Source organism: Paeniglutamicibacter sp. ZC-3 (assembly GCF_025847175.2).
Lineage (GTDB): Bacteria > Actinomycetota > Actinomycetes > Actinomycetales > Micrococcaceae > Paeniglutamicibacter > Paeniglutamicibacter sulfureus.
Window position 1 is genome coordinate 1 of record NZ_JAOYTG010000021.1, and the last position, 83,059, is coordinate 83,059.

The following is an 83,059-nucleotide window of genomic DNA, read 5'->3' on the forward strand; positions in this document are numbered from 1 at the left end:
GACCTCATCGACCACCACATCAAAAACCACAGAAAGTAGCCAGAGAACCGGAACCAAAAACGCCAGGATCCCCGACAATCCGGGGATCCTGGCGTTCTGTCTGTCGTAACTTCAGGCTAAGGGGGTGAAGGTCGACACGGATTGAACCGTGTCGTAACTTCACCCCCTTTTTTGAGTTGGGCTGGAACCGACCCCTCGCTGCAGGACGGATCGTCAGTTGGTCCGGTTTAGAACGGGTAGGGCGCGATCTCCGGGCGCATGGTCAGCCACTGGGTCTCGGTGAAGGCCTCCATGTTGGCCGCAGACCCGCCGATGCGCCCGCCGTTGCCCGAATCCTTGACCCCGCCGAACGGAGAGTTGGGCTCGTCGGAGACGGTCTGCTCATTGATGTGGATCTTTCCGGAATCGACCCGGTCGGCAATCTTCATGGCCATCCCCACGTCCCCGAGGATGGACACCGAGAGCCCGTAACTCGACGCGTTGGCCATCTGCACCGCTTCGTCGATGGTGGAGAAACTGCGCACCGGAGCTACTGGTCCGAAGATCTCCTCTTTCCACGCATCGTGGTCCGCGTCCAAGTCCGCCAGGACGGTGGGCGGGTAGAACCATCCCTCGCCGCGCTTCCCGCCGGCGGCCAGCCGGGCACCGCCGGCAACGGCGGACTGCACCATGGAATCGATCCGCTCCAGCTGCCGGCCATCGATGATCGGCCCGATCGCGACCGTGCCGGACTTCGGGTCGCCGACCGGCAGGTTCCGTGCCTTTTCGGCCAGTGCCGCCACATAGTCCTCGTAAATGTCCCGGTGCACAATGTGCCGGCCGGTGGCCATGCAGATCTGGCCCTGGTGCATGAAGGAGCCGAACGCAGCCGCGGATGCCGCCTTGGCCAGGTCGGCACCGGGGAGCACGATCATGGCGCTGTTGCCGCCCAGCTCGAGGTGCGCACGCTTGAGCAGCCGCGCGGCGCTTTCCCCGATCTTGCGACCGGCGGCCGTCGACCCGGTGAACGCAATGACGCGCACCTCCGGTGCTTCGACCACGGCGGCCCCGACGTCCGCGCCGCCGGGAAGCAGATGCAACAGCCCCTCGGGCAATCCGGCTTCCTCGAAGATCCGCATGATGGCCACCCCCGCGCAGACCGAGGTGCGCGGGTCGGGCTTGAGCAGCACCGCGTTGCCCAGGGCCAACGCCGGCGCAACGGCACGAATGCCCAGGATCAGCGGGAAGTTGAACGGGGCAATCACGCTGACGACCCCGACCGGGCGGCGACGGGCGAAGGACCAGCGTTCCTCGTTGGTGGTGAGCACCTCGCCGGCTGGAAGCGACGGCAGCGCGGAGGCCTCGTAGCACTCGTTGGCCGCGGTGTGCGTCTCGAGCGCAGCCTTGGCGGGAATGCCCCCGGATTCGCGCACCAGCCACTCATTGACCTCGTCCGCGTGCTCCTCCCAGAGCAGGCCGGCCCTACGCAGCACCGCTGCCCGTTCCTCCGGCTTCTTCGCGGCCCAGGCAACCTGTGCCTTGGCGGCCGCCGTGGCAGCACGCAAGACGTCCTCGGCGGAGGCCAATCCGAGGGTGCCAAGTACGTTTCCGGTGGCGGGCTCCACGACGTCTTGGGTGCCGGCGCCGCCGACCACCCAGCCGTTGACGTTGATCTTCGAGTTCCAGAGTGATTCTTCAAGCAATGACACTTTGTGGTTCCTTATCTGGTGGACGGGTTTGCAGTGCATGGGCTTCGCAGGCGGGTTGCTTGGGTCGGGGAAGTTGCGGTTCGTTGGTTGCCAGGTAATGGGAACATCCCGCCGGCCGTGACGGTTCGCTGGTTGCCCCTCCAACCTGGCCCTTCTCGTGCGGCCTGCCCCCTATGCCCACGCTAGGCCGGAAACTGGCAACAGTCCAACGAATTTGCCACCCCGTGTACATCGGGCTCATCGATAAGCTCACGGGTCCTGAGATTCTGGACATCGGCCCCCGCTCGTCGAGGAGTACCTGCCGCGCCTCCATGTGTTCGCCACAGGAAGCATTCCACCCGCAGCGGCGCACGCCAAGGCGGACCAGACGCCCCGAGGACAAGCGCTGCCCCAACAGCTCCGGCCGCGATCTTCAGGTGATCCTGAATGTCGCGGCCGGAGGCAGTTAATAAGGTATGAAAATCAGTGTCCACGGTCGCCGGGTGGTAGCCGGGGTCGGGATGGAACGGCAGAATGGGCATATGCCCGAGACCGCATCGATCCACCGGTGGCAGACCCATCCGGTCACGCCCGAGAACTTCGAGGATTTCGCCGACGTCATCAACCCGACCCGGCGGGACACGCACTGCTGGTGCCTCTCGCACCGCTTGGGCGTCAAGGACATCGAGGAGCTCGGCGGCGGCAATCGCGAGACCGCCATGCGCAGGCTCTGCGAGCGGGATAATCCGCCAGGCGTGATCACGTACCTTGACGGCAAGCCGGTCGGGTGGTGCAGCATTGGCCCTCGCGCCGAGATCCCGCGGCTGGCGGCGTCAAAGCTCATCCGGCCCGTGGACGAGGTCTCGGTGTGGAGCATCATCTGCGTGGTGGTGCGCAGCGGGCACCGGCGGCAGGGCGTCATGGCCCACCTGCTTGAGGGGGCCGTGGAGTACGCGACTTCCCGCGGCGCGCCGGCCATCGAGGCACACCCCGTGGATCCCCCGGGCAGGATGGACACGACCATGGCGTTCGTCGGAACCCGGTCCATGTTCGAGCAGGCCGGGTTCCGCGTCATCGGCACCACCGACGCGGTGGCCAGCAGGATGCCGCGGCTGATCATGCGCCGCGACCTCCGATCGAATCCCTGACCTGCTTCGGGGTTAGGTGAGCGTCCAGGAGCGCTTGGAGAGCCCGAACCAGAAGCCATCGATGGCGGTCTTGGCCTCGATGCCTCCCGAGGCATATGCCGCGCCAAGGGCTACATAGAGCGGTGCCCAGTGCTCGGAGCGCGGGTGCGCCTCGCGTGCGGCAGGCGCCTTGTGCAGGAAGTCGAGGATGGAGTCCACGTCCCCGCGTGCCATGGCCTCTTCGGCCCAGTGGTCGAATTCGCTCGATGCGGCCGGCGGGGCGACGTCGGGTCCGCCTGCCGGGTTGAACCAGCGCAGGTTGTGCGTGGTGAAGCCGGAGCCGATGATCATGGTGCCGCGGTCGCGCAGCGGAGCCAGAGACTGGCCGAGCGCGAAGAGGCCCTGGGGATCCAGGGTGGGCATTGACATCTGCACCACCGGGACATCCGCATCGGGGAACATTTCCTTCAGCGGCACGTAGGCGCCGTGGTCCAGGCCGCGGGTTTCGTCGCGCTCCACGTGGTGGCCGTGGGTGCCGGTCAGGCGGGCGACCTCGTCGGCCAGCTCCGGTGCCATGGGGGCGTCGTAGCGCACGTCGTAGTAGTGCTGCGGGAAGCCCCAGAAGTCGTAGACCAATTCCTGCTTCTGGTGCGTGGCACTCAGCGACACTGGAGCGTTCTCCCAGTGCGCGGAAATCATCAGGATGTCCTTGGGCTTTTCCATGGTCCCCGACCAGCCTGCCAATTGAGATGTCCACGTGGCGTCGTCGGCCAGGGGCGGGGCGCCGTGGGAGAGAAAGAGTACCGGTGGGCGGTCGGCTGCTGTAGTCATGTAATGAGCATACACCTTATTTAGTTGATTCTTCAAGTAAATAAGGTGTTGTGCACCGCTCGCCAAACCCCGGAGGTGCCAGACCCGGATTCGTGCGGGCCTGGCGTTGCCTCGACATTCTGGCGTGCAGAATGTCTTGGCGCCGGGAAGGAGACCGGCCCTACGGTTGATGAACCAGATCACAACGCCGCCTTTGGGCGCCGGCATACCGAGGAGCAGCATGCAGTTCTACCAGGATGGCTACCGCCCGGGAGACCCCGACATCCGCCCCGCCGCACCCGGCCGCCGCGCACCGGGAACCTTCCCCGAGCAGGTGGACGTACTCATCGCCGGCACCGGCCCCGCCGGGTCGGTCCTGGCCGCCCAGCTGGCCGAGTTCCCCGACATCTCCACGCTCGTGGTTGAGCGCCGCGAGGCGGCCCTCGAACTGGGGCACGCCGACGGCGTCGCCTGCCGCACCGTGGAGATGTTCAACGGCTTCGGGCTGGCCGAGCGCCTGATGCGCGAGGCCTACTGGGTCAATGAGACCAGCTTCTGGGGCCCGGACTCCGCCGACGGGATCGCACGCACCGGCCGGATCCAGGACGTCGCCGACGGCCTCTCCGAATACCCCCACGTGATCGTGAACCAGGCCCGCATGCAGGACCTGCTACTCGAGCACATGGCCAACTCCCCTTCCCGGCTGGTCCCCGACTACGGTTTGGAACTCATCGACGTATCCGTCGCCGAAACCGGCGACCACCCCGTCACCGCAACGCTGCGCCGCACCGGGGCCGAGCCAGGGGCGGATATCACCGTCCGCGCGAAGTACGCCGTGGGCTGCGAGGGCGCCCGCTCGAACGTGCGCCGCTCGCTGGGCATCAAGATGCAGGGCGATGCCCGCAACCACGCCTGGGGCGTCATGGACATGCTGGCGGTCACCGATTTCCCCGACATCCGCCTGAAGTCCGCCATCCAGTCGGCCTCCGGCGGATCCATCCTGCTGATCCCGCGCGAGGGCGGCTACCTGGTGCGGCTCTACGTGGACCTCGGCGACATCGACCCCGGCGACCGCGAGGCCCGGAGCCGATTCACCGCCGAGAAGGTCATCGAGGCGGCACAGAAGATCCTGCACCCCTACACGCTGGATGTGAAGGAAATCGCCTGGTGGAGCGTCTACGAGGTGGGCCAGCGCATCGCCGAGCGGTTCGACGACGTGCTTCCCGAGGACCGCGGCACCCGCGCCCCGCGCGTGTTCATCGCCGGGGACGCCTGCCACACCCATAGCGCCAAGGCCGGCCAGGGCATGAACGTCTCCATGCAGGACGGCTTCAACCTGGGCTGGAAGCTGGCGGCGGTGTTGCAGGGCCGCAGCCCCGAGGCCCTGCTGGACACCTACTCCGAAGAACGCCAGGCCATCGCCCAGGAACTGATCGACTTCGACCTCAAGTGGTCCACCGCCATGGCGGCCAAGCCCAAGGACCCGGCCAACCCGGAAGCCGGCGGCATGGATGCCGCCGAACGCCAGTGCATCTTCACCCAGGGCGGCCGATTCACCGCCGGATTCGCCACCGACTACCGCCCGGGCATGATCACCGGGGAAGGCACCCACGAGCACCTGGCCTCCGGCTTCCCGGTCGGCGAGCGCTTCCACTCCTCACCGGTCATCCGGCTCGCCGATGCCAAGCCGCTGCAGCTCGGCCACCAGGCGCTGGCCGACGGCCGCTGGCGGATCTACGTGTTCGCGGACGCCGCACGCCCCGACGCAGCCGATTCCCGCCTTGCCGCGCTCTGCACCTTCCTGGCCGAGGCCCCTTCCTCCCCGGTGTGCTCCTTCACCCCTGCCGGGGTCGACGACGACGCGGTCTTCGACGTGCGTGCGGTGCTCCAGCAGCACCACCGCGACGTGGAGCCCGGGGACGTTCCCGCGTTCCTGCTTCCACGCAAGGCGCCGCTGGGACTCATCGACTACGAGAAGGTCTTCACCGCGGATGCGGCGAACGACATCTTCGCCGCACGCGGGATCGACCGCGAGCTCGGCGCCATCGTGGTGGTCCGCCCCGACCAGTACGTGGCCCACGTGCTGCCGCTGGATGCCCACGCGGAGCTGGCCGGCTTCTTCGCAGGCATCATGCGCGCCCCGGCGCTCGTCTGATCTTGATGCGGTCGCGGGCTCCAAGGAACCCGCGGCCGCACGTAGGATTCTGTTGTGCAGAAAACTAATCGGATCGTCAAACGGCCCGTCCACGCCGTCGAATCGGTGGAAAATGCCTTGCGCATCCTGGTGCTGCTGCAGGAACGCGATGCGCTGCGCATCGTCGATGCGGCCAGGGAGCTGGGCGTGGCACCCTCCACCGCCCACCGGCTCCTGGCGACTCTCGTCTACCGGGGCTTCGCGGTGCAGGACCCGCAGAAGCACTACGCCGCCGGACCCAACTTGCACCTCGATGCGGCACGGAATCCGGCCCGAAGACTGGTCGCCGCGGTGCGCCCGCAGCTCGAGGCGCTGGCTGCGGCGACGGGCGAAACCGTGAACCTGGTGGAGCGCATCGGGGCGAGCGCCCGGTTCCGCCACAGCGTCGAAGGTCCGCAGCTGGTGCGGATCGGCGACCGCACGGGAACGGTGCTCCCGGCCGGCACGTCCTCCGCCGGATTGGCCGCACTCTCGGTCCTCTCCGATGCGGCCGTTGCCCAGCTCTACCGCCGCCGTGCCACCCGGAGCGACGGCAACGAGCTGGATGCCGGGGGCCTTGCCCATTTGCTCTCCGAGCTCGCCGGGGTCCGGGCCAGGAACTACGCGATCAACATCGGCCGCACCGAACCGGAGCTCGCGGCCATCGGCGCTCCCGTGGGTCCGCTGGCCAACGGGAAGTCCTTTGCCTTGTCCCTCAGCGCACCGATCTCCCGCGCCGGGGACCTGCAGGGTGCCAGGGTCGTTTCCCTGCTGCTCGCGGCCTGCGCCGCTATCCGCGGCACCCTGGACACGCAACCGGAATGACGGAGCGCCCCCGACACCGAGTGTCGGGGGCCTTTTTTCCCGCGGACCGGGAACGGCTAAAGCACCAGGAACGGGACCAGCAGCGAGGTCACGAACAGCACCAGCGCGCCGCCGAGCCGGTTGGTCAACGCGGCGAAGGGCATCAGGTGCATGCGGTTCGCGGCGCTGAGCACCGCGACATCTCCGCTGCCGCCGGTGTCGGCCATGACCAGGCCCGGGGTGATGGAGGCTTCCACGAAGTTGAACTTCATGAGCCAGCCCAGGATGCCGGAGGTCAACGTCGCGATCAGCACCGTCACGACGGTCAGCAGGATGAACTTCGGGTTGCTCAGCGAGGCTACGACCTCGTCCATGTTGATGTAGCTGATGCTCACGCCCACCAGCAGCGCCGGGACCATGGTGGCGCCCACCATGTCGCCCCAGTCGGCCGTGGATTCCTCGATGTCCTTGGGCAGCCAACCGAAGATCTTCACCGCGGCGGCGGCAATGATGGTCCACGCGTAGGGGTGCAGGACCTCGAGGTAGGAGCCGACCAGCTGCCCGAAGATGAACAGCGCGCCGGCAAATAGCAGGCCCTTGCCCAGGGCAATGAACGAGGAGGACTCGTTCTTGGGCGGCAGGGAAAGCTCGGACTCCTTGCCCTTGATGCGCATCAGCTCGCCGTGGCCGTTGAAGCCGACGAAGAACTGCTTGCGGGTCTTGCCCAGCCCGTTGTAGATGCCGGCAATGATGATGCACACGATGTTGGCCACCACGACGGCCGACATCAGATCACCCATGAACGTCGCCGAATCCTCACCGGTGCGGGCCGCGTACATCTCGCTCATCGGCAGCGCGCCCACGCCCAGCCCGCCGGCCATGATGGGGGCGGCAATGAACAGGATGCCCTCCATGAACCCGAAGCCGGTGGCAGCACCCAGCAGACCGACCAACACGAACGTTGCCACGAGGCAGCCGACCAGCGGCACCGCGAAGCGCGGTCCGGCCTTCAACAGCAGGGCGCGCGGCATGCCCAAGATGGAGCCGGCGATGATGGTGATGACGAAGAAGTCCAGGAACCCGTGTCCCTTGACGAAGTTCTCCACGACCTCCACCAGGTTCGCAGGCAAGAGGTCGAAGGACATGAGCGTGGCTGGAATGAACGTGCACAGCACCGTTGGCAGGCCGAAGTCGCGCACCACCGGGAACAGGTTGCCGATCCAGATCAGCAGCCCGCCGAGCAGGATCGTGACGGTGAAGCCCGAGAGCATGGAGTCCGGCAGCTTGCCGGTGGCCGCGGCAATGAACACCATGGCGGCAAGCACGATGAAGAGCGCTGCCGGCAGGCTGGCGATCCGGGTGCCGCGCGGGCCGGGGAAGTGCGTGCCGCGCAGCTTGCCGACATGGGGTTCGACGCGGCGTTGGACGCCGTGATCGTCGGGGTGCTGGTTCCCAAGGGTGGAAACGGGGTTTTCAGTCTGAGACATCGTCGTCCTCGCAGAATGATGGGGCGCACCGGCTCCTGACGGAGGCATCCCGGCGTGCGGTGGATGGGAGGTGTTTCTAGTGCCCGGTCAGGGCGTTCACCGGCAGTGCCGGGGAGTTGGAGACCGCATCGCGGCCCAGCCGTACTGCCCGGTACAGCCCGGCTTCGTCGATGCCGGTCTCGTGCCCGGCGGCGTGCAGGTGGGCCACGAGTTCCTCGGTGGCGAGGTTCCCCGCCGCGCCCGGTGCAAACGGGCAGCCGCCGTAGCCACCCAGCGCGCTGTCAAAGCGCGTGATGCCCGCCGCGATGGCCGCGTCGATGGTTGCCAGCGCCTGCCCGTGGGCGTTGTGCAGGTGCAGGTAGTAGGTCAACTCCGGCTCCGCGTCTTGGACGTGGCGCACACTTTGCATGAGCCGTTCGGTGGGGGTGGTGCCCAGGGTGTCGGCCAGTCCGATCTGGGTGATGCCCATGGTCTTGAAGGCGCGCACCACGCGCAGCAGGTGCTCCGGATCGATCTCGCCCTCGAAGGGGCAGGTGAAGGCGGTGGAGATCCCGGCGAAGAAGTTGATGCCCGGGTGGGCTGCCACGTCGGCGGCGAGGGATTCGAGTGCCTGCTCGATGCTGGACCCGGCGTTCGCGGCGCTGTGTGCCTGGCTGGCGGAGGTCACCACTTGGATGTGGGTGGCACCGGCGGCCACGGCCCGCACGATCCCCTTGCCGTTCAGGGCCAGGGAGGTGAACGTCGCCCCGGTGCCGGTCGGCAGTCCGGTGAGCACCGCGTCGGCGTCGCCCATCTGCGGCACGCGGGCCGGGTTCACGAAGGAGGCGACCTCGAGCCGCTTCACGCCCGAAGCCACCAGCGCTTCGGCAATCGCCAGCTTGTCGCCCGTGGAGACGATGACGTTTTCGTCCTGCAGGCCGTCGCGCAGGAAGACGTCGGTGATGTGGATCTGCATGTCAGTTCTTCTCCTTGACGCCGAGCGAGTCGATGTCCTGGATGCTCAGGCCGGCCAGGTCGCGCAGGACTTCGTGGGTGTGTTCGCCAAGCTCCGGGCCGACCCAGTTCACGCGTCCCTCGTGCCCGGGGATCTTGGGGACCACGCCGGGGAAGCGGATCAGCTCGGGTTCGTCCTCGATGATGACCTCATGGGTTTGGATCATGTCGCGGGCCAGGTAGTGCTCGTCCTTGGCGATCGAGGGGGCGTCGTAGACCGGGCCGGCAGGCACCCCGGCGGTGTCCAGCTCGTTGAGCACCTCGGCCAGCGGCATCGAGGAAGTCCAGGCGGCGATGGCTCCGTTGAGTTCCTCTTCGCGCGCCCCGCGGCCCTCGGTGGTCAGCAGGGTGTCGTCGGCGGCAAGGTCGTCGCGTCCGATCGCCTTCATGAGGCGGATGAACACGGAATTGGAATTGCCGCCGATCACGACCTCCAGGTCGTCCCCGCACGGGTAGGAACCGGTGGGCACGACGCCCGGCAACGCGCCGCCGGTGCGCTTGCGGACCATGCCGTAGGCGTCGTAGTCCGGGACCAGGGATTCGAGCAGGGAGAAGACGCCCTCGTAGAGCGCCACGTCGACGATCTGCGGGCCCTCGCTTTTCACGCCCTGGGCCTTTTGGAACATCAACATCAGCGCGCCGATGACGCCGTAGAGACCCGAGACGGTGTCCCCGACGCTGGCTGCCGCGCGGCCCGCCGGGCGGTCCGGTTCGCCGGTGATGTAGCGCAGGCCGGCGAAGGATTCGGCCGAGCTGCCGAACCCGGCACGGTTCTTGTACGGGCCGGTCTGTCCGTAGCCGGAGATGCGGACCATGACCAGGTTGGGGTTCGCGGCGTGCAGCTCCTCGGGACCCAGTCCCCACTTTTCCAGCGTCCCCGGGCGGAAGTTCTCGATAACCACGTCGGTCTTGGCCACGATCCGCAGGACGGCCTCGCGGCCCAGCTCGCTGCGCAGGTCCAGCGCGACGGATTTCTTGTTTCGCCCCATGGTCCGGAAAAGCATCGAGGTGGTGCCGCGGGTCTTGCGCCAGTCGCGCAGCTCGTCGCCGCCCTCGGGCTTTTCGATCTTGATGACTTCGGCCCCGAAGTCACCGAAGAGCCGTGCAGCGAACGGGGCGGCAATGAAGCTTCCCAGTTCCAGCACGCGGATTCCCTCGAGCGGCAGCGTACTGCCCGGGAGGTGGAGATTTTCAGTCATGGTCTTCGCCCTTTCCTAGGTGACTGCATCGAAATTTCCCACACAATGGGATATGATTCCCTGCAGGCAGGAAGACAGTAGCAAGTGATTCAGGACACAGCAAGAGGCGTTGCGGCAAAAGCTTCGCATCCAGCGCCCCTGACCGCGGTCCTTGGGCGCGGAACCCGACATCACGGGCTGTTTTCTTGATTCATGAGAAATTGCGTCACAACCCACGGGCGGCAGACACGCTCGCCCACACCATGAGGAGACAGTCATGGCCGAGTCCGCAGCCACCAGCAACCGCATGCTCGAACGAGTCGCCATGGTCCTTGATGCGGTGGATGGTTCGTCGGCCTCGGCCAGCGAACTGGCACGGCGCACCGGCCTGTCGGTGTCGACGGTCCACCGCTTGGCGCTGTCGATGGTGGAGTACGGGTTCCTGCGCCGGATCGATGACGGCGACTTCAAGCTGGGCCACCGCTTCGTGCGCACCGCGTTGGAATCGATTGCCGCCCCGGTACTCACCGAGCTGCGCAATGCCACCGGAGAGACCGCCCAATTGTGGATTCGCCGGGGAGAACGGCGCATCTGCCGGGTGACGGTGGACAGCCAACACGAGCTCAAGGCCACGCTCCCGGCGGGCTCCGTGCTGGAACTGCCCAACGGGTCGAGCGGACGACTGCTCTCCCGCGATCCCGAGGCCCTCGATTCCGTGGAGCAACACGGATGGGTTGAATCGGTGGGCCGGCGAACCCCGGGCCTGGGCTCGGTCAGCGCACCGGTGATGCTGCGCGACCAGATGATCGCCACGCTCTGCCTGGCCATGCCGCTGATCCGGGTTGAGACCTCCCCCGGCCTGGACTTCGGGGAGAAGGTCGTCCGCGCGGCGCGGCTGATCGGCACCGAACTGGAAATGGGCAAGCAACTCTAGGGATGCCTCCCCGGGCTCAGAGGCCCCAGGCCCGCGCGTTCGCCAATGCCTGCTCCACGTCGGAGGCTTCCAGTTTCCGATACAGGCTGCGCATCTGGGACTTGACCGTGTTTTCGGACCGGTAGTCCGCCTCGGCGATCTGGCGGCGGGTCATTCCCGCACGCAACTGCCTCAAGACCTCCTGCTCCCGCACTGTCAGCACCGGCCGCCTGGGCAACGGCGTGGGCGCAAGATCCAGCGCGTACCCCAGCCGCTGGAGCTCTTCGGGATCAAGCTCCAGGTGCCGGCCCACCTCGGACCACCCGGGGACCATGCCCAGAATCGCGAGTTCGTAGAGGACCCCCGAGTCCCGATGCTGCTGCTTCACTCGCTGCAATGTCGCCGGAGTTGGGCCCCGGGGGTTCCTGGCGGCGATATCCAGATACAGCACCAGGTTTCCCCGCCGGCGCATGCCCCCGGTGAGCGGAACTTCCTGAAGGGCGGCCAGGGCTGCGTCGGGATTCCCGCCCAGCAGGTGCCCGAGCGCCACCAGCAGGGGGTCCCTGTTTTCGATCCCGGTTCCAGGGCGCACGCCGCCGCGCTCCAGGATCTCGGCCAGCAGCAGCGTGTCGTCGAACAACCGCCGCGCCAGGGGCGCGGCCGCCGCGTAGCGACGCTCTTGGCGCAGGGAGGAGATCAAGTCCCGCGCAGCATCGAAGATGCCGGCATTGAGTTTCTGCAGCGCCAGCAGCTGGACATGTACGGGCCAGAATTCGTCGTTGTCCACGACGGACGGCAGGGCGCCCATCTCCACATCGAAGCCGGCGTAGTCGAGCCGGGCCAGGGCCAGGAACGCACGGGCCATTGCGGCCGTGCGCTCCACCATCACCTTTCCCCACCCGACTTCGCCGATGGAGGCGTCGTGCTTGGCCAGCCAGCGCATGGCAGAGCCACTGTCCCCTTCCAGCACATCGAGTAGCGCCATCTTTCCTGCCACGTCGGCCAGCAGGAAGGCCTTGCCGGAGACCCGCGCCCAGTGGAAGCCCTGCTCATAGGCCTGGCGGGCCTCGGCATCGCGGCCGGCCAGCTGCAGGGTAATCCCGGCCTGGAGATCAACCATCGACACCAGGGCCGGGTTGAGCCTTTGGGCGTCAAGCGCACGGTGCAGCGCCTCGCGGAGGCGATGGGCGGCGGCCGCCGCTTCCGGGTAAAAGCCTGACTGCCGCAGGTGGAGCATTTCCAGAATGCCTACCGTCAGCGCGTGTGTGTTTGGCTTGGCGTAGAGTCGCACCGTGTCACGATGCAGGCGCTGGGCCGTTTGGTTGGTGGCGTAGTCGGGTTCGAACCCCGGCAGCTGCAGCGCAAGTCCGTCCCGGTCCGCCTGGCCCAGCATCCGCAGGCCGATGCGCATGTATTCGGTCTGGTTCGCAATGAACCGCGGGATCTTGGCCGCGATCACGCCCAACTGCTTGGGGTTGCGCATGAGGATGTCCACCCAGTTCTCCAGCAGCATGTTCAGCAGCGCCTGCCAGCTGCGGCGCGCCACCGCCGACTCCACCGCTGCGCCTACCCCGCGGGTTGCGGCTATCGCGTTGACGGCGGCCTGTTCCAGCACGACGGTGGACTCGCGGCCACGCTGTCCAACCCGTTCCACCAACACCTTGCGTACCATCGCCGGCATCATCCAACCGCCTCGCCCGTCGGCTTGCACCAGGCCCGCCTCGACGAGTTCATCCAGGGTGTGGACCACAGGGGAAAATTCACCGTAGAAGGCCTCGACGGTGCGCCTGTCGTATGCGGGCAGGAACGCCGCCTCCGACAACGCCCCGTCTGGATCGCGGCTGGCCAGCCAGATGACCAGGCCGCTGCGGATGATCTGCTGGGCGCGCGGGCGCGCCTGCGGATCCGCTGCAAGGGCCAGCGTCGCCGCGAGCCACCCTCCGGACAATTCGTGGATGAGACGGGCCTCGTCCCGCTCGGCCGCCGTGCCCGGGCCGACAAGCTGCGCCGTCTCGCTGGCGTCCAGCAGCAGGTCGCGGTGTTTTGCCACGAGGCACGGGGTCCGCGAGGAGAGGTCCCAGAGGGAGGCGGTCGGCGCCAGGATGACGGCCACGTGCAATGTGGCATCCGCACGGAGCCGTTGAACCAGCAGGTCCACTTCGGTTGCCTCGTCGATGTCCCCGCCGGACCAATCGAGAACTTCCCCTACCTTGTTCCCGATCCACGAGCGCGCAAAAATTTCGCGGCCGGTTCCGGCCGCGGCGCGGATGAACAGCAACCTGCACGTTCCGTCGTCCCAGGCAAGGAACCTCGCCAAGGCAGGATGAATCGTCTGTCGACCGGATGCGGCCCCCATGCCACCCCTTTCCCCCCCTATGCACTCGTTGCACGTTCACCGGTGCGCCGAGGTGGCACCTCCGGCTGTTCCTCAGGGATCCCACCAGTGCCACATGGCGACGGGTCTCTTACCTCATCTGATACCTCATCCTAAACGCCATTTCCCCGTTTTGACCCTCTGTGGCAGCACCTGGACGCCGCCCCCCGATGGGCCGGGAAGCCGGCAGCAATTCACTGCGGCGGTTTTCGGCTCCTTCGGCGCGCGGCAGTTTCCCCAAGCTTCGGAATGTCCTCTCGGACACATTGGCCACCCGCGGTGCCCCCGACTCCCCTAGAATTGGGCTGAATCCCCTGTTTTAGCCGCTTGTGCGACACCCTGCCCCTTAGTTGCGCCGGTGGGTCCCACCGAAGCCGGCGCCCCGCAAGCCCATTCTTCCGAACGGACCCCCGCATGCCTTCCCTGCCCGCCACCGCAACCGCCGCGCCGACGCCCGTCGAACGCCAGTCGGTGCTTCGCACCCTGCGCTCCCCGAAGCTGCTCGGCGTCGAGGTCCTCGGCGGGTTGGTGGTGGCGCTCGCGCTGATCCCGGAGGCGATCGCGTTCTCCATCATCGCCGGGGTCGACCCCAGGGTCGGACTGTTTTCGGCTTTCACCATGGCGGTGACCATCGCGGTGGTGGGCGGGCGCCCCGCGATGATCTCGGCCGCCACCGGTGCGGTGGCCCTGGTCATCGCACCGCTGGTGGCCAGCCACGGCGTGCACTACCTGGTCGCTGCCATCCTGCTGGCAGGCGTGTTCCAGGTGCTACTGGCGGTGTTGGGCGTGGCCAAGTTGATGCGCTTCATCCCCCGCCAGGTCATGGTCGGGTTCGTGAACGCGTTGGCGATCCTGGTGTTCATCGCCCAGATGCCCGAGCTCATGGGCGTCCCTTGGCTGGTCTACCCGTTGCTGGGCCTCGCCCTGTTGATCGTCTTTGGGCTGCCGAAGATTACGACGAAGGTCCCGGCCCCGCTGGTGGCGATCGTGGTGCTGACCCTGGTGACTGTCTTCAGTGCCATTGCGGTTCCCACGGTGGGCGACAAGGGTGAGCTGCCCTCAAGCCTCCCGGAGCTTTTCTTCCCGCAGATCCCGTTGACCTTTGAGACCTTCCAGGTCATTGCGCCGTACGCTCTGGCGGTGGCATTCGTGGGCCTGCTCGAATCCCTGATGACCGCCAAGCTGGTCGACGACGTGACAGACACCGGCTCCAGCAAGACCCGCGAGGCCTGGGGCCAGGGCGTGGCCAATCTGGTGACGGGGTTCTTCGGCGGCATGGGCGGTTGCGCCATGATCGGGCAGACCATGATCAATGTGAAGGCCTCCGGGGCCCGGACCCGGATTTCCACGTTCCTGGCCGGCGTCTTCCTGCTGGTGCTGGTGGTGGTCTTCGGCGACGTCGTGGCGCTGATCCCCATGGTCGCGCTGGTGGCGGTCATGATCTTCGTGTCGTGGGCGACCTTTGACTGGCATTCCATCCGCCCCTCCACGCTGCGCCGCATGCCCAAGAGCGAAACCTCGGTCATGCTCATCACCGTGGTGGCCACGGTGTCCTCGCACAACCTGGCCGTGGGCGTGGGAGCCGGAGTGCTCACCGCGATGGTGCTCTTCGCCCGGCGCGTGGCGCACTTCGTCACGGTCAAGCGCACGGTGGATGCCGCGGGCGAAACCGCAACCTACACGGTCAACGGCGAGCTCTTCTTTGCCTCGTCCAACGACCTCTACACCCAGTTCCAGTACGCGCTGGATCCCGAGAACGTGGTCATCGACATGCACGCCTCGCACCTGTGGGACGTTTCCACGCTGGCGGCACTCGACGCCATCACGGCCAAGTACGAGGCCGGCGGTAAGCGGGTGGAGATCGCGGGCTTGAACGAAGCCAGCGCCGCGATGCGCGAACGCCTGGCGGGGCACCTGGGCTAACGCTTCGGCGCCCTTGGGACCTTGACACGGTCCTGCCTCGGCCCCGCCCCGCACGTTTAGACCCGGCCGCGCTGGCACGGATCCCGCGCGCCGCTGTCTTCCGCCCCGATGGCTCCTACGACGCGGCCCGCGTAGTGCGGGTTGGTTCCGGTCCAGGCCGAATGCATGTCAATGGTTTTGCGATATGGGCGGTGCTGGCATGCTAATGGTGTGAGAACGATCCTGACTGAACCACCCCGTACCGCGCTCAGCTGGAAACTCTTGCCGGCATTGTTGCTCTCGGCGTCCGGAGTTCTGCTTTTTGGTGTCGGCAATGACCCGGTGGGTTACGGCCTACTCGCCCTGGCCCTGATCACGGCCGCGATCATCGACTCCGCGCTCGCGCGCCACTTGGCGCTCATTGCGGTGGGACTGGTGATCATCAGCTTGGTCCCGTTGAATGCTGATTTGAGCATCCAGCACATGGTCCTCATGGGTGGTGCACTCGGGTTGGCCGTGCTGGTTCCATGGCTGACCTCACGTTTTGCCTACCGTGAAGAGATCATCAAATTTCCGGTGAACACCGGCCGCAAATGGCCATTGGCCGCCAAGCTGTACCTGATCGGTGTTGTAGCACTTGGCTACCTCATTTTGCCGGTGTACCTGATCAGCACAGGGGTCTACCAAAACTGGCCGGATGCATCGGATCCCATCATCTTTTGGCGGCTCTTCTTGGGCGTGAATGCTGTTGGCATTTGGGATGAGCTGTTCTTTATCTGCACCACCTTCACGCTGCTGCGGCGACACTTTCCGGACTGGCTCGCCAACATCCTGCAGGCGGTGATCTTCTCGTCTTTTCTCTGGGAGATCGGCTACCAGGCCTGGGGTCCGCTGTTGACCTTTCCCTTCGCGCTGTTGCAGGGCTACACCTTCAAGCTGACGAAGTCGCTGACCTACGTCGTCTCAGTGCACCTAATCTTCGACTTCGTTTTGTTCCTCGTATTGGTGCACGCGCACAACCGCGATTGGTTGGCGGTTTTCTTGTACTGAGCCCCGGCTGTCCGGTTCGGTGGACGAGTTCCCCCGAGGATGATCCCGCATCAACACCTGTTCGGAATCGGGGCGGTACGGCGGTAGCGGCCCGTTCGGCAATGATGGCCATGGTCCGGCTAGCGGTGCAGCCCGGCAACCGCAATGTCGAGCTCGACGCCCAAAAACGCCAATGGGTTGAACCGTTGCTGAAGCATGCGGTGTCTTGACGATCTGGCGGGCGGGCCACATCCGGCTCAAGACCAGACTCCGCCGATCCAGCGCCCACAGGTAGCGTGGGAGGGTGTTGTGGAAAGTAGCGATGGCTGCGAAAATCGCAGTCATGATCGGCACGTCAAACACGGGCGCTCGCCAATTGCCTCGCGCCAGGTTCCCGACATGGACCATCACGGTGCCGGAATGCTCTTGGGCCGCTGTCTTGATTTGCTGCGATCCAGCCGAGTTGATAACCAGGAACGATGTCTGGCTTTAGTCGACTGCCATCAAGATCACAGAGAAACCGATGGCGCGGGAATATTTACAGCCTGACACGGCGTGGACATCTTGTCGCGATAGCCCCGGAAGCGTCGCCACACCCAGTGGGCACCGCCCGCTACCGCGAACAGCGCCGCGATTGGAAACAAGCGCGCGGCGCGGTGTTCCCGACCTTGCCCACACCCTCGGAAATACCGGCCGGGCGAACCGCCCGAAAAGCCTTCCACATCCACACCCTGACGCCGCACGGCCGGAGCAGCGATCCACCCCCTCTATATTCACCACAGACAGCGAGGACCGGGAAAATGACAAATACGACCCTGGATGGCATCCACCGGCAGGCTTATATCGACGGACAATTCACCGACGCAAGCGATGCCGCCACCTTTGAGACACTCAACCCTGCAACCGGCAAGGCCATCGCCAACATCTCAGCCTGCGGTCCGGCCGACGTGGACCGTGCCGTCGCTTCCGCCCGCGCGGCTTTTGAATCAGGTGCCTGGAGCACGGCAGACCCCAACGTCCGGAAGAATACCCTGCTCCGCTTCGCGGATCTGATCGAAAAAAACGTGGCGGAATTGGCGGAATTGGAAACACTGGATGCAGGTAAACCGATCACTGATTGCCGGGACTTCGATCTCCCAGACGTGATCAATACGTTGCGTTGGTACGCGGAAGCCATCGACAAGGTTTTCGGCAAAACCTCACCCACGGGGTCGGGGCACCTCGGAATGATCGTCCGCGAACCAATCGGCGTTATCGGGGCAGTACTGCCCTGGAATTTTCCGGCCGCCATGCTGATGTGGAAACTGGCGCCGGCGCTGGCGGCTGGCAACTCCGTAGTGGTCAAGCCGCCGGAACTGGCATCGCTCACTACGCTTCGCATCGCTGAGCTTGCCACCCAAGCGGGATTGCCGGACGGCGTCTTCAACGTCATACCGGGACTCGGCCATGTGGCAGGCAAGGCACTGGGCCTCCACCACGACGTCGACATGATCACTTTCACCGGATCAACGGAAATTGGCCGCGAATTTCTTCGCTACTCCGCCAACAGCAACCTGAAGAACATCGTGCTCGAATGCGGAGGAAAAAACCCGCAAATCATCACCGCCGATAACGGCGACCGCCTTGACCAGATTGCTGCTGACCTGGCCGATTCTGCGTTCTGGAATGCAGGCCAGAACTGTTCAGCGGGGTCACGGATCCTGGTGCACGAATCCCTCAAGGTCCCCTTTGTCGCTGCCCTGGCCCGCGAAGCCTCGGCGCGCAAAGTCGGTGACCCGACGCTGGACGCCACAGTCATCGGGGCGATGATCGAGGAGGACGCCCTGGATCGTGTCTTGGGATTTATCGATCAAGCCAAGACCGCCGGCGCCCGAATCGTCACGGGCGGGAAACGCGTCCTTGAAGAAACCGGTGGCTGGTTCATAGGACCCACGGTCTTGGACGACGTCACCGCCGATATGTCCGTCGCCCGCGAGGAGATCTTTGGCCCGGTCGTCGCCGTTCTTGGTTTCACCGATTTGGATGAAGCGCTTCGTCTGGCAAACGACACAGACTACGGTCTGGCGGCCACGGTCTGGAGCAGAGACATCGACACCGCACTGCGACTGGCGCGAGGAGTGCGGGCCGGAACGGTTGCCGTGAATGGCTACAGCGAGGGTGACATCACGACGCCCTTCGGAGGGTACAAGACCTCTGGTTTCGGTGGGAGAGACAACGGATTGGAAGCGTTCGAACAGTACACACAGATCAAGACCATCTGGATCACCCTGCACTAACGCGGCCAACCAGCGCGCAAGGCCTCCAGCTGATAAGGGCCACGCCACATTGGCAATCCGCGGCTGGCCAAGTCCACAGTCACAGCCTGCGGCTTGCCTGCGTCATCTGTGGCACCGCACGGCATTCTCCCGCCGCTATGCTGGGGTCATGCTTCCCGAGATACCTGATCCCGTAGTAGTCGCGGCGAAAAAATCGTTCACGCGACTCGTCCTGGCGTTCCTGGCCCTGCAGGCCGCCGTAGTCGGCGCCTTGGTCCTCTACGATGCCTTCAAGCACCGGCAAAGGACGAAGCGCCCGAATTTCCCACAGCCCGGGGTATTCGAAGGACGCGTCGCGGATTCGGAGGTGACGATCTACACCTACGGCGAAGACCTCTACGCCGATATGCTGGCCGCCATCCGGGGCGCCAAGACCCGGGTCTTCCTGGAGACGTTCATCTGGAAGTCCGACGACACCGGGAGGCGGTTTAAGGAGGCGCTGGCCGAAGCCGCCGAGCGCGGCGTGGAGGTCTTCGTCGTCTACGACGGATTCGCCAACCTCGTTGTTCCGCAATCTTTCTACCGGTTCCACCCGAAGATCCACGTCTACCGATTCCCGGTCCTGCGCCCGTCCAGGTTGTTCACCCCGCTGCGCAGCACCGGGCTGGACCACCGCAAGCTATTGGTCGTGGACGACGAGACCGGCTTCGTGGGCGGATACAACATCGGGGACCTGTACGCCACCGAATGGCGCGACACCCATGTGCGGATCACTGGTCCCTCCGTGTGGGACCTGCGCCAGGCCTTTGTGGGCGTCTGGAATACCGTGTGCGCAGAGCCGGAGATCCCGCACCACCCCCCGCAGTCGTGGGACCCACATATCCGGACGGTGAACAACATCCCGGCCCACCTGGTGTACCCGATCCGGGGCATCTACTTGGAAGCGATCAACCGCGCGCAGAGCCACGTCTACATCACCACCGCCTACTTCATCCCGGACAAGCAAATCCTGCGCGCCCTGATCGCTGCCAGCAAGAGGGGCGTCGACGTCAGGCTTATCCAGCCGGAAGACTCAAACCACGTCCTTGCGGACTGGCTCTCCCGGGGGTTCTACACATCCTTGCTACGCGAAGGAGTGACCGTCCTGCTCTACCGCAACGCGATGATCCACGCCAAGACCGCCACCATCGACGGCCACTGGTCCACAATCGGCACCGCCAACATCGACCGGCTGAGCCTGACCGGGAACTACGAAACGAACTTGGAGATCCACGACCGGGCATTCGCAGCCGACATGGAAAAGATCTTCGAAATCGACAGCACAAACTGCAGGGAACTGACACTGACTGAGTGGAAGGAACGGAACTTCGCCGCGCCGATCAGCGAAACCATCCTCATCCCGCTGCGCCCGTTCCTCTGATCATCGGCCCAGACCCACGCGAAACTGAAGACGCTGTTCCGCCGAGTCTCCTCGCCGATCTCTGGATACTAGGGGAAAAACGCGGTTGAGTGCCGCTGCCCTGCGGACTTGAGCGGCAGTTGAGCTTCGTTTCCAGGAAGAGACTTCCGAAACCTTGAGTTCGGATACGTTAGCTGATGTTCTGGTGCATAACCGAAATTCCGACAAGAAATCAGGAGATTCGAATGCAGCCTGACCGATTAGATCCGGAAAACTTTTCTACAGCTCACATGCTGGCTGCCCGGTTTGGCAGTCTTATCGGACCATCCAACGAGTTCTATCGTCCAGGCATAATTCGCCAGTTGCTCGATGACCGGGCGGCCCTCGTGCGCAAACCGTCAGGGGATGTTGAAAAGACCGAGCATCCGCGTGCGGCTCTTGAGGCTGTCGCTGCATTTCTGTGGTCCTCTGCCCTGCGCAGCATGGATGCTTCCTCAATAATGGGAATAGTCTGCAATGGGTTTCGAGAGTCAGGGATCGACGCCGTTGAAGTGCTTCCCTATCTAGATGGGTATGTGCGCGTCGTTGATGAGCAAAGCGAACACCAAAGCACGTATGTCCGTGCTGCGGAATTGGCACTGATTGAAGCAGTTCAGATTGCCGCGTTGACCGTTATGGAATATGACGAGGTTTTCCAAGATCGTCTGTCTCCCGGGGATTCTCGCGAAATCTAGAACAGTCGATTCGAGCCATTGGACAGCGACCGAATCCTTCGAGTTCCTTCGCAATGCATGGGATCACCGGAACCAGAAGCTGCATAATTTCGCCTTGGAAACAACCTCTCGAGTTCCCAGTCGCCGGCCTCTACACCTTGTGAACCCTAGATGGACCGGTATCGGTCAATCTCGGGAAACTAGCGCGAACGCCAAGATCGATCGGCCAGCCAGGTATTGCCCGTCCCCGTACGAAAGGAGTTTCCCGTTGGCCTTGGTCAATCTCTCTCAAGCACTGTTTCGGGTCCGGCTGGGAAGTGACGATGGCGGAACATCATGAATCGGGTAGAGCGGATGCCTACCGATCTGTGATCAGGCCTCGATAGGGGCTGTCACCCCGTCGCAACTGCAATCTGTCGTCCGAGCACGGGGATACGCCGTTCGTACGGGTCCGAACCAGCACGCGAAGTCCCTCTCACATGAAATCGATTCCTGCATGCGGGTATGGACTTCGGCTACTCGGACCGGGTGCCAGAGGGAATGTCCCCAACCGAGGTACCGCGCTTAAGGCGAATGGGACCACGAACGTTGTCAGCTTCCACCGGGATACCCTTCTGGGTTGCAACGATCTCGCCGCGGCAAGCCATCTCGGACGCGACACGACGGACCTTGCTCATGTGGTCACGCCAAGCATCCCCCTTACCACTCACGATTCGGGCGACTTCGCTCGGGCAAATCGACGAGTCTATGCGCTTGCGCAGAAGTGCTCGGATGGTCGCAGAAATTCTTTCATTGAAGGCCTGGGGCTCGGGCGCCTCCCACCAAGGTTGGCCGCGCTCACCCAGCGCGATCTTTGCATCATTGACTCGTGCCCGAGCCTCGTTCTCATGGGCCTTGACGGCTCGTCGGGCGGCCATAAGTTCCTCGACGAGTTCCTGGCGAAGTTTCGGAGGGATGGAGGGATCGCTCGCTCTCCACTTTCTCCCATTGATGATGAGGTGGTGTCCGTCCGGGGTGGTGTCCGGTGTTTTGTCGTGTGTCACGATCGGGCTCCCCCTGCTGGCTCATGGGTCTTCGTCTTGGCGTCCTCAACTCATCGAGAGTGTCTCCATGATACTGACGTTGTCCCGGGCCTGGCGCTCAAAAACCAACGAGCCAAAATGGCGCTTTGCGCATTCGTTTGACTCCTTGCTTTCCGAATGCCTAGCCGAAGTACGACCACCGGTCAGGTGTGCCGGGATCCGCGTGCCGGGCCTCAGCCTGTCAGCTGGATGGCCCCGCGATCTTCCGAAGTTCCCGCACGTGTGCGTCGAAGGCGGACCTCCCCGCCCCGGTGAGGGACAACCAAGTGATCTGGCGAGCGTCGCTGCGATCCGAGGATGCTGCTTTGCCAGATGAGACGTAGCCGGCCGTGGCGAGGATCTTCACGTGTTTGGAAAGCGTGGCGTCAGCGACCTCCAGCGCATCTCGCAGCACTGCGAAGTCGAGACGGTCGACCCGACGCAGGAGTCCGCAGATGCGCAACCGCACGGGGGCGTGGATGACGTCATCGAACCTAGCCTCGTTCACGTGCCAACAACTCCACTGCCGACCGATAGGCGACACCGGCCAACCACGTTGTCGTTGCAAACGCGGCCAAGCTAGCCAATGCGACCGGCCACCGCAGACCGAACGAGACGAAGCCGAGTGAGACGCTGAAGAGCGCAAGACAGCTGGCAACGATCCCGCCCAGAGCCCAGCTGGCATGCGCGCCCATAGTGCGAAAGCCAACACCGGTCTCGCGCCTGATTAGGTGTGCCACCACAAGTGCCCCGACGAGAGCCAGCCAGCTGCTGGAGGGCGGGTCATAGTTCTCACCGGGGTTGGTGGTCGCAGCCGTTGAGACCCACCACGCGCCTACGGCTCCGAAAGCGGCCAAGAGTACCCACGGTGTCTGAAGGCTCGCTGCGAGGCGCTTACGGTCGAACGCCAGCGTGTCCAGGGCATTTGCCGCCTCTTCTGGCGACGAACCCCTTAAGTTACTTTCCATAGTGGAAAGAGTAATGGTCACTTGCCACTATGGCAAGTGAATCTGGCGGTGATGGAAAATTTGCGCGCAGTTGCTCCCGTAGGATCAGCCTTCCGTGCAGTCGACTTCGACAATTAGACGGCATGTGCCGTGGAGTCATCGATCCGACCTGCGGTCCGCCGGATTCATTTTCGGCTTTTTCGCGCGAGTTTTGCGATACTGCACTCTGGCAAGCGCAACCCATACGAGCGCCATCACCGTGAAAATGACCCCGGCCCCGAATTCATCAGTGGCAAGCTGCCATACCCCGTACTCCAGAAAATACAGGGCAACGACGAGAGCCCAGAGGTAGCTGTTGGATGCCTTAAGCATGGGTCAATTCTCCACCGGGTACCGCCGAACGAAAATGCTTGCGATCGGAATCCGAGGGCGTGGAGAGGATATCGCCCAAGCGTCTTCACCGAACCCGAGATCTTCTGGCGCAAGAGATCCGCTACGGTAAACCTTCGGTGCTGAAAATCAGGTTCAGGGCTGCATCATCGAGCTCTCAAGCCAGCCGCGCTCCGGCTTGCTCAGCGCTCGCGATGACACCCTGTCCACGGCCAATGGAACCATCACCGTGGTCCCGTCAAACACCGGCTGACCGTCCACGTACCCGGCGTGGCGCACGGTGAAGGACTTGGTGCCGATGCGCACCGCCCCGACCCGAATGAGGATCTCCGGCCGATAGAGAACCGGGCGGAGGTAGTCCACCTGCAGCGAGGCCACGACCAAACCGAATTCGAACCGCCCGGTGTGCGCATCGGGTCGTGACCAACGCAGCCGTGCCTCTTCCATGAGCGTCACGATTCGCGCGTTGTTAACGTGCCCCAGTGCGTCCATGTCCGACCAGCGCAGCTGCAAGGAGAGTTCGAAGGGCTCACCTGTTCCCTGGCCTGCATTTTCGCGTGAGGTTTCTTCATTCATCCCACCATTGCACCAGAGCCGCGCGGAAAGTCCGCTGTTGTTTACGGCACCGGGGGGCCCGGTGTTTCCGGCGCATCGCTAGGATGGGTGGATGCGCCTATGGAGCCTGCACCCCCAATACCTGGACACCAAGGGCCTGCTCGCCTGCTGGCGGGAAACCCTGTTGGCGCAAAAGGTGTTGGACGGAAAGACCACGGGCTACCGGAACCACCCGCAATTACAGCGTTTCCGGGCCACGGAAGATCCACTCGCCGCGGTCGGAAACTACCTCGAGGGCATCGCCCTGGAGGCAGATGCGCGCGGCTACAACTTCAACCGGGCATTGGTTTTGCGTCCGCCTGCCCGCGGCCCGATCCACCTGCTGACGGTCACCGCCGGTCAGGTCGGCTACGAGCGGCAGCACCTGCTGGGCAAGCTGGCGGTGCGCGATCCGGATCGCGAGGCCCTGTTGGCAGCGGCTGATCCGCCCCGGCTGCACCCCGCCTTCGGGGCCGTCCCCGGGGACATCGAGTCCTGGGAACGGCCCGAAGCCGGACGCCGGAGCTAGCCGGCCGGGGTGAAGTCCCGGACCCCGATGTAGTCCGGGCGCGGCTGGTCAGCGCCGAACGGTTCGACCAACGTGTTTTCGACGCTGTTGAACACGATGAAGATGTTTGAGCGCGGGTACGGGCTCACGTTGCCGTTCGAGGCGTGCATGCAATTCGAATCGAACATCACGGCCCCGCCGGCCTTGCCCTCGAGCACGTCAATCCCGTATTCATCGGCGAACCGGGTCAGCGTCTCCTTGTCAGGGGTTCCTGCTCCCTGCATGATGAGGGACTTCTTGTAGTTGTCCTCCGGCGTTTCGCCACCGCAGGAAATGAACTTCTTGTGCGATCCGGGCATGATCATCAACGGCCCGTTGAACGTGTAGTTGTCGGTCAGCGAGATCGAGATGCTCACCGCCCGCGGGTCCGGCATGCCGTCCTCGGCGTGCCAGGTCTCGAAGTCCGAGTGCCAGGAAAATTCCTTGCCCTCGAAGCCAGGCTTGAAGTTCACCCGGGACTGGTGGATATAGACCTCCGAGCCCAGGATCTGCCGGGCCCGGCCCACCACGCGGGGGTCGTTGGCGATCTTCTTGAAGACCTCGCTGGTCCGATGCACGTCGAAGATCGAGCGCACCTCCTGGGACTTCGCCTCGATGATGGTCCGCTCGTCGGCCCTCACCGACGGGTCTTCCGACATCCGGCGCAGTTCCACCCGGAGAACCTCCAACTCCTCGGGGTCCACCAGTTGGTCGATGGCCAGATAGCCCTTGGACTCGAAACCCTGCAGGGTTTGCGCGTCAATGGGTCCATCGGCCGCGGTTCCCCAGGCCACCGGGCCCGGGCGATCAAGCACCGTGTAGTTGCTGCCTGTTCGTGTTGGATACGCATCGTGGTGGCGACGCAATGTCTCCGTCATGTCCGTTCCTCCTCGGTTTTTTAACTTGTCTGCGCCGTACCGCGCAGACACGGATGTGCCGGACCCTTCGGGGCCGGCACATCGCACTGCCCTGCCCCGTGGGGCAGGCAAGTCCACGGGGGGCGAATGGCCCCCCGATGCGGGTCAGGAAGCCGAAACCGCCTCTTCGACGATCAGCGGGTAGACGCCGTTCTCGTCGTGGATCTCGCGGCCCGTCACCGGCGGGTTGAACACGCAGGCCATGCGCAGCTCGGTGGTGGCGCGCACGGTGTGCTTCTCATTGCCGTTGAGCAGGTACATGGTGCCGTCGCCCAACTGGTGCACCTCACCGGTCTCCTCGTTGGTCAGCGTCCCCTCGCCCTGCACGCAGTACACGGCCTCGATGTGGTTGGCATAGTGGAACGTCGAGGTGGTCCCGGCGTAGATCACGGTGTCGTGGAAGGAGAAACCGACGCCCTCCCCCGCAAGCACCATGCGGCGGCTGCGCCAGGTCTCCGACTTGACGTCGCGGTCGGTGTCGTTCAGGTCGTTCAGGTTGGTAACCAGCATGTGTCCTCCAAGGGGATCGATAGTTGTACTCGGCGGCCGTTGCCGGCCATGGAAGTCGGGGGGGGGTGATTAGGCGGAGGCCAGCGCCGGGGTGCCGGCGACGGTGCGCACTGCCGCGGTGAGGATCGCCAGGCCGCGGGCCAGTTCCTCGTCGGTGACGGTCAGCGGCGGCATGAGCTTGACGACCTCGTCATCGGGACCGGAGGTCTCGACCAGCAGGCCGTTCGCAAAGGCCTCGGCGGCGACCTTGGAGGCCGTCTCCAGATCCGGGAAGATGATGCCCACGAGCAGGCCGCGGCCGCGGAGGCCCGCGCCCTCGACGGTGCCGGCGATTTCCTCGAGTCCGCGGTGCAGCGTCTCGATGGTGCCCGCCAGCTGCTGCTGGAACTTGTCGTCGGCCCAGTAGGCGCGCAGCGCGGCGGTGGCGGTGACGAAGGCCGGGTTGTGGCCGCGGAAGGTTCCGTTGTGCTCGCCCGGCTCCCAGACATCCAGTTCCGGACGGAACAGCGTCAACGCCATCGGCAGCCCATAGCCGGAGATCGACTTGGAGACGCATACGATGTCCGGCTCGATCCCGGCTTCCTCGAAGCTGAAGAAGGTGCCGGTGCGGCCGCAGCCGGCCTGGACATCGTCGACGATCAGCAGGATGTCGTGGCGCTTGAGCAGCGCCGCGAGGCTGCGCAGCCATTCGATGCGGGCGGCACGCAGGCCGCCTTCGCCCTGCACGGTTTCGACGATCACGGCGGCCGGCTTGTCCACGCCGGAGCCCGAATCCTCCAGGACCCGCTCGAGCCACATGAAGTCGGCGGTGGTGCCGTCGAAGTAGTCGTCGTAGGGGATCTTGGAGCTGTTGGTCAGCGGGATGCCGGCGCCCTTGCGCTTGAGCGAGTTGCCGGTGACCGACAGCGAGCCCAGGGTCATGCCGTGGAACGCGTTGGTGAAGGAGAGGATGTGCTGGCGCCCGGTGACCTTGCGGGCCAGCTTCAGCGCGGCCTCCACCGTGTTGGTGCCGGTCGGGCCCGGGAACATGACCTTGTAGTCAAGGTGGCGCGGCTTGAGGATCAGTTCCTGGAACGTCACAAGGAACTCTCGCTTGGCCGGGGTCATCATGTCCATCGAGTGGACGACCGCGCCGCTGGAAAGGTAGTCCAGCAACGGCTTGGTCAGCGCGGGGTTGTTGTGCCCGTAGTTCAGGGCGCCGGCACCGGAGAAGAAGTCCAGGTACTCGGTCCCGTCCTCGGAAGTCTGCGTGGCGCCTTTGGCGTGCGTGAACACGACGGGCCAGCTGCGGCAGTAGCTGCGGACTTCGGATTCCAGGGTTTCAAAAATATTGCTCATGGTCTTTCCCTTCAATAGGTATGACAAAGCTGCGGCCGGTCCTCGAAGGAGCTGGCCTCGGTGCGGAGATACTGGTGGTGGTGCGGGCAGGTCGGGCCGCCCGCTGGCCGCAATGGATACGGCGGGGTCAGGAATTGGTGCCGCTAGCGGCTTCCGGCGGCAGCCAGTTCAGGAACCGGTGAATTGGTGCCGTGCCCCAGCGGGCCGATCCTGTACAGGTACTCGGTGTCGTGGTCGTCCGGGTAGAGCTCGGGGGTAAACAACGCCGTCCGGGTCAGTTCGGCACCGTGCCGTTCGGCGAAACGGGTGAACAGCCGGTTGGAAGGCGCGTTGTCATCGGTGACCGTGGTCTCAAGCAGTTCCGCGCCGCTGCGTGTTGCCAATTCGTCGAGCATGGCCGCAGCCAGGCCGCGCTGCTGGAAGTCGGCACCCACGGCGACCTGCCACACCATGAGTGTTCCCGGGTCCTCGGGGCGCAGGTAGCCGGTGACGAAGCCGGCCGGGGCACCGTCGATTTCGGCGATGAGCGACGTCTCGGCGAAGTCGCGGGCCCAGAGCAGGTACGCGTACGAGGTGTTCACGTCCAGCACTTGGCTGTCATGGGCCATCTGCCACAGGGCTCGGCCGTCGGATACTGCTGGTTGGCGGAATGTTGCCTCGGACAATGTGTTTTCGAGTTCTTCAACCATCCATTCCAACGTAGCCATATGTCAGCAGATCTCAACCCCGCGCCCGGGGATTTGACAAGAATCGACCAATGCCGGAGCTGCCCGCCCATTCGGGGGCATCCCAAGGGCGACTAAGGAAGCGCCGGGGTCGGGCGGGGCCAAAAAACCGGCCGAAATTCCGTTACCATTTTGTTATATTACGTGCCCCTATTGTGCATCCGGTCACGCCCAAATATGTTCGCAATGGCCATCGGAGCAACGAAATCGACGCCCCCGGGCACCTCAAGTCGACTCCCGAGCCCACATTGGCTACGTCGCGGGAAACTCGATGATCTCGCTGCGGATCAGGAACCTCTTGCCCTCGGGCGCTTCCACGGAGAACCCCGAGCCTCGTCCGGGAACCACGTCGATGGTCAGTTTGGTGTGCTTCCAGTACTCGAACTGCTCCCGGCTCATCCAGAAGTCCAGGCTCCCCAGCGGGTTGCCCGCATCGTCCGGCAGCGCGAAGGTCCCCAGCAGGATGTCCGAATCGCCGGTCTTGAACTCACCTGCCGGGAAGCACATGGGCGAGGACCCGTCGCAACAGCCCCCGGACTGGTGGAACATCAGCGGCCCGTGCCGGTTCCAGAGCTTGCGCAACAAGTCCGCGGCCTCCTGCCCGAGCGCCACCCGCGAAAATTCCTCGCCGGCCATCGCCGGCGCCGACTCGATGACGTTTTCCATGCTCGTGCTCCCTTGTGCTTGTGGGTGTTTCCAATGGCAGATACCACCGCCCGGCACCGTCTTGGGGGATCGGTGCCGGGCGGGAGGTGTGGAACGGTTCGTGCGCTGGCCCTGCCCTGGTTCCACGGGGCAGAAGGGGGCTATGGCCCCCGCTACTTGTTGACGTAGTCGATGACCACGCGGCCATCGATCTTGGCGTGCTTCATTTCGTCGAAGACCGCGTTGACGTCCTCAAGCGGGCGGGTGTGGAAGGTGGGCTTGATCTTGCCGCGGGCGTAGAACTCCAGCGCCTCGTCCATGTCCTGCCGGGTGCCGACGATTGATCCGCGGATGGTCAGGCCCTTGAGCACGATGTCGAAGATCGGTGCCGGGAAGTCCCCCGGCGGCAGGCCATTGAACACGATGGTTCCGCCGCGCCGGGTCATGCCGATGGCTTGGCCGAATGCCGCCGGGTGCACCGCGGTGACGAGCACCCCGTGGGCGCCGCCGGTGGCCGCCTGGATGGCCTCGGCCGGGTCTTGCGCGAACGCGTTGACGGTGACCTCGGCGCCGTGGCTGCGGGCCAGGGCCAGTTTTTCCTCGGCGACGTCTACCGCGGCGACCCGCATGCCCATGGCGACCGCGTACTGCACTGCGATGTGCCCGAGCCCGCCGATGCCGGAGATGACGACCCACTGGCCGGGCTTCACTTCCGTCTGCTTCAGGCCCTTGTAGACGGTCACGCCGGCGCAGAGCACCGGGGCGATCTCGTACGGGTCCGAACCCTCGGGGATGTGTGCGGCGAACTTCGCATCCACCAGCATGTATTCGCCGAAGGAACCGTTGAGAGAGTATCCGCCGTTCTGCTGCGACTCGCAGAGGGTTTCCCAGCCGGTGCCGCAGTACTCGCAGCTGCCGCAGGCGCTGGCGAGCCAGGCGTTGCCGACCAGGTCGCCGACCTTGACCTCGGTGACGCCTTCGCCGATCTTCACGACGTTGCCGACGCCCTCGTGTCCGGGGACCAGCGGGAGGATCGGCTTGATGGGCCAGTCGCCCTCGGCGGCGTGGAGGTCGGTGTGGCAAACGCCGGAAGCGATGACCTTGACCAGCGCCTGGCCAGGGCCTGGCTCGGGGATCTCGGTGGTTCCAACGGTGAGTTCGTCGCCGAAGTTCTCGACTATGGCTGCGCGCATGGTGCTCATCAGTATTTCCTTGTCATTGGTTGATGGCGCGGGGACAGGGGGTTCGTGCACCGGAAGGTGACTGGCCCCTGATCACGCGCCACCGAAGCAGGGCGGAAAGCGGGTGGTGCTCACGTGCGGGGGTGGTGCGCATTGGAGGGGTCGGCGGTCTTCCGGCCGCCGACCCCAGGGCGGTTTAGAAGAAGCCCAGCTTGTCCTCCGAGTAGGAGACCAGCAGGTTCTTGGTCTGCTGGTAGTGGTCCAGCATCATCTTGTGGTTTTCGCGTCCGATGCCCGAGGACTTGTAGCCGCCGAACGCCGAGTGCGCCGGGTAGGCGTGGTACTGGTTGACCCAGACGCGGCCGGCCTGGATGTCACGCCCGGCGCGGTAGGCGGTGTTGCCGTTGCGGCTCCACACCCCCGAGCCCAGCCCGTAGAGGGTGTCGTTGGCGATCTCGATGGCGTCCTCGTAGCCGGAGAACTTCGCGACCGAGACGACGGGGCCGAAGATCTCCTCCTGGAAGATGCGCATCTTGTTGTGGCCCTCGAAGATGGTCGGCTGCACGTAGTAGCCGCCGGACAGGTCGCCCTCGAGCTCCGCGCGCCCGCCGCCGGTGAGCACCTTGGCGCCCTCGGCCTTGCCGATGTCCAGGTAGGAGAGGATCTTCTCCAGCTGGTCGTTGGAAGCCTGCGCGCCCATCATGGTCTCGGTGTCCAGCGGGTTGCCCTGCTTGATGGCCTTCGTGCGCTCCACGACGTCGGCCATGAAGGAGTCGTAGATGGATTCCTGGACCAAGGCGCGCGAGGGGCAGGTGCAGACCTCGCCCTGGTTCAGCGCGAACATGGTGAAGCCTTCCTTGGCCTTGTCGTAGAACGCGTCGTCCTTGGCCGCGACATCCTCGAAGAAGATGTTCGGGGACTTGCCGCCCAATTCCAGGGTGACCGGGATCAGGTTTTCCGAGGCGTACTGCATGATCAGCCGGCCGGTGGTGGTCTCCCCGGTGAACGCGATCTTGCGGATGCGCTTGTTGGAGGCCAGCGGCTTGCCGGCCTCGACGCCGAAGCCGTTGACGACGTTCAGCACGCCGGCCGGGAGCAGGTCCCCGATCACTTCCATGAGCACCAGGATCGAGACAGGGGTCTGCTCGGCGGGCTTCAGGACAATGGCGTTGCCCGCCGCCAAGGCCGGGGCCAGCTTCCACACGGCCATGAGGATCGGGAAGTTCCAGGGGATGATCTGCCCGACCACACCGAGCGGCTCGTGGAAGTGGTAGGCGGTGGTGTGCTCGTCGATCTGCGAGAGGCCGCCCTCCTGGGCGCGGATGGCGCCGGCGAAGTAGCGGAAGTGGTCGACGGCTAGCGGCAGGTCGGCGTTGATGGTCTCGCGCACCGCCTTGCCGTTGTCCCAGGTCTCGGCGACCGCAAGCATCTCGAGGTTTTCCTCGATGCGGTCCGCGATCTTGTTCAGGATCACGGCGCGTGCCGCCGGGCTGGTCTTGCCCCAGGGGCCGGCTGCGGCCTCGGCCGCGTCGAGTGCCGCCTCGATGTCCTCGGCGGTGCCGCGGCCGACCTCGCAGAAGCCCTTGCCGGTGACCGGGGTGATGTTCTCGAAGTACTCGCCCTTGATCGGGGCGACCCACTGGCCTCCGATGTAGTGCTCGTAGCGGGACTTGAACTGGACCAGTGAACCTTCGGTGTTGGGGTTGGCGTAGACCGTCATGACGACTCCTTGCAATCGGTGGTGTGGTGCTGTTCTGAATGTGAGCCTACTCACACCAACGTTGCGGCAACGTTGCATCAGTCCCTTCCACGGCGCCGGGCACCTCCGAACTATCCCCGGCACCCGTCATGTGCCGGCAATCCACGTTGCACCATGACCCGTTTCGCCCGCCGCCACAGTTGCCCGCGTCCACTCTCCCCCACATTTCCCCGTTCCGGCAGCGGCCCGGGTCGTGGGCGGAGCACACTCGAGCGCATGAGGACTTCCGCTGCACCGATCCCCCCGAGGGGGCATGCGCGCACCGACACCGCGATCCGCCACCTCGCCGACGCGGTGGCCCGGTTGCGTGCCGCGCAGCGGGAGCTCGACGGGCTGGAGCCGGACGCGGCATCCGCCGCACTGTTGCTGGGCCTGCTGGAACAGGGGAACCGGGCGATCGCCTACGAGCAGCTGCGCACCGCCTTCCGAGCCGATGCGAACCAGGTGCACCGGCTGGACCCGGACACCGCGGCCGCCATCGACGCGCTGGCCGCTGACCCCGGCGCCCTGGCCGAGGGCAACGCGGAAGTTCCTCCTGAACGGATATGCCCGGGGATGGCACCGCACCGCGACACCGCCTCCTGGCTGCAGGCGCACCTGCACATCTCGGCCACCGAAGCCCGCCGCCGGATCACCGGCGGTCGTTTGCTCGTCGCACCGGCACCCACCCCGCCGGAGTCTCCCAACCATGGCCAGGACCTCCGGTCGCCAGATGAACCCGCAGCACGCGTGTCGGCGCCCCTGTTCCCGCTGCTGGCCGGGGCCGCGGCCGACGGGTCCGCCGACGTGGGCACCCTGGCGCAACTGGCCGGGCGGCTGGAGTCGATGCAGCCGCGCATCGCCGAACGACCCGACGCGGCGAACCTGAACACCGCCATCGAAGAATCCCTGGTCCACGAGGCCCGCACCCGGGAGCCGAGGCACTCCCACAAGGCCCTCGCCGACTGGGGCACCTATCTGGCGGAGAACGGCGCCCCGATCACCGACGAGGAGATCCTGGCCAAGCGCGGCATGGTTTACCGCGGTTACCGCGACGGCTGCGACGAGTACCTGTTGCGCTGCGACCCCATCGACTCCGAAACGATCCTCGCCTTCGCCGAGGCCTGGACCAACCCGCGCTCAGACAAGCTCCCGCCCGCCTCCGCCTCGACCGGCGGTCTCGCCATCGATCCCGGCACCGGCACCACGGGCGCCAGCGGCCCGGGTCCCGACGCAGCGCAGGTCTCCGACGCCGCCGCTCCGGTCGGCATGCCCGCGCCCGAGTGGGCAGTGGCCCCGGGCACGAGCCCGGACCTGGTCCCGCGAAGCGAATGGGCGTGCGGGCCCCCCGCCACCGCCGAGGGCACGAATGCTGCGAACCCCACCGCCAAACCCTGGGACACCTCGACGTGGTGGGAGGCCCGCGACCCGCGCACCGCCCCCCAACTGCTGTTGGACGGGGTAATCGCCGCCATCAGCGGCACCCTGAACGGCACCGGTGTCCCTGAATCCGGGGGCCTGCGCGTGAAGGTCGGGGTGCTGATCGGCTACCGCGCCCTGCTGGGCCAATGCGAGGACGCCGGGATCACCGACCACGGCCGCCCGATCTCCGCCGCGAGCATCCGCCGGCTCGCCTGCAACGGCGACATCCTCCCCGCGGTGCTCGGCACCGAGGGGGAGATCCTGGATCTGGGACGGGAGGCGCGCAGCTTCTCCCCGGCGCAGCGCAAGGCCCTGGCCATCCGCGACCGCGGCTGCGTGGTCCCCGGCTGCCACCGTCCTGCCGCAACCACCGAGGCCCACCACGTGAAGCCCTGGCAGGAGGGCGGGCCCACCAGTGTGGACAATGGATGTCTGACCTGCGCATTTCATCATCTGCAGGTCCATTCCGGACTGATCACCCTAAAAATGGTCAACGGGATCCCGTACGTCATTGCCCGGGCCGGGCAGCCCCGCGGCGACCCGGAACGAAACCTGTACTGGCACCCCGAACTGCGCACCGCCGGCTACACCCCGCCGATGTTCACCGACTAAGAACGGGTTTCGAGCCGTTCAAGCGCGGCAACCACCATGGCCCGGCGGGGCGAGCGGGCGGGCAGCACCTGCAACGTGGTTCCGAGGACCTCCTCGTCGTCCTGCACCTCGGGCAGCTCCAGGAAGCGAAGAAGTTGCGCATCGGTGCCATCCTGCAGCATCCCCTGCCTCAGGGCGGCAAAGACCTCGTCTCGGATCACTTCGATGCCCGGGGCCTGCGAGCGCGGGAGGACCGGACCCGCAAAATGGGCCAACGCTGCGTCGAGGTCACCGCCTTCTATGGCAAGCAGCACCTCCCGGGCGTCGCTTTGCGGCGTACTCCCGAGCCGATACGGGCGAGAAAGGGGTACCAGCAGTGGATCGAATTCCGCCAGGACCTTGCGCAATCTGACCATTTCCGCCCGGAGCGTTCCCACATCGGCGGCATCGGGATTGAGATGCAGCAACTCGACCAATTCCTCGCCGGTTAGCCCGCGGGGATGCCAACTCAGCAACGCGAGCAGTTCCGCGTGCCTGGTACTTAGATCAATGACCTTGTCGCCGCGGTGCAGCTCCGCTCCGGCGCCGGAGGTCAGCCGAAGCATTGACCTCGATACCGGTTCGGATTTCACTCGGGAGGCTGAAGGAACAATAAAGGACCTTTGCGACGGTTCGACTTTTTCCTGGTACCAGCGCAACTCGGACTCGGCCGCCGCCACCGCCGCTTTCAGGAGTGCCAGTGAATGTGCGGCGACGGCTTCCTCGCCGCCGGTAATGTCCACGACGCCGAGTATTTCCCCGGTGCCCGGCGCATGGATGGGGACAGCTGTGCAGCTCCAGCGTTGGGCAATGGGATCGAAGTGTTCCGCACCTGAAACCTGCACTCCGCCTCGGGTGGCAAGCGCCGTGCCCGGAGCCGAGGTACCCACTGTGCGTTCGGACCAATCGGCGCCGGGCACAAAAGCCATGGATTCGGCGTCCTGCAAGGCCTGGCTGTCTCCTTTGACCCAGAGCAGGCGTCCCGTGGGATCCCCGATGGCCAGGATCAACCCGGTCTCCCGTGCCGGTTCGAGCAGGAGCCGGTCAAAAACCGGAAGAACAAGCCGCAACGGCGAGGTGCTCCGCAATTCACGCAGGGCATCGTCGCTGAGCACCGTATGGGCGTTGGATTCGGCCTTGCCCTTGTATTCCAGGGACCGCAGCCATGATTCGCGAACAACGTCGCGCAATTTCCAAGCCACGTGGTCGAGCGCCCCGATTCCCAGCGTCTCGTGGGCCGCCAGCGCACTGCGCTGCAGTGCCGGGGATGCCGGAGAATTGAGACGCATTTTTCACCTTCCGGGGAACAAGGAGCCAAGGCGTGGAGTACCGACTGACACCCAGTGTGATCCCCTTCACCATGCGCTCCCCAGCTTAGGTGAGATTCCTGGTCAGCTGAACCCCAAATGCACCCACGACGGTCACCACATTCCCGGTGCAAGCGCAGGGATCCCGCAACCCTTGCCCCGACCCCCATGGCCCGAGCATTATGGGTTCGTGACGGTTTCGCACTTCACGCCCATGCACCCCCTTTCCCCCAAGCAAAGGAGCCGGCCCCATGGCCCGCATGATTTTCGTCAATCTTCCCACCAAGGACCTCACTGCCTCGGATGCGTTTTATGCCGGGCTGGGATTTGAAAAGAACACCGACTTTTCCAACGACGTGGCCTCCGCCTGGATGATCACCGAGACCATTTGGGTCATGGTGCTCACCGAGGAGTTCTACTCCTCGTTCCTGCGCAACGGAGACAAACCCACCTACGGCGCCGGCCCGCGCGAGGTGCTCAATGCCATCAGCGGGGAAACCCGTGAGGAAGTCGACGAGTACGCACGCCGCGCACTTGAACATGGCGGAACCATCTACCGCGAGGCGGCGGAGGAGTTCCCGGGCATGTACTCGGTGGCCTTCCTGGATCCCGACGGCCACGAGTGGGAAGTGGGCTGGATGGACATGTCATCGGCCCCCGGGGCCTAAGGAACCTGAAAAGAAGAGGCAGTCGTTCCTTGCGCTCCATAGGTCGCAAGGAACGACTGCCTCGTGGTTTCCGGTGCAGGGGCCGTCAGGGTCACCCCGTGCAGGCCTCGTTGGAACAACCTGCATCGCGTGGTGCCCAATGGGCCTCGTTCTCGCCCTTGTCCTCCCACACGACATGGCGATGCTGCCCGCATCGTTCGCAGGAAGGCGCCAAGTAGGTGGCGCGCTCGGCATCCGTGTACAACTTGTAGTCACCCATGTTTTTCTCCCTTGAACCTTGCGGAACTAAAGTGCAATCACTCTACGCCCGAAGGGGAGGGGAACTCTAGGATGCCGGGTGGTGGCGCTTGAACTTGCGGTAGTGGTTTACCGTGCTCACCAGGATGTAGAACCAGCGGCGGGGATTGGTTTCCTTCTTGTAGTACAGCGGGTGGCTATAGCGCTTGGCCGATATGAGTTCCTCGACCCCGTTCTTCATGTCGCCCGGAAGGTAGCGACGCAAAAGGCGCAGCGGGAGGATGTTGTAGAGGTGGAAGTTCTCCGCGACCTCTAGTTCCGCTCCCCCGGATAATCCGCCGCGCAGGTATTCCTCGACGTAGAAGCGCGTCACGTTGTGGCCGGCAGCGGTGATATAGAAGTGGTTGCGGCCCAGGCGCGGGTTCAGTTCGAAGAACTTGTAGGTCCCGTCGCGCGGGTCCAGCTTCATGTCGAACATGGAGAAGCCGGTCCAGCCGAGGGCGTCGAGCAACCGGGACCCTTCGGCAACAGCCGTCTCGTTGGGCTGAGTGACAATGGCAGCGGAGTTTCCCAGCGCGCCTGGGGCATGCTCCTCGACGATGACCCGCCCGCAGGAGACAAATCGGACCTTGCCGCTTCGGTCGCTGAAGAACGTGGCCAGGTGCATGCCGCTGTCATCGCCCGGGATCAGGTCCTGGATGACCAAGGTGCCGGCGTACCCGGCGTTGGAGGCGCTGGCGATGAGCTCAGTCAATTCCGCCAGCGATGCGACGGTGTGGACCTTCTTCTTGCCCGCGAACTCCAGTGCACCCCAGGCCACTCCGTCCGAGGGCTTTACGATGGCCGGGAACGGCACCCCCTCGGCGGCAAGCTCCGCCTCAAGAGCCGCCGGATCCGCGGATGCACCGGCACAGTCGTGGACCACCGTGGCCGGGTAGCTGACGCCAAGGTCGCGGCAAAGTTCGTAGAAAGCATCCTTTTCCGTGGCCCGGTCCAACTCCGCATTGCCCACATAGGGGATGGTGAACCATTCGGCGAGCTCTTGGGCATGGGTGGCGATGAAGCGGATGTGCTGGTCGGCGGCACCCAGGAGCAACAGCGGCCGCTTGGCACCGTTGGTGCCGCCGAATTCGCGTCCCAGCCCGGACACGAAGGCGGCGAACGCCGCCGGATCGTCCTGCCGGGCGAAGGGCCGTGGCACCAGGACCCGCGAGTGCTCGGTAATGCCGGTCATCACCGAGGGGACGACCACCGAAAGCACGTCGTACTGCTCGTGGAACTCGCGCGCCAACGAGTACGCGCCGATGTCACCGCCCAAAATGACAGGGACGAAGGGCTGGTTCTCGTTGATTTGCATGATCCAAAACTATCAACCCGGCACAAATCGGATACCCCACGGGGGTACTTGACTTAATACCCTCAGGGGGTATTGTTTGGGGTATGGAAAACATCACCCTTCCGATCGACGAGCATGTCGGCCACGGATACACAGCCAACAAGGAAGCGCTGCTGAAGCGCCTCAACCGCATCGAGGGCCAGGTCCGCGGCGTCAATCGGATGGTCAATGAAGACAAGTACTGCATTGACATCCTCACGCAGATCTCCGCCATCAACGCTGCCCTGCACAAGGTCAGCCTCGGCCTAGTCGAAGAACACGTCTCCCATTGCGTCGTGAACGCCGCAGCGCAGAGCATCGAAACCGGCGACCAGTCCTTTGTGGACGAGAAGGTCGCGGAGGTCACCACGGCCATTGGCCGACTGCTGCGCTAAGGGGGCACACGCGATCCCTGAATTCCACACACCCAAGAAACCACTCCCCAGGAGAAAACATGAGCGATACATCTAACGGCGGTTGCTGCGGCGGGAGCTGCGGATGCAACTCGAATGAAGGACTCACCATCACCACGCGACCGGAGGACATCATGAGCCAGAACAACATCACCCTAAAGATCGACGGCATGACCTGCGGCCACTGCGTCGCATCCGTCACCGAGGAACTGCGCGAAGTTGAAGGCGTCACCAATGTAGAGGTCTTCCTCTCCGCAGGAGGCACCTCGACCGCCAACGTCACCACCAACTCACAGGTGGATAACGCAGTGCTGACCCAGGCAGTGCAGGAGGCCGGCTACACCGTCGTCTCCACAGACGCCTAGGCCCACTCCCGATTGCCAACGCACGGGGCGAGCACCCAGATGCACGGGCCATCGCCCGCCCCAGGAACGGAAAAGATGAGCAACGAAACAACCTTCCCCGCCAACCAACGCATCATAGAACTAGATATCCAGGGCATGACCTGCGCATCGTGCGTGGGACGGGTTGAGCGCAAGCTCGGCAAGATCGACGGCGTCGAGGCCCTGGTGAACCTGCCGCTGGAATCGGCGCGGATCACGGTCCCGGAATCCATCAGCGACGAGCAGATCATTGCGACCGTGGAGTCAGCCGGATACCAGGCCAGCCTGAAGGCCGACCGCTATGCCGCCGCGCCTTCCCAGGCGCAGTCGGCTTCCATCGGCACTGTCGAACCGCCCAAGGCCCCGCGCACGGACCACATCACCGGGCACGGCGGAAACGACCTGAAGAAGCGACTGGTTGGTGCCGCGATCTTCACGGTTCCGTTGTTCATCATTTCCATGATCCCTGCGGCGCAGTTCCCCCACTGGGGTTGGGTCGCGGTGGTTCTGGCCACGCCCGTAGTCTTCTGGTCGGCCTGGCCGTTCCACCGCGCCGCCGCGATCAATGCGCGGCACCTGGCCTCCACGATGGACACGCTGGTGTCGATCGGGGTGCTCGCCGCGTACTTCTTCTCCCTGTGGCAATTGGCGGTTGACCCGATGCTGACCGCCCACATCGGCATGCCGATGAGCGAACACGCCCTGTACTTCGAGACCGCAGGCGTCGTGGCGACGTTCCTGCTTTTGGGACGCTTTCTGGAGGCGCGCGCCAAGTCGAAGGCCGGGGACGCACTGAAGACGCTGCTGGACCTCGGCGCGAAGGAAGCCGTCGTGCTGCGCGATGGTGTCGAAACGAAGATCCCCGCCGCCGAACTGGTGCCCGGCGACGAGTTCGTGGTGCGCCCGGGTGAAAAGATCGCCACCGACGGCTTCGTGGTCACCGGCCACTCCGCCGTGGACACGGCACTGGTCACCGGAGAATCGGTGCCTGTCGAGGTCGGACCGGAAGACACCGTCACCGGCGCCACCATCAACACTTCCGGCCGCCTGCTGGTGCGCGCCACCCGGGTCGGCAAGGACACCACCCTGGCCCAGATGGGCCGACTGGTTTCCCAGGCGCAGACCGGCAAGGCCCCCATCGCCCGGCTCGCCGATAGGATCTCCGCCGTCTTCGTTCCGATCGTGCTGGCCATTGCTGTGCTGACCTTCGTGTTGTGGCTGGTATTCACCGGGGATATCAACGCCGCGGTTGCCGCCTCAGTCGCGGTGCTGGTCATCGCCTGCCCCTGCGCGCTGGGCCTGGCTACCCCCATCGGCCTGCTGGTGGGGTCCGGACGCGGGGCCCAACTGGGCATCTTGATCCGCGGACCACAGGTCTTGGAGGACACCCGCAAGATCGACACCGTATTGCTGGACAAGACCGGAACCATCACCGAGGGCAACCTCGCGGTCACTTCCACCGTCCCGGCCGCCGGTTTCGATGCCGCCACGCTGCTGGCCCTGGCCGGCGCCGCGGAATCGGGTTCAGAGCACCCCATTGCCCACGCCATCGTTGCGGCGGCGCGTGCAGAGGCACCGTTGGCAGAGGCCACAGCGTTCACCTCCGCCCCCGGTGGCGGGGTCAAGGCCCGCATTGGAGACCGGACCGTGGTTGCGGGACGGTCGAGCTGGATGCGGGAAAACGGAGTCCAGCTCAACGAGTCAGACCACCTGAGACTGCGCGAGGCCCAGCAAACCGGTGCCACCGCCATCATGATCGGTGTCGACGGCGCCTTCGCCGGACTGGTCAACCTCTCCGACACCATCAAGGAGTCCTCCGAGGCGGCGATTGCCCGGCTGAAGGAACTGGGACTGCGCCCGGTGCTGTTGACCGGCGACAATGCCGCAGTGGCCGCGCAGGTTGCATCCCGGGTCGGCATTGCCGAGGCCGATGTCTTTGCCGATGTCTTCCCCGAGGGCAAGGCCCAGGCCGTGCGCAAGCTGCAGGCCGAGGGCCGGGTCGTTGCCATGGTCGGCGACGGGGTCAACGACGCTCCGGCACTCGCCCAGGCGGACCTCGGGATCGCCATGGGATCGGGAACCGACGTCGCCATCGAGGCTGCGGATCTGACCATCATGGGCAATGACCTCAACCAGGTGGCCCAGTCCATCGAGCTGTCCCGCAAGACGCTGGGCACCATCAAGATGAACCTGTTCTGGGCCTTCGTCTACAACACCGCCGGCATCCCGGTGGCGGCACTCGGGTTCCTGAACCCGATGATTGCCGGGGCCGCCATGGCCGCCAGCTCCGTGCTGGTGGTCGCCAACTCACTGCGACTGCGCAGCTTCGGGCGCAAGTAGCAACGCCCGAGCCACGACGAGGCCGGTGTGTGGCGGCAGCTTCCCGACTGGGGCACTGCGGCTGCACACCGGCCTTGCGTGTTGGCCGCGCAGGCTACCGGCTGCGCAATTCGTCGGCCCGTACCAGCAGCACGCCGCCGACGATCAACAGTCCTCCGAGCAACTGGACTCCTGCGGGCAGCTCACCCAGCAGAAGCCACGCCCACAGCACGGCGAAAAGCACCTCGGTGAGCGAGATGAAGGAAGCAAGCTTCGAGCCCAGTGTCCGGGCTGCCATGATGCCGGTGACATAGGCGATGACCGTGGAGAACAGCACCAGTCCCCCCAGTGCCACCCACCACTGGGTTTCCCAGCTGGCCAGTTTCACGGGCACGAACCTCACCTGCATGTCCAGCAGGCCGACCACACCCAGAATTCCCATGGCCGCTGCCCCCACAAGCAGCCCGCCGGTGGCCAGCACGATCGGCGGCAGTGCGCCATCGACTCGGGCGCTGACGAAGAAGTAGACCGTCAAACCTACGGCAGCACCCAGTCCCCAGAGCACCCCAATCGGGTCCACGCGCGTCTCACCCGCCAGATTCAGGACGGCGACCAGGCCGGCGAGGGCAAGGAGCGCGCCACCGATCGTCATGGCCTTGGGAGTCCTGCGGTGGCGAACCCACAGAAAGAGCACGATCAGCACGGGGGCCAGGTACTCCAGCAGCAGCGCCACTCCCACATCGAGTCTTTCGACGGCCAGGAAATAGCAGAATTGGCAGGCGCCGACGCCGAACAGCCCAAAGAGCAGGATCGACTTCCAGTTGCGGGCCAGCAGCGACCACTTGCCACGCATGATCAGCAGCGTGGGAACCAGCAACACCAGTGCTGCGCCCGCCATGCGCAACGTCACCGCCGCGGCGGGACTCCAACCCGCCTCCAGCAGCGACTTGGCGAACGAACCAGATAGGCCGAAGACCGCCGATGAAAACAGCGCAATGCCCACGCCGCCCAGGCGTGGGCGCGAGGACGACACCGGGACTGCAAGGGGTGACAGCTGTGCCAACTGTGTGGGGATTTCTTCTCTTGGCACGGCGATACGCTCCTTGGCAAAGTCGGCCCGACGCGCGAAGGGGGCTTGTGGCCGCAACGACTGTCAGGAGTAAAATTATGTATGATCATGACACTAGATCCACGGGGGTTTCCCCGTCAATCCACAGTGCACCACAGGAGTCACATTGATCTTTGCCCCTGACACAGAGGTTGCCCTGGGCACTGTCGTTGCCCTCATCAACTCATCAGTCCAAGCTTCCGACGGGCTGCTCACGCGTGCCGACCTCAACGAGTTCCTCAACGAGCAGGGGTTCACCGGCTCCCGGACCCACAATGACGCGGAGCTGCGCTCGGTACGCCAACTGCGCTCCCAGCTGCGCGAGCTGTGGTCCGCCTCCGAGGAGGAGGCCGTGGACAGGGTCAACAACATCCTGCGCAACGCCCGCGCCCTGCCGCAATTGGTCAAGCACGACGGGTGGGAATACCACATCCACGCCACCACGCCGGAGGCGCCACTGAGCGAGCGCATGGCGGTGGAAGCCGCCATGGCCCTGGTGGATGTGTTGCGTTCGGGCGAATTGTCGCGCTTGCGGGCCTGTGCGGCCGAGGACTGCGAGGCGGTGCTGTTGGACCTCTCGAGGAATCGTTCGAAGCGCTATTGCGACACCGGCAACTGTGCCAACCGGGAGCACGTGCGCGCATACCGCCAGCGAAAATCCGAGCAAAAACCCGGGCTCTGAACATACACTGGAGCCAGGGCCGAAAGTGTATTAGGCCCGCCGATCGGAGGAGCCACCGTGAACAGCGAAGAAGCCCCGCAACCACACGCCGCTGACGAGTACGAAGTCGACCTTGAGAAGTCCCATGACGGCCCGGCAAGAGCCGCCGCCCGCTGGGCCGCCGCGCTGGTCAACGGCTTCTTCGGCGGAGCCGGATCCGACGCAGTCGGTGCTGCCGTCGTCGTCCACCGGATCGACAACAACGCCGAAGTGCTGCGCATCAATGCAGGCAGCATCGAGGATGCCGAGTCAATGGTGGCGATGGTCCGCTCGGACCTCGAGGAGCTGGACCACGACGAATTCCTGGATCGCTGGGGCGGGCGCGACGGCGCCGAGCCCGCGCACTAGCCCGTCAGCAGCACAAGCCATGCCGTGGAGGCAACCACCTGGCCTCCACGGATCTATCCTGCGGGAAAGCCTGTCGGCGCCTGGACCTGTGCTCGGAGCCCTTGATCATCGGGACAAACACCAAGAGACCAAGCGCGAAAATGAAGGCGCCCGACAGCGCCGCTGTGCGGAAGCGATGTACGTCCGGTCGCCGTGAGGGACTGGGAAGAAGCCTTGTTGCAACAAGGTTGCCAAGAAATCGACGCCCGCACTTTCTTCACCGCCACCGCTAACGCCGGTTAACCAACGATGCCGCCCGGGATTCCCGGGCGGCATCGTCCAAAAGCGTGGTTTATCTAGTTCTTCTTCTTGGGCTTCGCGTCCGGGGTTTCCGACGAGCGGTTGACTCCGGATCCGGTTCCCATTTCCTCGGGGTTTTCCTTGCCCGCCATGGTCATCACGGAAATAATCAACAAGCACGCGACGAAGGCGACGCCAAAGGCCACAAGCCCGATGTCGATACGCAACGGGTTATCCGAGCCACCGGTTGACGAAATGGTGGCAATGACGCCGGCAACGATGCCCATGACCAAGGAGAAGGAAAGGGGTGCCTTGATGCTCTGCTGCCAAGATTTTTTCTCGGCTGGGGTGTTGCCCACGAAAGGCCCTCCTACAGGTTTTTGGTTCAACATTTATTCTAGCTCCAAAGCCCGGTCTCGGGTTCCTTCGCGGCATGGCGCAGGCCGAAGGCCGAGATCAGTACGAACACCGCCAGGATAATGGCGCCACCGCCTGCCAGGCCGAGCAATCCGTGGGCGTCCAGGTGCAGACCCATCAGCAGCGACGCCCCCGCGCCCAGGGACACGAAGCCGGTGACCAGCTGATCCTTGAACGGGACGAACTCGGCGCGGTGCCGAATGAAGACCACGATTTCCAGTGCGCCGGCGAGGATCCACGCGGCGGCCCCGGCGATCGCGACCACAAGGGTCTCGGGACGGAACGCCATGACCAGGCCCGCGAGGATCATGGCCACCGCGGAACCCGCATAGAGCCCGCGCACGGACTTCGGGGCGCTCGGGACGCTGGCATAGTCCCAGAGGAACTTTGCGCTGATCACCATGAAGGCAGCCAACGAGTAGGCCAGCACCTGGCTGTTGGCGGCGGGCCAGAATATGGACACGAGCGCAAAACCGGCGGCCGTCGCGGCGCGCCCCATCACTGGGGTGGCTACTTCGGCGGCAATGGTTGCGGGGATTTTTACTGCAGGCACGTCCACAAGTCTACCGGCGATGGAACCTCCGGCCTCATTCGCGCCCGGGCCGCCGACGGATCAACCCCGGGCCAAGGTCGGCGATCGTGGCCGCTCCCATGAGCTGCATGTTGACCTCGATTTCCTTGGCCAGCAGTTCGATGACCCGCGCGACGCCTTGCTCGCCACCTGCCATCAGCCCGTAGAGGTAGGCGCGGCCAATGAGGACGAAGTCGGCCCCGGCGCAGAGCGAGGCGACGATGTCGGCACCGGACATGATGCCCGAGTCCAGGATGATCTCCACCCCCGCACCGACTTCGGCACGCACCTCGGACAGCGCTTCGAAGGAGACCGGGGCACGGTCCAGCTGGCGACCGCCGTGGTTGGAGACCACCAGTCCGTCGGCCCCGGCGTCAACGGACTTGCGCGCGTCCTCGGCCGTGAGCACGCCCTTGACGAAGAGCTTGCCGTCCCAGATCGAGCGGATCCATTCCAGGTCGGCGAAGGAGAGCGTCGGGTCGAACATCGAATTGATCAGGGTGGGCAGGTCGGTGGCGCTGTTGGACAGCGAGGCGAACTTCAACGAGTCGGTGGTCAGGAAGTTGAACCACCATTCGGGGCGGTAGGAGGCATCCAGCACCGTTTTAAGGTTCAGCTTGGGCGGGATGACCATGCCGTTGCGGGCATCGCGCAGGCGCTGGCCGGCCACGGGAGTGTCGACGGTGACCAGCAGGGTGTCATAGCCCGCGGCCCTGGCACGCTCCAGCAGCTGGCGCGACTTCTCGCGGTCCTTCCACAGGTAGAGCTGGAACCAGCGGCGGGACTCCGGTGCCGCCTCTGCGACCTCCTCCAGCGAGCGGGTGCCCATGGTGGACAGGGAGAACGGGATGCCGGCGGCCGCGGCGGCGCGCACCGCGCCGGTCTCCCCCTCGGCATGCATGAACCGGGTGAACCCGGTCGGGGCGATGCCGAAGGGCAGTGCCGAGGACGCACCGGCAATGGTGGTGGACAAATCCGCCTTCGCGGTGCCGTGCAGGATGCGCGGAATCAGCTCGATCGAGTCGAGTACCTCCCGGGTGCGGCGGTAGGTCAGCTCGCGCTGGGCCGCCCCATCGACGTAGTCGAACGCCGGTGTGGGGGTGCGCCGCTTGGCGATGGCGCGCAGGTCCCACACGTCGGCGGCCTTGGCTAGTCGTGCCGCCCGCCTGTCCAGGGTGACGGGCTCGAAGTTCATCAGCGAGCGAAGTTCGGATATCTGCGGCAGTCGGCGCTTCATGGGGGTGTCCGGCTTTCTGTGGATCGTGCGTGGGGGGGATGGTGCGTGGGGCACGGGGAAGGGCGGGTCAGTGGTTGGCGGGAACCCTCAGGGAGAGCAGAACGGCAATCGCCGAAAGCAGGCAGCAGGCCAGCAGGTAGCCGGCGGCCAGGTGCGTGCTGCCGTCCGCGGCGTTGACCAGGGCGGCGGCTATCAGCGGGCTGAGCCCGGCAACCACGGCCCCGTTGGTCTCGCGCGCCACCCCGATTCCGCTGAGTCGGCGCTGTGGCGGGAAGAGGTTGGTGAGGAACGCACCCTGCGCACCGCTGGTGGCCGGGATGACCAGCCCGTAGCCCAGCGCGATCGCGGTGAAGGCCAGGGCGAAACTGCCGGCGCTGAGCAGCCCGAAGATCGGGTAGGCCAGCACCGCGCCCATGACGGAGCCGAAAAGCAGCACCTTCGCGGCGCCGAACCTGTCCGAAAGTCGGCCGCCCACCGGGGTCAGCGCGACGGAGACCAGTGAGCCGAGGGTGACGGCCAACAGCGCGTCGGACTTGGCCAGCCCCACCAGCGGGGAGGTCATCAGGCTCAGCGCGTAGACGGCCAGGATGTAGTTCATGGCATTGTGCCCGGTGATGGAGAAGAACCCGATGAGGACCTGGCGCCAGTCGCGGGCCAGCACGTCGCGCAGCGGCAGCCGCGACTTGGTGCGTTCGGCCGCCGCCTTCTCGACGGCCCGGGAGTACTCCGGGGTTTCCTCGAGCCGGTTGCGGATGTACAGGGCCAACAGGAAGAGCACCGCGGAAACGAGGAACGGGACGCGCCACGCCCAGCCCAGCAACGCCTCGGTGCCCAGCGAGGACACGGCAAAGAAGGCGAAAGTGGCCAGCGCGATGCCGGCCGGCGGGGTGGAGAGCACCAGCGAGGTATAGAAGCCGCGGCGCTTCGGCGGGGCGAATTCGGCCACCAGGGTCATGGCCCCGGCCAGCTCGGCTCCGGCCCCGAAGCCCTGCAGCAGCCGCAGGATGACCAGCAGCAGCGGGGCGGCCGCCCCGATTGCCGCGCTGGTAGGCAGCAGCCCCACGCCGACGGTGGCCACGCCCATCAGGACGATGGTGAGCATCATGGCCGGGCGCCGGCCGTACTTGTCGCCGATGTGCCCGACGATGACCCCGCCCAGCGGTCGGGCGACGAACCCCACCGCGAAGGTGGCAAAGGCCATCATGGCGGCGGCCGAGGACACCGCCTCGGAGAAGAAGAGCGGGGCGATGACCAGGCCGGCCGCCGCTCCATAGAGCGCATAGTCGTACCACTCGATGACCGTGCCGAGAACCGCGGCGAAGACTGCCCGGCGTCCGGCCGGGGTGAGCCGCTGGTTCTCGGCGCGTTGTTCCTCGGCGCGAAGCCCGGGGTTAGTGGTCATCGTTGACATCCATCCGTCCAAAATCCTGAAAAATCCCTGAAAGATATTTCTAACAGGGAGGTAGTATCTTTCACAAGGGCCGCGGAAGCATCCGGCCCAATGTGACGCGGGCACCGACGCCCGCCGACCCGAGGGAGTTTCACCGATGAGTCCATCGCTCACCGATCGCCTGGTCGTGCAATTGCGCGCGGCCATCCTCTCGGGAAGGATCGCCCCGGGCAGCATCGTGGTCGAGCCGCGCCTGGCCGAGGAGTACTCCGTTTCCAAGACGCCGGTCCGCGAGGCGCTGCGCCTGCTGACCTCCCAGGGCCTGCTCACCGTGTTGCCCAAGAAGGGCTATCTGGTGCGCACCATGGGCCTGCACGACGTGCAGGAAACCCTTGACCTGCGCATGCTCCTGGAACCGCACGCGGCGGCCGCCGCCGCCGGTTTCCTGCCGCAGGAACTCACCGTGAAGCTGCGCCAGCTGCTCGATGCCCAGGCGGCGCTCTCCGCCGCCGACCCGCTGGGGGCCATGAAGGCGGCCCAGGACTTCCACCAGGCCATCGCGGACGCCTCGCGCAATTCACGCCTGGCCGATTCCCTGCGGCGCTGTTTCGACGAGACGGCCCGCGCCCACCACGTGCTTCCGGGGCTGCAACACTATATGGGCGCCCCCACCGAGCTGGCCGAGCACGAGGCCCTCTACGCCGCGATCGCCGCGGCGGACGCGCGGGCGGCGGAGGAAGCCATGCGCGTGCACCTGCGTTCCATCCGCACCGCCATGGCCCAGCAGTTCACCGACCCGGGGAGCCTTTGGACCTGATTTTCCCGCGGCTCAGGCTCCCAGGCGCATCCACTTGTCGTTGCGCACCCGCCACGTGAGCGTCGCGGCGCGGGCGAGCATGAAACCCAGGCCGAATGCCACCCAGATCCAGGCGACGGCCGAGACGCCGGCGTGCTCGAAGCGCGTCACGATGAAGAGCAGCGGCAGGTAGACCAGCAGCGTGACGACGCCGGCGACCGCCAGGTAGCGCGCGTCCCCGGCACCGATCAGCACCCCGTCCAGCACGAACACGAGCCCGCAGACCGGCTGGGACGCTGCGAGGATCCAGACCCCGACCATGGTTGCCTGCCGCACCGAGTCATTCGTGGTGAACAGCGCGCCGACAAAGGGGGCGATGACCGCCAGCAGCGCGCCGGTTGCCACGCCGAAGTACAGGCCCCAGCGGCACATGGTCCTGGTCAGCAGGTTGGCCCGCACCGCGTCGCCTGCCCCCAGCTCCTTGCCGATCAGCGCCTGCGCGGCAATGGCCAGCGCATCCAGCGCAAAGGCCATGAAGGTGAAGATGGTGAAGACCAGCTGGTGGGCGGCGAGCGTGAGAGCCCCCTGTCCGGTGGCCACCCAGACCGTGGCGAGCAGCGCCAGGCGCAGCGACAGCGTGCGCAGCATCAGCCAGGATCCGACCTGCCCGGTGCCCAGCACCCCGCGCCCGTGCGGCGCCAGCGACTGTCCGGCATTGCGGATCCGTGGAATGAGCATCCACAGGTACACCGCGGCCATCCCCCATTGGGCGATCGAGGTGCCCAGCGCGGCACCGGCGACGGACATCCCCAGCGGGTAGACCAAGATGAGGTTAAGCGCGATGTTTGCGGCAAAGCCTATCCCCGCCACGTAGAGCGGGGTCTTGGTGTCCTGCATGCCGCGAAGAACCCCGGTCGCGGCGAGCACCAGCAGCATCGCGGGTATGCCGAAGGTGGAATATTGGATGTAGTCCACCGCGAACCGGAGCACCTCGCCCTGGGCTCCCATGGCGGCCGCCAGCATGGGTGCACCGAAGAACCCGGCCAGGCCCAGGACCACGCCCAGGCCGAGGGCAAGCCAGATCCCGTCGCGCCCGGCGGCCATGGCCCGTCCGAGGTCGCCGGCGCCGATGGCCCGGGCGACGGCGGGGGTGGTGGAGTATGCCAGAAAGACCATGAGTCCCACCGCGGTTTGCAGGACCGTGGTCCCCAGCCCCGCGCCGGCAAGTTCGTTGATGCCCAGGTGCCCGACGATGGCCATGTCGGCCAGCAGGAAGAGCGGCTCCGCAATGAGAGCGCCCAGCGCGGGAACCGCCAGTGCCAGAATGGTTCGGCCCAACCCGCGGGACGCATCGGGGGTGACGACCTGTTTCCTGCCTGCTTCTTTCACCCCACCAGCCTACCGGGCACGGTCTCGCCCACGATGTCCCCCACAAGTCATTGACACAAACAGGTTTGTGTCACAAACTTGTTTGCAGATCGCTTGTCGTTTCATTCCATCCCCCGGCACCGCGAAGGAAAGGCATCACCATGAACACGAACCCTGCCCCCGACTCCCCCCAGCAACTTGATCCGCGCGCCGCACTGGTGGCGATCAACCAGACCGCCGCGGCAACCCGCGCCTCCATTGAACCCAACGTCGCGCTCATCTACTTCGTGTGGGCCCTCGCCTACCTGGCCGGCTACGGGCTGCTGCACGGCGCAACGTTCGGCTGGATTCCACTGGCCTACACGACCGCGCTGGTCCTCGGCGGGATAATCCTGCTCGCCGCCGTGGCCTACACCGCGGTTCTGGGCATCCGTTCCGGATCCCAGGTGCGTGGAGATTCCAAGTTCGCGGGCATGGCCTACGGCATGAGCTGGATGGGCGGCTTCGCCACCGTGGCCGTATTCAGCATCGCCTTCGCCAGGCTCATGCCGGACTCCGCGCAGCTGGCGACCGGCTGGCTGATCAACGCGGTGGCCATCCTGGTCGTCTCCCTGATGTACATGGCCGGGGCCGCAATCTTCCAGGACCGAGACATGTTCATCCTCGGTGTCTGCTTCACCGCGCTGAACGTCGCCGGGCTTGTCGCCGGACCCGGGACCTTCATTTCCATCTTCGCCATCGGCGGCCCGATCCTCTTCATCGCCGCCGGACTCCTCGCACTGGCCCGCCGCCGCGCTTCCTCCCGGGCGGCGAAGTAGCCATGGCCGAGTTGGATCCACTCATCCACGCGGATGCCCGGTTGCGGGTCATGTCGGCGCTGAACACCCTGGGGCCGAAGGAATCCATGGCTTTCCCCAAGCTGCGCGAAATCCTGTCGATGACCGCGGGCAACCTTTCCACGCACCTGCGCAAGCTGGAGGACGCCGGGTACATCTCCCAGGAGAAGGTCATCGAGGGCCGAAGCCCTGCCACCTATGTCGGCATTACCGCTCGGGGCGTCGCCGCGTTCGAGGTCTACAAGGCCCAGCTCATCCAGCTGCTCTAACTGTGCTTTCCCCGCATGCAGCAAGCCCCGTCCATTGCTGGACGGGGCTTGCCGTTAACTACTCAGAGACGATGCCCTAGATCGCAGAAGCGATCCAGATTACCAAGGCAACGGCGACGAGAACGCCTACGATTGTCCATACAAGGTTGCTTCCACGCATGTGGTCCACTTCCAATCTCTTCGTTGTTACTTCTCAATATGGGTATACAGAGAACTTCTTTAGCATAACGGGTGGCGGCGCCGGAGCCAGCACGATTTGCACAGACTCGCCGGGAAACCCGTCGTCGGGCCCGCTTTCCCCGCCAAGCCTAGGGGTGCCGACGCAGGCCCCCGAGCGCCAGCAGCGCCGCCAGCACCAACAGGGAAACCACCGAAACCACCAACCCCGGCCAGTTGGCGGCGTTGAACGCCAGTCCGATGGCCCAGCCAAAGAGCGAAGACCCGGAATAGTAGGCCAGGTTGTACAGGCTGGCGGCCTGTGCCCGCCCACCGACGCCGAGCATTGGAATCCAGCCGCTGGCCACCGAATGGGCGGCAAAGAACCCGGCGGTGAACACCAAAAGCCCGAAGACGATCGTAGGCAGGAAATCGACCAGTGTCACCACAAGGCCCGCGGCCATCAACGCAATCGAGGCCAGCAGCACCGGCAGGCGGTTAAAGCGCGCCACCATCGCCCCGGACTGGCGCGATGACCAGGTTCCCGACAGGTAAGCGACGAACACCAGCGAGGCCAGCGAGGCGGGGATCAGGAAGGGCGCGGCCTCCAGCCGGAATCCCAGGTAGTTGTAGACGGCCACGAAGCCGCCCATGAGCAGGAAACCCTGCGCATAGAGCACCAGCAGCGGCCCCTTTCGCAGGTTCATCCACAGCTTTTTCCACAGGGGAATTCGGTTCGGGCTGCGCCAGGGCACGGGAGTGAAACCGCGCGGCTTGGGAGCCACCGCGATGAAAACGCCCGCGGCGACGGCTGCCATCACCGACACCACCAGGGTGCCCAGGCGCCAGGAAACAAATTCACTCAGCGGCCCGGCCACCAAGCGTCCGGCAAGCCCGCCGAGGGTGGTCCCGGAAATATAGGTCCCGGCGGCAACCGCCGAATGCAGTGGCGACACCTCCTCCGATAGGTACGCCAACGCCACCGCGGGGATCCCGCCCAGGGCCAGGCCCTCGATGAAACGCAGGGCCAGCAACCATTCGAAGCCAGGGGAAAATGGCACCGCAAGCCCCAGCGCCACGGCCGCCGTCACGGCGATGGTCATGGCGCGCAGCCGTCCCATCCGGTCGGCCAGCAGCGACCAGAAGAGCACCGAGGCGGCCAGGCCCAGCGTCGCGGCGGAAACCGCAAGCGCCGCATCGGCTTCGCTCACCGACAGGTCGCGGGCCAGTTCGGGCAGCACGCCCTGGACCGAGTACAGCTGGGAGAAGGTTGCCACCCCGGCGGCGAACAGCGCCAGGATCATCTTGCGGTAGCCGCGGCTGCCATGGGCATGGCCGTGCCAGTGCGCTGAATCTTCGGGAACGCTACTCACCTGTGCGACGGTCTTTCGTTGGATATCTACTGCTGGAACAGCGGCAGCAGCGTATAGGACAGGATCAGCGCCACGGCATTGTTGAAGACGTGTAGGACGTAGGAGTAGGCCAGCGACTTTCCGGTGACAACGTAGGCGAGCGACATCATGATCCCCAGCGTCGTATAGGGAATCGCGCTGGTCAGGTCGAAGGAACCGGATCCAATGAAGTGCAGCGAGGTGAAGAGCACCACCGAGATCGGCACGCAGACCCAGACGTTGAGCTTGCGGCTGAGCTTGCCGATCAGCAGGTGGCGGAAGATGTATTCTTCCACGAAGGGGCCAAGGATCACGGTGACCACGAACATGGTCGCGAACGGCACCGACCGGGTCATGCCCTCGATGGCCAGCTGGTTTTCGCTCTTGACCGGATTCCCCATGGCAACCAGCACGATGGCGCTGACGACCAGGGACCCCAGCCAGCCCCCGGGAACCATCAGGGCCTTGGCCCACGGGTTGTACTTGAACGTGGCGAATGAGGAACGCAGCGCCTCGAAGCCCATGATGATCGCCCCGGTGAACACCACGACGTAGATGATGAGGTTAACGCCGAATTGCGCCGAATCCTGGTTCTTGAAGGCCTCGACGAAACCCGGGACCAGCGCCAGCAGTCCACCGGCGCCCAGGACAAAGAGCACCAGGTAGGTGCCCAGCACCACCACGTCCCCGCGCCGCATGGGCCCGGCCTCGAAGACCGGTTGCCGCTTGCGCGGCAGCTGGGCGTATGGGTATGGGACAGGAGTTTGCTGCATGGTTTCCAGCCTACCGAGCGTTCCCAGGTCCGGAATCCACTTCCGCGCCCCGCACACTTCTCACTCGACGCGAAGGCCCAGTTCGTTGGCGAGGATCGGGGCCAGGTCCAGGAGCTGCTCGTAGCTCACCGTGGCGCCCTTAAGCGCAGTGATTCCGGAGAGCGTGCGCAGGCGCGCCCCGCGCAGGTCCACGTCCTTGAGCTTGGCGCCGTTCAGGGCCAGGGTGTCAATGGTGCAGTCGATGAAGGTGACCCGTTCCAGGTTGGCGCCTCCTGCATCGAGCTCCTCGATGTGCACGTCGCGGAATTCCACGTCCTTGATCCTCGCGCGGCGCAGGTTCAGGTAGCCGAGCTTGGCCCGCTCGAACTTCACCGAGCGGAACGTGGCTCCGTAGAGCTCGGCCGATCCGATGCGTCCGCCGATGACTGCGGTGTTCCACCATCCGGAGTCGGGTGCCTCGAGCACCGGGGCATTGACCTCCTCGATGCGGCAATCCCCGAAGGTCACCCTGGCCATGGGTGCGCCCTGCAGTGAAACCGAGCGGAAGATGCATTCGGTGAAGACCGCGTCCTCCAGGTCCACCCCCGCCGCGTCGTCGGATTCGAAGAGCAGGCCCTCGGCGCGCCCGTCGGTTTCCAGCCCGGTCAGATCCCCGGACCCGGTGGTGGCCGGTTCCTTGAAGGCGGGCAGGCGGGGGGCTTTCACGGATGCAGGCATGGGCATCATTTTATGCCGCACACCACGCCGGCACCGGGCAGGGGCGTGGGTAGGCGCACGTTGGCTTTCTCACCTCGGTGACAACTTGACGGGAGGTCCGGGGCAGTGTCGACGCGACGGTGGAGGGGGTTCCCCGCCGCCGGCCCTAGCCGCCGGTGCCGAAGACCGGGTTTTGGTCCAGTTCCCTGGCGAGCATGGGCGCCAGGGACGCCGAGAAGTCGTGGGACAGATGTGACTGGTCGTAGTAGGTGATCAGCGAACCGATGACGGCGAAGCAGGTCTCTTGCGAGCAGATGGAATCGGTGAGGTCCGCGCGCACGATGCCGCGTGGGGCGGCATCGCTGTCCAGCGCCCTTTGCAGGTTCTCCCTGATCGACAGGCCCTCTTTGCGGGGCACCGCGCAGGCCAGCGGGTCGCGGGGGTTCGAGGCCACGCACGTGGGCACGTTCACGTTTCCCAGCCGCGGCACCTCGTGGATCACCGCGACCGTCTTGCCGGCATCGATCCAGGATTGCCACAGGCTGGTGAAACCCTCGGTGGCCGGGTCGGCGAATTCGTAGCCCGGGGAGGAGATCCAGGAGCGTTTGTTGCCCTGCGCGGCCACGATCACGGCGTCAATGTCCCGATCCGCCGCGAGCCTCGGACCCAGGGCACGCACCGATTCGGTGCATAGGCGCTCGGCCGTGCCGCTGAGCTTTTCGGAGCCCTTGAGCGCGGCGACCGAGGGCGAACAGCCGGAGCGGATGTGGGTCACCAGTTCCCAGTCGCGCTCCTTGGCGATTTCCACCAGCGCCGGCAGCCAGGCCGAGGCGTGCGAGTCCCCCACCACGGCAACGCGCAACCTGGGGTCAGTGGTCTTGCCGAGACGGCAGCTGGATTCCGCCACCTGCAGGGTGTCGGTTTCACAGCCCGGGAACAAGGGGCTGCGCACCTGCTGGGAGACGGCAACCGCCGAGGGCCAGGGTGCGAAGTCCGAGGCGACGGGCAGGCAGTCGGCCGCGTGTTCCAGCGTCCCGGCGCCGTAGCACGTGGAGGCGGTGTCCATCCGCGGCAGGTTCGCGCTCTGCGCCGACGCAGTGGTGCCCGCCCACGCGATCGATGCCAGCAGCATCATCCCTGCCAGCGCAAAGACCAACGTGTTGCGCACCGGCTTCAGCATTTTCCCGAAGCGCAGCGGATCCTCGATCAGCAACTGCGATAGCCAGGCCAGCAGGATTGCCAGTCCCAGAATGCCTGCCTCGTGGTACCACTTTGGTTCGGCGTGCAACACGAAGGGTGCAACGATGATCAGCGGCCAGTGCCACAGGTAGGCCCCGTAGCTCACGTCCCCGACCCGGCGCACGGGGTGGATCGAGAGCCAGGTGGCGTGGGAGAACCAGCGCATGCCCGGGCGCTGCGTGCCTGCGGCGGCGAGCAGCGCGGCGGTGCCGAGCACCGGAACCAAGGCCATGGTTCCGGGGAAGCGGGTCTCGGTGGGGATCAGCAGGGCACCGGCCAGCAACAGTGCGAGCCCGCCCCAACCCAGCAGCGCGCCGCGAAGTCCACCGACCCCGCGATTCACGCAGAGCAAAGCGACCACGCCGCCGGCGGCAAACTCCCAGGCCCTTCCGGCCGTGTCGAAGTAGGCTGCCGAGGGGTTCGCAGTAGTGACCCAGAGCCCGTAGGCAAAGGAAAGGAGCATGATCGCTCCGATGGTGATCAGGAAGAGCCTGCGGGTCCCTGGTCCGGAGAAGCCACGCCGGTCGATGCTCGCCCGCGGCACCAGCTTGCCGGCCACGAACGCGGCGCCCAGGATCAACAGTGGCCAAGCGAGGTAGAACTGTTCCTCCACGGAGAGCGACCAGTAGTGCTGCACCACGGTGGCCATTTGCCCTGCGGCCGAGTAGTCGGTGGCGTCGGCCACCAGCGCCCAGTTCTCAATGTAGAACCCGGCGGCGGCAACATGCTTGAACATGGTGCCGTGCTCGGTGGCAGGGATGAAGAAATACACCAGTGCGGCGCTGGCCAGCAGCACGGTGAACGCCAGGGGCAGCAGCCGCCGGATGCGCCGGGCCCAGAAAGTTGCCAGCTTGATGGTCCCGGTGGCGCGCATTTCCCGGAACAGGTGCGCGGTGATCAGGTAGCCGGAAATCACGAAGAACACGTCAACGCCGATGAATCCACCGGTGAGCGCGCCGGGGCGCAGGTGGTGGATGATGACCATCAGCACGGCGATGGCGCGAAGTCCCTGGATATCGGCCCGGAATCCCATCGAGGAGCCGTTGGAGTTGATCCGTGGACCGTCCGCAGATGGGGTCCGGTGCGGGGATAGCTGAGGGGCGGAACCGGTTCGAACTGTCACTCGGGCAAGCCTATCCCACCACCCGAACCCTCGATCCGTCGTTGGGCCACAAGTTGATACTTCCAACAAATGGCGGTGGCCCCGAAGGGTGCGGATCCTTGGGATCCGCACCCTTCGGGGCCATCTGCGCGCTGGCAGTGCCCGGCGCGCTACCGGCGCACCAGTTCTAGCCTTTCAACTCCGCTTCGGCGTCCTGTTCAAGGGCGGGCTCGCTGCCCTCGAGCACCGGGGCGCCGCCGGGAGCGGGTTCCGTGTCGAGAACCTCGGCCGGGCCGGCGAACTGCGACTGGTACAACCGGTAGTACGCACCGCGCGCCGCGAGCAGCACCTCGTGGTTGCCCTGTTCCACGATCCTGCCCTCCTCCATCACCAGGATGGTGTCGGCATCGCGGATCGTGGAGAGACGGTGGGCGATCACGAAGCTGGTCCTGTCGCTGCGCAGCGCCGCCATGGCTTTCTGCACCAGCAGCTCCGTGCGGGTGTCAACCGAGGAGGTCGCCTCGTCGAGGATCAGCAGCGACGGGTTGGCCACGAACGCGCGCGCAATCGTGATCAGCTGCTTCTCGCCGGCCGACACGTTGGTGCCTTCCTCGTCGATGACCGTGTCGTAGCCCTCGGGCAGGGCGCGGACGAACCTGTCAACGAAGGTGGCCTTGGCCGCCTCCATGACCTCCTCGTCCGTGGCCTCCAGGCGCCCGTAGCGGATGTTCTCCAGGATGGAACCGCCGAAGAGCCAGGCGTCCTGGAGCACCATGCCGACCTTGGAGCGCAGGTCGGCCCGGCTGATCCGGGTCACGTCCACCCTGTCCAGGGTGATGCGCCCGGAGTTCAACTCGTAGAAGCGCATGACCAGGTTCACCAGGGTCGTCTTCCCCGCGCCGGTGGGGCCGACGATGGCCACGGTGTGCCCCGGGTGCGCCTCGAAGGACAGGTCCTCAATCAGCGGCTTGTCCTCCGAGTAGGAGAAGGTGACGTGCTCGAACTCGACGTGGCCGTCGGTGCGGGCCGGCAGCGACGCGGTCACGGTGTCCTCGTCCTGCTCGTCGGCATCAAGCAGCTCGAAGGTGCGCTCCGCGGAGGCAACGCCGGACTGGAGCATGTTGGCCATGCCGGCCATCTGCCCCAGCGGCTGGGTGAACTCGCGCGAGTACTGGATGAACGCCGTCGCATCTCCCAGGGACATCTGCCCCGAGGCCACGCGCAGCCCGCCGACCACGGCGATGCCGACGTAGGCCAGGTAGGAGATGAAGTTCATGACCGGGAAGATCATGCCGGAGACGAACTGGGCGCCGAAGGAGGCCTTGTAGAGCTCCTCGTTCTTCTCGTGGAAGCGGTCCAGCATGTCCTGCTCGCGCCCGAAGACCTTCATCAGGTCGTGGCCGGAGAAGGACTCCTCGATCTGCCCGTTCAGTGCACCGGTGTTCTTCCACTGCGCGGTGAACAACCCCTGGGCGCGGGAGCCGATGACGCCCGCGGCGACCGCGGAGAGCGGCAGTGCGATGAGCGCAATCAGCGCCATCTGCCAGGAGATGATGAACATCATGATGATGATGCCGATGACCGTCAGCAGCGATTGCACCAGCTGGCTGATCGCCTGCTGCAGCGCGTTCTGGATGTTGTCCACGTCGTTGGTGACGCGGCTGAGCAGGTCGCCACGCTGGCGGGTGTCGAAGTAATTCAGCGGCAACCGGTTGAGCTTGTGCTCCACGTCGCGCCGCAGGCCGTAGACGACCTTCATGACCAGGCGGTTCAGCAACCAGCCCGAGGCCCACATGAACAGCGAGGCCACGAAGTACATGGAGAGCACGATGAGGATGTAGCGACTGAGCAGGGGGAAGTCGATGCCGACGCCCGGGACGAGGTTCATCTTGGACATCATCTCGGCCAGGTCATTCTGCCCGGAGGCACGCAGCCCCTCAATGACCTGCTCCACCGGAACATTTGCGGGCATGTTCCCGCCAATGGCGCCGGCGAAGATCACGTCCATGGCCTGGCCCAGGATCTTCGGTGCGATCACCGAGAGAACCACCCCGGCGGCCGCCAGCAGCAGGACCACGGTCATGCCGAGTTTTTGCGGGGCCAGCAGCCCCACCAGGCGCTTGGCCGAGGGCCAGAAGTGCTTGGCCTTGCGGACCGGGAGCGAGTCGCCGAACATGTCGGAGGCCCCGGCCGTGTCGAACTCGTCGATCTCGTCGGTCGGTTCCACGACTGCCGTTGTTTCCTTCTTGGTGCGTTTTGCCATTTAGGCCACCTCCTCCACTGCCAGCTGGCTGGTCACGATTTCCTGGTAGGTTTCCGAGGATTCCAGGAGTTCCTCGTGCGTTCCGCGGGCCACGATTTCGCCGTGGTCCAGGACCAGGATCTGGTCGGCGGCGGTGATCGTTGAGATGCGTTGGGCGACGATGATGACCGCCGCATCCTTGGTGGGTTCCTTCAGCGCGGCCCGCAGGTGCGCGTCGGTTGCCACGTCGAGTGCGGAGAAGGAGTCGTCGAAGAGGTAGATCTCCGGCTTCGCGGCAAGGGCCCGGGCGATGCACAGGCGCTGGCGCTGTCCTCCGGAGACGTTGGTGCCTCCCTGGGAGATCGTCGAGCCGAGGCCGTCCTCGCGTGCTGCGACAAAGTCTTCGGCTTGTGCGGTGCGCAGGGCATCCCACAGGTCCTCTTCGCTGGCGTGTTCCGCGCCGAAGCGCAGGTTGGAGGCAACGGTTCCGGAGAAGAGGTAGGGATGCTGCGGCACGGTGGCCACCGCGGCGGAAATCTGCGCGCGGGTCAGCTCCGTGACCGGAGCCCCGCCCACCAGCACCTGGCCCTGCCTGGCGTCGTAAAGCCGCGGGATCAGGTTCAGCAGCGTGGTCTTGCCCGAGCCGGTGGACCCGACGATGGCGGTGGTCTCGCCGCGTCGGGCGGTGAATGAGATGTTGTTGAGCACCGGCGCCTCGGCACCCGGGTAGCCGAAGGTGACGTTGCGGAACTCGATGGTTCCGGGGGCGTCCATCTCGGCGACGCGCTCGGTCTGGTCGGTGAGCGACGGGACCATGGTGGTGACCTCGTCGATGCGCTCGGCGCAGACGATGGCGCGCGGGATCATCATGGCCATGAAGGTTCCCATCATCACCGCGATCAGGATCTGCAGCAGGTACTGCAGGAACGCGGTCAGCGCACCGACCTGCATTTCGCCGGTCTCCACGCGGTGTCCGCCGAACCACAGCACGGAGGCGGTGGCGATGTGCAGGATCATGCCGATCAGCGGGAACATCAACACGAAGAGGTTGCCGACCTTCACGCCCACGCGGGTGAGCTTGGCGTTGGCCTCCTCGAAGCGCTCGGTCTCGTGGGGTTCGCGCACGAAGGCACGCACCACGCGGATGCCGGTGATCTGCTCGCGCAGCACCCCGTTGATCCCGTCGATGCGGTCCTGCATCTGGCGGAAGAGCGGCATCAGGAAGATGACCAGCACGCCGACGACCACCAGCAGCACGGGCACGGAGACCCAGACCAGCCAGGACAGGCCGACGTCTTCGCGCAGCGCCATGATGATGCCGCCAACGCACATGATGGGTGCCGAGACCATGAAGTTCAGGCCCATCAGCACCAGCATCTGAACCTGCTGCACGTCGTTGGTGCCGCGGGTGATCAGCGTTGCGGCGCCGAACTTGTTGACGTCTTGCGCGGAGAACGCGGTGACGGCGTCAAAGACGGAATGGCGCAGGTCCCTGCCGATGGCCATGGCGGTCTTCGCGCCGAAGTACACGGCGGCGATGGCCGTGAGCACCTGGACGAATGCGACGGCAAGCATCACGCCGCCGGTGCGCCAGATGAAGTCGGTGTCGCCCTTGACCACGCCGGTGTCGATGATGCGGGCGTTGAGGCTGGGCAGGAAGAGTGTGGCGATGGTGGTGGCGAGCTGGAAGAACAGCACGGCGGCAATCCACCACTTGTAGGGTTTCGAATGTCTAAGTATGAGCTTTAAGAGCATCAGGCAGTGTCCTCATGATTTTTTAGCCGCACGAATCCACCATGGTTTGGTGGCCCTTCGAGGGCGGCAACATGGCATTTTTCAGCCAAGCATTGGTCACTCTACCCTCGATGTCCCCCGGTTTGACCCTCCCAAAGACTGATTTTTCCAAAGGGTCTACATCGCAGGATGTAGGGGTGAAACGGCGACGACAACCATCATGCCTTGCAGCGCACGGTTTTCTCCGATTCCCTTTCAGTGTCCGCGAGAAAACCCTAGGCTGGAAACGACATCAACAATTTGCTTGATCGAATGGAGAATTTCATGTCCTTGACTTCAACACCCTTGTCCGCCGGCGAGCGCGCACCCAAGTTCACACTGGCCGACGCGCACGGCACGCAGGTAGCCCTGGACGACTATGCGGGCAAGAACGTTGTGGTGTACTTCTACCCCAAGGCGGCGACGAAGGGATGCACAACCGAGGCCTGCGATTTCAGGGACAACCTCAACTCGCTGCGGGCCGCCGGCTACGAGGTCCTGGGCATTTCCCCGGATGAGGGCGATGCGCTGGCCTCGTTCGCCGAGGCCGAGTCGCTGAATTTCCCGCTGCTCTCGGATCCCGATTTTGCGGTGGCCACTGCCTATGGTTCGTACGGGCAGAAAGAGGTCAACGGCAAGAAGTACTCCGGCACCCTGCGCAGCACCGTGGTGGTTGACCCGGACGGGAAGGTGGCCCTGGCCGAATACAACGTCGCCGCCGACGGCCATGTGGCCCGCCTGCGCGAGGAACTCGGGGTCTAGGAAGCCACCCGCGCACGGCTCCGCGGTCCCGGCGCCGGTGCCGGTGCCGGTGCCACGGCGGTTAAAAAGGCGGCACCGGCGCGGATCGTGTCCGCGCCGGTGCCGCCCCGTCTTCCTACTGAGAGTCGGAAGCCCCGTTGACAGAGAACTCGTGGTTCTCCGTCGGGTCGGAGAGCGCATCGGCGTTCGCCCGCGCCGCGGCAATTTCCCGGATGCGCCCGCGCGAGGCGTACCAACCGATCATCAGCGCCGGGATGATGACGATGATCGAGGCAACGGTCCAGGTGCCCACCGGGGAATCGAAGGCCATCAGCACGATGACAGCGGCCAGGAAGGCGAGGGTCAGGTACCCGGTGTAGGGCGCCCCGATCATCCGGAAGGCCGGACGCACAGCTCCCCCGCGCTTGGCCAGGCGATAGAGCGCCAGTTGGCAGAGCACGATCATGCCCCAGGAGGCGATGATGCCCAGCGCTGCCATGTTCAGCACGATCTCGAAGGCATTGGCCGGAACAATCGCGTTGAGCACCACGCCGAGGCCAGCCACCGCGGCGGTCAGCGCGATGCCGCCGTAGGGCACACCCTGCTTGTTCAGCTTGGCGGTGAAGCGCGGAGCGGATCCGGCCAGCGCCATCGAGCGCAGGATGCGCCCGGTGGAATACAGGCCCGCGTTCAGCGAGGACATCGCCGCGGTGAGCACCACCAGGTTCATGATCGAGTCCATGCCGGAAACTCCGATGGACCCGAAGAACGTCACGAACGGGGACTCGCCGGCCTTGTAGGCGGTGTATGGCAGCAGCAGCGAGAGCAGCACCAGCGAGCCGACGTAGAAGACGGCGATGCGGATGATCACGGTGTTGATGGCCTTGGGCATGACCTTCTCGGGATTCTCCGTCTCGCCTGCGGCGGTGCCGATCAGCTCGATCGAGGCGTAGGCGAACACGACGCCCTGCATCACCACGACCACCGGCAGCAGGCCGTTGGGGAAGAACCCGCCGTTGTCGGCGATCAGGCTGAAGCCGACTTCGTGCCCGGGAATCGGGGACCCGAAGATGACGAAGTAGATGCCCACCGCCAGGAACCCGACCAATGCGAGGACCTTGATCAGCGCGAACCAGAACTCGAGCTCGCCGAAGACCTTCACCGAAACCAGGTTCAGCCCCAGCACGATCAGCAGCGCCGCAAGCGCCCACACCCACTGCGGGACCGAGCCGATCCACGGCACGTACTTGGCGAAGAAGTTCATGTACAGCGCGATCGCCGTGATGTCCACGATGGCCGTCATGGCCCAGTTGAGCCAGTACAGCCAGCCGGTCACGAATGCTGCCTTCTCCCCGAAGAACTCCCGGGCGTAGGAGACGAAGGAGCCCGAGGAGGGACGGTGGACGACCAGTTCGCCCAGGGCGCGCAGGATCAGGAACGCGAAGAACCCGCACACGGCGTAGCTGAACATCAGGGCCGGACCCGCACCGGCCAGGCGGCCGCCGGCACCCATGAACAGCCCGGTGCCGATGGCCCCGCCGATGGCGATCATCTGGATCTGGCGGGCTTTCAGTCCCTTGTGCATTCCCTTGTCCTCGGCGGTCAATGCCGAGTTGGGGGTGTCGGGTCGGTGCGTGGTGCGGGTTTCTGGGATTTCACGTGTCATGCGCAGGTGCCTCTCGGGGAGTGTCTGGGGGCTTGCTCAAGGGTGGAACGGGTTGAAACGGTTGGAACGCTTGGGGGGCTTATTCGCTGAGGTTGGCCAGACGCTCGGGACGCAACAGCTCGTTGAGCTGCAACTCGGTGAGCAGCCCGTGCTCCAGGACCAGTTCGGCCACGCCTCGGCCGGTGGAAAGTGCCTCGAGCGCGATCTTCGTCGAAGCCGCGTAGCCGAGCTGCACAGTGAGCGCGGTGACCAGGCCGATGGAGTTCTCCACCTGGGCCCGCAGCTTCTCCTCGTGGGCGGTGATGCCCACGATGCACTTGTCGGCCAGCGTGATGCAGGCGGCCTCCAGGTGGCGCATCGACTTGGTCAGGCTGTGGACGATGATCGGCTCGAAGGCGTTGAGCTGCAGCTGCCCGGACTCGGCGGCCATCGTGATGGTCACGTCGTTGCCGATGACCTCGTAGGCCACCTGGTTCACGACCTCGGGGATCACCGGGTTGACCTTGCCCGGCATGATCGAGGAGCCGGACTGCACCGCGGGCAGGTCGATCTCGCCCAGCCCGGCGCGCGGGCCGGAGGAGAGCAGGCGCAGGTCGTTGCAGACCTTGGAGAGCTTGACCGCCACGCGCTTGAGCACCCCGGAGAGGTGTACGAAGGCGCCGACGTCGGCGGTTGCCTCGATCAAGTCGAAGGCCGTCTCCAGCTTCAAGCCGGAGATCGCGGCCAGGTGCGTGCAGGCCAGGGACGAATAGCCCACCGGCGCGTTCAGCTCGGTGCCGATGGCGGTGGCGCCCAGGTTGATTTCGTGGATGAGCAGCGTGGATTCGGCCAGGCGCGCGCGGTCCTCGCCGAGGGTGACGGCGTAGGCGTTGAATTCCTGTCCCAGGGTCATCGGGACGGCGTCCTGCAGCTGGGTCCTGCCCATCTTCACCACGGTGCGGAATTCCACGGCCTTGGCCGCGAAGGCCGCCCCGAGGTGCTCCATGGCAGCGACCAGCGAGGTGGCGCCGAAGATCGTGGCCACGCGCACCGCGGTGGGGTACACGTCGTTGGTGGACTGGCTGAGGTTCACGTGGTCGTTGGGGTGCAGGTATTGGTACTCGCCTTTGGCGTGGCCCATGATCTCCAGGGCACGGTTGGCGATGACCTCGTTGGCGTTCATGTTCGAGGAGGTGCCGGCGCCGCCCTGGATCACGTCGACCACGAACTGCTCGTGCAGGTTCCCGGCGATGATCTCGTGGCAGGCCTCGATGATGGCGGCGGCGCGGGTCGCGTCGAGCAGCCCCAGTTCCAGGTTTGCCTGGGCGGCGGCCTGCTTGACCATGGCCAGTGCCGTGACCAGGTGCGTGTTGGTGGACAGCGGCTGGCCGGTGATCGGGAAGTTTTCCACGGCGCGCAGCGTGTGCACGCCCCAATATGCCTCCGCGGGAATGTTGCGGTCCCCGATCAGGTCGTGTTCGCTGCGGACCGCGCGGGGCGCGGCGACCTGCAAGGTGGCGGTGGATTCGGACATGGCTCTCCTAGGGGTGGCGGTGAGGCGGATATGCAAGGGGGGTGGAAGTTTTTGGGCGCGCGCCAGTGCGGGCGGGAGTGCGGTGGAGCGAGGCAGGGAGGTTGCTAGGGGAAGGGCAGACCGGCCAAGGTGCCGACGGGGCTTCCGCCGCCGAGCACGGGGAGGTGGTCGAATGCGGCCAGCCTGCCGGGATCCAACCCCAGGGCCAGCAGCGCGGGGACGGCGGCGGGCATCCGGGCCCGGTCGCCTCCGTCGGAGATCTTCAGTGCCACGGCGGAGCCGTCGGGCAGGGCGATGAGCTGGATGCCCTCGAACCCGTCCTTGGCAAGCACTCCGGGGAAGGCCTCCATCAGCGCGGTGACGTCGCGCCCCGCCCCGGCAACCATCAGGGGATGGGCGCGCATGGCGGCCGCGACCTCGTACTCCGCCGTGCCAGCCGGTGCGGTGACAAGTTTGCCGAAGGCCCGGGCCATGGAAGAAAGGGAGAGCGCGAAGACCTCGGTGCCGCAGCCGTCGGCACTCACCACGGTGATGGGTTCGCCGGTGAGTTCTGCGACGACCTCGCGGATCAGGGTGGGCAGCGGGTGGTCGTGGTGCAGGTAGGTCTCGGTGTCCCAGCCGTTGAGCAGGCAGGTGGCGAGCATCGCGGCGTGCTTGCCCGAGCAGTTCTGCGCCAGTTGGGTTGGCCCGTTGCCTTCGCGGAGCCAGGCCCGCTGTTCGGCCACTCCGTAGGGCAGATCGGTGGAGTTGCGCAGCGCGCCGGGTTCCAGCCCGACCTCGGCGAGGATCTTCGCGGCCAGGTCGCGGTGATCGACGGAGCCAGAATGGCTGGCGGAGGCCAGTGCCAGTTGCTCGGCGGAGAGCTGTAGTCCGGCGCGCACCATGGCAACTGCCATCAGTGGCTTCAGGGCCGAGCGCGGATACATCGCAGCCATCGGCTCGCCGCGGGTGAGCACGGTCCGGCCGCCTGCATCCAGGGCGACGAGAGAACCGTAGTGGACGCTTTCCACCAGTTCGCCGCGGGTCTGCACGGCCAGCGGGGCGTGGGCCGGGAAGGTGGAAGTGCTCATGCGGTTTCTGCTCCGAGGATCGTGGTCAGTGCTTCGTCGACCGCGGCCAGGTGCCCGGCCATGGCCTTGCCCGCCGCGGCGCCGTCGCTCGCCTCGATGGCGGCGAGGATCTCGCGGTGTTCGGCGTGCGAGGGGTGCTGGCGTCCGGTGATGAGGTTGATGGTCTCGGACTGGTTGACCATGGCCTCGCGGATGTCGCCCACGACCCGTTCAAAGACCCCGTTGCCGCTGGCCGCGGCGATCGTGGCATGGAAGCTGGCATCGAGGGCCACCCACCGCTGGGCGTCGTCCTCGTCCTCCATGGCTTCGATGATGCCGCGCAGCTCCTCGAGCTGTTCGGGGGTGGCGCGGGTGGCGGCGAGTTCGGCCGCGGGGATCTCGATGTGCGGGCGCGCTTCCATGAGGCTGCGCGCGGAGAACTTGCCCAGCACCAGGTCGTCGCTGGCCTTGCCCGCGATGACGAAGGTTCCCTTGCCGGTGTGTGTCTCGGTGAGGCCAAGGGCGGCGCAGGAGCGCAGGGCCTCGCGAACGACCGAACGGCTGACCGCAAACTTTCCGGCGAGCACCGATTCGGAGCTCAGTTTGTGCCCCACGGGCAGCTCCCCGGACTCGATGGCATCGCGGATGGCAGTGAATACGGCCTCGGCCGCGCTGACCCGGACGATGGGCTGCGGTCCGGCCGTCCGGCTGTCTGACAGGTTCATGCGTTGAACTATGTCACTCCTCACAAAGTGCTGTCAAGGCGCCGCCCGGCCGCCCCGTCGGGATCTACTCTCACCCGGCACCGGGGGCGCCACAAACGTGCCCGTCAAGGCGCAGATTCAGGCGCGGCGCCTTCTGAAACCACAGCCCGCGCAGCTAGTTCCCGGGCGGGATCGGGGCAGCCTTCCGACGATGGTCAGGCGAGTCCGCGGAGGCCCGTCCATGGAGCCGATTCAGACAGGCGAGGTCTCCGCGCCCGCCCAATGGGTGCGCCCGAGCCGCGGGCAACAAGGTCACGGGACTGTTTTTACCAAATCGCCAGTGCGCTTGGCGATCCTGCCCGCAATGCCGTGAGCGTGCCGCGGGAACACGGCAACTGCCGCCCCTGACACCAAGGGCCCCGTCCGTTGGGACCGAGCCCTTGGTGTCACCTGCGCGGTTGGGAACGTCGGTGGATTTTTCGGGCACCATCAGCGCAGAGGCCGCGTCGGCTGCGCCATCAGACAAGGCCGGACGCTTACCCGGATTTAGGCGCGCGACGGAATCAGTGCCCGCATGTTGTCTTCGCTATTCGCTTGCGCTGCGGTTCGCTCCAGGGCCGCGGCAATGCGCCCCTGCGGCACCACCACGATGCCGTCGCTGTCCCCCAGGATTGCGTCCCCCGGGTGGCAAACAACATTGCCGCAGGCCACCGGAGCGCCGATGGTTCCCGGTCCGTATTTGAAGGGGCCCGCGGGGCTGATCCCGCGTGCGAATACCGGAAGCCCCATGGCCAGCAATTCATCGATGTCACGGGTCGCTCCGTCAATCACGACTCCTGCAATACCCCTGTTGATGCAGATCTCGCCCAGAATGTCGCCGAAGCACGCCCTGCCGGTGTCACTGTTTGCGTTGATGACCAGGACGTCGCCTTCGCGTGCGTCATCGAGGGCCCGATGAATGGCGAGGTTGTCCCCTTCGCGGGTGTTGATCGGAAGAACCGTGCCGGCCATTTTCAGCCCGGGGGTCACCGAGCGCAGGGCCGAGTGCATGACGCCCATGCGCCCCTGGGCATCGCCGATCAGGGCGACAGGGAATTGGGCCAGCTGCCTGACACCGTGCAGGTCCGGTCGCTCCCATTGCGGGCTGAGGTGGAGGGATTCCGTGGGTGCGGTGATGATCATCTGAAACTCGTTTCCGGTGCTATTTTGTTTGCAGTCCCTGTTGACCACCAAGTTTCGTCGTATAGACATTCGTCGGCTCCTTGTAAGCCTGAAGACCTAAGGATATTTCTCAAGCGTGAATCATAAAATTGCCTATCAGGGGGAACCCGGCTCCAATTCGAGCGTTGCCTGCCAGGAGATGTACCCGGATTTCGAGCCCCTGGCCTGCTCCAGCTTTGAGGAGGTTTTTGCCGTCGTGGCCGACGGTTCGGCGGAGCTGGCGATGATCCCCATCGAAAATTCGATAGCGGGTCGCGTTGCGGATATCCATAGCCTTCTGCCGGCTTCCAACCTCCAGATCGTTGGGGAATACTTTCTGGGCATACGCTTCGACCTGCTCGGAATCCGGGGCAGCAAACTCGAGGATGCAAGGGAAGTGCACAGTCACATCCACGCGCTGGGGCAATGCCGTGGAATAATCCGGTCGCTTAAGTTGACTCCGGTCATCGCCGGGGACACCGCCGGTTCGGCGCGGGAGGTAAGTTCCTGGAACGACCCGTCCAAGGTTTCCCTCGCACCACCGCGCGCCGCTGAAATGTATGGTCTTGACGTGCTTGCCTCCGGAGTGGAGGACGACCCCACCAACACCACGCGATTTGTGGTCCTTGCCAGGGAAAAACCGCTGCCCGCGCGCCATGAATTGCCCGAAAATGTCATCACGACGCTGGTTTTCCGGGTTCGAAATGTTCCGTCGGCGCTCTTCAAGGCCCTCGGTGGATTTGCCACCTGTGGAGTCAACATGACGCGCATTGAAAGCTACATGGTGGGCGCGGAATTTGCGGCGACCATGTTCTTGGTGGATCTTCAAGGACACCCGGAGGACGGGCCCCTGAAGACTGCATTGGAGGAGCTGGAGTTCTTCACATCCGAAATCAAGATCCTGGGCGTCTACGCCGCACAGGACTACCGAATCCGGGGAAACGGCGAACGCTCATAGATCATTGGGTCCGCCAACTGCTACTTCAGTCTGGCACGGACGCACCTCGCCATTCCGGGGACGGGGTCTCCTGCGGGGAACACTAAATGAATATCGCGTCACGACATGGACAAGCGCTGACCTGCGGGGATACGTTGAATAACCGGATCCGCAACCAGGCCATGGCCACCCGCAGTGCCTGTGCGCGGCCAGAACGGAAAGGCGATCCCCGTGGTTGACCCCTCACTTCTTGACTCCCTGGACGGCCAACTTGAGTGGCAGCGGGAGCTCTACAAGCACTTCCACCGCAACCCCGAGCTCGGCCTCCAGGAGCACCAGACGGCCGCACGCCTCGAGACGGAGCTCGCGGCCCTGGGCTACGACGTGCAGCGCATCGGCGGAACGGGCGTGGTCGGGGTGCTGGCCAACGGCGAAGGGTCCGTGGTCCTGGCCCGCGCCGACATGGACGCGCTTCCGGTCACCGAGGACACCGGACTGGACTATGCCTCCACGGTCGAGGGCGTCATGCACGCCTGCGGCCACGACATGCACATGGCCACCCTCCTGGGCGCCGCGAAGGTGCTCGCGGAGAACCGGGAGGCCTGGTCCGGCACCCACATCGCACTCTTCCAGCCCGCCGAGGAAACCGCCGCCGGGGCCAGGGCGATGGTCGCCGACGGGCTGGTGGACAAGCTGCCGCGTCCGGACGTCGCGCTGGCCCAACACGTCATGCCAGTGGAGGCCGGACTCGTCGGCACCGCCGCCGGGCCGATCCTCTCCGCCGGGGACAGCCTGAAAATCACCGTTCACGGCCGCGGTGCCCACGGTTCGATGCCGCACAACTCCGTGGACCCCGTGGTGCTTGCGGCCTCGATCGTGCTGAAGCTGCAGACCATCGTGTCGCGGGAAACCATGCCCGGACAGTTCGCCGTGGTGACCGTCGGGTCCTCCAACGCCGGGACCGCGGCCAACATCATCCCGGCCAAGGCCGAGCTTCGGCTGAACATCCGCACCTACGACCTCGCCCTGCGCAAGCACATCATGGCCTCCATCGAGCGGATCGTGCGCGGCGAATGCGCCGCCGCCGGCTCGCCCCGGGAGCCTGACTTCGAGTACTACGACCAGTTCCCGCTCACCGACAACGACGCAGAGGTGAATGCGCGTGTGACAACGGCCTTCACCGAGCATTTCCCTGCGGGACAGGTCTACCAGGCCACCCCCGCGACGGCATCCGAGGATTTCGGCGCCATCCCCGGCGCCTTCGGCATCCCCTACAGCTACTGGATGGTCGGCTGCGTCCCGGCCGACGACTACCGCAAGGCGGTGGCCAACGGGACGGTGTCCTCCGACATCCCGGCGAACCACTCCCCCTTCTTCGCCCCCGCCATCGACCCGACCCTGGAAACCGCAACCCGCACCATGGTCCTCGCCGCCCTGGCGTACCTGGGCAAGTCCAACTGACCGAAGGAACGTGGAACACCATGGGCGCTGAGACCCACTCCCCGACAACCACCGCCTGGAAACCCACCGACAAGTGGCTGCTGGGCATCGTCCTGGCGGTCATCAACTTCTGGCTCTTCGCCCAGACCCTGCTCAATGTCATCCCCGGTATCCGCGGCCAACTCGGCGTCGAGGAGACCCTGGCGAACCTGGCGGTGTCCGTCACCTCGCTGTTCTCCGGCATCTTCATCGTGGTGGCCGGCGGCCTGGCGGACCGCCTGGGCCGGGTAAAGGTCCTCTACGCCGGCATCTGGCTCTCCATCGCCGGATCGCTGCTGATCGCCCTGACCCCGGAGAACCTCGGCGGGCTGACCAGCACCATGTTGTTGGGTGGCCGGGTGGTCCAGGGGCTATCCGCGGCCTGCATCATGCCCTCCTCGATGGCGTTGGTGAAGACCTTCTACGAGGGCAAGGCACGGCAGCGTGCCCTGTCCTTCTGGTCGATCGGCTCCTGGGGCGGGTCCGGCTTCTGCTCGCTCTTCGGCGGGCTGATGGCCACCAGCGCACTGGGCTGGCGCTCGATCTTCTGGATCTCCGTGGTGCTCTCGATCGTGGCGCTGGTGCTGCTGCGCGGCACCCCGGAGTCGAAGGCCGAAAGCGACCCGGCCGCCGCCAAGCGCGGTTTTGACTGGGGCGGACTGGTCGCGTTCATCGTGCTGCTGGTCTCGATCAACGTCTACATCTCACAGGGCCCGGCACTGGGTTGGCTAAGCCTGCGCGGACTGGGACTGATCGCCCTCGCCGCGGTCTCGGGACTGATCTTCCTGTACATCGAGACGCATCGCGCGGGTGCCTTCGTGAACCTGAAGCTGTTCGCCAACGGCACCTTCACCGGCGCCACGCTCTCCAACTTCCTGCTCAACGGCGCGGCCGGCACGCTGATCGTCTCCCTGGGCCTGGTGCAGATCGCCGCCGGCATGAGCTCCCTGCAATCGGGCCTGCTCACGCTTGGCTACCTCATCGCCATCCTGGCCACCATCCGGGTGGGCGAGAAACTGCTGCAGCGCTTCGGGCCGAAAAAACCGATGCTCTGGGGCTCGATGATCACCGGCGTGGGCATCCTGCTGTGCTCGATGACGTTCCTGTACATCGACCAGTACATCGTGCTCTCCGTTATCGGCTTCACGCTCTTCGGGGTCGGGCTGGGCTTCTACGCCACCCCGTCCACCGACGCGGCGCTCTCCAGCGTCCCGGACAACCAAGTGGGCGCTGCCTCGGGCATCTACAAGATGGCCTCTTCACTGGGCAACGCGATCGGCGTCGCGATTTCCGCGGCCCTGTACGTCGCCGGGCAGGCGGTCAACCCGGAACTGATCCAGTCCTGGGGCCTGTTCATCGGCCGGCAGGACAACGTGGCGTTGCGCTTCGGAGGGGCCGTCGGCCTGCTGTTCAACGTGTTGATGGTGGTCATCGCCATTGCCGCCATCATCGTCACCGTTCCGGCAGAGCCCAAGGACCGGGTGCCGGAGCCCGAACCCAAGGAGCCGCACGACGTCGCTCCCCCGGCATTCGGCAACTAGGCGTCAGCTGATTGAGCAGACTTTTCGAGGGCTGGTTCCAGTGCTTCGCACCGGTACCGGCCCTCGTTAGCATTGGGAGCCAATGCGGTTGGTTGCATATTGACTTCCGGGCACCCAGCTGCGCGGCCACGTTCCATGCCCCCATGGCGGTGTGTGAGGTAAATCTTCTGCTGTCGCAGAAGGTTCGGTGCCGCCCCCTCGGGTCCGCGGCCACGCCGTCTCATTTGTCGATTGGCAGTTCAGGCGTCAGCACAACGGCAACCTGAACGCGAAGGTCGACCCGCCACCAGGGTTTTCCACTGCATTGATGGTTCCGTTGTGCCGGGTAACGATCCGGTGGCTGAGTGCCAGCCCGAGGCCGCTCCCATCGGCCTTCGTGGTGAATGCGCCATCGAAGATCCTTCCGTCGGGGAAGCCGGAAAGTCCCGATCCGCGGTCAATGACCCGGAAGACCGCTGAGTCATCTTCGCATGCCGTTTCAAGAGTCACCACGCGCCGTTCCTCTGGGAAGCGAGACATCTCCTCTATCGCGTTGCGGCACAGGTTTAGCACGACTTGGCCGATCAGCACCTTCTCGCAGAGCACCGGAAGTTCTCCGGGATCCAGTGCCATCTCTAGCGTTGCGGAGTGCCGCGAGGCCACGAGCTCAACGAAGTACATGCAGTCCCGCACCACGGCGTTCAGGTCAACGTGCTGTTCGGACGTTTCCAGCGTGCCCACGAATCCACGCAAGCTGCGCAGGATCTGGTTGGCGCGCTCAATTTGGCGCTGCGCGTTCTCCAGCCCGAACTCCAGGTCGACCGCGCTCATCTTGCCCGCCCGGTATCGACGCTTGACCCCGTCCAGAAAGTTCGTCGCCGCGCCGAGGGGCTGGCCCAACTCGTGCGAAAGGGCCATCGCCATGTCGCCCATGACGTTGTAGCGGGCCAGGTAGTTCAGGTGTTCCTGGTCCCGCTCGCGTTCGATGTCCGCAGACACGCGATCGGTGATGTCGTGGAGGAACATCAACGTCCCGGACAGGTCATGCTTCAGGTCGATGCTCTGGCAGGCGGCCCCGAACCAGCGTGATTCACCCTGCGGCGTGCGCAGTTCCAGTCGGCAGCTGACCATGCCGGCATCCGCAGCGCATTCGGCCGACACCCGGGCAAAGGTTATAGCCGCACCGCCAAGGCACAAATCAGTGAAATACCGCCCAACAACCTCGTCCGGGTGCACACCCAACTGCGGAAAGACCGAATTGCTGGCATAAGAAATCAGCCCGTCGGAACCCACGACGAGAATGGCCTCGCCCATGTTCCCGATGAAGGCGTTTAGCCGTCCCTTGGTCCGCTCCAGCCCGCTCTTGAGCTGCTCCTCGCGTTCCATGTCCCTGAATTCAACGAGCACCACCTCGCGCTCGGGCAGAATTACGTGCCGGGCCAGCGCCTCAGTCAGGAAATCCTGCCCTTCCTTGTTCCGGTACATCCATTGCGTGCGGCTGGCACCGTGCACCACGGCATCCTGCAGCCAGCGGCGCCCGACGGTCCGGCTGTAGGGTTCGGCCAGGCTGCTCATGTCATCAGCTTTCAGCGGTCGCAACTCCTCCAGCGTGAAGCCGAGCACCCGGCACGCCGCCGGGTTGGCCCAGAGGATGTCCTTCGACTCCGCGTCATGCATCAGGAGGCAGTGGTCCAGCCCTGTGAGCAGAATCCGGGCATCGGCCTCGGAAGGTTCGTAATTTTGCGTATTCACGGCTTCCAGTTCTACCCCAGTCCGGCTTCGCCGCAATAGGTAGTTACTTCAGTTGGAATCAATCTTTCTTTGTCTGGAGGCACGTAAACACCCATTGAAGGGCAGTAATTGGGTAAATACCGTGATTCAGACAACACCAGCAAGACCCTCGACATCCGTACTTGCCTCAGAAAAGCTACAAGCTAGGAGCCCTCTCCATGACGACCGTTGCCGAAGCACCCGCGCAGGACGCGCTGACCACGGTCCTGGAACTCATCGACCGGCGACGCGAGGAGTTCAACACGAACCGCTTCGTACCCAAGGACGTTATCGACGCATTCAAGGCGGCCGGAATCTACCGCGCTGCCACCCCGCTCCAGTTCGGTGGCGACGCGCTCCCGCCCGCGGAATTTCTCCGCAAGATCGAACTGATCTCCACCGTCGATGCCTCGAGCGGTTGGGTAGCGAGCTTCGGCTCAGCACTCGTGTACTTGGCCGCACTGCCCGTCGACACGCAGGCCGAATTGTACAAGGACGGACCCGACTTGGCTTTCGCCGGCGGACTCTTTCCGGTCCAGAAGGCACCGGTGAAGGACGGGAAGTTCCACATCAAGGGCACCTGGAAGTTCGCCAGCGGTTGCAAGGGCGCCGACGTGCTTGGCGTCGGCATCGCCGGTGGCGAGACCGCCGCAGGCAAGCCGCGCACCGCGTTGCTGCGCCCGGACCAGGTCATCATCAAAGACAACTGGGACGTCATTGGCCTGCACGGAACCGGCAGCCACGACCTTGTCGTTAACGGGGTCGATGTGGATCAGGACTGGACCTTCATCCGCGGCGGCGAACCGATGATTGATGAGCCGCTCTACCACTACCCCACGATCGCCTACGCCGCCCAGGTCTTGGCCGTCGTGAACCTCGGTGTGGGCCGTGCCGCGCTTGACTATGCGACACAGATCGGCGCCGGACGGACGGGCATCACCGGAGCCCCGAAGCTCGCCGATCGCGCGTATTACCGGATCGATCTGGCAAAGGCCGAGGCCGAGCTTCGTTCGGCACGGGCCTTCTTCTATGAGATCACCGAAGAAACCTATGCCACGGTAGTGGGCAACGGACAGGCCACCGACTCCCAAAAGGCTCTGCTTCGCCTTGCCTCCACCCACGTCGCCAAGGCCGGCGCCCAAGCCGTCAACACCGCCTACTCGCTCTCCGGGACAGCGGCCATCTACGACGGGAACCCGCTGCAGCGTCATCTGCGCGATTCGGCCGTCGTCACCCAGCACGCGTTCCTCGGCGATGGCATGTATGACGGCACTGGCTCGGTCCTGATGGGCCAGCCCCCGGTCATCCCGGGCTTCATCTAACCAGACCACCTGCTCACCCACCGCACGAACCCCTCGAAGGAACAACCATGACAGCGAGCGATGCCCGCCCCGAACCGTTGCGCACCTTGTTCTGCATCGGCATCAACCAGAACTTCTTCAGCCTGCCCAAGAACGAAATCGGCCCGGTGTGGGTCGCCTTCTCCAGCATGCTTTCGGCCATGGCCGCAATGCCCGGTGTCGATGTCATCGGCAACATGGACGACGACTCCCACATGGTCGGTCCCTCTGCCGGATGGCCTTGGACCTGCTACGTGATGGCCGATGTCGACACACAGGAAACGGTCAAGGCCGTGTGCAACCTGTTCCGCACCACGATGGTCGACGACGACCACGCGCTGTGGACCTATGCGCACATTGAGGCCCGCATGGGCCGTGCCCTGACCATCCGCAGCGATGTCGAGATAGCCAAGTAGCCGTGGCAGGAATCAGTGCCACCACGAACGTCGCCGGGTTTGAAACACGACTTCAACTGCTGGAGGCCGGTGAATCGATCCGCTGGATCATCGCCCGCTACATGGAACTGTGCGACGTTCCGCAGCCGGAATTCGACCTAGCCGAACTCGGCGCGCTGTTCACCGAGGACGCGACTTGGCAGGGCATCGGGCCTGAATACGGCGAGAAGTTCGGCAGCTACAACGGCAGGGACGCCATCGTCCGCATGTTGGGCAGCCACCTGTTGCCCGGCGGCCCGTTCACCGCAAACGCCCATGTGCTGGGCGAGGGACGCATCAACATCTCGTTCCCCACGGCATCGGGCAGCTGGATCATGCAACAGGTCTCCGCGTACACGGACGGCCGCCAGGAAGTGGTTGCCGCCCGCATCACGGTGGACTTCGAACTAGACGGGGCCATGGCCCGGATCAAGACCTTCCGCACGCAGCGCCTCGTGGCGCTCTCCCCGGCGAACCTCGCCACCCCACACTAGCCACCATCCCCAAGGAGTCACTGATGAGCACCCCCATCATGGAGAACCAAGACGGCTTCTCCGCACTTGCCTCGACCGACAGGGTCGCCGGGCAGCTTTACACCGATCCGGATATCTTCGAAGCCGAGCTGGAGAAGATCTTCTACAAGAACTGGGTCTGGGTGGCCCACGAAAGCGAGATCCCGGACAAGGGCAGCTTCAAGAAAGCCATGATCGGTCGCCAGCCGGTGATCGTCACCCGCGACCGCAAGGGGTCGTTCAATGTCCTGCTCAACCGCTGCCGCCACCGCGGCGCCTCGGTCTGCGAGCCGGACAAGGGCAAGGCCAACGGCTTCACCTGCCCGTACCACTCTTGGTCCTACTCGCTCGACGGCCAGCTGCGCGGTATCCCGTACCCCGAGGGCTACGAGGGCGTCATCGAGAAGAAGGACATGCCGCTGCAGAAACTGCGCGTCGAAAGCTACGCCGGGATGATCTTCGCCTCCTTCAACGCGGACATCGAACCGCTCGAGGACTTCCTGGGCGACGCAAAGCTCTGGATGGACCGCTTCATGATGCAGGGTGCCGGCTACGGGATCAAGGTCCAGGGCGAGCACAAGTTCCGCTTCGACGGCAACTGGAAGATCCAGCTGGAAAACACCACCGACGGCTACCACTTCCCGATCGTGCACCGTTCGTGGATGGCCTCCGTTGACGCCGAAACGGCCGACATGCTCTCCTTCATGACCGACGAGAACGCGGTGACCCATGCGCTGGGCAATGGCCACAGCGTCGCCATCATGGTCCCGGAGCACGTCGATCTGGATGCCGATGACGGAACCGAGGAACTGCAGGAACGCTTCCGCCACATCATCGACGAGCTCTCCGAGACGATGCCGGCAGATCAGGTCCGCCGCGTCGTGCGCTCGATGCACGGCGCGGGGTTCAACCTGAACCTTTTCCCGAACGTTGCCATGTCAATGTCCTTCTTCCGCGTCCTGCGCCCGATCTCGGTCAACGAGACCGAGATCCAGCACCTGGCCCTGGGCCTGGACGGCGGACCGGAAAGCGTCAACCGCGAACGCCTGCGCATCCACGAGCACTTCCAGGGACCGTTCGGCTTCGGCACCCCGGATGACTCCGAGGCCTGGGACCGCGTGCAGCGCGGCGCCTACGCCAACCCCGAAATGCCCATCATGGTCAACCGCGGCCTGGGCCGCGAAAAGACGGTGGACGAAGGCTGGAAAACCTCGCACGTGACCGACGAATCGGGCATGCGCGAATCCTACTCACAGTGGAAGAAGATGATGAGCGATGACTAGCGAAAGCACGCTGACCGCCCCCCTTGAAAACGGCTTCGCATCCGACGCGCTGCTCGATCCGCTGGTCTCCAAGGCCATCGCGCTAATCTGGCACGAGGCGACACTGCTCGACGCCAAGGACTACGTGGCCTGGGAGGGCCTGTGGACCCCCGACGGCAAGTATGTGATCCCGATCGATCCGGACACCGATGACTTCGAGTCCGGCTTGAACATGGTCTACGACGATGCCCGGATGCGCCGGATGCGCGTGACCCGGCTAACCGAGGGCTATTCCATGTCGGCGGTCGCATCGGCTCGCACCGCACGCACCATCTCCCGCTTCACCGTCACGTCTAACGACGGTGAGTCGGTCACGCTGCGCTCGGCGCAGATCATCGTCGGATTCAAGCGCGAAAAGCACCTGCTGCTGGCAGCCGACTTGGAGCACCGGATCAGTTTCGCCGACGGCAAACCGCGCCTGGATTTGAAGGTCGTGCGCCTGGTCAACTCCGACGGGGCCGTCACCGCCTCCGGATTCCTGCTCTAGGGCCCCGGAATGACTACGACGACAGACAATCAGACGACCGCCGGGAAACGGGTCGACAACGGCCAGGTCGCCATCGTCACCGGCGCCACCCGCGGCCTGGGCGCCGTCATTGCGCGCACCCTGCACGCTGCCGGCTACTCGGTGCTCGCCACCGGCAGCCGAATCGAACCGGTCCAGGAACTGGCCGACGAGCTGGATCCAAGCGGCAAGACGTCAGCAGCCGCGGTCCTCGATGTCCGCCGCAAGGAGGACTTCGAGGCGGCCCTTCAGTCCGCGGTGCAGCGTTGGGGAGCTGCACACGTGCTGATCAACAACGCCGGCCGTTCCCAGGTCCAGCCGCTGATGGACATCAGCCCGGAGGACTTCTCCGAGATCGTTTCCACGAACCTCGACGGCGTTTTCCTGGGCTGCCAGGTCTTCGGCAAGCACTTCTCCGGAAACGGCTACGGCCGCATCGTGAACATCGGTTCGCTGGCCGGCCAGAACGGCGGCACGGCCACCGGCGCCCACTACGCCGCGGCCAAGGGCGGGGTGGGCACGCTCACCAAGGTGTTTGCCCGCGACCTGGCCTCCGGCGGCGTCACGGTGAACTCGGTTTCCCCGGGTCCGCTTGACCTTCCGGTGGTCTACGAGACGGTTGCCGCCGACAAGCTGGAGGCAGTCAAGGCGAACATTCCCGTGGGCCGGCTCGGCTCCGCGGAATTCATCGCCTCAACAGTCGCCCTGCTTGCCTCCCCCGAGGCGGCATCGGTCAACGGTGCCAGCTGGGACATCAATGGCGGGCTGTTCATGCGCTGATCGCCTCAGCGATCGGCGCATGGCGCCCCCACAGGTTAGAAGCCCCACCCAATTTAGAGGAGTACGGACATGAAGAAGGTCCGGGTCAAAGTGGCCGTGGTTTCGGACGAAACCAGCAGCATCAAGACATTTCGTTTGGAACGCGCCGACGGGTTGGACTTTGCCCCGGCCCCGGCGGGGGCGCACATCGACGTTGTCGGCCCCACGGAGGTCACTCGCCAGTACTCCCTCTGCAATGCACCTGACGAGGGCTCGTACCTGGTCGCGGTGAAGCTCGAACCTGCCTCGCGCGGCGGTTCCGCCGCGCTACACGGCGATGTCTCGGTGGGCACCGAACTTGAGGTCAGCGAGCCGCGCAACTTGCTCAAGGTTGCCACCGATGCCGACCGCCACATCCTCGTGGCGGCGGGCATCGGCATCACCCCGATGATCAGCATCGCCTACAACCTGCACCGCTCGAGCATCGACTTCGAGCTGCACTACTTCGCCCGCTCCCACGCGGAGGCAGCTTTCACGGAGCTGCTCGAGGAGCGCTGCGGCTTCACCGAATCGGTGCGCTTCCACTTCGGGGTTCCGCGCAACGAGCAGGGCACCATCATGACTGCGCTCGCCCGGGACGCCGATACCGGCGTACACGTCTACACCTGCGGCCCGGTGGGCTTCATGGACAACGTCCGCAAAGCGTTCGCCCCGGTTGTCGGCGAGGACCAGGTCCACATCGAGCATTTCGAAGCCGAGGAGATCGACACCTCCAACGACACTGCCTTCGAAGTGGAGCTGGACACCGGCGAGATCTTCGAGATCCCGGCCGATCGCTCAATCGTGGACGTGCTCCAGGAAAACGGCATCGAGGTCGATACCTCCTGCAAGGAGGGAATCTGCGGCACCTGCGTCATGGGCGTCCTCGATGGCGTGCCCGAGCACCGCGACAACTGTCTCTCCACTTCAGAGAAGGCGGCAAACGACCAGATGGCCACCTGCGTTTCCCGGACCTGCGGCAAGCGCCTGCTATTGGAGCTCTTCTAGATCTGCCCTTAATTCATCCATTTCGAAAGGCACCTACATGAAGAAGCACGTCAGCTACCTCAAAATCGTGGCGGCAACAGTCGCTGCCCTCTCACTTGCTGTAACCACTGGTTGCTCACGCCCGGCCGAGGGAAACACCAAGGTCGACGCCAACGGACCGGTCAAGATCGCCGTGGGCATCGACACCACGTATGCCCCCTACTTCGTTGCCGAGGATGAGGGACTGTTCAAGAAAGCCGGTGTCGAAGTGGAGTTGATCCAGTTCGGCCGCGGCGGCGAAGCCGTCGACGCACTCGCTGCCGGACAGGTCCACCTAGCAGGCAGCTCGGACGCCACCACCATCACCCAGTTCCAGCAGAGCCCGGAACTGATTGCGCTGTTCGCCACCCAAACCTCGGGCGAATACGTCAAGGTAGTCCTGCGCAACGGCGTCAAGCCCGAGAACGTCAAGAAAATGGTGGTCGTGCCCGGTCTGAGCGAGATCGCCACGGCCAAGTACCTCGAGGCCAAGGGCATCGATGCCGGATCGGTCGAGTTCATCACCGCTACGCCGAATGACGCCTCCGCCCTGCTGAAGCGCGGCGACGCCGACGGCTTCGTCATGTGGGAGCCGTGGCCAAGCAACGCCGTCGCCGAAGGTGCTGGCACTGTGGCAGAAACCACCGGCGACTATGACTGGTTCTACAACCACTGGGTGATCGGCCGTTCCGACTTAGTCAACGCCCGTGACGAGGCAGCGCAGAAAGTCGCCTCGGCCCTGGCCGAGGCTGCAAGAATCGTGGAAGCCGAACCGGAGCGCGCAGTGACGGCCACCCTGGCGCACACGAAGGTCCCCAAGGAGCAGATCCTTCAGGCCATCGACCAGATCGACTACGAGATCCGTTCTTTTACCGGCAAGGACCTCGAGACCGGAAATACCATGGCCGACTACTTTGTCGGCACGGGCGTGCTGAAGGAGATGCCGGAGCTGGACAAGCGCATTCTTGTGGACTGGATCAACAAGAAATGAGGTTCCTGCCATGACAACGACTGCCACAGCCCCGAGGGACGGTTCCCGCGGTGAAACCTCGGGAACCAGCGTCCAGTTGGATTCGGTGTCGATCGGCTTCGGTTCGACCGAAATCGTGGAGGGCATCAGCCTCGACATCAGGCCCGGAGAATTCGTTTGCCTTCTGGGACCCAGTGGATGCGGCAAGTCCACGCTTCTGTCATCGATTGCCGGATTCACGGCAGTCACCGGGGGAACCATCACCTGCGCCGGAGAGCCGGTGCTTGGGGCCAACCCGCATGCGGGAATGGTCTTCCAGCAATCGGACGCGCTGTTCGACTGGATGAGCGTGGCGGCCAATGTTTCCTACGGCCCGAAGATGCACGGCGCTTCTAAGGCCGAACAGTCAAGGATTTCCGACCGTTTCCTCTCCATGGTGGGATTGCGAAAGGCTGGGGCAAAGTTCCCGAACCAGCTCTCCGGTGGTATGCGTCAACGCGTACAGATCGCGCGGGTGCTGGCCAACGAGCAGCCGCTCGTGCTCATGGACGAACCGTTTGGTGCCCTCGATGCTCAAACCCGGGCCGTGATGCAGGCGGAGCTGACCCAGATCTGGGAAGAAACCGGCTGCACCGTGGTGTTCGTGACCCACGATATCGACGAGGCGGTGGCGCTGGCCGACCGCGTCGTGGTCATGTCCTCCGGGCCGAAGGCAGGACTCAAGAGTGTCTACGACCTGAATCTACCCCGCCCCCGCGAGCGCACCTCCGCTGAGGTCGTTTCCGTCTACGAACAACTGCGCGCTGATATCCGCGAGGAAGTCGCCGCGTCATTGCGTGCCCAAGGATTGGATGACGAAGGATGAGCGCCCTGGAAACAGCACCTCGCGTGCAGCCTGTCGTTGAACCGCCACGGAACAAAAAAGCCTGGCAAGGAGCGCGTCAGCTTCTATGGTGGGCCGCATCGGCTGCCATCGGTCTCGCGCTGTGGAGCGTCGTGGCCTGGTGGTACGGCCCCACGGCCGTGGCTTCGCCGATGGAAGTTGCCGCTGCCGCCGTCGAGCTGACCGTCGACGGAACACTTTGGGTGAGCATCTGGGCCTCTACGCAGCGGATCCTGATTGGCTGGCTGCTCGGCGTCGCGGTGGGCGCACCCATCGGCATCCTCATGGGTCGCCTGAACGTCGTTCGGCAGCTGTTGGACCCGTATATCGAGTTCTTCAGGTTTATCCCGCCCATCGCCTTCGTGACGCTGGCCGTGATCTGGTTCGGCATCGGTGAGACGTCAAAGGTTGTGCTGATCTTCTACACCTCGGTATTCATCGTCACGGTGAGCACCATCGCGGCGGTGCTGGCCATCCCGGAGAACAGGATCAACGCGGCATCGAATCTGGGGGCCAGCCAGCGCCAGATCATGACCTCCGTAGTGTTGCCCTCGGCTATTCCGGGCATCGTCACCGGTGCCCGGCTGGCGATGGGAAACAGCTTCCTCACCATAGTCTCCGCCGAGATCGTTGCCGCCCAGCACGGCCTGGGCGCGTTGATCTGGCAAGCAAGAAACTACGGACGCATCGACTGGACCTTCGTTGGAATCATCACCCTAGGGTTGTTGGGCTTCACCATAGACAGGATCCTGCGCATTGCCTCGGGCAGGTACCTTGCCCGTTACGGGGTGAAGAGCTAGCCGGCTGTGACGCGAGAATGGCCCGGTTTCCTTGGGAACCGGGCCATTCTCGCGTCAAAATCGAAGGAAAGCGGTGGTCATGCCTCCTCCGGGCGGGCCCGTCCGTGGGCCGAGTCCCCTACAGGTCTACGGCGAGGTCGATCCGCTGGCTCAGCACGTCCCTGACCAGCGTTGATATGCTCTCCGCATTTGTCTTTGACTTGATCCGTGCCCGGTGCACGTCGATCGTCTTCACGCTAGTGCCCAGTTTCCGGGCGATGTTCTGGCTGGGCAGTCCGTCGATGACCAGCAGCAGGATCTCGCGTTCGCGCGGAGTCAGGGTGCGCAGCCGTTCCAGTACCTGTTTCCGCTCGGCGGATTCGGCAAAGCGCACCTCGGCCAGTTCGAGTGTCTCCTGCACGGCGTCGAGCATCTGTTGGGGATCGTAGGGCTTCTCGAAGAAATTAACTGCGCCCTGCTGCAGTGCACGCACCGACATGCGGACGTCGCCGTGGGCCGACACGAAGATGATCGGGATCGGTGCCCCAATTTGGTTCAAGGTCTCCTGAAGGGCGAACCCTCCGGTCCGGGGCATCCGAACATCCAAAACCAGGCAGGAGGCTCGCTCCCTGTCGTACCCATCAAGGAAAGACGCCACGTCGTTGTAGCTCTGCGAAGCAATATCGACAGAGTCCAGAAGCCAAGCCAGCGAGGTGCATAACTCGTCGTCGTCATCGACGATGTACACGATCGGTTCAGTGGTCATCGTTGTGTTAGTCATGGTCTCCAATTTCGACTGCTACGACATGGAACCATAGCCATTCCCTGAAGGACCTGCAACGGCCGGACACTAAGGGAACTACCTATCCGCATTGGGCCAGTTGCCCCGAACCCTAGGGCTACTGGGGATATCCCGGAAGTGATTCAGTTCATAGATTACTAACCAAGCCCGCGGAAGTCTGAATAAGACGCCTCCGGGTAGTCCCCAGCCACCCACTTGCAGCGGGCGGCACCATCCGATCAGGAGAGCACCATGACCCAGCTAACCCAAATCCAAACGGACTTTCGGACTGCGATGGCCCACCTTCCGGCCGCGGTCAGTATCATCACCACGGATGGGCCGCACGGGCGGCTGGGCATCACTGTCAGCGCCGTCTGCTCCGTCACCGATTCGCCGCCCACCATCCTGGTGTGCGTGAACAAGAACAGTGCCGCCCACGACATATTCAAGAACAACGGCAAGGTCGGCATCAACATCCTTGCAGGTGAGCAAGAGGAACTGGCGCGCCATTTCTCCGGTGCGACCCAAGTTCCGATGGACCAGCGCTTTGCCTGGGACATCTGGGAGAAAGACACCGACGTCCCGGTTCTCGCCGACGCCCACGTCAAGTGCATCGGAACCATCGAAGCCATTACCGAGCAAGGCTCGCATTCGGTCCTTTTCATCCGGCTTGACCGGGTCGAGGTCAACAACGACAACAGCGGACTCGTGTACTTCAACCGCGCCTTCCACCCCATCGGCCAGCCGGTCGCCGTCTAGCCCACTGCCAACCACAGCGGGCCGCCAATACGCGATTCGTCGATGACCAAGGATTCCACATCATGACAGCAGTTGAAGCCGCCGCTCCCGTATCGCTTGCAGCCTCTATCCAGCGCCTGGCCACCGGAGTGGCCACACCGCTGGATCTGGTCGGCGAATCGCTGGCACGGATCGAGGCGCTGGATCCGGAGCTCCGGGCCTGGGTAAGCGTCGATGCCGACTCTGCCATCGCCGCGGCCCACGGCTTGACCGACATCCCGGAGGGATCGCGGGGGGCACTATGGGGCACCCCGGCGGGGGTGAAAGACATCATCGACGTGGCAGGGATGCGCACTGGCTGCGGTTCGGCGATCTTCGACCAGGCACCACCGGCAAGCGCCGATGCCGGCTGCGTCGCCGCCCTGCGGGGTGCCGGGGGCATCGTGCTGGGCAAGACGGTCACCACCGAGTTCGGATACTTCGCACCCGGGCCCACCATCAACCCTCACCGGCCGACCCGTGGAACCGCACCACACACTCCGGGCGGATCATCCAGCGGATCGGCCGTCGCGGTGGCCAGTGGCATGGTCCCGTTCGCTTTCGGCACGCAGACAGCTGGCTCCCTCACCCGTCCCGCTTCCTACTGCGGGGTGGCCGGCCTGGTCGCCCCGATCCACGCGATCCCAACGGACGGCGTCACCGGGCTGAGCCACAGCCTGGACTCGATCGGCTTTCTGGCCGCCACTGCCGCGGACCTGCGGATTGCCTACACCGCGATCTCCGGCACTCCGGCACCCGCCCAGGGGGCAAGGCGCCCACCCAGGTTGCTGGTTTGGGACGGTACCGACATCGCCCCTGTCTCCGGTGACATGCTTTCGAGCTTGCACTTGGCCATATCCGCCGCCAGAACGCGGGGCGCATTGGTCGAGTCGCTGGGCTCGGCCGCAGCCGTGCGGGACCTGGTCCCGCTGCATATGAGCGTGATGGCATACGAGGCCGCTTGCACGCACAAATGGTTGCTGTCGCGGAAGAATGAGGTCAGTGGTCCGCTGGCCGATCTCCTGTCCAGTGGCGACCTTCTGGCCGACGCCGATTTCCACCGGGCCATGGCAGGACTCGCTGCAGCCCGCAAGGACATCCTTAATCGGCTCCAGCACTTCGACGCCATCATCGCCCCCGCGGCACCCGGATCGGCACCCGCAGGATTGGCCAAGACTGGCGACCCGATCCTCAGCCGCCCGTGGCAGGCCCTCGGTCTACCGGCGGTCACCATGGCCGGGCTGCGCGATGCAGCGGGCATGCCGCTGGGCATCCAGGTCATCGGCAACCCGGGGCATCCCGGTGGCCTGCTGGACATCGCAGAGTGGCTTGAGCCTTCCCTGGCCCAGCACTAAGCCTTGATCCACCGATGAGATTTGGGACCTGCCCGGCGTTTTAACCACGAAATGCCCGTCATATCAGGGAAAATTGAACTTGCGACAGTAACAACATTCCTGAAATGAAGGGCAT

74 protein-coding genes are annotated in these 83,059 nt (G+C 65.0%); 36 read left to right on the top strand and 38 right to left on the bottom strand.

Going from position 1 to position 83,059, the window contains the following annotated elements; genetic code table 11:
- Positions 1 to 227: 227 nt before the first annotated feature.
- Positions 228 to 1,688, bottom strand: coding sequence for an aldehyde dehydrogenase family protein (locus OIU93_RS17280; protein ID WP_264271301.1), 1,461 nt, complete (start codon positions 1,686 to 1,688; stop codon positions 228 to 230).
- A gap of 521 nt (positions 1,689 to 2,209) precedes the next feature.
- Here OIU93_RS17280 and OIU93_RS17285 point away from each other — a divergent pair.
- Positions 2,210 to 2,815, top strand: coding sequence for a GNAT family N-acetyltransferase (locus OIU93_RS17285; protein ID WP_264271302.1), 606 nt, complete (start codon positions 2,210 to 2,212; stop codon positions 2,813 to 2,815).
- Positions 2,816 to 2,827: 12 nt separating this feature from the next.
- On the opposite strand, the gene OIU93_RS17290 is transcribed toward OIU93_RS17285, so the two are convergent.
- Positions 2,828 to 3,625 carry a dioxygenase gene (locus OIU93_RS17290; RefSeq protein WP_264271303.1) on the bottom strand — a complete coding sequence of 266 codons (798 nt, stop codon included), beginning with the start codon at positions 3,623 to 3,625 and terminating at the stop codon, positions 2,828 to 2,830.
- A 220-nt stretch (positions 3,626 to 3,845) separates the two neighbouring features.
- Between OIU93_RS17290 and OIU93_RS17295 the strand changes: the two genes are divergently transcribed.
- On the top strand, positions 3,846 to 5,759 hold the full coding sequence (locus tag OIU93_RS17295) for an FAD-binding monooxygenase (protein ID WP_264271304.1): 1,914 nt from the start codon (positions 3,846 to 3,848) through the stop codon (positions 5,757 to 5,759).
- A gap of 54 nt (positions 5,760 to 5,813) precedes the next feature.
- Positions 5,814 to 6,602, top strand: coding sequence for an IclR family transcriptional regulator (locus tag OIU93_RS17300; protein WP_264271305.1), 789 nt, complete (start codon positions 5,814 to 5,816; stop codon positions 6,600 to 6,602).
- A gap of 56 nt (positions 6,603 to 6,658) precedes the next feature.
- On the opposite strand, the gene OIU93_RS17305 is transcribed toward OIU93_RS17300, so the two are convergent.
- From OIU93_RS17305 to OIU93_RS17315, 3 genes are all read right to left on the bottom strand, one after another.
- The gene (locus tag OIU93_RS17305; RefSeq protein WP_264271306.1) at positions 6,659 to 8,068 is read right to left on the bottom strand and encodes a 2-hydroxycarboxylate transporter family protein; all 1,410 of its coding nucleotides are present in this window, start codon (positions 8,066 to 8,068) and stop codon (positions 6,659 to 6,661) included.
- Positions 8,069 to 8,144: 76 nt separating this feature from the next.
- Complete coding sequence (locus OIU93_RS17310; RefSeq protein WP_264271307.1) at positions 8,145 to 9,023, bottom strand: hydroxymethylglutaryl-CoA lyase; 879 nt, start codon at positions 9,021 to 9,023, stop codon at positions 8,145 to 8,147.
- Between the two features lies 1 nt (position 9,024).
- On the bottom strand, positions 9,025 to 10,260 hold the full coding sequence (locus OIU93_RS17315; RefSeq protein ID WP_264271308.1) for a CaiB/BaiF CoA-transferase family protein: 1,236 nt from the start codon (positions 10,258 to 10,260) through the stop codon (positions 9,025 to 9,027).
- A 256-nt stretch (positions 10,261 to 10,516) separates the two neighbouring features.
- Between OIU93_RS17315 and OIU93_RS17320 the strand changes: the two genes are divergently transcribed.
- Positions 10,517 to 11,173 carry an IclR family transcriptional regulator gene (locus OIU93_RS17320; RefSeq protein ID WP_264271309.1) on the top strand — a complete coding sequence of 219 codons (657 nt, stop codon included), beginning with the start codon at positions 10,517 to 10,519 and terminating at the stop codon, positions 11,171 to 11,173.
- Positions 11,174 to 11,189: 16 nt separating this feature from the next.
- Here OIU93_RS17320 and OIU93_RS17325 read toward each other — a convergent pair whose 3' ends face one another.
- On the bottom strand, positions 11,190 to 13,508 hold the full coding sequence (locus OIU93_RS17325; RefSeq protein ID WP_264271310.1) for a LuxR C-terminal-related transcriptional regulator: 2,319 nt from the start codon (positions 13,506 to 13,508) through the stop codon (positions 11,190 to 11,192).
- A gap of 432 nt (positions 13,509 to 13,940) precedes the next feature.
- Here OIU93_RS17325 and OIU93_RS17330 point away from each other — a divergent pair, with 432 nt between their 5' ends.
- The 5 genes from OIU93_RS17330 to OIU93_RS17350 all read left to right on the top strand — a co-directional run bounded on the left by OIU93_RS17330 (position 13,941) and on the right by OIU93_RS17350 (position 20,845).
- A complete protein-coding gene (locus OIU93_RS17330; protein WP_264271311.1) occupies positions 13,941 to 15,449 on the top strand; it encodes a SulP family inorganic anion transporter in 1,509 nt (502 codons plus the stop codon).
- Positions 15,450 to 15,659: 210 nt separating this feature from the next.
- On the top strand, positions 15,660 to 16,478 hold the full coding sequence (locus tag OIU93_RS17335) for a CPBP family intramembrane glutamic endopeptidase (RefSeq protein ID WP_264271312.1): 819 nt from the start codon (positions 15,660 to 15,662) through the stop codon (positions 16,476 to 16,478).
- A gap of 779 nt (positions 16,479 to 17,257) precedes the next feature.
- Positions 17,258 to 18,733: an aldehyde dehydrogenase gene (locus OIU93_RS17340; protein ID WP_264271313.1), complete on the top strand. Its 1,476-nt coding sequence runs from the start codon at positions 17,258 to 17,260 to the stop codon at positions 18,731 to 18,733.
- A gap of 148 nt (positions 18,734 to 18,881) precedes the next feature.
- On the top strand, positions 18,882 to 20,132 hold the full coding sequence (locus OIU93_RS17345) for a phosphatidylserine/phosphatidylglycerophosphate/cardiolipin synthase family protein (RefSeq protein ID WP_264271314.1): 1,251 nt from the start codon (positions 18,882 to 18,884) through the stop codon (positions 20,130 to 20,132).
- 224 nt (positions 20,133 to 20,356) lie between these two features.
- On the top strand, positions 20,357 to 20,845 hold the full coding sequence (locus OIU93_RS17350; protein ID WP_264271315.1) for a hypothetical protein: 489 nt from the start codon (positions 20,357 to 20,359) through the stop codon (positions 20,843 to 20,845).
- A gap of 494 nt (positions 20,846 to 21,339) precedes the next feature.
- Here the strand turns inward: OIU93_RS17350 and OIU93_RS17355 are convergent, their stop codons facing one another.
- From OIU93_RS17355 to OIU93_RS17370, 4 genes are all read right to left on the bottom strand, one after another.
- A complete protein-coding gene (locus tag OIU93_RS17355; RefSeq protein ID WP_264271316.1) occupies positions 21,340 to 21,867 on the bottom strand; it encodes a DUF3253 domain-containing protein in 528 nt (175 codons plus the stop codon).
- A 220-nt stretch (positions 21,868 to 22,087) separates the two neighbouring features.
- Complete coding sequence (locus tag OIU93_RS17360; protein ID WP_264271317.1) at positions 22,088 to 22,393, bottom strand: transcriptional regulator; 306 nt, start codon at positions 22,391 to 22,393, stop codon at positions 22,088 to 22,090.
- A 595-nt stretch (positions 22,394 to 22,988) separates the two neighbouring features.
- Entirely contained in the window at positions 22,989 to 23,204 is a 216-nt protein-coding gene (locus OIU93_RS17365) for a hypothetical protein (protein WP_264271318.1), read from the bottom strand.
- Between the two features lie 153 nt (positions 23,205 to 23,357).
- Positions 23,358 to 23,798, bottom strand: coding sequence for a thioesterase family protein (locus tag OIU93_RS17370; RefSeq protein ID WP_264271319.1), 441 nt, complete (start codon positions 23,796 to 23,798; stop codon positions 23,358 to 23,360).
- Between the two features lie 91 nt (positions 23,799 to 23,889).
- On the opposite strand from OIU93_RS17370, the gene OIU93_RS17375 reads away from it, so the two are divergent.
- On the top strand, positions 23,890 to 24,345 hold the full coding sequence (locus OIU93_RS17375) for a pyrimidine dimer DNA glycosylase/endonuclease V (protein ID WP_264271320.1): 456 nt from the start codon (positions 23,890 to 23,892) through the stop codon (positions 24,343 to 24,345).
- Here the strand turns inward: OIU93_RS17375 and thpD are convergent.
- From thpD to OIU93_RS17410, 7 genes are all read right to left on the bottom strand, one after another.
- Complete coding sequence (gene thpD, locus OIU93_RS17380; RefSeq protein ID WP_264271321.1) at positions 24,342 to 25,241, bottom strand: ectoine hydroxylase; 900 nt, start codon at positions 25,239 to 25,241, stop codon at positions 24,342 to 24,344. The two genes, OIU93_RS17375 and thpD, sit on opposite strands and share 4 nt — an antisense overlap.
- A 144-nt stretch (positions 25,242 to 25,385) precedes the next feature.
- A complete protein-coding gene (locus OIU93_RS17385) occupies positions 25,386 to 25,790 on the bottom strand; it encodes an ectoine synthase (protein ID WP_264271322.1) in 405 nt (134 codons plus the stop codon).
- A 69-nt stretch (positions 25,791 to 25,859) separates the two neighbouring features.
- Positions 25,860 to 27,128, bottom strand: a complete 1,269-nt coding sequence (gene ectB / locus OIU93_RS17390; RefSeq protein ID WP_264271323.1) for a diaminobutyrate--2-oxoglutarate transaminase — start codon at positions 27,126 to 27,128, stop codon at positions 25,860 to 25,862.
- Positions 27,129 to 27,271: 143 nt separating this feature from the next.
- Complete coding sequence (gene ectA / locus OIU93_RS17395; RefSeq protein WP_254455710.1) at positions 27,272 to 27,817, bottom strand: diaminobutyrate acetyltransferase; 546 nt, start codon at positions 27,815 to 27,817, stop codon at positions 27,272 to 27,274.
- Between the two features lie 288 nt (positions 27,818 to 28,105).
- Entirely contained in the window at positions 28,106 to 28,519 is a 414-nt protein-coding gene (locus tag OIU93_RS17400) for a DUF779 domain-containing protein (protein ID WP_264271324.1), read from the bottom strand.
- Positions 28,520 to 28,671: 152 nt separating this feature from the next.
- Positions 28,672 to 29,700, bottom strand: a complete 1,029-nt coding sequence (gene adhP / locus OIU93_RS17405; RefSeq protein WP_217387020.1) for an alcohol dehydrogenase AdhP — start codon at positions 29,698 to 29,700, stop codon at positions 28,672 to 28,674.
- Positions 29,701 to 29,875: 175 nt separating this feature from the next.
- Positions 29,876 to 31,399, bottom strand: coding sequence for an aldehyde dehydrogenase family protein (locus OIU93_RS17410; protein ID WP_264271326.1), 1,524 nt, complete (start codon positions 31,397 to 31,399; stop codon positions 29,876 to 29,878).
- A gap of 255 nt (positions 31,400 to 31,654) precedes the next feature.
- On the opposite strand from OIU93_RS17410, the gene OIU93_RS17415 reads away from it, so the two are divergent.
- Entirely contained in the window at positions 31,655 to 33,451 is a 1,797-nt protein-coding gene (locus OIU93_RS17415) for an HNH endonuclease signature motif containing protein (RefSeq protein WP_264271327.1), read from the top strand.
- Here the strand turns inward: OIU93_RS17415 and OIU93_RS17420 are convergent.
- Positions 33,448 to 34,758 (bottom strand): helix-turn-helix domain-containing protein, encoded by a 1,311-nt coding sequence (locus OIU93_RS17420; protein WP_264271328.1) that lies wholly within the window; start codon positions 34,756 to 34,758, stop codon positions 33,448 to 33,450. The two genes, OIU93_RS17415 and OIU93_RS17420, sit on opposite strands and share 4 nt — an antisense overlap.
- A gap of 269 nt (positions 34,759 to 35,027) precedes the next feature.
- On the opposite strand from OIU93_RS17420, the gene OIU93_RS17425 reads away from it, so the two are divergent.
- A complete protein-coding gene (locus OIU93_RS17425) occupies positions 35,028 to 35,444 on the top strand; it encodes a VOC family protein (protein WP_264271329.1) in 417 nt (138 codons plus the stop codon).
- A 325-nt stretch (positions 35,445 to 35,769) separates the two neighbouring features.
- On the opposite strand, the gene OIU93_RS17430 is transcribed toward OIU93_RS17425, so the two are convergent.
- Positions 35,770 to 37,038 (bottom strand): carbamoyl-phosphate synthase, encoded by a 1,269-nt coding sequence (locus tag OIU93_RS17430; protein ID WP_264271330.1) that lies wholly within the window; start codon positions 37,036 to 37,038, stop codon positions 35,770 to 35,772.
- Positions 37,039 to 37,121: 83 nt separating this feature from the next.
- On the opposite strand from OIU93_RS17430, the gene OIU93_RS17435 reads away from it, so the two are divergent.
- From OIU93_RS17435 to OIU93_RS17445, 3 genes are all read left to right on the top strand, one after another.
- Positions 37,122 to 37,451, top strand: coding sequence for a metal-sensitive transcriptional regulator (locus OIU93_RS17435; RefSeq protein WP_264271331.1), 330 nt, complete (start codon positions 37,122 to 37,124; stop codon positions 37,449 to 37,451).
- Between the two features lie 59 nt (positions 37,452 to 37,510).
- The gene (locus tag OIU93_RS17440) at positions 37,511 to 37,834 is read left to right on the top strand and encodes a heavy-metal-associated domain-containing protein (protein WP_264271332.1); all 324 of its coding nucleotides are present in this window, start codon (positions 37,511 to 37,513) and stop codon (positions 37,832 to 37,834) included.
- Between the two features lie 75 nt (positions 37,835 to 37,909).
- Positions 37,910 to 40,192: a cation-translocating P-type ATPase gene (locus tag OIU93_RS17445; RefSeq protein WP_264271333.1), complete on the top strand. Its 2,283-nt coding sequence runs from the start codon at positions 37,910 to 37,912 to the stop codon at positions 40,190 to 40,192.
- A gap of 94 nt (positions 40,193 to 40,286) precedes the next feature.
- Here the strand turns inward: OIU93_RS17445 and OIU93_RS17450 are convergent, their stop codons facing one another.
- The gene (locus OIU93_RS17450) at positions 40,287 to 41,261 is read right to left on the bottom strand and encodes a DMT family transporter (protein WP_372342958.1); all 975 of its coding nucleotides are present in this window, start codon (positions 41,259 to 41,261) and stop codon (positions 40,287 to 40,289) included.
- A gap of 145 nt (positions 41,262 to 41,406) precedes the next feature.
- Here OIU93_RS17450 and OIU93_RS17455 point away from each other — a divergent pair, with 145 nt between their 5' ends.
- Both OIU93_RS17455 and OIU93_RS17460 read left to right on the top strand, forming a co-directional pair.
- Entirely contained in the window at positions 41,407 to 41,961 is a 555-nt protein-coding gene (locus tag OIU93_RS17455; protein WP_264271334.1) for an ABATE domain-containing protein, read from the top strand.
- 57 nt (positions 41,962 to 42,018) lie between these two features.
- Positions 42,019 to 42,348, top strand: coding sequence for a hypothetical protein (locus tag OIU93_RS17460; protein ID WP_264271335.1), 330 nt, complete (start codon positions 42,019 to 42,021; stop codon positions 42,346 to 42,348).
- A 335-nt stretch (positions 42,349 to 42,683) separates the two neighbouring features.
- On the opposite strand, the gene OIU93_RS17465 is transcribed toward OIU93_RS17460, so the two are convergent.
- The 4 genes from OIU93_RS17465 to OIU93_RS17480 form a co-directional block, all read right to left on the bottom strand.
- Positions 42,684 to 42,986 (bottom strand): hypothetical protein, encoded by a 303-nt coding sequence (locus tag OIU93_RS17465; RefSeq protein ID WP_264271336.1) that lies wholly within the window; start codon positions 42,984 to 42,986, stop codon positions 42,684 to 42,686.
- 38 nt (positions 42,987 to 43,024) lie between these two features.
- Positions 43,025 to 43,597, bottom strand: coding sequence for a DUF308 domain-containing protein (locus tag OIU93_RS17470; protein ID WP_264271337.1), 573 nt, complete (start codon positions 43,595 to 43,597; stop codon positions 43,025 to 43,027).
- 34 nt (positions 43,598 to 43,631) lie between these two features.
- Positions 43,632 to 44,852 carry an alpha-hydroxy acid oxidase gene (locus OIU93_RS17475; protein WP_264271338.1) on the bottom strand — a complete coding sequence of 407 codons (1,221 nt, stop codon included), beginning with the start codon at positions 44,850 to 44,852 and terminating at the stop codon, positions 43,632 to 43,634.
- Positions 44,853 to 44,919: 67 nt separating this feature from the next.
- Positions 44,920 to 46,254, bottom strand: coding sequence for an MFS transporter (locus OIU93_RS17480; RefSeq protein WP_264271339.1), 1,335 nt, complete (start codon positions 46,252 to 46,254; stop codon positions 44,920 to 44,922).
- Between the two features lie 145 nt (positions 46,255 to 46,399).
- Between OIU93_RS17480 and OIU93_RS17485 the strand changes: the two genes are divergently transcribed.
- Positions 46,400 to 47,059, top strand: coding sequence for a GntR family transcriptional regulator (locus OIU93_RS17485; protein WP_264271340.1), 660 nt, complete (start codon positions 46,400 to 46,402; stop codon positions 47,057 to 47,059).
- 12 nt (positions 47,060 to 47,071) lie between these two features.
- Here OIU93_RS17485 and OIU93_RS17490 read toward each other — a convergent pair whose 3' ends face one another.
- Positions 47,072 to 48,427, bottom strand: a complete 1,356-nt coding sequence (locus tag OIU93_RS17490; protein ID WP_264271341.1) for an MATE family efflux transporter — start codon at positions 48,425 to 48,427, stop codon at positions 47,072 to 47,074.
- Positions 48,428 to 48,567: 140 nt separating this feature from the next.
- On the opposite strand from OIU93_RS17490, the gene OIU93_RS17495 reads away from it, so the two are divergent.
- Together OIU93_RS17495 and OIU93_RS17500 are read left to right on the top strand one after the other, a co-directional pair.
- A complete protein-coding gene (locus OIU93_RS17495; RefSeq protein ID WP_264271342.1) occupies positions 48,568 to 49,224 on the top strand; it encodes a hypothetical protein in 657 nt (218 codons plus the stop codon).
- Between the two features lie 2 nt (positions 49,225 to 49,226).
- Positions 49,227 to 49,511 carry a transcriptional regulator gene (locus OIU93_RS17500; RefSeq protein WP_264271343.1) on the top strand — a complete coding sequence of 95 codons (285 nt, stop codon included), beginning with the start codon at positions 49,227 to 49,229 and terminating at the stop codon, positions 49,509 to 49,511.
- Positions 49,512 to 49,819: 308 nt separating this feature from the next.
- Here OIU93_RS17500 and OIU93_RS17505 read toward each other — a convergent pair whose 3' ends face one another.
- The 6 genes from OIU93_RS17505 to OIU93_RS17530 form a co-directional block, all read right to left on the bottom strand.
- Entirely contained in the window at positions 49,820 to 50,971 is a 1,152-nt protein-coding gene (locus tag OIU93_RS17505) for an MFS transporter (protein WP_264271371.1), read from the bottom strand.
- A gap of 95 nt (positions 50,972 to 51,066) precedes the next feature.
- The gene (locus OIU93_RS17510) at positions 51,067 to 51,831 is read right to left on the bottom strand and encodes a CPBP family intramembrane glutamic endopeptidase (protein WP_264271344.1); all 765 of its coding nucleotides are present in this window, start codon (positions 51,829 to 51,831) and stop codon (positions 51,067 to 51,069) included.
- Positions 51,832 to 51,891: 60 nt separating this feature from the next.
- Positions 51,892 to 52,548: a pentapeptide repeat-containing protein gene (locus OIU93_RS17515; protein WP_264271345.1), complete on the bottom strand. Its 657-nt coding sequence runs from the start codon at positions 52,546 to 52,548 to the stop codon at positions 51,892 to 51,894.
- A 145-nt stretch (positions 52,549 to 52,693) separates the two neighbouring features.
- Positions 52,694 to 54,889, bottom strand: a complete 2,196-nt coding sequence (locus OIU93_RS17520; RefSeq protein WP_264271346.1) for an acyltransferase family protein — start codon at positions 54,887 to 54,889, stop codon at positions 52,694 to 52,696.
- A gap of 166 nt (positions 54,890 to 55,055) precedes the next feature.
- Positions 55,056 to 57,044, bottom strand: a complete 1,989-nt coding sequence (locus tag OIU93_RS17525) for an ABC transporter ATP-binding protein (RefSeq protein WP_264271372.1) — start codon at positions 57,042 to 57,044, stop codon at positions 55,056 to 55,058.
- Between the two features lie 87 nt (positions 57,045 to 57,131).
- Positions 57,132 to 58,865 carry an ABC transporter ATP-binding protein gene (locus OIU93_RS17530; RefSeq protein WP_264271347.1) on the bottom strand — a complete coding sequence of 578 codons (1,734 nt, stop codon included), beginning with the start codon at positions 58,863 to 58,865 and terminating at the stop codon, positions 57,132 to 57,134.
- A gap of 303 nt (positions 58,866 to 59,168) precedes the next feature.
- Here OIU93_RS17530 and bcp point away from each other — a divergent pair, with 303 nt between their 5' ends.
- Positions 59,169 to 59,645 (top strand): thioredoxin-dependent thiol peroxidase, encoded by a 477-nt coding sequence (gene bcp / locus OIU93_RS17535; RefSeq protein ID WP_264271348.1) that lies wholly within the window; start codon positions 59,169 to 59,171, stop codon positions 59,643 to 59,645.
- Positions 59,646 to 59,760: 115 nt separating this feature from the next.
- Here bcp and OIU93_RS17540 read toward each other — a convergent pair whose 3' ends face one another.
- The 5 genes from OIU93_RS17540 to OIU93_RS17560 form a co-directional block, all read right to left on the bottom strand.
- A complete protein-coding gene (locus tag OIU93_RS17540; protein WP_264271349.1) occupies positions 59,761 to 61,290 on the bottom strand; it encodes an amino acid permease in 1,530 nt (509 codons plus the stop codon).
- Positions 61,291 to 61,369: 79 nt separating this feature from the next.
- A complete protein-coding gene (locus OIU93_RS17545; RefSeq protein WP_264271350.1) occupies positions 61,370 to 62,803 on the bottom strand; it encodes an aspartate ammonia-lyase in 1,434 nt (477 codons plus the stop codon).
- A gap of 104 nt (positions 62,804 to 62,907) precedes the next feature.
- Complete coding sequence (locus tag OIU93_RS17550; protein ID WP_264271351.1) at positions 62,908 to 63,873, bottom strand: asparaginase; 966 nt, start codon at positions 63,871 to 63,873, stop codon at positions 62,908 to 62,910.
- Complete coding sequence (locus OIU93_RS17555; protein WP_264271352.1) at positions 63,870 to 64,577, bottom strand: FadR/GntR family transcriptional regulator; 708 nt, start codon at positions 64,575 to 64,577, stop codon at positions 63,870 to 63,872. Before OIU93_RS17555 ends, OIU93_RS17550 begins: the two co-directional genes overlap by 4 nt.
- 525 nt (positions 64,578 to 65,102) lie before the next feature.
- Positions 65,103 to 65,738, bottom strand: a complete 636-nt coding sequence (locus OIU93_RS17560; RefSeq protein ID WP_264271353.1) for an RraA family protein — start codon at positions 65,736 to 65,738, stop codon at positions 65,103 to 65,105.
- A gap of 115 nt (positions 65,739 to 65,853) precedes the next feature.
- Between OIU93_RS17560 and OIU93_RS17565 the strand changes: the two genes are divergently transcribed.
- The 3 genes from OIU93_RS17565 (at position 65,854) to OIU93_RS17575 (ending at position 69,713) form a co-directional block, all read left to right on the top strand.
- Positions 65,854 to 66,714, top strand: coding sequence for a prephenate dehydratase (locus OIU93_RS17565; protein WP_264271354.1), 861 nt, complete (start codon positions 65,854 to 65,856; stop codon positions 66,712 to 66,714).
- 204 nt (positions 66,715 to 66,918) lie between these two features.
- On the top strand, positions 66,919 to 68,154 hold the full coding sequence (locus tag OIU93_RS17570; protein ID WP_264271373.1) for an amidohydrolase: 1,236 nt from the start codon (positions 66,919 to 66,921) through the stop codon (positions 68,152 to 68,154).
- A gap of 20 nt (positions 68,155 to 68,174) precedes the next feature.
- Positions 68,175 to 69,713 carry an MFS transporter gene (locus OIU93_RS17575; RefSeq protein WP_264271355.1) on the top strand — a complete coding sequence of 513 codons (1,539 nt, stop codon included), beginning with the start codon at positions 68,175 to 68,177 and terminating at the stop codon, positions 69,711 to 69,713.
- Positions 69,714 to 69,959: 246 nt separating this feature from the next.
- On the opposite strand, the gene OIU93_RS17580 is transcribed toward OIU93_RS17575, so the two are convergent.
- Positions 69,960 to 71,444, bottom strand: coding sequence for an ATP-binding protein (locus OIU93_RS17580; RefSeq protein WP_264271356.1), 1,485 nt, complete (start codon positions 71,442 to 71,444; stop codon positions 69,960 to 69,962).
- Positions 71,445 to 71,641: 197 nt separating this feature from the next.
- Between OIU93_RS17580 and OIU93_RS17585 the strand changes: the two genes are divergently transcribed.
- From OIU93_RS17585 to OIU93_RS17630, 10 genes are all read left to right on the top strand, one after another.
- Positions 71,642 to 72,784 carry an acyl-CoA dehydrogenase family protein gene (locus OIU93_RS17585; protein ID WP_264271357.1) on the top strand — a complete coding sequence of 381 codons (1,143 nt, stop codon included), beginning with the start codon at positions 71,642 to 71,644 and terminating at the stop codon, positions 72,782 to 72,784.
- 47 nt (positions 72,785 to 72,831) lie between these two features.
- Entirely contained in the window at positions 72,832 to 73,218 is a 387-nt protein-coding gene (locus tag OIU93_RS17590) for a hypothetical protein (protein WP_264271358.1), read from the top strand.
- A gap of 2 nt (positions 73,219 to 73,220) precedes the next feature.
- On the top strand, positions 73,221 to 73,730 hold the full coding sequence (locus OIU93_RS17595; RefSeq protein ID WP_264271359.1) for a nuclear transport factor 2 family protein: 510 nt from the start codon (positions 73,221 to 73,223) through the stop codon (positions 73,728 to 73,730).
- Positions 73,731 to 73,753: 23 nt separating this feature from the next.
- Entirely contained in the window at positions 73,754 to 75,031 is a 1,278-nt protein-coding gene (locus tag OIU93_RS17600) for an aromatic ring-hydroxylating dioxygenase subunit alpha (RefSeq protein ID WP_264271360.1), read from the top strand.
- Entirely contained in the window at positions 75,024 to 75,557 is a 534-nt protein-coding gene (locus OIU93_RS17605; RefSeq protein WP_264271361.1) for an aromatic-ring-hydroxylating dioxygenase subunit beta, read from the top strand. The genes OIU93_RS17600 and OIU93_RS17605 overlap by 8 nt, the downstream gene beginning before the upstream one ends.
- 9 nt (positions 75,558 to 75,566) lie before the next feature.
- Positions 75,567 to 76,355: an SDR family NAD(P)-dependent oxidoreductase gene (locus tag OIU93_RS17610; RefSeq protein ID WP_264271362.1), complete on the top strand. Its 789-nt coding sequence runs from the start codon at positions 75,567 to 75,569 to the stop codon at positions 76,353 to 76,355.
- Positions 76,356 to 76,424: 69 nt separating this feature from the next.
- Positions 76,425 to 77,381, top strand: a complete 957-nt coding sequence (locus OIU93_RS17615; RefSeq protein ID WP_264271363.1) for a PDR/VanB family oxidoreductase — start codon at positions 76,425 to 76,427, stop codon at positions 77,379 to 77,381.
- Between the two features lie 37 nt (positions 77,382 to 77,418).
- Positions 77,419 to 78,390 (top strand): ABC transporter substrate-binding protein, encoded by a 972-nt coding sequence (locus OIU93_RS17620; protein ID WP_264271364.1) that lies wholly within the window; start codon positions 77,419 to 77,421, stop codon positions 78,388 to 78,390.
- Positions 78,391 to 78,400: 10 nt separating this feature from the next.
- The gene (locus OIU93_RS17625; protein ID WP_264271365.1) at positions 78,401 to 79,234 is read left to right on the top strand and encodes an ABC transporter ATP-binding protein; all 834 of its coding nucleotides are present in this window, start codon (positions 78,401 to 78,403) and stop codon (positions 79,232 to 79,234) included.
- Positions 79,231 to 80,052: an ABC transporter permease gene (locus OIU93_RS17630; protein WP_264271366.1), complete on the top strand. Its 822-nt coding sequence runs from the start codon at positions 79,231 to 79,233 to the stop codon at positions 80,050 to 80,052. The genes OIU93_RS17625 and OIU93_RS17630 overlap by 4 nt, the downstream gene beginning before the upstream one ends.
- Positions 80,053 to 80,170: 118 nt before the next feature.
- Here OIU93_RS17630 and OIU93_RS17635 read toward each other — a convergent pair whose 3' ends face one another.
- Positions 80,171 to 80,812, bottom strand: a complete 642-nt coding sequence (locus OIU93_RS17635; RefSeq protein ID WP_264271367.1) for a response regulator transcription factor — start codon at positions 80,810 to 80,812, stop codon at positions 80,171 to 80,173.
- Between the two features lie 252 nt (positions 80,813 to 81,064).
- Here OIU93_RS17635 and OIU93_RS17640 point away from each other — a divergent pair, with 252 nt between their 5' ends.
- Complete coding sequence (locus tag OIU93_RS17640; RefSeq protein WP_264271368.1) at positions 81,065 to 81,571, top strand: flavin reductase; 507 nt, start codon at positions 81,065 to 81,067, stop codon at positions 81,569 to 81,571.
- 62 nt (positions 81,572 to 81,633) lie between these two features.
- On the top strand, positions 81,634 to 82,944 hold the full coding sequence (locus OIU93_RS17645) for an amidase (protein ID WP_264271369.1): 1,311 nt from the start codon (positions 81,634 to 81,636) through the stop codon (positions 82,942 to 82,944).
- Positions 82,945 to 83,059 lie beyond the last annotated feature (115 nt).

Bases quoted from the DNA above. Each gene is read 5' to 3' on its own strand.
- OIU93_RS17285 (WP_264271302.1), top strand. From the start codon at position 2,210: ATGCCCGAGACCGCATCGATCCACCGGTGGCAGACCCATCCGGTCACG.
- OIU93_RS17290 (WP_264271303.1), bottom strand. From the start codon at position 3,625: ATGACTACAGCAGCCGACCGCCCACCGGTACTCTTTCTCTCCCACGGC.
- OIU93_RS17295 (WP_264271304.1), top strand. From the start codon at position 3,846: ATGCAGTTCTACCAGGATGGCTACCGCCCGGGAGACCCCGACATCCGC.
- OIU93_RS17305 (WP_264271306.1), bottom strand. From the start codon at position 8,068: ATGTCTCAGACTGAAAACCCCGTTTCCACCCTTGGGAACCAGCACCCC.
- OIU93_RS17310 (WP_264271307.1), bottom strand. From the start codon at position 9,023: ATGCAGATCCACATCACCGACGTCTTCCTGCGCGACGGCCTGCAGGAC.
- OIU93_RS17315 (WP_264271308.1), bottom strand. From the start codon at position 10,260: ATGACTGAAAATCTCCACCTCCCGGGCAGTACGCTGCCGCTCGAGGGA.
- OIU93_RS17320 (WP_264271309.1), top strand. From the start codon at position 10,517: ATGGCCGAGTCCGCAGCCACCAGCAACCGCATGCTCGAACGAGTCGCC.
- OIU93_RS17325 (WP_264271310.1), bottom strand. From the start codon at position 13,508: ATGGGGGCCGCATCCGGTCGACAGACGATTCATCCTGCCTTGGCGAGG.
- OIU93_RS17330 (WP_264271311.1), top strand. From the start codon at position 13,941: ATGCCTTCCCTGCCCGCCACCGCAACCGCCGCGCCGACGCCCGTCGAA.
- OIU93_RS17340 (WP_264271313.1), top strand. From the start codon at position 17,258: ATGACAAATACGACCCTGGATGGCATCCACCGGCAGGCTTATATCGAC.
- OIU93_RS17345 (WP_264271314.1), top strand. From the start codon at position 18,882: ATGCTTCCCGAGATACCTGATCCCGTAGTAGTCGCGGCGAAAAAATCG.
- OIU93_RS17350 (WP_264271315.1), top strand. From the start codon at position 20,357: ATGCAGCCTGACCGATTAGATCCGGAAAACTTTTCTACAGCTCACATG.
- OIU93_RS17365 (WP_264271318.1), bottom strand. From the start codon at position 23,204: ATGCTTAAGGCATCCAACAGCTACCTCTGGGCTCTCGTCGTTGCCCTG.
- OIU93_RS17370 (WP_264271319.1), bottom strand. From the start codon at position 23,798: ATGAATGAAGAAACCTCACGCGAAAATGCAGGCCAGGGAACAGGTGAG.
- OIU93_RS17375 (WP_264271320.1), top strand. From the start codon at position 23,890: ATGCGCCTATGGAGCCTGCACCCCCAATACCTGGACACCAAGGGCCTG.
- thpD (WP_264271321.1), bottom strand. From the start codon at position 25,241: ATGACGGAGACATTGCGTCGCCACCACGATGCGTATCCAACACGAACA.
- OIU93_RS17385 (WP_264271322.1), bottom strand. From the start codon at position 25,790: ATGCTGGTTACCAACCTGAACGACCTGAACGACACCGACCGCGACGTC.
- ectB (WP_264271323.1), bottom strand. From the start codon at position 27,128: ATGAGCAATATTTTTGAAACCCTGGAATCCGAAGTCCGCAGCTACTGC.
- ectA (WP_254455710.1), bottom strand. From the start codon at position 27,817: ATGGTTGAAGAACTCGAAAACACATTGTCCGAGGCAACATTCCGCCAA.
- OIU93_RS17400 (WP_264271324.1), bottom strand. From the start codon at position 28,519: ATGGAAAACGTCATCGAGTCGGCGCCGGCGATGGCCGGCGAGGAATTT.
- adhP (WP_217387020.1), bottom strand. From the start codon at position 29,700: ATGAGCACCATGCGCGCAGCCATAGTCGAGAACTTCGGCGACGAACTC.
- OIU93_RS17410 (WP_264271326.1), bottom strand. From the start codon at position 31,399: ATGACGGTCTACGCCAACCCCAACACCGAAGGTTCACTGGTCCAGTTC.
- OIU93_RS17415 (WP_264271327.1), top strand. From the start codon at position 31,655: ATGAGGACTTCCGCTGCACCGATCCCCCCGAGGGGGCATGCGCGCACC.
- OIU93_RS17420 (WP_264271328.1), bottom strand. From the start codon at position 34,758: ATGCGTCTCAATTCTCCGGCATCCCCGGCACTGCAGCGCAGTGCGCTG.
- OIU93_RS17425 (WP_264271329.1), top strand. From the start codon at position 35,028: ATGGCCCGCATGATTTTCGTCAATCTTCCCACCAAGGACCTCACTGCC.
- OIU93_RS17430 (WP_264271330.1), bottom strand. From the start codon at position 37,038: ATGCAAATCAACGAGAACCAGCCCTTCGTCCCTGTCATTTTGGGCGGT.
- OIU93_RS17435 (WP_264271331.1), top strand. From the start codon at position 37,122: ATGGAAAACATCACCCTTCCGATCGACGAGCATGTCGGCCACGGATAC.
- OIU93_RS17440 (WP_264271332.1), top strand. From the start codon at position 37,511: ATGAGCGATACATCTAACGGCGGTTGCTGCGGCGGGAGCTGCGGATGC.
- OIU93_RS17445 (WP_264271333.1), top strand. From the start codon at position 37,910: ATGAGCAACGAAACAACCTTCCCCGCCAACCAACGCATCATAGAACTA.
- OIU93_RS17475 (WP_264271338.1), bottom strand. From the start codon at position 44,852: ATGAAGCGCCGACTGCCGCAGATATCCGAACTTCGCTCGCTGATGAAC.
- OIU93_RS17480 (WP_264271339.1), bottom strand. From the start codon at position 46,254: ATGACCACTAACCCCGGGCTTCGCGCCGAGGAACAACGCGCCGAGAAC.
- OIU93_RS17485 (WP_264271340.1), top strand. From the start codon at position 46,400: ATGAGTCCATCGCTCACCGATCGCCTGGTCGTGCAATTGCGCGCGGCC.
- OIU93_RS17495 (WP_264271342.1), top strand. From the start codon at position 48,568: ATGAACACGAACCCTGCCCCCGACTCCCCCCAGCAACTTGATCCGCGC.
- OIU93_RS17500 (WP_264271343.1), top strand. From the start codon at position 49,227: ATGGCCGAGTTGGATCCACTCATCCACGCGGATGCCCGGTTGCGGGTC.
- OIU93_RS17505 (WP_264271371.1), bottom strand. From the start codon at position 50,971: ATGATCCTGGCGCTGTTCGCCGCCGGGGTGGCAACCTTCTCCCAGCTG.
- OIU93_RS17510 (WP_264271344.1), bottom strand. From the start codon at position 51,831: ATGCAGCAAACTCCTGTCCCATACCCATACGCCCAGCTGCCGCGCAAG.
- OIU93_RS17515 (WP_264271345.1), bottom strand. From the start codon at position 52,548: ATGCCTGCATCCGTGAAAGCCCCCCGCCTGCCCGCCTTCAAGGAACCG.
- OIU93_RS17525 (WP_264271372.1), bottom strand. From the start codon at position 57,044: ATGTTCGGCGACTCGCTCCCGGTCCGCAAGGCCAAGCACTTCTGGCCC.
- OIU93_RS17530 (WP_264271347.1), bottom strand. From the start codon at position 58,865: ATGCTCTTAAAGCTCATACTTAGACATTCGAAACCCTACAAGTGGTGG.
- bcp (WP_264271348.1), top strand. From the start codon at position 59,169: ATGTCCTTGACTTCAACACCCTTGTCCGCCGGCGAGCGCGCACCCAAG.
- OIU93_RS17540 (WP_264271349.1), bottom strand. From the start codon at position 61,290: ATGACACGTGAAATCCCAGAAACCCGCACCACGCACCGACCCGACACC.
- OIU93_RS17545 (WP_264271350.1), bottom strand. From the start codon at position 62,803: ATGTCCGAATCCACCGCCACCTTGCAGGTCGCCGCGCCCCGCGCGGTC.
- OIU93_RS17550 (WP_264271351.1), bottom strand. From the start codon at position 63,873: ATGAGCACTTCCACCTTCCCGGCCCACGCCCCGCTGGCCGTGCAGACC.
- OIU93_RS17555 (WP_264271352.1), bottom strand. From the start codon at position 64,577: ATGAACCTGTCAGACAGCCGGACGGCCGGACCGCAGCCCATCGTCCGG.
- OIU93_RS17560 (WP_264271353.1), bottom strand. From the start codon at position 65,738: ATGATCATCACCGCACCCACGGAATCCCTCCACCTCAGCCCGCAATGG.
- OIU93_RS17575 (WP_264271355.1), top strand. From the start codon at position 68,175: ATGGGCGCTGAGACCCACTCCCCGACAACCACCGCCTGGAAACCCACC.
- OIU93_RS17585 (WP_264271357.1), top strand. From the start codon at position 71,642: ATGACGACCGTTGCCGAAGCACCCGCGCAGGACGCGCTGACCACGGTC.
- OIU93_RS17590 (WP_264271358.1), top strand. From the start codon at position 72,832: ATGACAGCGAGCGATGCCCGCCCCGAACCGTTGCGCACCTTGTTCTGC.
- OIU93_RS17600 (WP_264271360.1), top strand. From the start codon at position 73,754: ATGAGCACCCCCATCATGGAGAACCAAGACGGCTTCTCCGCACTTGCC.
- OIU93_RS17605 (WP_264271361.1), top strand. From the start codon at position 75,024: ATGACTAGCGAAAGCACGCTGACCGCCCCCCTTGAAAACGGCTTCGCA.
- OIU93_RS17610 (WP_264271362.1), top strand. From the start codon at position 75,567: ATGACTACGACGACAGACAATCAGACGACCGCCGGGAAACGGGTCGAC.
- OIU93_RS17615 (WP_264271363.1), top strand. From the start codon at position 76,425: ATGAAGAAGGTCCGGGTCAAAGTGGCCGTGGTTTCGGACGAAACCAGC.
- OIU93_RS17620 (WP_264271364.1), top strand. From the start codon at position 77,419: ATGAAGAAGCACGTCAGCTACCTCAAAATCGTGGCGGCAACAGTCGCT.
- OIU93_RS17625 (WP_264271365.1), top strand. From the start codon at position 78,401: ATGACAACGACTGCCACAGCCCCGAGGGACGGTTCCCGCGGTGAAACC.
- OIU93_RS17630 (WP_264271366.1), top strand. From the start codon at position 79,231: ATGAGCGCCCTGGAAACAGCACCTCGCGTGCAGCCTGTCGTTGAACCG.
- OIU93_RS17635 (WP_264271367.1), bottom strand. From the start codon at position 80,812: ATGACTAACACAACGATGACCACTGAACCGATCGTGTACATCGTCGAT.
- OIU93_RS17640 (WP_264271368.1), top strand. From the start codon at position 81,065: ATGACCCAGCTAACCCAAATCCAAACGGACTTTCGGACTGCGATGGCC.
- OIU93_RS17645 (WP_264271369.1), top strand. From the start codon at position 81,634: ATGACAGCAGTTGAAGCCGCCGCTCCCGTATCGCTTGCAGCCTCTATC.